At 75.3% G+C, this 115343-nt stretch carries 75 protein-coding genes (2 of these 75 cut by a window edge); 55 read left to right on the top strand and 20 right to left on the bottom strand.

Annotated elements, in window-relative coordinates; genetic code table 11:
* The 3 genes in view from ACQUFX_RS06780 to ACQUFX_RS06790 are tightly spaced (each overlapping or abutting the next) and all read left to right on the top strand, a layout consistent with a single transcriptional unit that may run on beyond the window.
* Positions 1-541 carry the 3' portion of a carbohydrate ABC transporter permease gene (locus ACQUFX_RS06780; RefSeq protein WP_428965170.1) on the top strand. The gene continues 419 nt to the left of window position 1, outside the view, so only the last 541 of its 960 coding nucleotides appear in the window; the start codon falls outside the window, past its left edge; the stop codon is at positions 539-541.
* On the top strand, positions 538-1374 hold the full coding sequence (locus ACQUFX_RS06785; RefSeq protein ID WP_428965171.1) for a carbohydrate ABC transporter permease: 837 nt from the start codon (positions 538-540) through the stop codon (positions 1372-1374). The genes ACQUFX_RS06780 and ACQUFX_RS06785 overlap by 4 nt, the downstream gene beginning before the upstream one ends.
* Positions 1371-1784 carry an L-rhamnose mutarotase gene (locus ACQUFX_RS06790; RefSeq protein ID WP_428965172.1) on the top strand — a complete coding sequence of 138 codons (414 nt, stop codon included), beginning with the start codon at positions 1371-1373 and terminating at the stop codon, positions 1782-1784. Before ACQUFX_RS06785 ends, ACQUFX_RS06790 begins: the two co-directional genes overlap by 4 nt.
* Positions 1785-1892: 108 nt before the next feature.
* Here the strand turns inward: ACQUFX_RS06790 and ACQUFX_RS06795 are convergent, their stop codons facing one another.
* Entirely contained in the window at positions 1893-3023 is a 1131-nt protein-coding gene (locus ACQUFX_RS06795; protein WP_428965173.1) for a mandelate racemase/muconate lactonizing enzyme family protein, read from the bottom strand.
* A gap of 130 nt (positions 3024-3153) precedes the next feature.
* Here ACQUFX_RS06795 and ACQUFX_RS06800 point away from each other — a divergent pair, with 130 nt between their 5' ends.
* From ACQUFX_RS06800 to ACQUFX_RS06825, 6 genes are read left to right on the top strand one after another with little or no spacing between them, the layout of a single operon-like run.
* The gene (locus ACQUFX_RS06800) at positions 3154-4089 is read left to right on the top strand and encodes a thiamine pyrophosphate-dependent dehydrogenase E1 component subunit alpha (RefSeq protein WP_428966880.1); all 936 of its coding nucleotides are present in this window, start codon (positions 3154-3156) and stop codon (positions 4087-4089) included.
* A complete protein-coding gene (locus ACQUFX_RS06805; RefSeq protein WP_428965174.1) occupies positions 4082-5062 on the top strand; it encodes an alpha-ketoacid dehydrogenase subunit beta in 981 nt (326 codons plus the stop codon). Before ACQUFX_RS06800 ends, ACQUFX_RS06805 begins: the two co-directional genes overlap by 8 nt.
* Positions 5059-5820 (top strand): SDR family NAD(P)-dependent oxidoreductase, encoded by a 762-nt coding sequence (locus tag ACQUFX_RS06810; RefSeq protein ID WP_428965175.1) that lies wholly within the window; start codon positions 5059-5061, stop codon positions 5818-5820. Before ACQUFX_RS06805 ends, ACQUFX_RS06810 begins: the two co-directional genes overlap by 4 nt.
* A gap of 45 nt (positions 5821-5865) precedes the next feature.
* A complete protein-coding gene (locus ACQUFX_RS06815; RefSeq protein WP_067373984.1) occupies positions 5866-7185 on the top strand; it encodes a helix-turn-helix domain-containing protein in 1320 nt (439 codons plus the stop codon).
* A complete protein-coding gene (locus ACQUFX_RS06820) occupies positions 7182-7481 on the top strand; it encodes a YciI family protein (RefSeq protein WP_428965176.1) in 300 nt (99 codons plus the stop codon). The genes ACQUFX_RS06815 and ACQUFX_RS06820 overlap by 4 nt, the downstream gene beginning before the upstream one ends.
* Entirely contained in the window at positions 7481-9052 is a 1572-nt protein-coding gene (locus ACQUFX_RS06825; protein WP_428965177.1) for a hypothetical protein, read from the top strand. Before ACQUFX_RS06820 ends, ACQUFX_RS06825 begins: the two co-directional genes overlap by 1 nt.
* A 601-nt stretch (positions 9053-9653) precedes the next feature.
* On the opposite strand, the gene ACQUFX_RS06830 is transcribed toward ACQUFX_RS06825, so the two are convergent.
* The 8 genes from ACQUFX_RS06830 to ACQUFX_RS06865 form a co-directional block, all read right to left on the bottom strand.
* Positions 9654-10859: a sensor histidine kinase gene (locus tag ACQUFX_RS06830; protein ID WP_428965178.1), complete on the bottom strand. Its 1206-nt coding sequence runs from the start codon at positions 10857-10859 to the stop codon at positions 9654-9656.
* The gene (locus tag ACQUFX_RS06835) at positions 10856-11551 is read right to left on the bottom strand and encodes a response regulator transcription factor (protein WP_428965180.1); all 696 of its coding nucleotides are present in this window, start codon (positions 11549-11551) and stop codon (positions 10856-10858) included. The genes ACQUFX_RS06830 and ACQUFX_RS06835 overlap by 4 nt, the downstream gene beginning before the upstream one ends.
* Positions 11552-11561: 10 nt before the next feature.
* A complete protein-coding gene (locus ACQUFX_RS06840) occupies positions 11562-12440 on the bottom strand; it encodes a S1C family serine protease (RefSeq protein WP_428965181.1) in 879 nt (292 codons plus the stop codon).
* A gap of 60 nt (positions 12441-12500) precedes the next feature.
* Positions 12501-13460: a VWA domain-containing protein gene (locus tag ACQUFX_RS06845; RefSeq protein ID WP_428965182.1), complete on the bottom strand. Its 960-nt coding sequence runs from the start codon at positions 13458-13460 to the stop codon at positions 12501-12503.
* Positions 13457-14443 (bottom strand): DUF58 domain-containing protein, encoded by a 987-nt coding sequence (locus ACQUFX_RS06850; protein WP_428965183.1) that lies wholly within the window; start codon positions 14441-14443, stop codon positions 13457-13459. Before ACQUFX_RS06850 ends, ACQUFX_RS06845 begins: the two co-directional genes overlap by 4 nt.
* Positions 14440-15480 carry an AAA family ATPase gene (locus ACQUFX_RS06855; RefSeq protein WP_428966881.1) on the bottom strand — a complete coding sequence of 347 codons (1041 nt, stop codon included), beginning with the start codon at positions 15478-15480 and terminating at the stop codon, positions 14440-14442. Before ACQUFX_RS06855 ends, ACQUFX_RS06850 begins: the two co-directional genes overlap by 4 nt.
* Positions 15481-15497: 17 nt before the next feature.
* Positions 15498-15695 (bottom strand): hypothetical protein, encoded by a 198-nt coding sequence (locus tag ACQUFX_RS06860; protein WP_428965184.1) that lies wholly within the window; start codon positions 15693-15695, stop codon positions 15498-15500.
* A 138-nt stretch (positions 15696-15833) separates the two neighbouring features.
* On the bottom strand, positions 15834-16484 hold the full coding sequence (locus ACQUFX_RS06865) for a response regulator transcription factor (RefSeq protein ID WP_428965185.1): 651 nt from the start codon (positions 16482-16484) through the stop codon (positions 15834-15836).
* 59 nt (positions 16485-16543) lie between these two features.
* On the opposite strand from ACQUFX_RS06865, the gene ACQUFX_RS06870 reads away from it, so the two are divergent.
* The 8 genes from ACQUFX_RS06870 to ACQUFX_RS06905 all read left to right on the top strand — a co-directional run bounded on the left by ACQUFX_RS06870 (position 16544) and on the right by ACQUFX_RS06905 (position 28598).
* Positions 16544-16885, top strand: a complete 342-nt coding sequence (locus ACQUFX_RS06870; protein WP_428965186.1) for a hypothetical protein — start codon at positions 16544-16546, stop codon at positions 16883-16885.
* Positions 16885-18864, top strand: a complete 1980-nt coding sequence (locus tag ACQUFX_RS06875) for a sensor histidine kinase (protein WP_428965187.1) — start codon at positions 16885-16887, stop codon at positions 18862-18864. Before ACQUFX_RS06870 ends, ACQUFX_RS06875 begins: the two co-directional genes overlap by 1 nt.
* A gap of 316 nt (positions 18865-19180) precedes the next feature.
* A complete protein-coding gene (lanL, locus tag ACQUFX_RS06880) occupies positions 19181-21994 on the top strand; it encodes a class IV lanthionine synthetase LanL (protein WP_428965188.1) in 2814 nt (937 codons plus the stop codon).
* Positions 21991-23799, top strand: coding sequence for a S9 family peptidase (locus ACQUFX_RS06885; RefSeq protein WP_428965189.1), 1809 nt, complete (start codon positions 21991-21993; stop codon positions 23797-23799). Before lanL ends, ACQUFX_RS06885 begins: the two co-directional genes overlap by 4 nt.
* A gap of 5 nt (positions 23800-23804) precedes the next feature.
* Positions 23805-23939, top strand: coding sequence for an ALQxL family class IV lanthipeptide (locus tag ACQUFX_RS06890; protein WP_211271973.1), 135 nt, complete (start codon positions 23805-23807; stop codon positions 23937-23939).
* A 104-nt stretch (positions 23940-24043) separates the two neighbouring features.
* Positions 24044-25087: a radical SAM protein gene (locus ACQUFX_RS06895; RefSeq protein ID WP_428965190.1), complete on the top strand. Its 1044-nt coding sequence runs from the start codon at positions 24044-24046 to the stop codon at positions 25085-25087.
* A gap of 14 nt (positions 25088-25101) precedes the next feature.
* On the top strand, positions 25102-26835 hold the full coding sequence (locus ACQUFX_RS06900) for an ABC transporter ATP-binding protein (RefSeq protein ID WP_428965191.1): 1734 nt from the start codon (positions 25102-25104) through the stop codon (positions 26833-26835).
* Positions 26832-28598, top strand: coding sequence for an ABC transporter ATP-binding protein (locus ACQUFX_RS06905; RefSeq protein WP_428965192.1), 1767 nt, complete (start codon positions 26832-26834; stop codon positions 28596-28598). Before ACQUFX_RS06900 ends, ACQUFX_RS06905 begins: the two co-directional genes overlap by 4 nt.
* A gap of 986 nt (positions 28599-29584) precedes the next feature.
* Here ACQUFX_RS06905 and ACQUFX_RS06910 read toward each other — a convergent pair.
* A complete protein-coding gene (locus tag ACQUFX_RS06910; RefSeq protein ID WP_428965193.1) occupies positions 29585-30091 on the bottom strand; it encodes a nuclear transport factor 2 family protein in 507 nt (168 codons plus the stop codon).
* Between the two features lie 319 nt (positions 30092-30410).
* Between ACQUFX_RS06910 and ACQUFX_RS06915 the strand changes: the two genes are divergently transcribed.
* A complete protein-coding gene (locus ACQUFX_RS06915) occupies positions 30411-33434 on the top strand; it encodes an AfsR/SARP family transcriptional regulator (protein WP_428965194.1) in 3024 nt (1007 codons plus the stop codon).
* 72 nt (positions 33435-33506) lie between these two features.
* On the opposite strand, the gene ACQUFX_RS06920 is transcribed toward ACQUFX_RS06915, so the two are convergent.
* Positions 33507-33674: a hypothetical protein gene (locus tag ACQUFX_RS06920; protein WP_428965195.1), complete on the bottom strand. Its 168-nt coding sequence runs from the start codon at positions 33672-33674 to the stop codon at positions 33507-33509.
* 356 nt (positions 33675-34030) lie between these two features.
* Between ACQUFX_RS06920 and ACQUFX_RS06925 the strand changes: the two genes are divergently transcribed.
* The 8 genes from ACQUFX_RS06925 (at position 34031) to ACQUFX_RS06960 (ending at position 52444) form a co-directional block, all read left to right on the top strand.
* Positions 34031-35386: an ATP-binding protein gene (locus tag ACQUFX_RS06925; RefSeq protein ID WP_428965196.1), complete on the top strand. Its 1356-nt coding sequence runs from the start codon at positions 34031-34033 to the stop codon at positions 35384-35386.
* Between the two features lie 183 nt (positions 35387-35569).
* Entirely contained in the window at positions 35570-36616 is a 1047-nt protein-coding gene (locus tag ACQUFX_RS06930; protein WP_428965197.1) for a beta-ketoacyl-ACP synthase III, read from the top strand.
* A 103-nt stretch (positions 36617-36719) separates the two neighbouring features.
* On the top strand, positions 36720-36974 hold the full coding sequence (locus tag ACQUFX_RS06935) for an acyl carrier protein (protein WP_169807126.1): 255 nt from the start codon (positions 36720-36722) through the stop codon (positions 36972-36974).
* Between the two features lie 137 nt (positions 36975-37111).
* Positions 37112-43456, top strand: a complete 6345-nt coding sequence (locus ACQUFX_RS06940) for an amino acid adenylation domain-containing protein (protein WP_428965198.1) — start codon at positions 37112-37114, stop codon at positions 43454-43456.
* Between the two features lie 162 nt (positions 43457-43618).
* A complete protein-coding gene (locus ACQUFX_RS06945) occupies positions 43619-44431 on the top strand; it encodes a thioesterase II family protein (protein ID WP_428965199.1) in 813 nt (270 codons plus the stop codon).
* A gap of 27 nt (positions 44432-44458) precedes the next feature.
* Positions 44459-45493: a TauD/TfdA family dioxygenase gene (locus ACQUFX_RS06950; RefSeq protein WP_428965200.1), complete on the top strand. Its 1035-nt coding sequence runs from the start codon at positions 44459-44461 to the stop codon at positions 45491-45493.
* A 7-nt stretch (positions 45494-45500) separates the two neighbouring features.
* The gene (locus ACQUFX_RS06955; protein WP_428965201.1) at positions 45501-47306 is read left to right on the top strand and encodes a non-ribosomal peptide synthetase; all 1806 of its coding nucleotides are present in this window, start codon (positions 45501-45503) and stop codon (positions 47304-47306) included.
* A 131-nt stretch (positions 47307-47437) separates the two neighbouring features.
* The gene (locus tag ACQUFX_RS06960; RefSeq protein ID WP_428965202.1) at positions 47438-52444 is read left to right on the top strand and encodes a condensation domain-containing protein; all 5007 of its coding nucleotides are present in this window, start codon (positions 47438-47440) and stop codon (positions 52442-52444) included.
* Positions 52445-52543: 99 nt separating this feature from the next.
* Here ACQUFX_RS06960 and ACQUFX_RS06965 read toward each other — a convergent pair whose 3' ends face one another.
* Positions 52544-52678: a hypothetical protein gene (locus ACQUFX_RS06965; protein WP_428965203.1), complete on the bottom strand. Its 135-nt coding sequence runs from the start codon at positions 52676-52678 to the stop codon at positions 52544-52546.
* On the opposite strand from ACQUFX_RS06965, the gene ACQUFX_RS06970 reads away from it, so the two are divergent.
* From ACQUFX_RS06970 to ACQUFX_RS07045, 16 genes are all read left to right on the top strand, one after another.
* A complete protein-coding gene (locus ACQUFX_RS06970) occupies positions 52672-63102 on the top strand; it encodes an amino acid adenylation domain-containing protein (RefSeq protein WP_428965204.1) in 10431 nt (3476 codons plus the stop codon). The genes ACQUFX_RS06965 and ACQUFX_RS06970 overlap by 7 nt on opposite strands.
* Before the next feature lie 3 nt (positions 63103-63105).
* Positions 63106-63312, top strand: coding sequence for an MbtH family protein (locus tag ACQUFX_RS06975; protein WP_428965205.1), 207 nt, complete (start codon positions 63106-63108; stop codon positions 63310-63312).
* Between the two features lie 260 nt (positions 63313-63572).
* Positions 63573-64022 carry a cobalamin B12-binding domain-containing protein gene (locus ACQUFX_RS06980; protein ID WP_428965206.1) on the top strand — a complete coding sequence of 150 codons (450 nt, stop codon included), beginning with the start codon at positions 63573-63575 and terminating at the stop codon, positions 64020-64022.
* Positions 64019-65299, top strand: coding sequence for a methylaspartate mutase (locus ACQUFX_RS06985; protein ID WP_428965207.1), 1281 nt, complete (start codon positions 64019-64021; stop codon positions 65297-65299). The genes ACQUFX_RS06980 and ACQUFX_RS06985 overlap by 4 nt, the downstream gene beginning before the upstream one ends.
* A 14-nt stretch (positions 65300-65313) precedes the next feature.
* Entirely contained in the window at positions 65314-66324 is a 1011-nt protein-coding gene (locus tag ACQUFX_RS06990) for an asparagine synthetase A (protein WP_428965208.1), read from the top strand.
* Positions 66321-67637 carry a glutamate synthase-related protein gene (locus ACQUFX_RS06995; RefSeq protein ID WP_428965209.1) on the top strand — a complete coding sequence of 439 codons (1317 nt, stop codon included), beginning with the start codon at positions 66321-66323 and terminating at the stop codon, positions 67635-67637. Before ACQUFX_RS06990 ends, ACQUFX_RS06995 begins: the two co-directional genes overlap by 4 nt.
* Complete coding sequence (locus ACQUFX_RS07000) at positions 67634-68563, top strand: 3-oxoacyl-[acyl-carrier-protein] synthase III C-terminal domain-containing protein (RefSeq protein WP_428965210.1); 930 nt, start codon at positions 67634-67636, stop codon at positions 68561-68563. Before ACQUFX_RS06995 ends, ACQUFX_RS07000 begins: the two co-directional genes overlap by 4 nt.
* A 71-nt stretch (positions 68564-68634) precedes the next feature.
* A complete protein-coding gene (locus ACQUFX_RS07005; RefSeq protein ID WP_428965211.1) occupies positions 68635-70017 on the top strand; it encodes a preATP grasp domain-containing protein in 1383 nt (460 codons plus the stop codon).
* Entirely contained in the window at positions 70010-71278 is a 1269-nt protein-coding gene (locus ACQUFX_RS07010; RefSeq protein ID WP_428965212.1) for an alanine racemase, read from the top strand. Before ACQUFX_RS07005 ends, ACQUFX_RS07010 begins: the two co-directional genes overlap by 8 nt.
* A gap of 47 nt (positions 71279-71325) precedes the next feature.
* Positions 71326-71586, top strand: coding sequence for an acyl carrier protein (locus ACQUFX_RS07015; protein ID WP_428965213.1), 261 nt, complete (start codon positions 71326-71328; stop codon positions 71584-71586).
* A gap of 3 nt (positions 71587-71589) precedes the next feature.
* Positions 71590-72645, top strand: a complete 1056-nt coding sequence (locus ACQUFX_RS07020; RefSeq protein WP_428965214.1) for a beta-ketoacyl-[acyl-carrier-protein] synthase family protein — start codon at positions 71590-71592, stop codon at positions 72643-72645.
* The gene (locus ACQUFX_RS07025) at positions 72642-73499 is read left to right on the top strand and encodes a hypothetical protein (RefSeq protein ID WP_428965215.1); all 858 of its coding nucleotides are present in this window, start codon (positions 72642-72644) and stop codon (positions 73497-73499) included. Before ACQUFX_RS07020 ends, ACQUFX_RS07025 begins: the two co-directional genes overlap by 4 nt.
* Complete coding sequence (locus ACQUFX_RS07030) at positions 73496-74656, top strand: acyl-CoA dehydrogenase family protein (protein ID WP_428965217.1); 1161 nt, start codon at positions 73496-73498, stop codon at positions 74654-74656. Before ACQUFX_RS07025 ends, ACQUFX_RS07030 begins: the two co-directional genes overlap by 4 nt.
* Positions 74640-75572 carry a 4'-phosphopantetheinyl transferase family protein gene (locus tag ACQUFX_RS07035; RefSeq protein ID WP_428965218.1) on the top strand — a complete coding sequence of 311 codons (933 nt, stop codon included), beginning with the start codon at positions 74640-74642 and terminating at the stop codon, positions 75570-75572. The genes ACQUFX_RS07030 and ACQUFX_RS07035 overlap by 17 nt, the downstream gene beginning before the upstream one ends.
* Positions 75569-75991 carry a hypothetical protein gene (locus tag ACQUFX_RS07040; protein ID WP_428965219.1) on the top strand — a complete coding sequence of 141 codons (423 nt, stop codon included), beginning with the start codon at positions 75569-75571 and terminating at the stop codon, positions 75989-75991. The genes ACQUFX_RS07035 and ACQUFX_RS07040 overlap by 4 nt, the downstream gene beginning before the upstream one ends.
* A 2-nt stretch (positions 75992-75993) precedes the next feature.
* Positions 75994-77352: an MFS transporter gene (locus tag ACQUFX_RS07045; RefSeq protein WP_428965220.1), complete on the top strand. Its 1359-nt coding sequence runs from the start codon at positions 75994-75996 to the stop codon at positions 77350-77352.
* Between the two features lie 231 nt (positions 77353-77583).
* Here the strand turns inward: ACQUFX_RS07045 and ACQUFX_RS07050 are convergent, their stop codons facing one another.
* Together ACQUFX_RS07050 and ACQUFX_RS07055 are read right to left on the bottom strand one after the other, a co-directional pair.
* On the bottom strand, positions 77584-79134 hold the full coding sequence (locus tag ACQUFX_RS07050) for a glycoside hydrolase family 43 protein (protein ID WP_428965221.1): 1551 nt from the start codon (positions 79132-79134) through the stop codon (positions 77584-77586).
* 50 nt (positions 79135-79184) lie between these two features.
* Positions 79185-80156, bottom strand: a complete 972-nt coding sequence (locus ACQUFX_RS07055; RefSeq protein WP_428965222.1) for an acetylxylan esterase — start codon at positions 80154-80156, stop codon at positions 79185-79187.
* 475 nt (positions 80157-80631) lie between these two features.
* On the opposite strand from ACQUFX_RS07055, the gene ACQUFX_RS07060 reads away from it, so the two are divergent.
* A complete protein-coding gene (locus ACQUFX_RS07060) occupies positions 80632-82065 on the top strand; it encodes an endo-1,4-beta-xylanase (RefSeq protein WP_428965223.1) in 1434 nt (477 codons plus the stop codon).
* 34 nt (positions 82066-82099) lie between these two features.
* On the opposite strand, the gene ACQUFX_RS07065 is transcribed toward ACQUFX_RS07060, so the two are convergent.
* A complete protein-coding gene (locus ACQUFX_RS07065) occupies positions 82100-83158 on the bottom strand; it encodes a LacI family DNA-binding transcriptional regulator (protein ID WP_428965224.1) in 1059 nt (352 codons plus the stop codon).
* Between the two features lie 1164 nt (positions 83159-84322).
* Here ACQUFX_RS07065 and ACQUFX_RS07070 point away from each other — a divergent pair.
* Positions 84323-85765 (top strand): glycoside hydrolase family 43 protein, encoded by a 1443-nt coding sequence (locus tag ACQUFX_RS07070; protein WP_428965225.1) that lies wholly within the window; start codon positions 84323-84325, stop codon positions 85763-85765.
* A 45-nt stretch (positions 85766-85810) separates the two neighbouring features.
* Positions 85811-89113, top strand: a complete 3303-nt coding sequence (locus ACQUFX_RS07075; protein ID WP_428965226.1) for a discoidin domain-containing protein — start codon at positions 85811-85813, stop codon at positions 89111-89113.
* An 84-nt stretch (positions 89114-89197) separates the two neighbouring features.
* Here ACQUFX_RS07075 and ACQUFX_RS07080 read toward each other — a convergent pair whose 3' ends face one another.
* Positions 89198-89899, bottom strand: a complete 702-nt coding sequence (locus ACQUFX_RS07080) for a GH12 family glycosyl hydrolase domain-containing protein (protein ID WP_428965227.1) — start codon at positions 89897-89899, stop codon at positions 89198-89200.
* Positions 89900-90318: 419 nt separating this feature from the next.
* Here ACQUFX_RS07080 and eda point away from each other — a divergent pair, with 419 nt between their 5' ends.
* Positions 90319-90942, top strand: a complete 624-nt coding sequence (gene eda / locus ACQUFX_RS07085) for a bifunctional 4-hydroxy-2-oxoglutarate aldolase/2-dehydro-3-deoxy-phosphogluconate aldolase (protein WP_428965228.1) — start codon at positions 90319-90321, stop codon at positions 90940-90942.
* 55 nt (positions 90943-90997) lie between these two features.
* Here the strand turns inward: eda and ACQUFX_RS07090 are convergent, their stop codons facing one another.
* Genes ACQUFX_RS07090 through ACQUFX_RS07105 form a run of 4 tightly spaced genes read right to left on the bottom strand, consistent with a single transcriptional unit; the run spans position 90998 to position 101618 of the window.
* Positions 90998-91258 carry an acyl carrier protein gene (locus ACQUFX_RS07090; RefSeq protein ID WP_428965229.1) on the bottom strand — a complete coding sequence of 87 codons (261 nt, stop codon included), beginning with the start codon at positions 91256-91258 and terminating at the stop codon, positions 90998-91000.
* Entirely contained in the window at positions 91255-94389 is a 3135-nt protein-coding gene (locus tag ACQUFX_RS07095; RefSeq protein ID WP_428965230.1) for a non-ribosomal peptide synthetase, read from the bottom strand. The genes ACQUFX_RS07090 and ACQUFX_RS07095 overlap by 4 nt, the downstream gene beginning before the upstream one ends.
* Before the next feature lie 30 nt (positions 94390-94419).
* Complete coding sequence (locus ACQUFX_RS07100; RefSeq protein WP_428965231.1) at positions 94420-95958, bottom strand: class I adenylate-forming enzyme family protein; 1539 nt, start codon at positions 95956-95958, stop codon at positions 94420-94422.
* Positions 95955-101618 (bottom strand): amino acid adenylation domain-containing protein, encoded by a 5664-nt coding sequence (locus ACQUFX_RS07105; RefSeq protein WP_428965232.1) that lies wholly within the window; start codon positions 101616-101618, stop codon positions 95955-95957. The genes ACQUFX_RS07100 and ACQUFX_RS07105 overlap by 4 nt, the downstream gene beginning before the upstream one ends.
* A gap of 221 nt (positions 101619-101839) precedes the next feature.
* Between ACQUFX_RS07105 and ACQUFX_RS07110 the strand changes: the two genes are divergently transcribed.
* The 9 genes from ACQUFX_RS07110 to ACQUFX_RS07150 form a co-directional block, all read left to right on the top strand.
* The gene (locus ACQUFX_RS07110; protein ID WP_428965233.1) at positions 101840-105031 is read left to right on the top strand and encodes a condensation domain-containing protein; all 3192 of its coding nucleotides are present in this window, start codon (positions 101840-101842) and stop codon (positions 105029-105031) included.
* Positions 105032-105277: 246 nt separating this feature from the next.
* Positions 105278-106255: an aldo/keto reductase gene (locus ACQUFX_RS07115; protein WP_428965234.1), complete on the top strand. Its 978-nt coding sequence runs from the start codon at positions 105278-105280 to the stop codon at positions 106253-106255.
* A 117-nt stretch (positions 106256-106372) separates the two neighbouring features.
* Positions 106373-107167, top strand: a complete 795-nt coding sequence (locus tag ACQUFX_RS07120) for a hypothetical protein (RefSeq protein ID WP_428965235.1) — start codon at positions 106373-106375, stop codon at positions 107165-107167.
* Positions 107168-107247: 80 nt separating this feature from the next.
* The gene (locus tag ACQUFX_RS07125; protein WP_428965236.1) at positions 107248-108243 is read left to right on the top strand and encodes a DUF5954 family protein; all 996 of its coding nucleotides are present in this window, start codon (positions 107248-107250) and stop codon (positions 108241-108243) included.
* Positions 108244-108698: 455 nt separating this feature from the next.
* Positions 108699-109076, top strand: coding sequence for a hypothetical protein (locus tag ACQUFX_RS07130; RefSeq protein WP_428965237.1), 378 nt, complete (start codon positions 108699-108701; stop codon positions 109074-109076).
* Positions 109077-111563: an ATP-dependent helicase HrpB gene (hrpB, locus tag ACQUFX_RS07135; protein WP_428965239.1), complete on the top strand. Its 2487-nt coding sequence runs from the start codon at positions 109077-109079 to the stop codon at positions 111561-111563.
* Positions 111564-111712: 149 nt separating this feature from the next.
* Positions 111713-114544 carry a Na+/H+ antiporter subunit A gene (locus ACQUFX_RS07140; protein WP_428965240.1) on the top strand — a complete coding sequence of 944 codons (2832 nt, stop codon included), beginning with the start codon at positions 111713-111715 and terminating at the stop codon, positions 114542-114544.
* Positions 114541-115026 (top strand): Na(+)/H(+) antiporter subunit C, encoded by a 486-nt coding sequence (locus ACQUFX_RS07145; protein WP_428965241.1) that lies wholly within the window; start codon positions 114541-114543, stop codon positions 115024-115026. The genes ACQUFX_RS07140 and ACQUFX_RS07145 overlap by 4 nt, the downstream gene beginning before the upstream one ends.
* Positions 115023-115343 carry the 5' end (the start) of a Na+/H+ antiporter subunit D gene (locus tag ACQUFX_RS07150; RefSeq protein ID WP_067364814.1) on the top strand. Its footprint extends 1254 nt past the window's final position, so only the first 321 of its 1575 coding nucleotides appear in the window; its start codon is at positions 115023-115025; its stop codon lies off the right edge, out of view. The genes ACQUFX_RS07145 and ACQUFX_RS07150 overlap by 4 nt, the downstream gene beginning before the upstream one ends.

Genomic DNA, 115343 nt, shown 5'->3' on the forward strand with positions numbered 1-115343 from the left:
CGTCGTCGGCATCATGTTCCGGCAGATCCTCGCCCCGGACGGGCCACTCAACGCCGGACTGCGCGCGGTCGGGCTGGAGCCGCTGGCCATCGAGTGGCTCAACGGGCAGAACAGCGCGCTCTTCTCGCTGGTCGCGGTCGCCCTGTGGAGCCTCTTCGGCCTGGGCGTGATGACCTACCTGGCCGGGCTGGCCACCATCCCCGACGAGGTGATGGAGGCCGCGTACCTGGACGGGGCCGGTTTCTGGCGGCGACTGTTCTCGGTGGTGGTGCCGATGCTGCGACCCACCGTGGCGTACTGGAGCGTGCTCTGCGCCTCCGGTGTGCTGATCTGGCTCTTCCCGCTGATCTACGCGCTGACCCAGGGCGGTCCGGGCAACGCCACCATGCTCCCCGAGTACCTGGTCTTCCTCACCACCTTCCAGTTCCTCGACCGGGGCTACGGCTCGGCCATCGGTATCGCCCTGTTCGTCTTCGTCGCCGTGTTGTCGATCTTCAGCGTGCGGCACATGTTCACAGAGGGGACCCGTAAGCCGCGATGAACCGGCGACACTCCGCCCAGATCGGGCGCTACCTGTTGATCTTCGCCCTGGCGGTGGTCTCGGTGGCGGCGCTGTACCCGCTGCTGTTCACCGTGGTCAGCTCGCTGAAGACGCAGACCGGGTTCGCCCGGGACCCGCTGGGCCTGCCCACCAGTGGCATCACCTTCGACAACTACGTCGAGGCGTTCAAGCGGATGGACATGCCCCGGCTGCTGCTCAACTCGATCATCACCACGGTCGCCGGGCTGGTGCTGTCGGTGGTGGCCGCGATGCTGGTCGCGTACACCGTGACCAAGCTGCGGTTCCGGGGCGGCAAGCTGGTCTTCCTGCTGATCATCGTCACCCTGACCATCCCCAGCCAGGCGATCATCTACCCGCTGTACCAGACCGTGCTGGACCTGGGCATGTCCGGGGAGTACCAGGGGCTGATCCTGGCGTACGCCGCGTTCGGGCTGCCGCTGGGCACGTACCAGCTCGCCGGGTACTTCCAGCAGGTGCCCGACGAGCTGATCGAGGCGGCCCGGGTCGACGGGGCCGGACACTTCACCATCCTGTTCCGGCTGCTCGCCCCGATCGCCACCCCGGCACTGGCCGCCCTGGCCATCTTCAACTTCGTCTGGATGTGGAACGACCTGCTGCTGCCGCTGGTCATCATGGGCGGCTCGGACTCCAAGACGCTGATGGTCGGGGTCTCCATGCTCAGTGGCCAGTACGACGTGTCGGTGCCGCTGGTCAGCGCCGGCCTGATCGTCGCCCTGCTCCCGGTGCTCATCATCTACCTGGTGTTCCAGCGTCAGCTCGTCTCCGGCGCGCTGGCCGGCTCCGGCAAGTGAACAGCGGCTCCCGGCTGCCCGCCCCCGACCCCGGCACCGGGTCGGGGGCGGGCCGCGTCACCCCGCCGAGCGGCCCGGGGGAGCAGGTCTGTCACCTGTACCGGCTGCGCCCCGGGGCGGAGGCCGAGTACGAACGACGGCACGCCGACCTCTGGCCGGAGATGACCGCCCTGCTCGACGCGGCGGGCGTGTACGACTACCACATCTACCGGCACGGCCTGTTGCTGATCTGCGTGCTGCGGACCCGGTGGGGCTTCGACCACACCCGCCGGGTCACCGGCGCGTCCGAGGTGCAGGCCCGCTGGACGGCGTCGCTGGCGCACCTGTTCGCCGAGATCGCCGACGCCGACGGGGAGCCACTGTGGGCGTACCCGGTCTTCCACCACCCCGGCCGCCCGCCGGCCCCCTGATCGCGGCCTGGTACGCCCCGGGGCCCGACGGAACTCCGCCGGGCCCCGGGGTGCCGGTGTGAAGAAGGGGCCCCTGCTCTACCGGAAGCGTTAACAGGGGGCCCTTCCTTACACCGCGTAGGCGACGGAGCCGTCGGCGCGGTACGGGATGCGGGTGAGCGGACGGCCGGTCAGGTCCAGCGGGGTCTCGTCGGTGAGGTCGAGGGTGACGCCGAGTCCCGGCTCGGTGGGGACCGGCAGGTAGCCACCCTCGCGGCGGACGCAGGCGCGGGCCGGGCCGTCGACGAGGGCGTCGTCGAGGGGGGAGTACTCCTGGGTCACGAAGTTCGGGATCGCGGTGTCCAGGTGTACCGAGGCCATGGTGAGCAGCGGGCCGAGGCAGTTGTGGCTGACCACGGCGGCGTGGTACGACTCGGCCAGCGCGGCGATCTTGCGGGCGTGGCTGATCCCGCCGGCCAGGCCGAGGTCGGGGCGGACGTACTGGGCGCCGCCCTGGGCCAGCAGCTCCTTGAACTCCCAGATGGTGTGCAGCCGCTCGCCGTTGGCCATCGGCACCCCCAGCGCCCGCCGGCTCACCGCCGCCTGGCTGCTCACGCTGTCGATCTGGATCGGGTCCTCCACCATCAGCGGCAGCAGCCGACCCACCGCCGGGACCACCGCCTCGGCCTGCAACGGGGTGAGCTTGCGGTGCAGCTCGATGAGCAGGTCGACGTCCGGGCCGACGGCGTCGCGCACGGCGGCGGTGGTGGCCTCGGTCTCGGTGACCAGCCGGGCCAGCGACAGGTCGCCGTAGTTCGCCGGCAGCGGGTCGAACTTCACCGCGGTGAACCCGTCGGCGACCGCCGCGGCGGCCTGCGCGGCCAGGGCCTCGGCGCCGGTGCCGGGCAGCAGCAGGTGCAGCCGGATCCGGTCGCGGACCCGGCCGCCGAGCAGTTGCCAGACCGGCACCTCCAGGCGCTTGCCGAGCAGGTCCCACAGGGCCAGGTCGACCGCGGAGACGGCGGCGGTGAGCACCGAGCCCCGGAACGGCCCCATCCGGTACAGGTGGTGCCAGTGGTGCTCGATCCGGTCCGGGTCGGCGCCGAGCAGGTACGGGCGGAAGGTCTCCACCACCGCGTGCACCGCGCCCGGGTAGCCCCAGCAGGCCGACTGGCCGACCCCGACCAGCCCGGCCGAGGTGTGGACCTGGACGAAGTGCGCGTCGCCCCGCACCACCGACTCGACGGCGGTGATCTCCATGCTGCCCCCAAATTAGAGACCAATAACGGCCACAAACTTGCCTCTGCACTCTTCCATAGCATGATGTCCCTGGTCTAGGCTCCAATCCGAACGAGCCGGAATAGGGCTCTAAATCTTCACTGGGGGTGTGATGGGTCTGCCGGACGACTACCGGGCGATGGCCCGGATCCGCCGGTTCGAGGAGCGGCTGGCCGCCCTCAAGGACGACGGCGAGATCCCGGGCTCGATCCACCTGTGCAACGGTCAGGAGGCGATCCCGGTCGGTGCCGCCCGCGCGCTGCGCGACGGCGACCACGTCACCGCGACCTACCGCGGCCACGGCTGGGCGCTGGCCCGGGGCGTGGACATGGCCGGACTGTTCGCCGAGATGATGGGGCGCGACTCGGCCGTCAACGGCGGCCGGGCCGCCTCGCCGTACCTGTCCGACCCGGGCCGCTGGTTCGTCGGGGAGAACTCGATCGTCGGCGCCGGGGTGCCGATCGCCACCGGGGCGGCGCTGACCGCCCAGCGCACCGGCAGCGGCGCGGTCTCCGTGGTCAGCATCGGCGACGGCGCGATGAACCAGGGCAACGTGCACGAGGCGATCAACCTCGCCGCCGTGCTCGACCTGCCGCTGGTCCTGGTCGTGGAGAACAACGTCTACTCGGAGATGTCCCGGATCGAGGACATGGTCCGCGTCCGGCAGCTCGCCGAGCGGGCCGCCGGGTACGGCGTGCCCGGCCGGGTGGTCGACGGCAACGACCCCGACGCGGTCGCCGAGGCGCTCACCGAGGCGGTCACCCGGGCCCGGGAGGGCTCCGGCCCGTCCATCGTGGAGGCGATGACCGAGCGCCTGGTCGGCCACTACAGCGGGGACGTGCAGCACTACCGGCCGGCCGGCGAGATCGCCGCCGCCCGCGAGCGGGAGCCGCTGGCCCGTATCCGTCAGGCCGCCGACGCCGAGCTGACCGCCTGGCTCGACGCCATCGACGCCGAGGTGGCCGCCGAGGTGGAGGCCGCCGTCACCGCCGCCCGCGAGGTGCCGTACCCGGACCCGGCGACCGCCAAGGAGCACGTCTATGTCTGAGTCGCTGCGCTACATCCAGGCCGTCAACGCGGCGCTGACCTGGGCGCTGGACAGCCGGACCGACACCGTCTACTTCGGTGAGGACGTGGCCCTGCCCGGCGGGCCGTTCGGTGCCACCAAGGGGCTGCACAAGCGGTTCGGCTCGGACCGCATCTTCGACACCCCGATCTCCGAGACCGGCTTCCTCGGCATGGCGCTCGGCGCGGCGATGACCGGCCTGCGCCCGATCGCCGAGATCATGTACGCCGACTTCACCTTCGTGGCGATGGACCAGATCGTCAACCAGATCGCCACCATCCACTACTCCAGCGCCGGCCGGTGGAAGGCCCCGCTGGTGATCCGGATGCAGCAGGGGTACTCGCCGGGCGCCTGCGCCCAGCACTCCCACTCGATCGAGGCGTACCTCGCGCACACCCCCGGGCTGCGGGTGGCGTTGCCGGCCACCCCGGACGACGCGTACCAGATGCTGCGCACCGCCGTGACCAGCGACGACCCGGTGGTGGTCGCGGAGGCCCGGATGCTCTACCCGACCCGTGGCCCGGTGCGCACCGACGCGGAGGTGGAGCCCGTCGGCGGGGCCCGGGTGGTCCGCTCCGGCGCCGACGCGACCGTGGTGGCCTGGTCCCGGATGGTCCCGGCGGCCCTGGCCGCCGCCGACCAGCTCGCCGCCGAGGGCATCGAGACCGAGGTGGTCGACCTGCGCTGGCTCAACCCGCTCGACTTCGACACCGTGGCCGCCTCGGTGGCCCGCACCGGCCGGCTGGTCGTCGCCCACGAGGCGAACCTGACCGGTGGGTTCGGCGCGGAGATCGCCGCGCGGGCCGCCGCCGAGTGCTTCGCCGACCTGCGCGCCCCGGTGGCCCGGGTGGCCGCCCCGGACGTGCCGATGCCGGCCGCCCCGGCCCTGCAGAAGGCCGTGGTGCCCGAGGCCGAGCACGTGGTCGAGGCGGTCCGCCGGACGGTCCGACGGTGACCGGCGGCACCCCGGCGGCCGGCCTGCTGGCCGGCCGCCGGGTGGTCGTCGTCGGCGGTGCCTCCGGCATCGGCCTGGCCACCGTGCGGGCCGCCGCGGCGGCCGGCGCGGCCGTGGCGGTGCTCGACGCCGACGCCGACGGGGCGGCCGGCGCCGCCGCGCAGGCCCGCGCCGTCGGCGCGACCGCCTGCGCCCGCCCGGTCGACGTGACCGACGAGGCGCAGGTCGCCGCGGCGCTCGACGCGGTCGCCGCCGAGCTGGGCGGCATCGACGCGGTGCTGCACGTCGCGGGCGTCATGCGCGGGCAGGGTACGGCCGTCGCCGACGTCCCGCTGGAGCTGTGGCAGCGGGTGATCGCGGTCAACCTCACCGGGCCGTTCCTGGTCGCCAAGCACGCCACCCGGCACCTGACCGGTGGCGACGGGGTGCTCGTCCTGGTCGGCTCCAAGGCCGGCGTGCAGACCGGGTCCGGCTCGGTACCCTACGGCGCGAGCAAGGGAGGACTGCACGGTCTGGCGTTGACGCTGGCCCGCCAGCTCGGTCCACAGGGGATCCGGGTGCACACGCTCTGTCCCGGTGACATCGACACGCCACTGATGCGGCGGTCGCTGGACGAGGCGCGGGTTAACGGCACCGACGGCGCCCAGGTGGCCCGGATCGAGGCGGCCCTGGGCCGGCCCGAGGACGTGGCGTCGGTGCTGGTGCTGCTGGCGGCACCGGTCAGCGCCGGCCTCGCCGGCACCGTCTACACCGGCTGAGCAGCCCGACCCCGACGGCCAGGGCGACGACGTGGAGGCAGCATCGTGATCGGGATCATCGGCCCGGAGGACTCGATCCGGCTCGTGCAGGAGGTGGCGGCCGGGGAGGGGCGCGCGGAGGAGGTGACCGCCCGCGCGTACACCAACCCCGAGCAGGCCCCGGAGCTGGCCCGGGAGCTGGACGACCTGTGCCAGGTGCTGCTCTTCACCGGGCGCATCCCGTACGCCTTCGCCGCCGCGGCCGGCGGGCTGCGCGCCGAGATCGACTACATCCGGCACGCCGGGATCGACCTGTACCGGACGCTGTCCCGGATGCTGCTGGCCGGCGGCGGTGAACTGCCCCGGGTCAGTGTGGACACCATCGAGGCGGACACCGTCCGGGAGACGTACCACGACATCGAGCTGGAGCCGCCCACCGAGATCCTGCCGATCGCGGACTCGTCCGGGCTGCTCTTCTCCGGCCTGGCCGAGATCACCGCCTACCACCGGGAGCGGTACGAGTCCGGGGCGGTGCAGGCGTGCCTGACCTGCCTCGGCGCGGTGCACCGGGAACTGCGCGAGCGCGGGGTGCCGGTGTGGCGGGTCGAGCACACCCGCGCCTCGGTCCGCGACGCGTTGCGCCGGGCCTGGCTCGCCGCCGAGGTACGCCAGTCCCGGGCCACCCAGATCGCCGTGATGATGGTCGAGCTGGCCGACTCGGGCCCCCGCCAGCAGGACCCGTACCAGGCGGAACGGCAGCGGCTGCGGCTGCGCGAGGCGCTGCTGGAGCACGCCGAGCGGATGCGCGGCCGGCTGAACGCCATCGACGACCGCACCCTGCTGATCACCACCACCCGGGGCACCGTGGAGAGCGCCATCGCCCGGCACCGCGCCGGCCACGCCTCCCTGCTCGCCCTGCGCGGCGTCGACGGCGAGCACACCGTCGGCTTCGGCGCGGGCACCACCATCGCCGCCGCCGAGGCCAACGCCCGTCAGGCCCTCGCGCTCGGCCGGGCCGGCGGCACGCACGTGGTCTTCCCCGACGGGGAGATCTACTCGACCCGGGAGAGCGCGGTCAAGCAGCGGCTGCGCGAGACCGCCCCCGGGGTGCTGCGGGTCTCCGAGCAGTTGCGGCTCGGGCCGCTGTCCACCCGCCGGCTGCTGGAGGCGCTGCACCAGATGGACCCCAACCAGGTCACCGCCCGGGGCCTGGCCGACGCGTACGGGGTGGAGACCCGCTCGGCCCGCCGGCTGCTCAAGTCGCTGCGCGCGGCCGGGTTCGCCGAGGAGGTCGGCGTGCACGTCAGCACCGGGGCCGGCCGGCCGCAGACCGTCTACCGGGTGGCCATGCAGCGCCTGGTCGGGGCGATCGGGGCGGACACGTGAGGTTCACGCCGACGTACCTGGTCACCGCCACCTTCGCCGCCGACGCGGCCCGCCGCCGGGAACCGCACCGGGCCGCCCACCTGGCCCACGTGCGGGCGCTGCTCGCCGACGGCACGGCCCTGGTCGCCGGAGCGCGGGCCGACCTGCGCGCCTCCGTGCTCGTGCTGCGGGCCCCCGACGCGGCGGCGGCCCGCGCCCTCGTCGAACACGATCCGTACTGGCAACACCGGGTGTGGACGGCCATCGAGGTCATCGACTACCTCGCCGCCACCCCGCAGTCCCTCGGGAGGTCATGATGTCGCAGTACCGCCAGGTCCCCGGAGTGCGGGTGCTCGGCGCCGAACACGCGCCGTACCCGGCCACGCTGCTGGCCGACGCGCTCGGGGAGGGGACCGAGCCGGTGCGGTTCACCGCCGACCCGGCGCTGCCCGAGGGCGGGTACCGGATCGAGGTGCCGGCCACCGGGGAGATCCGGATCGTCGGCGACCCGTTCGCCGGCCTGGTGTACGCCACCCGCGACCTGCTGGCCCGCGGCACCCCCGCCGGCCTGCCCGTGGGCTCGTGGGACAGCACGCCGGGTTTGCCGCTGCGCACCCTGTGGACCTGGGACCACTCCACCAACTGGGACCTGCGCCAGCTCGGCCAGCAGGAGATCGGCGCGCTGAACCCGTACGCCAAGGGGGCCGACGCGTTCGGTGCCGACTACCGGCGGCTGGTCGACTTCTGCAGCCGCGAGCGGATCGGCGGGATCGTCGTGTACGGCCTGCTGCGCGACGCCCACGGCGGCGTCGAGGCGGCCCGCGAGCTGTGCGAGTACGCCAACGCCCGGGGCGTGCGGATCATCGCCGGGGTGGGGATCAACGCCTACGGCGGCATCTACTTCGACGGCCGGCACCGGTACAACCTCGCCACCTGGCTGCGGCAGCGCCCCGACCTGGCCGCCGAGCTGCCGAAGAAGGTCGGCTTCGACATCGACGAGTTCGGTGACCTGCACTTCCCGGCCAGCGAGTACATGATGGCCGCCTGCCCGTCGCAGCCGGACAACCTGGCCTGGCACCGCGACGCCATCGACTGGCTGCTGGACACCCTGCCGGTCGGCGGGATCAACTTCGAGACCGGCGACTACGGTAGCTGCGCCTGCGCGCGGTGCGCCGGGCGTACCGGCGGCGAGCGCACCTCCTGGTCGTACGAGGCGATGCGGTCGGTGTACCCGACCCTGCTGGACACCGCCCGCCGGCCCGGCCCGGCCGGGGTGCCGCTGCGCCACCTGGTCGAGGTGTACTGGGACAACATCTTCGACCTCGAGGCCCAGAAGCCCTTGACGGACCTGCCCGACGACGTGGCCTACCAGTACTGCGTCAACCGGGGCTTCTGGTACGAGCACCGGGACCGGCTCACCGGCGAGCACGTGGCGGCCCTGCCGCACACCACCAACGTGCTGCGTACCCACGCCGGCTCGCAGTGGAACCGGCAGCGGCACTCCTGGGTGCCGGAGCTGTACACCGACATGGCCACCCGCAGCGCCGCCGCCGGGCTGCGCGGGCTGACCATCTTCGCCGAGCCGTCGGCCTACCACCCGACCAACGAGGTCAGCTACCTGGCGTACGCCCGGTTCACCTGGAACCCGGAGCTGACCTGGGAGGAGTTCTGGCGCGACGAGGTGGCCCCCCGCTTCGGGGGATCGGCCGAGGCGACGGCCTTCCGGGACGGCGCGGCCCTGCTCGACGACCCGGCGGCCGGCGCGGACGCGCTGACCACGGTGCGCAATGACGCGCTGGCCATGGTCGCCGCGACCTCCGGCGAGGTGCAGCGTCGCTGGCTGTGGCTGGCCGAGCGGGCCGCCCGGCACGCCCACTCCGCCGACTGACCCCGGCGGTGGTGGTGGGAGGCTCCGAGCCGCCGGTCCGTAGCCGGCGGCCCGGGGCCTCCCACTGTCTGACCGGCGGACTCGGTGGGCGGGCGGCGGCGCTCCTCTCCGCCTCCTGTCGAGCTGCCCCGTCTGTGGGACCAGGGCTCCGGCCAGGCCGGGGAGGACCACGGCCAGGCCAGGCTGGGAGAACCACCTAGGACCGGGCACGGGGAGGGATCGGCGGTGGTCCGTCGTCCGGGCCCCGGAACCACCCCGCCACCCGTCCGGTCGGCCCCGGCGCGCCCGACCGGCCGTGCTTTGCTCGACCGGCCGTGCCCTGCCCGGTCGGCCGTGCCCTGCCCGGTCGGCCGTGGTTCGGCCCCACCATCGGTCCGGTCGGCCGTGGTTCGGCCCCGCCACCGGTTCGGCCGGCCGTGGTTCGGCCCCGCGACCGGCCCGGTCGGCCCTGGCCTGCCCGGCCGGCGTCGGCACCGAGCGGCGGACGGGGCCGTGCCCCGTCTGTGCGGGCAGCTCGACAGCCTCTCTCCGGCATCATCCCGCCGCCCTCCGCAGGGGCGGGGACGCCGTACCCGGGTCGGGTCGACCCCGGTTCCCCGGTTCAGACCGGGGAGGTCGGGGGTGGGGGGTCGTCGTCGGTCCGGTCGGCGGCGGGCAGCCAGAGCACGAAGGTGCTGCCCGCCCCGGGCCGGGAGTGCACCACCGCCTGCCCGCCGTGGGACTCGACGATCTGCCGCACGATGGCCAGCCCCAGCCCGGTCCGCCGGTCCGCCGAGCTGCCCCGGCCGGTCTCGCCGCGCCAGAACCGGTCGAAGACCCGGGACCGGTCGGCCTCCGCGATCCCCGGCCCCTCGTCGGCGACGGCCAGCCAGAGCCAGGAGCCGACCCGGCCGGTGGCCACGGTGATTGCCCCGCCGAGCGGGGAGAGGCGGACCGCGTTGGAGAGCAGGTTCCCGGCCGCCCGGCGTAGCGCGTCCGGGTCGCCGATCAGGGTCAGCCCGTCGCCGAGGGCGTACCGCAGGCGCAGCCCCCGCTCGGCGGCGAGCGGGGTGAAGTCCTCACCGGCCTCCCGGGCGACCGCGCCGAGGTCGACGTCGGTGTCGGTGAGCGCCTCGCTGTCCCGCCGGGCGGTGGCCAGCAGGTCCTCGACCAGCCGGGACATCCGGGTGGTCGCCCGGTCGACGGTGGCCACCGCGGCGGCCCGCTCCGCCTCGGTCGCCTCCGGCGAGGTGAGCGAGGCGTCCAGGTTCGCCCGGATGATCGCCAGCGGGCTGCGCAGCTCGTGCGAGGCGTCGTCGATGAGCTGCCGCTGCCCCTGGAACGCCCGGTCCAGGCGGTCCAGCATCGAGTCGATGGTGTCGGCCAGGTCGCGCAGCTCGTCGCGGGGGCCGGTGAGGTGGATCCGCCGGGACAGGTCGGTGGCCTGGATCTCCCGCGCGGTCCGGGCGATCGCCCCGACCGGGCGCAACGCCCGCCCGGACAGCACCCAGCCGATGCCGAGGCTGGCCACGAACAACCCGCCGAGGGCGATCAGCGAGTAGTCCCGCACGGTCTGCAACAGCCGCAGGTTCACCTCGTCCTCGATCTGCTGCACCTCGGCGACCTCGATGGTGGTGCCGGTCGGCACCGTACGCCCGTCGCTCTTGAGCTTGACCAGTTGCGCCTCGTACCGCTTGGTGACCGGTTTCGGGTCCACCGCCCGGTCCACCGCCACGTACGCCACCGCCAGTCCCGCCCCGGCCAGGGCGAACAGCAGCGTCGAGTAGAGCACCGTCAACCGGAACCGGATCGACCGGAACAGCTTCACGCCGCCTCCTCCCGTAGCCGGTACCCGCGCCCGACCACCGTCTCGATCGACGGCTGCGCGCCGTCGCCGGTCAGTTTGCGGCGCAACGTCCCCACGGTCACCCGCACGGTCTGGGTGAACGGGTCGGCGTTGGCGTCCCAGACGTGCTCCAGCAGCTCCTCGGCGGAGACCACCCGGCCCGGCCGGGTCATCAGGTACTCCAGCACCCCGAACTCCTTCGGGGTCAGGTGCAGCCGCCGCGGGCCCCGGTGCGCCTCGTGCCGGGCGGTGTCCAGGGTCAGCGCGCCCACGGTCAGCACCGCCGAGGTGCCGCCGGTGTCCCGCCGCAGCAGCGCCCGTACCCGGGCCAGCAGCTCCGCCAGCGCGAACGGCTTGACCAGGTAGTCGTCGGCCCCCTCGTCGAGGCCCCGGACCCGGTCGCCGAGCGCGCCCCGGGCGGTGAGCATCAGCACCCGCAGGTCCCGCCCGGCGGCCACCTCCACCTCGCCGCGGCGGATCGCCCGGCACACCGTGAACCCGTCGACGTCGGGCAGGTTGACGTCGAGCAGCATCAGGTCGTACCCGTTCACCAACAACCGGTCGTACGCCTGCGTCGCGTCCACCGCGACGTCGACGGCGTAGCCGGCCCGGGCCAGGCCGACGCGCAGGGCGCCGGCCAGGTCCTCCTCGTCCTCCACCACCAGCAGTCGCACGCGACCCAACCTAACCGGCCGCGATCAGCCGCTCCGCGACCCGGGCGGCCCGGTCGATGGGGATGGCGAAGCCGATGCCGATGCTGCCGCTGCCCTCCAGGGTGGCGATGGCGGTGTTCACCCCGACCACCTCGCCCCGGGTGTTGACCAGCGGGCCGCCCGAGTTGCCCGGATTGATGGAGGCGTCGGTCTGCACGGCCGGCTGCCGGGTCCCCCCGCCGAGCCGGACCGGGCGGTCCAGCGCGCTGACGATGCCGGCGGTGACGGTTCCGGAGAGCCCCAGCGGCGAGCCGACCGCGAGGACCGACTCGCCGACCCGGGTCTGACCGGTCGGCGCCAGCGGCAGCGGACGCAGCGCGTGGCCCGCGTCGACCCGCAGCACCGCGATGTCGGTGTCCGGGTCCCGGCCGACCAGGCGGGCGGTGAGCCGGCGGCCGTCGGCGCCGACCACGCTGACCGTCCCGCCCCGGGCCACCACGTGGTCGTTGGTGACCACGTGGCCCCGGTCGTCGATCACGAAACCCGAGCCGGAGGCGGCCCGCCCCGACCCGCGCACCTGCACCGACACCACCCCGGGCAGCACCTGCCCGGCGGCGGCGACCAGGTCGGAGGCGATCGGGTCGGCGCTGGCCGACGGGGGCGGGACCAGCCCGGTCACCTCGGGCCCGGCGTCCGGACGGGCGGCCAGGTGCCCGGCGGTGCCGCCCGCCCCGGCCGACACCGCGACCACGGCCAGTCCGGTCAGCAGCAGCCGGGGCCACCGCCGGTCGCCGGCCGCCGGCCCGCCGTCCGGCCCGGGTCGGGCCGTCGGGGAGCCGGCGGCGGTGAGGTCGGGGGAGACGAACCACGGCCCGCGCGGTTCGCCGAGCCCCGGGGGAGTCGTCGACATGGGTACGCCCTCCTTCGTGGACGGTTCGCGGCCGGGTCGGCCGGGCGGCGGGGAGAACGGTCAGGGCAGCCGGGAGAACCAGAGCATCGAGGCGGCGGCGGCCAGCAGGGCCAGCACCAGCCCGGCGCCGATGAACCGGGCCGAGACGTCCTGCCGCTGCGTCTCGTACCCGATCGAGGAGCCGATGTCGGCGTACACCGCGCGCAGTTCGTCCGCGCTGCCCGCCTCGTGGTACGCGCCGCCGGTCTGCTCGGCGACCGCGCGCAGGTTCTCCCCGTCGACCGGTACCGGCTGGTCCCAGGCGCCCGTGCCGATCGTCCCGTCCGGGGTGCCGAAGGAGATGGTGTCCACCGGTACCCCCGCCTCGCCGGCCTGGGCCGCCGCGCCCCCCGGGTCCCGGCCGGACGTGTTGGCGCCGTCGGAGAGCAGCACCACCCGGGCGGGCGGCGGCTCGTCCGGGGCCCGCTCGTCCACCGTCCGGATGGACTCCAGCGAGGTGTGGATCGCCTCGCCGATCGCGGTGCCCTGGATGCCGGTGACCCCCTCGGCGAGCCGGTCGATGCCGGCGCCGACGACGGCGCGGTCGGTGTCCGGGGCGACCAGCAGCGAGGCGCTGCCGGCGAAGGCGACCAGACCGACGTTGAACTCCTCGGGCAGGCCGCCGACGAACTCCCGCGCGGCGTCCTTGGCGGCGGTGAGCCGGTCCGGCGCGACGTCGGTGGCGAGCATCGACCGGGACACGTCCACCGCGACGATGACGGTGGCCCGTTCCCGGGGCACCCGTACCTCGTCGGTGGGGCGGGCGAAGCCGACCACCAGCAGCGCCATCATGGCCAGGAAGAGCCCGGCCGGCACGTGCCGCCGCCAGGCCGGCCGGGTCGGGGCGACCCGGTCGAGCAGCCGCAGGTTGGTGAAGCGGACCGCGTACCGGCTGCGCCGGCGCTGCGCCACCAGGTAGCCGGCGAGCAGCGCGGCCACCCCGGCGAGCAGCCACAGCCGTTCCGGGGACTGCCAGCTCATCCGGACACCTCCCGGCGGTGGGGGCGGGCCGCACCGGCGAGCCGGCGCTGGGCGTGCACGTGCCGGACGATGTCGGTGATCCAGTCCCGGTCGGTGCTCAGCCGCAGGTGCGTCGCGCCGCTGCGGCGCACCGCCAGGGTCACCGCGAGGCGCTGCGCCGCCGCTGCCGCCGCGTACCGTTCGCGCAGCTTCCGGCTGCCGGTGGAGACCTCCCGGCGGCGCCCGCTCTCCGGGTCCACCAGGGTGATCAGCCCGACGTCGGGCAGTTCCAGCTCACGCGGGTCGGTCACCTCCACGGCGAGCACCTGGTGGCGGGCGGCCAGCCGGCGCAGCGGCTGCTCCCAGGCCGGCGGCGGACCGTCCGCCCCGGACACCCCCTCGTCGGGCAGGGCGTCGAGGAAGTCCGACACCACCACGGCGAGGCCCCGCCGGGGCGTGGCCCGGCGCAGCCCGTCGACCGCCTCGGCCAGCGGCACCGCCTGGGTCGCCGGGATCCCCCGGGGCACCGCCAGCAGCGCCCGCAGCAGTCCCAGCAGGTGGGGCCGGCCGGTCCGGGCCGGGAACCGGCGGAGTCCCTGGTGGCCGAGCAGGTGCGCGCCGAGCCGGTTGCCGAGCCCGGCGGTGAGCACTCCGACGGCCGCCACCGCGGCCACCGCCAGCTCCCGCTTCTCCAGCTCCGCCGTGCCGAAGTCCATGCTCGGCGTGGCGTCGACCAGCACGGTGGTGGTCAGCTCCCGGTCCGCGTCGACGGTCCGCACGTGCGGCACCGTGGTCCGGGCGGTCACCGACCAGTCCATCCGGCGGACCTCGTCCTCACCGGGCCGGTACTCGCGGCTGCCCGCCGGCTCGCTGCCCGGCCCCGGCAGCAGGCCCAGGTGCTGGCCGTGCAGCAGGCCGTCCAGGCGGCGGGTGACGGCCAGTTCGAGCCGGCGCAGCCGCTGCTCCGGGGCGAGCCGGGACAGCGCCGTGGCGTGGCCGGTCACGCCGCCGCTCCCAGGCCGGGGCCCTGGTTCTCCTGGGCCGGGGCGATCTGGGGCAGGGGCACCGCGTCCACGAGCCGTCGGACCAGGTGCGCCGGGTCGACGCCGTCGGCGACCGCGTCGAAGGAGAGCACCAGCCGGTGGGTGAGCACGTCCGGGGCGATCTCCCGGACGTCGGTGGGGAGCACGTAGTCCCGCCCGCGCAGCAGCGCCACCGCGCGGGCGGCGGCGACCAGACCGAGGGTGGCCCGGGGGCTGGCCCCGTACGCCAGGTGCCCGGCCACGTCCGGCAGCCCGAACCGGCCCGGGTCCCGGGTGGCCAGGACCAGCCGGACCACGTACTCGGCCAGCGCGTGGTGCACGAAGACCTGCCGGGCGAGGCCCTGGAGGGCGACCAGGGTGGCCGGGTCGAGCACCGGGCGGGCCGCCGGCCGGGTGGTGCCCATCCGGTAGAGGATGCCCAGCTCCTCGTCGTCGGTGGGGTAGTCCACCAGCACCTTCAGCAGGAACCGGTCCCGCTGCGCCTCGGGCAGGTGGTAGACCCCCTCGGACTCGATCGGGTTCTGGGTGGCCAGCACCAGGAACGGGGTGGGCACCGGGTGGCTGCGCCCGCCGAGCGAGACGTGCCCCTCGGCCATCACCTCCAGCAGCGCCGACTGCACCTTCGCCGGGGCCCGGTTGATCTCGTCGGCGAGCACCAGGTTCGCCATCACCGGGCCCAGCTCGATGTCGAAGCTCTCCCGCGACGAGCGGTAGATCCGGGTGCCGAGGATGTCCGACGGCACCAGGTCGGGGGTGAACTGGATCCGGGCGAAGCTGCCGCCGACAGCGGTGGCGAGGGTCTCCGCCGCGAGGGTCTTGGCCACGCCGGGCACCCCCTCCAACAGGCAGTGGCCCTGCGCGAGCAGCGCGGTGAGCAGCCGCTCCACCAGCCGGTCCTGCCCCACGATGACCCGCTTGACCTCGAACAGGGTCTGCTCCAGCAGCCGCGCGGCCGTGCCGTGGTCGATGCCGGGATCCAGGGTGGACGCGTCCACCAGGCCCGGCGCGGTCGCCGTCACCACGCCTCCTGCGGCACGGGGACCGTCGTCGCCGTCCCGCGCGGGCAGTCCCGGTCGGCCGGCTCCCGCTCGGTCACGATCTGCACCACGGGTTCGGGATCGGCGCGCGTCTCGGCGTACGCCGCGCCACCGGCGACCGCCGTGACGGCGGCGGCACCGGCGACGGCCAGTCCGGTCATGGTTCTGATCCGCATGCGCTGCTCCTCGGTCGTGGGCCTGGGCGGGCGTCGGGACACCCGCGTGGGTCCCATTGGGCCAGAGCGGACCGAAAGACAGCCGAAGGACGCCGCGTACCCTCGGGCGGCGCGGAACCGGCGGCGGGGCGACCCGCCTCAGCGCAGCCCGTGTCGGCGGGCCAGCAGCACCGCCTGGACCCGGTCGGCGACGCCGAGCTTGCCGGTGATGATGGAGAGCAGGTTGCGGACGGTCTTCTCGCTCAGCGACAGCCGCGCCGCGATCTCCCGGTTGGTGTGTCCGTGGGCCAGCAGGCCGAGCAGTTCCCGCTCGCGGGGGCTGAGCCGGTCGAGCGGGCCGGCGGGCTGGTGGGACCGGCCGGTCGGGGCCGACCCGGTGGCCACCCCCGGCCCGAGGGCGCTGCCCCCACCGGCCACGGTGCGCACCGCCGCCACCACCAGCTCCGGCGCCGAGTCCTTGAGCAGGTACCCCCGGGCACCGGCGGCCAGCGCCGCCCGGACGGTGTCCGGGTCGTTGGTCATGGTCATCACGATCGTGGCGCAGAAGGGCGCGACCGCGCTGAGCTGGCCGGCCAACTCGACCCCGTCACCGTCGGGCAGCCCCAGGTCGATGATCGCCACCTGGGGCCGTTCGGTGGTGACCAGCCGGCGGGCCTCACGGACGGTGCCGGCCTCCGACACCCGTCCGATCCAGGTCTCGGCGCCGAGCAGGGAGGCGAGACCCCGGCAGACCACCGGATGGTCGTCGACGACCAGCACGTGGATTCCCGACGGTGTCGCCCCGTTCACAGTCCGGAACTCTACAACCTCGTTGTGCCGGGCAGGAGCCGCTGTCGATACTCCCGGCCATGCGAAACATTCACGACACAACCTCGGCCGTCGTCGTCGACGACGGCACGGTCGAGGTCCAGCAGTGGCTGGACGACGTGCTGGCCGCTGCCCGGCTCGGCAGTCCGGGGGACTGGCCGCACAGCCACCCGACCGTGCCCCGGGCCAGGGTCACCCTCACCGAGGTGGTGAAGGCCATCGAGGCCTGCTTCATGGTCGACGGCGGGCCCTGGTCGGTCAACCTGCTCGGCCTGCCGCCCCTGCCCGGCGAGCCCTTCCCGGCGCTCGCCGGGACGCACCACCCGGCCAAGGGCTCGGCGTACCACAACATGCTGCACAGCCTGCTCGGCGACTTCCACTGATGTCCGCCGAGGCCACCCCGCCCACCGGCGCGCGGTGGTCTCGGCCGGCCCGGGCGGCCCGGCTGGCCTGGGCGCTGGCCGGTACCGCGCTGCTGCTGGTGGCCGCCGCCGCGCTGCTCGCCCTCGCCCGGGCCGAGGGGTGGCTCGGCTCCCCACCAGCGGGGCGGGTGCCCGCCGAGGCCCGCGACTGGCTGCTGGCGGCGGTCTGCGCGCCGCTGGGCGCGCGGATCGCCGCCCACTCGCCCCGCAACCCCTGCGGCTGGCTGGTCCTCGGCGTCGGGCTCTGCGGCGCCACGACGGTGGCCGGCGCCGCGGTCGCCAGCGCCCCGACCGACTGGCTCCGGCTCTGGGCGTGGTGGCCGAGCTACGGGTTGCTGGTGCTGGTGGCCCTGCTCTTCCCGACCGGGGCGCCGCCCGGACGCCGGTGGTGGCCGGTGGTGGCGGCACTGTCCGGGGTGGTCGTCGTCGGCACCGCCGGGCTGATCTCGCTCACCGGCCGGGCGCCCGGCCTGCTCGGCGGCGACGCCCGGGTCGTCCCCGGCTGGGACAGCGTGGCGGTGCTGGGCGCGACCGGGGCCCTGCTGCTCGGCGCCGCCGTGGCCGTGCTCGCCCTGCTGGTACGGATCCGCCGGACGCCCCCGACCCGCCGGGGTCCGCTGCTCTGGGCCACCGGCAACGCCGTGCTGCTGCTCGCCGCGTTCCTGCTGGACACCGTGGAGGGCGTACCGGTGATCGGGCTGCTGGGCGTCCTGGCGATGCCGGCGGCGGCGGCGGTCGGTGTGCTGCGCTACGGCCTCTACGAGATCGACAACCTGATCCACCGCTCCCTGGCGTACGGTCTGCTGAGCCTCACCGTCCTCGCGGTCTACGCGGTCACCGTCGGCCTGGTGGCCCGGGTCGTCCCGCCGGACGCGGCGGCGGCGGTCGCGGTCGTGGTGGTGGGCCTGCTGCCCCTGCACGAGTACGTCCGCTCCCTGCTGCGACTGGCCGTGTACGGCCGGGGCGCCCGGCCGGACCAGTTGGTGGGCCTGCTCAACCGCCGGATCGGCGCCGCGCAACTGCCCGAGCAGGTGCTGGCCGGCGCGGTCACCGCCATCGGCGAGGGGATGCGGGTGCCGTTCGTGCAGATCCGGCTCACCGGGCGGGAGCAGCCCGAGGCGACCTTCGGTCAGCTCCGGCCCTGGTCGGTCACCACCCTGCCACTGGCCTACCAGGGCCGGGCCATCGGTGAGCTCGCCGTGCAGCCCCGGGGCGCGGACGAGACCTGGTCGCGCCGGGAACGCCGGCTGCTGCTCGGCCTGGTCGCCCAGCTCGGGCCCTCGGCGGCCTCGGTCCGGCTGACCCGGCAGTTGCAGGGGGCCCGCGAACGCCTGGTGCACACCCGTGAGGAGGAGCTGCGCCGGCTCCAGCAGGACCTGCACGACGGGGTCGGCGCGGCGCTGAGCGGGGCCCGGATGCTGACCGCCGCGGCCCGGAACCTGGTCGGTGAGCCGGCCGCCCGGACCCTGCTCGACCAGCTCGCCGCCGACCTGGGCAACGCCGCCGGTGAACTCCGCAACATCATCGACGACCTGCGGCCCCCGGCGCTCGACCGGGGCCTGCGCCCGGCGCTGGAGGCCGCCGTCCGGCGACACCGGCGGGCCGACCTCGCCGTCGACCTGGACGCCCCCGACGACCTCGCCGCGCTGCCGGCGGCCGTGGAGGTCGCCACCTACCGGCTGGTCGACGAGGCGCTGACCAACGTGGTCAAACACGCCGCGGCGCACCGGGCCCGGGTGACGGTGACCCGGGACCCCGGCCACCTGTCGATCGAGGTGGTCGACGACGGCGCCGGGCCCGGTCCCGGTCCGGGCCGGTGCGACGGCATCGGTCTGGCCTCGATGCGGCAGCGCTGCCAGGAACTGGGCGGCGACTTCGTGGTGACCGGCGCCGACCCGGGCACCCGGATCCACGCCCACCTGCCGATCACCACCGGCTGACCGCCGGCCCCCGCCGACGCACCCTCCGGCCGCCCCGGGCACCGACCGACGCCACGCCACGCTGCCCGCTGCCTGCCCCGCCCCGCACTGGCTGCCCCGCCCCCCACTGTCCGACGCCGCGCCGCCCTGCCCGCGCAGGGACGGCGCGGCGTCCGTCGTGCGGGCACCGCCGGGAATCCGTCCCGGAGACCCGAGCGGACGTCCCGAGCGAGCCGGGCCGTGGTCCCTGGGGTCGGGACAGCCGGTCCGCGATCGTCTCAGGTGTCCAACGAGGCCGGACCACGAACGGCCCGGACGACCGGAGAGGGGGTGCGGGGTGTCCGTCGGACAGACCGAGCACACCAGGCAACCGCAGGACGTCGCGCAACTGTTGCTGCTCGACATCGCCCGGATCGCGCTGATCCGCGCCGGGGTCGAGGACTGGACGGTGCGGCGGAGCAGCCTGTGGTGCCTGCTGGCCCCGCCCGAGCACGCCCTGCCCCCGCACGGCTGGAAGCTGCACGTCTCGGCGACCCAGCTCTCCGCGCCGATCGTGCTGGCCCGCGCCGCCGACGTGCTGGTCCGCGCCGGCTGCGCGTTCAAGTTCTCCCGCAGCCTGGACATGGCCGCCCGGATGGTCTCCCGCAACGCCGAACGGGGCGGGGGCGGGAAGTTCATCACCGCGTACCCGACCGACGAGGAGCAGTTCCGGCTGCTCGCCGAGCGGCTGCACCAGGCCACGTACGGGTTGCCCGGCCCGGGGATCCTCTCCGACCGGCCGTACCGTTCCGGCGGGCTCGTGCACTACCGGTACGGCGGCTTCCGGGGCAGCGAGCTGGGCGACGACGGCACCTACGAGACCCTGCTGACCGGCCCCGACGGCACCCGTACCCGGGACGTGCGCCGGGCCTGGTTCGACCCGCCGTCGTGGGCCGGCTCGCCGCTGCCCGCCCCGCCCCGCCGGACCGGCGGCGGGTCGCCCCGTCCGGTGCTGCTCGGCGGGCGGTTCCTGGTCCGCGACGCGATCCGGCACTCGTACCGGGGCGGCGTCTACCGGGCGGTGGACCAGCGCACCGGTGAGCAGGTGGTGGTCAAGCAGGCCCGCCGGCACGCCGACAGCGACCTCACCGGCGCGGACGCCCGCGACGCGCTGCGCAACGAGGCGGACGTGCTGCGCCGGCTCGCCCACACCGACGTCGCCCCCCGACTGGTCGAGCTCTTCACCCACCAGCAGGACCTCTTCCTGGCCGAGGAGTTCATCCCCGGCGCCCACCTGTACGCCTGGCGGGCCGCCGAGCTGGCCCGGACCGGCCGGACGGACCGGGGCCTGCCACTGGCCACCGTGGTACGCCTGGCCCTGCGGCTGACCGACCTGCTGGCGGCGGTGCACGACGCCGGCCTGGTGCACCGGGACTTCAACCCGTTCAACGTGATGGTCGGCGACGACGAGCGGCCCCGGATGGTCGACCTGGAGCTGGCCGTCCCGCCCGGCACCCCCGTCGGCCGGGCCGTCACCTTCGGCTACGCCTCACCCGAACAGCGCGGCAGCGCCCTCGTCGACGCCGCCCCGCAGCCGGCCAGCGACCGGTTCAGCCTCGGCGCGACCATCTGTCACCTGGTCAGCGGCATCAACCCGGTGCTGCTGCGCGACGAGCCGACCGAGCAGCCGGTGGCGCCCCGGATCGCCGCGCTGCTCGACCTGGTCGCCGCCCGGATGCCGGCGGTACCGCTGCTGCGTCCCCTGGTCCTCGGCCTCACCGACGACGACCCCGACCGGCGGTGGGAGCTGCCCCGGGTCCGCGATTTCCTGACCGGTCTCGCCGACCGGCCGGAACCGGAGCCGGCGGCCGACGCGGACGCGGCGGCGGCGCTGCCCACCGCCGACGCCGACCGGCTGGTCCGCGACGGCCTGGCCTTCCTCACCACGACGATGCGCCCGTACCGCGTCGACCGGCTGTGGCGGTCCGGCCCGTTCGGGGAGACCACCGACCCGTGCGCCGTGCAGCACGGCGCGGCCGGCGTCCTGTCCGTGTTGACCCTAGCCGCCGGCACGCCCGGCGGGGACGGGCTGCGCGACGCCGTCGCCGGCACCGCCCGGTGGATCGTCGACCAGCTACCGCACGAGCCGCGTACCCTGCCCGGCCTCTACTTCGGCCGCTCCGGCACGGCCTGGGCGCTGCACGACGCGGCCCGGTTCCTGGCCGATCCGGCCTTGGCCGGGGTGGCCCTCGACCTGGCGCTGCGGACGCCGCTGCGCTGGCCCAACCCGGACGTCTGCCACGGTACGGCCGGGGCCGGCCTGGCCCAACTCCACCTGTGGCAGGTCACCGGCGACGACCGGTTCCGGCGACGGGCCCTGGACTGCGCCGACCACCTGGTGGCCACCGTGGAGCGTACCGACGGGCGGGTGATGTGGCCGGTCCCCGCCGACCTGCTCTCCGAACTGGCCGGCCTGCGCCAGTACGGCTTCGGGCACGGGGTGGCCGGGGTCGCCACGTTCCTGCTGGCCGCCGCCGACCTGACCGGGCACCCCGGGTACCGCGACCTGGCCCTCGCGGCCGGCGAGACGCTCGTGGCCGTCGCCGAGGACGACGACGGCGGGGTCCGGTGGCCCACCGACGACCAGGGCGCCGGCCGGGCCCAGGCGATGGCGGCGCACTGGTGCAGCGGGGCTTCCGGCATCGGCACCTTCCTCGTCCGGCTCTGGACGGCCACCGGCGACGACCGCTACGGCGATTTGGCCCGCCGGGTGGCGGTCACGGTCCGGCGGGCCGCCGCGCTGGCCTCCCCGGCGGCCTGTCACGGCCTGGCCGGCGACGGACACTTCCTGCTCGACCTCGCCGACGCCACCGGGGAGGCCCGGTACCGGACCTGGGCCGGTGAACTGGCCGCCTGGATGCGGGCCCGGTCCGGGCTGCGCGACGGCCGGCTGCTGCTGCCCGACGAGACCCTGCTCGACGTGGTCGCCGACTTCCACACCGGCCTCTCCGGCGCGGTCGGCTACCTGCTGCGGCTGCGGCACGGGGGAACCCGCCCGTTCCTGCCGGCCGCCCCGGCGACCGGCGTCACCGAGCCGACCCGGCACGCGACGACGGGCGGCACCGAGCCGAACCGCCGCGCGGCGGCCCTGCCCGCCGGGAGCCCGGCATGACCGCGACCACCGTCGGGCAGCGTCCCGCGCGGGCCCTGCTGCGCAGCGGCTTCGCCTTCTCCCCGGCGGGTACCCGCGCGGTGAGCCTGGGCCACGGCGAGGACGGCGCCACCCACCTGGAGGCGTGGTCGCTGGACCGGCCGGTGCCGTACTGCCACCGGGTGCCCACCCGGGAGCCGCTGCCGGCCCGATGTCAGGTGACGTGCAGCGACGACGGACGGGTCCTGCTGGTCGACCACACCGCCGCCGAGGCCCGGCTCACCCTGCTGGTGCCGGGGGACGGACCGGCCGCCGAGGTGCCGCTGGGCACCCTGCCGGCGGGCCCGGTCCGGCTGCTGCCCGCGCCGGACCCCCGGGCGGTGGCGTACGCCCTGACCCGTACCGGCGTCGGCACCACGATCTGGCGCGTCGACGCCGCCGGACCGCCGGTCGCCGTCGCCGTCCTGCCCGGCACGGTCGGGGGCGCGGCCTGGCTGGGGCCGGACCCGCTGCGGCTCGGCTTCACCCACCACCACGACGGGCGTACCGGGCCCGCCGTGATCGACCTGGCCGACCCGCAGCCGACCCCGCAGGAACTGCCCGCCGCCGGCGAGCCGACCCACCTGTTGCTGGCCCACCCCGCCACCGGCGTCGTCCTGGCCGCCCACGGCACCCCGGGCCGGCTCCGGCTGGCCTGGACCGACCGGCACGGCCACGGCCGGTCCCGACCCGTCGCCCCGTTCGGCGTCCCCGGGACCGCCGTACCCCTGGCCCTGGCCCCCGACGGCACCCACCTCGCGGTGGCCGTCACCCGGCACGGCCGGTCCACGCTGCTGCGACACGACCTGGCCACCGGCCGCACCGAGGAGATCGGGCTGCCCGCGCCGGGCCGGCTCGGCGACACCGCCGCCTGGAACGACACCGCGCTGACCGTGCCCTTCTCCGCCACCGCGCTGCCCCCCGGCCTGCTCGGCGTCCCCGGTCCGCCCGGCACGCCGGCCCGGTTCCACACCCCGGCGGGCGGTCCGTGGACCCCCGCCCGCCGCCGCCGGCTGCCCGGCCCGGCCGGCCCGATCGAGGCGATGACGTACGGCGACCCGGCGCACCGCCCCGGCACGGTGCTGGTCCTGCACGGCGGCCCGGAGGCGGCCTGGGACCTCGGCTTCGACCCGCTGGCCCAGCACCTGCACGCCGCCGGCCTCGCGGTGGTGGCCCCCAACCAGCGCGGCAGCACCGGCTACGGCGACGCCCACCGGTACGCCATCCGCGACGCCTGGGGCGGTCCGGACCTGGCCGACGTGCTGGCCCTCGGCGACCGGCTGCGGGCCGACGGGGCGGGCACCCTGACCCTCTACGGCACCAGCTACGGGGCCTTCCTCGCCGTGCTCGCCGCAGCCTGCCGCCCCGACCTGTTCCGCCGCGCCGTGGCCGTCGCGCCCTTCCTCAGCGGCGCCCGGCTGCGCGCCGAGGCGTCCGCGCCGGTGCGGCGGCTCGTCGACCGGCTCGGCGGCGCCACCGCGCTCACCGACGACCTCGGTCCCCGCGACCTGCTCCGGCTGCACCCCCGCCAGGTGCCCCTGTTGCTGGTGCACGGCGCCCGCGACGAGGTCATCCCGGTCAGCCAGTCGCGGGCCCTGCACGCCCGGATGCGGGCGGCCGGCGCACCGGTGCGCTACCTGGAACTGCCCGACGCGGGACACGACCCGTTCCACGGCGGGCCCGCCGCGGCCCTGCGCCGCACCGTGACGGACTTCCTCCGGCACGGCCCCGAGACCACCACGCCCGACCCGGTCGTGGTGTCCGTACCGGCACCGGAGAGGAGGTGAACCCCATGGAGACCGAGATCGACTTCGAGTTCGAGCTCGACGTGCAGGCGCTGCAGTTGCTGCCCGCCGACGACGAGGTCGCGCTGTTCCCGTGCGGCCCGACGACGTGCACGTCCAGCGGCTGCACCCGCACCTGCTGATCCCGCGGCGGTGGCGACCGCCGATCCGATCAGGCGTACCGGGCGGTGCGGGGCGCGACCGGCGTCCCGCACCGTCCCCGCCGCCACCTGCGAGGACGATGGTGATGACACTTCCCGAACGGCCCGCGGACGTGGTGTGGGACATCACCTACGCCTGCCCGTTGCGCTGTACCCACTGTTACTCCGAGTCCGGCCGCCGGCCCAGCCGTCAGCTCGACCCGGCCGACCTGCTGCGGGTCACCGACGCGCTGATCGCGCTGCGGCCCGGCTGGATCGCCCTGGCCGGCGGGGAACCGCTGCTGGTGCGCGGCCTGGCCGAGGTGGCCCGCCGGATCCGCGCCGCCGGTATCGGCGTGGCCCTCTACACCGGCGGCTGGTCCCTGCCCGACTGGACCGCCGCCGACCTGCTCACCGAGTTCGACCGGGTCAACGTCAGCGTGGACGGGGCGACCCCGGCGGTGCACGACCGCGTCCGGGGGCGCGCCGGCTCCTTCGAGCGGGCGATGGCCACCCTGGAACAGTTCGACGGGGAGGCCGCCCGGCTGCGTGCCGCCGGCCGCCGCTGCGCCGAGTTCGGCGTCGACTGCACCGTGGTCCGCAGCAGCTTCGACCAGCTCGACCAGCTCTGCACCCGACTCGCCGACCGGCTGCCGAACCTCGACTTCGTCTGGTTCGGTGCCGCCATGCCGATCGGGCTGGCCAGCCGACCCAGCTTCGTCGACGCCGAACTGCTCGACGACGACCAGGCCGACGCCCTCGCCGACCCCGCCACCGGCGAGCGGCTGCGCGCCCTGATGCCGGAGACGGTCACCGTCGTCGTGCAGGACAACCGGATGCTCCAGGTGCACCCGGACCACCTCGCCCGGGGCTGGTACCCGTTCCTGCAGGTCGAGCCGGACGGTGCGGCACGGGCCATGCCGATCTACGAGGGTACGGTCGGCAGCCTGCTCACCGAGGACCCCGGCGAGGTGTGGCGGCGCTGTGTCCAGCGGTGGAGCGACCCGTTCGTCACCGCGACCCTCGGCCCGGTCCGCACCATGCGGGACTGGGCGGAGGCCACCCGCCGCCTCGACCAGCACTTCGGTGACCGGCTGGTCCGCGCGCGCATCGACCGGCGTCCGGCGCACCTCGCCGGGCAGCCCGGCTGAGCGGAGCACCGACCATGGCCGTGACCGGGTTCGCCCCGCTGCGCCGACTCACCGGGTCCAGCCTGGCCCGGATGACCGTCACCGCCGGCCCGCCGCTGGCGGTGACCGCCGCCTGGACCGTCGCCGGGGTGGCGGTGACCCTGCTGCTGCCCGCGGCGGTGGCCGCCGCCGTGGACCGGGCGTTCGCCGGCACCGGCCCCGGGCTCGCCTTCGCCGCCCTGGTCGCCCTGGTCGCCGCCAAGGTGCTCGCCGAGGCGGCCGGGCTGGTCAGCCAGGCCAGGGCGGTGACCCGGGTGCTCGCCCGGGTACGCCACCTCTTCGTCCGGCGGCTCTTCGCGCTCGGCATCGCCGGCACCCGCCGACACGACGACGGGGACCTGCTCGCCCGATTCACCGGCAACACCGCCGCCGCCGCGCACGGCGTACCGTCGCTGGTCACCGTGGTGGTCGAGGGCGCCGCCTCGGTCGGCGGACTGGTCGCGCTCTGCCTGATCGACTGGTGGCTCGGGGTGACCTTCCTGGTCGGGATCGCCCCCGCCGTGCTGCTGCTGCGGCTGATGATGCGGCGGGTCCGCAGCCGCTACGGCGACTACCTGCGCCACCAGGGCGACATCGCGGCCCGCTTCACCGACGCGCTGACCGGCAGCCGGACCATCCAGGCGTCGCGCACCCAGCGGCGGGAGACCGAACGGATCCTCGCCCCGCTACCCGCCCTCGCCGAGGCCGGCCGGCAGACCTGGCGGGTGCAGGGGGACATCTCCTGGCAGCTCGACCTGGTCCTGGCCGGGCTGCGGGTGCTGGTGCTCGGTGTCGGCGGGGTCGCCGTGGTGCAGGGCCGGATCACCCCCGGCCAGTTCCTGGCCGCGTCGCTCTACCTCGGCTTCGCCCTCGGCTTCATCTACCTCTCCGACACCCTGGCCTTCCTGGCGCACGCCCAGGCCAACGCCGGCCGGGTGGACGAGATCCTGGACCAGCCCCCGCCCCAGCCGGGCCCGTCCGTGCCGGCGGCCGGCGGGCTGCCCGCCGGGGCGGGCCGGCTGGACCTGCGCGGGGTGACCGTCCGCCACGACGGCCACCCGGTGCTGGACCACGTGGACCTGACCGTCCCGGCCGGCACGACCGTCGCCGTGGTCGGCCGCTCCGGCGCCGGCAAGTCCACCCTGGCGCTGGTCGCCGGCGGCCTGCTGCGCCCCGACGAGGGCGAGGTCCGGCTCGACGGGGTACCGCTCGACGCGCTGGCCGCCACCGTGCTGCGCCGCGAGGTCGGCTACGCCTTCGACCGGCCGGTGCTGCTCGGCACGACGGTGGCCGACGCGCTCGCGTACGGCCGGCCGGGGACCAGTGGCGCCCGGGTGCAGGAGGCGGCCCGGACCGCGTCCGCCCTGGACTTCCTGCGCCGGCTGCCGGACGGCGTCGACACCCCGCTGGCCCGGGTGCCGCTCTCCGGCGGGGAACTGCAACGGCTCGGCCTGGCCCGCGCGCTGGTGCACGGCGGCCGGCTGATGATCCTCGACGACGCCACGTCCAGCCTGGACACGGTCACCGAGGCCCGGGTCACCGCCGCGCTGACCACCGGCCTCGCCGGTCGTACCCGGTTGGTGGTGGCGCACCGGGTGGCCACCGCCGCGCAGGTCGACGCGGTGGCCTGGCTGGACGGGGGGCGGATCCGCGCCGTGGCCCCGCACCGCGACCTCTGGGCGCGGTATCCCGACTACCGTGCCGTCTTCACCGCCGGGAGTACCCCATGACCGCCACCACCCCCGGACCGGCCCTGCTCGTGGCCGAGGTCCTCCGGCGCCGGGCGGCGTTGGCCCGGATCGCCCTCTGGTCCCTGGTGGAGGCGGTGCCGTCGCTGACCGCCGGCCTGCTGGTGGCCGCCGCCGTGGACCGGTACGTGGCCGGGGAGGTGGTGGCCGGCTCGCTGCTGCTGGCGGCGCTGCTCCCCGCCGCCGCCGTCGGCGTGCTCGGCACCCGACGGCTCTTCCCCTGGCTGGCCGAGGTGGTCGAGCCGGTCCGGGACGCCTTCGCCACCGCCGTCGTGGCGAACACGCTGCACGCCAGCACCGGCGTCGGCCGCCCGCCCGGCACCGCCGTGGTGGTCCGGCTCACCGAACAGGTGGAGGCGGTGCGCGGCGCGTTGTTCGTGCTGCTGCGCCAGGTCCGCCAGGTCGCGTTCACCGTGGTCGCCGTCCTCGTCGGGCTGGCCCTGCTGGCGCCGCCCGTCGCCGCGTCGACCGCGCTGCTGGTCGCCCTGGCGGTGCTGCTGTTCGCCGCGCTGCTGCCCGGACAGGTGGCCCGGCACCGGGCGGTGCTGGCCGCCGAGGAGGACGTCTCGGCCCGCGCCGGGGAGACGCTGCACGGGCTGCGGGACGTCATCGCCTGCGGTGGCGAACAGCGGGCGGTCACCGACCTGGGTGACGCGGTGGACCGGCAGGTCGTCCGGGAACGGGCACTGGCCCGGTCGATGGCGGCGCGCGGCCTGGTGATCCTCGTCGGCGGGCAGGTCCCGCTGCTGGCCCTGCTGGTCGCCGCGCCCTGGCTGGTGCGCGCGGGACACCTTGGGCTCGGCGAGGCGGTCGGGGCGGCCACCTACCTGTCGGTGAGCCTCGAACCGGCGCTGCGGGGGCTCGTCGGCGTGCTCAGCAGCTCGGGACTGACGCTGGTGGTGAACCTGCGGCGGCTGGCCGAGGAGGTGCCGGCGCCGCCACCGCACGCCGAGGGCCCGCAGCCGTTGACCGACCGGTACGACGTCGAGGTACGGGACCTCACCTTCGCGTACGGGCCCGACTCGGACCCGGTGCTGCGGGCGTTCTCGCTCACCCTGCCCGCCGACGACCACCTGGCGGTCGTGGGGGCCAGCGGGATCGGCAAGTCCACCCTGGCCGGGCTGCTGGCCGGGCTCTGGCCCGCCGACCGGGGCACGGTACGCCTCGGCGGGGTGGACGTCCGGCAGGCCCGCAGCGCCGACCTGCGCACGACCCTCGCCCTGGTCCCGCAGGAGGCGTACGTCTTCGCCGGCAGCTTCCGGGACAACCTGCGCTACCTCGCCCCGGAGGCGACCGACGACGAACTGCGCCGGTCGGCCGAGGCGGTGGGGCTGGCCCCGGTGCTGTCCCGGCTCGGCGGGCTGGACGCGCGGGTGGGGGCCGGCGGTGCCGACCTCTCGGCCGGTGAACGGCAACTGGTGGCCCTGGCCCGGGTGCACCTCAGCCCGGCCCGGGTGGTGATCCTCGACGAGGCCACCGCCCACCTCGACCCGGCTGCCGAGGCGCGGGCCGAGACGGCGTTCGCGGCGCGGCCGGGCACCCTCGTGGTGATCGCGCACCGGATCAGCTCCGCCCGCCGGGCGGCCCGGGTGCTGCTGATCGACGGGGACCGGCACCACCTCGGCCGGCACGATGACCTGCTGCGCGACAGCGCCCGCTACGCCGAGCTGGTGGGGCACTGGCGTACCACGGCCGAACTCCCGGCCACCGACCCGGGGTCCGCCCCGACCACCGCCGGCCGGTAGGCCGGTCGGCGGCAGGGCGGACACCGGGCCTGCGCGGTCGGTGCGGGTCCCGGCACCCAAGCCGCCATCGGCTCCGGCGGCCCCGGCTCCGGCGGCCCCGGCCGTCGTGTGCGGTACCAGGGAGTGTGTGGTACCGGGGCGTGTGTGGTCCCGACGGACTCGGCGGCCGCCTCCGTGGTCGTGGTGGCTCGAAGCTCGGTCGTGCCGCCCGGCGAGCCGGTGGTGGGTCCCCGTCCCGCCGTCACGACTCGGTGGGAGCGACGGTCACGGCGAGGGAAGACCGCGCGCAGGCTTTCGAGCTGCCCTCACGGACGGGGCACGCCTCGGGATTCCCGCCTGGCCCACGCCTGCACGGCCGGCGCTGGCCGGGGCGGTGCCGCCGAGCTGCGGCCGCCGGGATTGCGGCCGCCGGGACGGTGCTGCCGAGCTGCGGCTGCCGGGATTGCGGCTGCTGGGACCTGCGGCTGCCGGGACCGTGGCTGCCGGGCCTGCGGCCGCTGGGACCTGCGGCCGCCGGGGCGGCGTCGGCATCCGCACCGTCTGAACCGTACCCGTCTGACCTGTTACTGGCGGGACCTGCGACGACGGGACGCGCCGGTGGCCATCAGGACCGACGTCCGGCCCGACGATCGTGGACGACACGGGAATGTCGGTGACCGGTGTGGCGCGGTCTCATGGGTGGGGCAGCTCGACAGGTTGTCACCGACGAGGTCGTCGGCCCAGGGCGGACATCAGCCCGCCTGTCCGCAGCCGGGCCGCAGCCGGGGCCGCAGATGGCAGCAGCCGCCGGCCCGGAGGACCGACGGGGGACAGTAGGCCGGGGTAGCGATTCGGGGCAGAAGGACGGGCGGTGCGGCCGTGGGGCCGCACCGCCCGGTGCCGGCGATGCCCGTACCGGGCACCGGTCGGTGCGGGGACGCCGGCGGCTCTGGTTCCGGAACGATCCGACCGTCCGGTGTGGACAGCGGTCGCCCCGGGCGGGTCGGTTACCCCAGCGGGTGTGTGGTCACACCGGGCTGGTCGGTACCGTCGTCGGGACCCCGGGCGGCGAGGGCCGTGCCGCGCGCGCCGCGCCAGCCGTCCGGCTCGGGGGCGACGAAGTAGTAGCGGCGGTAGCCGAGCAGCATGCCCTCGTCGGTGAGGGTGAAGACGTCGACGAAGTCGAGTTCGCCGTCGGGCTGCTGGCCGGGGTGGGGAGCGACCGATCCGGTGTAGCGTCCGGTCACGGCCACGCCGTCCCCGTCGGCGATGACCTTGTAGATCTGGTGGCGGGCGGGTGGCCCGGCGACCTGCGCGTGGGTCCGCAGTACCTCCGCCCGGCCCCGCCCCTGCGCCAGGTCGGGGCGGCGGACCTGGACGTGCTCGTCGAGCAGCGACCCGTAGGCGTCGATGTCGCCGGTGTCCAGGTAGTGGTACGACAACCGGACGTGGTCGACGCCGGCCGCCGTCACCGCCGTGCTCCGGGTCGGTCGTGCCCCCCCGTGGCTGCTCATCGGATGTTCCTCCCTGCGGGTCGTTCCCCGTTGGACCACGATCCGTGGCCGTTGTGGAAACTGTCGGGCAGAAGGCCAACTTCCGCCTATCACCGCGCTTTCCCGCAGGCATCGGACCTGGCCGGGGCGGAGGGCGGTGACCCTTGCGGCGCAGGTTACCCGTGGGGAACAGCAGGAACTGGACCATCCCGACGTGCGATTGCGCAACCTACGGACGGTTCGAAAGAGATGATCTCTACGCTGGTGGACAGCGCCGCTGAGATGGGGTGAGCTACGTGAAGAATAGTCACTTCTGAATAGCTGTCGGCACGGGAGACGCATGCCCGACTCGTTCACCGCCAGACCAGTCGCCGGGGACCGGATCATGTTCCGGGTGCTCGGCCCCCTGCAGGTGGAAGGGCCGACCGGCACGGTGCGGATCCCACCCGGTCGCCAGGAGATCATTCTGGCCTGCCTGCTCATGGAGGCGGGTCGGGTGGTCGGCACCGACCGGCTGCTCGACCTCATCTGGCACGAGGAGCCGCCGGACACCGCCCGTACCCAGATCCAGATCTGCGTCTCCCGGATCCGCAAGAGCTTCACCGCCGCCGGGGTGGCCGCCGCGGTGGTCTCCCGCGCCCCCGGGTACGTGCTGAGCACCGACGAGGACACGGTGGACCTGCAGGTGTTCAACCGGCAGGTGATGGCCTCGCGGGTGCTGGTCAAGGAGGGCCGGATCGCCGAGGCGGCCGAGACGCTGCGCGCCGCCGTGGCCCTGTGGCGTGGTCCCTGCCTCAGCGGCATCCCCAGCGAGGCGCTGCGCACCCGGGGGCTGCGGCTCGACGAGGACCGGCTCACCGCCATCGAGACGTACCTGGAACTGGAGCTCGGCCTCGGCCGCAGCCACGAGATCGTCGGCGAGGTCAGCCGGCTGGTGCACGAGTACCCGCTGCGCGAGCGGTTGCGCGGTCAGTTGATGCTGGCGCTGTACCGCTCCGGGCGGCAGGCCGAGGCGCTGGAGGTCTACCGGGAGGGGCGGGCGCTGCTCGCCGAGGAACTGGGCCTGGAACCGGGGGAGGAGCTGCGCCACCTGGAGAGCGCCATCCTCGCCGGCGACCCGGCCCTGTACGCCGCCGGCGCCGCCCCGCACGGCCCGGAACACGGCCGGGCGACGGTCGCCCCCGTCGCGCCGACCCCGTACGGCGAGGAACGCCCCCACCAGCTACCGGCGGACACCGCCGACTTCGTGACCAGCGAGCCGCTGGTCGGGTCGATCGAGACCGCCCTGCTCGGCGACGACGGCCGGCGGTCGCTCGGCGTGGTGGTGATCGCCGGCAAGCCGGGCATCGGCAAGAGCGCGATGGCCACCCACATCGCGCACCGGCTCGGCGGGGAGCGGTTCCCCGACGGGCAGCTCTACTGCGACCTGCGCGGCGCGGGGTCCGAACCGGTCAGCGCCAAGGACGCGCTCGGCCGGTTCCTGCGGGCACTGGGCATCCCCGGTCCGGTCATCCCCGACGACACCGACGAGCGCGCGGAGATGTACCGCACCCTGCTGGCCACCCGCCGGATGCTGGTGGTGCTCGACGACGCCGCCAACGAACGGCAGATCAGCCCGCTGCTGCCCGGCAGCAGCAGTTGCGCCGTGCTGGTGACCAGCCGGTCCCGGCTGACCGCGCTGCCCGGCGCGCAGCGGGTCGAGCTGGACGTGCTCGACCAGGCCGAGGCGCTGGACCTGCTGGGCCGGGTCATCGGCGCCGACCGGGTCGGGCGGGAGCCGGAGGCCGCCGCCGCGCTGGTCCGCACGGTCGGCGGGCTGCCCCTGGCGTTGCGGATCGTGGCGGCGCGGCTGGCCGCCCGGCCGCACTGGACGCTCGCCTCGATGGTGCACCGGCTGGCCAACGAGCGGCACCGCCTCGACGAACTGGCACACGGCGAGATGACCATGCGGGCCAGCCTGTCGCTGACCCACGACGGGCTCAACCGCGCCGACCGCCGGCTGCTGCGGCTGTTCAGCCTGGCGCAGGGGCCGACGATGCCGGGCTGGATCGCCGGGGCGCTGCTCGACGACCACCGGCCCATCCCGTCCGACCTGGTGGAACCCCTGGTCGACGTGCAGATGCTGGACGCCGTCGCGGTCGAGTCCACCGGCGAGTTCCGGTACCGCTTCCACGAGGTCATCCGGCTGTTCGCCCGGGAGCAGCTCGCCCTGCACGACAGCCCGGCGGTGCAGCTCGCCGCGACCGAGCGGATGATCGGCGGCTGGCTGGCGATCACCGAGCAGGCCCACGCCCGGGTGTACGGCGGCGACTTCACCGTGCTGCGCGGCTCCGCGCCCCGCTGGCAGCCCCCGGCCGGCTACCTCGACCGGATCCTCGCCGACCCGATCGAGTGGCTGGACAGCGAGCAGGCCAACCTCTGCCTGGCGGTGGAGCAGGCCGCCCAGGCCGGGCTGGACGAACTCTGCTGGGACCTGGCCACCACGCTGGTCACCCTCTTCGAGGCACGCGGCTACTTCGACCACTGGGAACGGACCCACGAGCGGGCGTTGCAGGTGACCCGGGCGGCCGGCAACCGGCGCGGCAGCGCCGCCGTGCTCAGCTCGCTGGGCACCCTGCACATCAGTCGGCAGCAGCCCGAGGAGGCACGCCGGTCGCTCGGGGCCGCGCTGGAGATCTTCGACGACCTGGGCGACGTGCACGGGCTGGCGCTGTGCCGGCGGGATCTGGCCCTGCTGGAGCGGCAGGGCGGCGACGACGACCGGGCCCTGGTGCTCTACGAGCACGCCGCACGGGACTTCGAGCGGGTCGGCGACATCGTGGGTCGGGCGACGGTGCTGACCCAGAGCGCGCACATCTGGATGCGCCGGGGTCACAGCGCGGTCGCCCACGCCCAACTGGAGGAGTCGTTGGAGATCTTCCGCTCGGTGGGGTACACCCGGGGGGAGGCGCACGCGTTGCGCCGCGCCGGTCAGGTGCAGTTGCAGCGGGGCGAGCACGCGCAGGCCGAGCAGACCCTGACCGGGGTGCTGACCATGGTGCGCCGCAGCCGGGACATCATCGGCGAGGGGCACCTGCTGCGCAACCTCGGTGAGGTGCACGCCGCGACCGGGCGGTACGACCAGGCACGGGGGGCCTTCGAGCGGGCCCTGGCGGTACGGGAACAGATCATGGACCACGGCGGTGCGGCGGCGGTACGGCTGGACATCGCCCGGTTGATGGCCCGCACCGGTGCTCCCGGTCAGGCCGGGGAGCTGTTGGAGCACGCCGTGGTCACGTTCCGCGAGCGGGGGATGCGGCACGAACTGCGGGAGGCGGAGCGGCTGCTGGAGGACCTCGCCGCGCGGCGGTCCGCCGCATCCTGACCCGCCCTGCGGCGGTCCGCCGCATCCGGTGACCCGCCCTGCGGCGGGTCTACCGCCTCCTGACCCGCCGGGTCAGTCCCAGGGGTGGTTGGCGCTCGGGCTCGGGCTGGGCGTGACCACCACGGGCCCGCCGGTCGGGGCGGGGGCGTCGTCGGCCTGGGCGGTCGCCGCACCAAAGGTGATGAATCCGGCGATCGCGGCGGCCACGGCGAAGATCTTCAGTGCGGTGGTGCGGCCCATGTCGACTCCTTCGAGGCTTTCCCGGTGGGGTTGACAACAAGCTATCGACGGGCGGAATCCCGGCCTTATCCCAGCAGTTATCCCGGCGCTATCACCGTTATCGCGGTGGGGTGGCCGGGCGGTTGCGCCGGGATGGCGAGGCGTCGTCCAGCGCCCCCGCCGGCCCCGCCGGCACCCCCGGACCGTCGTCCTGAGCTGCCCCGGCGCGGGGCTTGGGCGCGTGATGCCCCGCCGATAGCGGCGTGCGGACGATGGATTGCGACGGGAAGGAATCCCGGCCATGGGATTGACGGTAGTCACCGTCCGCTCCCCGTTACCGACATCGCCCGCAGCCGGAGAAAGTGGAGAACGCGATCATGAGCATCGACGTACGGACCACCGAGGACGTCCCGCAGTTCGGCCTGCTGATCCGTCAGCACCGGATGCGGATCGGGCTGACCCAGCGCGAACTGGCCGACTTCTCCACGGTCAGCGTGCGGGCCATCCGCGACCTGGAACAGGGTCGGGCCCGCCGCCCTCGGCAGGACACCGTACGGCTCATCGCCGACGGTCTGCGGCTCGGCCTGCGGGCCCGCGCGGACCTGGAGACCGCCGCCAACCAGGGCCGGACCAGTTGGGCGGTCAAGGCCAGCTACGAGGCCGAACCGCCGGCGCCCCCGGTCGCCGTCGACGCCCTGCTCGGTCGGGAGCAGGAGACCGCCGTCATCACCGACGAACTCGGCTCCGGCGCCGAACGCCTGGTGACCATCGTGGGCACGAACGGGGTCGGCCGGACCCGGCTGGCCGTGGAGGTGGCGACCCGGCTGCACGCCGCCGACCGGACCCCGGTGCTGTGGTGCGCGGTGGCGCAACCGCCGGCCGGGGCGGGCGGGGACCGCCTCGCCGCCCTGGTGCGCGGCTGCGTCGACCAGCTCCTCGACACCGCCGACCCGGCGGCCGGCGACGACCTCACCGCCTTCGTGGAGACCGTCGCCGACCGGCCACCGCTGCTCGTGCTCGACGGCCTCGGCGACCGGACCGTCCGCCCCGAGCGCGTCGCCCACCTGCTGCGCGGCTGCCCCGGACTGCGGCTGCTGGTCACCGCCGACCGGCCGCTCGACGTACCCGGGGAACGGCCCTTCCTGCTCGCCCCGCTCGCGCTGCCCGAGGAGACGGACCCGGCCGACCCGCTGGCCGTCAACCAGGTACCCACGGTCCGGCTCTTCGTCGAGCGGGCCCGGCGGGCCCGGCCGGACTTCACCCTCACCGCCGCCGACGCGCCGCTGGTCGCCGACATCTGCCGGCGGGTCGACGGGCTGCCCCAGGCGGTGCAGGCCGTCGCCTCCTGGCTGGTCGTCTACGACGTCCCGACGCTGCACCAGTGCCTGCATGGCGATCCCGCCGGCCTGCTCCAGCACCTCGCCGGTGCGGAGGGCGGCACCCGGCTGCGCGACGCCCTGCACCGCCGCCTGGCGCTGCTGCCGGCCGGCGACCGCGATCTGCTCGCCGCGCTCTGCGCCCGGGGCGACACCTTCGGCCTGCCCGACGTGATGGCGCTGACCGGCCGGAACCTGCCCGACAGCGGCCGGGCGGTACGCGACCTGGTGCTGCACGGCCTGGTCCGCCCGAGCTACGAGGCCGGGCAGTCGCGGTTCCGCATCCTGCACCTGGTCCGCGCCGCCCAGCTCTGCGGGCCCGGCGTCGAGCCGGTGCCGGCGGATGTCGCGGCGTGACGGGACCTACCGGGGCCGGGACCCCGCCGGCAGACCCCGCCGGGCCTCGCGCAACTGCTGGGCGGGTGCCGGAACAACTGCCGCCGGCCGGCCGGGGCCGCCGGTTGAATGACTGCACACCGAGCGGGAGCGAACCCGGCGGGTTGGCCGCCGAGCTCGATCACGGTACGAGGGAGGACGACCTTGTCGGCTGATGTCGAGTACAGCAAGCACACCAGAACGGCCGTCATCGCCGGCCTCGGCGCGTACGTGCCCGAGCGGGCGGTGAAGAACGACGAGGTCGCCGCGCAGCTCGGCGTCACCACCGACTGGATCCGCGACCGGACCGGCATCGAGCAGCGGTTCCTCCTCGACCGGGACGGCGGCACCTCCGACCTCGCCGTCGAGGCGGGCCGGCGGGCCCTGGAGTCCTGCGGCAACCCGGCGATCGACTTCCTGATCCTGGCGACCTGCACGCCGGACCACCCGTTCCCGGCGACCGCCCCCGCCGTCGCCGCCCGCCTCGGCCTCAAGGGCATCGCCGCCTTCGACCTCAACGCCGCCTGCTCCGGGTTCGTCTACGCCCTCTCGGTCGGCGCGGCCATGCTCGCCTCCGGCGCGTACGGCACCGGCCTGGTCATCGGCGCGGACGCGGTCTCCACCATCATCGACCAGTCCGACCAGATCACCGCCCCGCTCTTCGGCGACGGCGGGGGCGCGGTGGTGATCCGCGCGGGCCGCCCCGGCGAGCAGGGCAGCCTCACCGCCCACCTGCTCGGCAGCGACGGTGACCTGCTGGACATCATGAAGACCCCGGCCGGCGGCTCGCGGCAGCGGGCCGTCGGAGTCACCGTCGACGCCGAGCACAGCTACTTCACCATGGCCGGCCGGTCGGTCTACAAGCACGCGATCAACCGGATGAGCCTGGCCTCGACCCGGGTGCTGGAGCAGATGGGCTGGACCGTGGACGACGTCGACTGGCTCGTCGCGCACCAGGCCAACCGGCGCATCCTCACCGCCACCGCCGAGGCGATCGGCATCGCCCCCGAACGCGCCGTGATCAACGTGGACCGGGTGGCGAACACCTCGGCCGCCTCCATCCCCCTGGCCTTCGCCGACGCGGTGGAGGCCGGCACCTTCACCCCCGGCGACCGGGTGCTCCTGGCCGCCTTCGGCGGCGGAGCCACCTGGGGCGCGGCGGCGCTGACCTGGCCCGACCTGGGCTCGACGCCCCGGTTCGCGACCGCCTGACCCCCGACTCCCCGACCGGCCCGACCGGCCCGGGGCGGACCAACCGGCAGCACCCCGACCACAGATCCCGCCCCCGAGGGCGGACAGCCGATGGGAGAGACCCGTGAACAACACCCTGGAGTCCGCGACCGACACCCTGGACCGGGTGAACGAGATCGTCCTGGAGCAGGTCCCCGACCTGGCCGTGCGGATCGGCCCGGCCGACCGGTTCAGCCAGGACCTCGGGATCGACTCGCTCACCTTCGTCGACATCCTGGTCAAGGTCGAGAAGAACTTCGACATCGAGATCGACGACGACGAGCTGGCCAGCGTGCAGACCGTCCAGGACATCCTGGACCTCATCGCGCGGAAGCAGTGACCCGTCCGCCGGTAGCCCCCGCAGGTCCCCGCAGTCCCGACGACGGCCCACCGCGTCCCCACGTCAGCTGACGGCGTCGCGGTGGGCCGCAGTCGTCCATCCGTCCGTTCCGCACTCCTCGCAGATGGGGGTCCATCATGTCCGGTCCGGTGAACCAGGCCCGGCCACTCAACGCGGCACAGCTCGGCGTCTGGTACGCCCAACGGCTCGATCCGGGGAACCCGGTCTACAACATGGGCGGCTACCTGGAGATCCGTGGCCCGCTCGACCCCGGGATCCTGCTCGCCACGATGGCCGCGCTGGTGGCCGAGGACGAGACGTTCCGGCTGCGGTTCACCGAGGTCGACGGCGTGCCCGCGCAGTACGTCGGACCGGCCCCGGACTTCACCCCGACCCTGCTGGACCTGAGCGCCGAACCGGACCCGACGGCCGCGGCGCTGCGTCACATGCGCGACGACCTGGGCCGGGCCCCCGACCTGGAACGGGACCTCCTGTTCCACCACCAGGTCTACCAGCTCGGGCCGGAGCACTTCCTCTGGTACAACCGGGCCCACCACCTGATCCACGACGGGTACACCTCCACGGTGGTCCGGCGGCGGGGCGCCGAGCTGTACACCGCGCTGGCCGAGGGGCGCGCTCCCGTCGGCCCCGCGCTCGGCTCCTTCCTCGCCACCCTCGACGAGCAGGCGCGCTACCCCGGCACCGGGGCGCACCGCCGCGACGGGGCGTACTGGCGCACGCTGATGGCCGGTGCCAGCTACCCCCCCGGCCCCGCCTCCGCCGACAAGCCCACCAACCGGATCGTCCGCCAGGTCACCCGGATCGCCCCGGAGATCGCCGACCGGCTGCGCCGGTTCAGCGAACGGGCCGGCGTGACCTGGCAACAGGCCCTGATCACGGCCGCCGCCGTGCACCGGTACCACTGGACGGGCCAGACGGACGTGCTGCTCAGCCTCCCGGTCCCCGGGCGGGTCACGCCGACCGCGATCAACGCGCCCGGCATGATGGCCAACATCCTCCCGCTGCGCTGCCGGATCGACCCCGCCGAGCCCGCCGAGGCCCTGGCCGCGCGCACCGCCGGGCAGACGCTGCGCGCCCAGTGGCACCAGCGGTACGACTCCACCGACCTGCTGCGGGACCTGGACTGGCCCACCGACGGGCACCGGCAGTTCGGTCCGGTGGTGAACATCGTGGCCGGCGACGAGCACGACACCTTCGCCGGCCTGCCCGCCGTGCACCACCTCTTCTCCACCGGCGGGACCGCCGAGGACCTCGCGGTCACCGTCACCCACCACCCCGAGGGCGGACTCCGGATCGACGTCAGCATCGACGCGGCGTACGCCGACAGCGTCGACCTCGACGCGTACCAGCGCACCTTCCACCACCTGCTGGCCGGGATGACCGACCGGCCCGGCGTTTCGGTCGGCGAGCTGACGCTGCTCGACGACGCCGACCGCCACCGGATCCTGCACGACTGGAACGCGACGGCGGTGCCGGTGCCGGACGAGTCGCTGGCCGCTCTGTTCGCGGCGCGGGTGGTGGCGGCCCCGGGGGCGGTGGCGCTGGTCGGCGAGGGCGGTCGGCTGTCCTACGGCGTGCTGGACGCGCGGGCGAACCGGCTGGCCCGGCACCTGCTGGCGGCGGGCGTCCGCCGGGGTGACGTGGTGGGGGTGCTGCTGGAGCGGGGGTTGGACTTCGCGGTGGCGCTGGTGGCGGTGGTGAAGACGGGTGCGGCGTACGTGGTGCTGGACCCGGAGTTCCCCGACGAGCGGCTGTCCTGGACGGTGGCCGAGACCGGCGCCTCGGCGGTGGTCAGCCGGGCCGACCTGGCCGCCCGGCTCGGCCCCGCCGGCCGGGTGGTCGCCGTCGACGCGGAGGCGGCGGCGATCGCCGCGCGGCCGGGCACCGACCCCGGTGTCGGGATCGATCCGGGTGACGTGGCGTGTGTGATGTTCACGTCGGGGTCGACGGGTGTGCCGAAGGGTGTGGTGTCGTCGCATCGGGCGTTGGTGGGGTCGGTGGTGGGGCAGGGGTATTCCTGTTTCGGGCCGGGTGAGGTGTTTTTGCAGTGTTCGCCGGTGTCGTGGGATGCGTTCTCGTTGGAGTTCTGGGGGGCGTTGCTGTTCGGTGGGGTGTCGGTGTTGCAGCCGGGGCAGCGTCCGGAGCCGGGGTTGATCGCGTCGTTGACGGTCGAGCACCGGGTGTCGATGTTGCAACTCTCGTCGGGGTTGTTCAATCTGTTGGTGGATGAGTATCCGCAGGTGTTCGACGGCCTGCGGGTCGCCTTCACCGGGGGTGAGCCGGCGTCCCCGGCGCACGTGGCGAGGATCCAGGCCCGGTGCCCGGGACTGCGGGTCGCCAACGGGTACGGCCCGGCCGAGTCGATGGGCTTCACCACCACCTACGACGTGCCGGCGGGGATCACCGGCGCCTCCGTTCCGGTCGGCACCCCCGTGGCCAACAAGCGGGCGTACCTGCTCGACGGCCGGTTGCGGCCGGTGCCGGTCGGGGTCGTCGGCGAGGTGTACCTGGCCGGCGTCGGTCTGGCGCACGGGTACCTGAACCGGCCGGGTCTGACGGCGGAGCGGTTCGTGGCGGATCCGTTCGGGGGTGCGGGGGAGCGGTTGTACCGCACGGGTGATCTGGCCCGGTGGACGGCGCGGGGTGTGTTGGAGTTCGTGGGTCGGGTCGACGGTCAGGTGAAGGTGCGCGGGTTCCGGGTGGAGCCGGGCGAGATCGAGGCGGTGTTGCTGCGGCACGACGCGGTGGCGCAGGCCGCCGTGCTGGCCGCGCCCGATCCGTCCGGCACGCTGCGGCTGGTCGCGTACCTGGTGACCGAGGCCGGTACCGCGATCGAGGTGCCGGAGGTGCGGCAGTGGGTGCGGGGGCAGGTGCCCGAGCACATGGTCCCCTCGGCGGTGGTGGTCCTGGAGCGGATGCCGTTGACCGCGAACGGGAAGCTGGACCGGCGGGCCCTGCCCGCGCCGGAGTTCACGGCCAGCGCGGGTCAGGGGCGGGCGGCGCGGGACGCGCGGGAGGAGATCCTGTGTGGCCTGTACGCGGAGGTGTTGGGGGTGGCGTCGGTCAGTATCGACGACGACTTCTTCGAACTCGGCGGGCACTCCCTTCTCGCGGCGCGGTTGGCCAGTCGGGCGCGGGCGGTGCTCGGGGTCGAGTTGACCATCCGGGATGTCTTCCAGGCCCCCACCATCGCCACCCTCACCGGGCACCTGGCCGACACCGGTCGGGCCCGCCCCCGCCCCGCCGTCGTCCCCGCCGACCGGGCCGACCGCATTCCGCTGTCGTACGCCCAGCGCCGGCTCTGGCTCATCGACACGCTGGAGGGGAGCAGCCGGACGTACAACGTGCCGCTCGCCGTCCGGCTCACCGGTGACCTCGACGTGGCCGCCCTGCACCTCGCCCTGACCGACCTGGTCGGCCGGCACGAGATCCTGCGGACCGGGTACCCCACGGTCGACGGGGAGCCGTACCAGCGGATCCACCCGCCCGCCCCGGTCACCCTCGACCGGCAGGCCGTCAGCCCCGACGACCTCGACGCGCGGCTCGCGGCGGCGGCCGGACACGTCTTCGACCTCGGTGCCGCCCCGCCGGTCCGGTTCACCCTGTTCGACCTGGCCGCCGACGACCGGGTCCTGCTGATCCTGCTGCACCACATCGCCACCGACGGCCAGTCGTTGCGTCCCCTCTTCGCCGACCTGGCCACCGCGTACGCGGCCCGGGTCGGTGGCCGGGCCCCCGAGTGGACGCCGCTGCCCGTGCAGTACGCCGACTACGCGCTCTGGCAACGGGCGGCCCTCGGCGACCCGGCCGACCCGGCCAGCCTGCACGCCACCGACCTCGACTACTGGCGGCAGGCCCTCGCCGGGCTCCCCGAGGAACTCGGGCTGCCCCTGGACCGCCCCCGGCCCCCGGTCGCCGACCACCGGGGCGGGGCGGTGGCGGTGCGGATCGACCCCGCGCAGCGGCGGCGGATCGCCGACCTGGCCCGCCAGCAGCGCTGCACCCCGTTCATGGTGCTCCAGGCCGCGCTGGCGCTGACCCTGACCCGGTTCGGCGCGGGCACCGACGTGCCCATCGGCACCCCCGTCGCCGGCCGCAGCGACCCGGCCCTGGACGGCCTCGTCGGGTTCTTCGTCAACACCGTCGTCCTGCGGACCGACACCTCCGGCGACCCGTCCTTCGCCGACCTGCTCGCCCGGGTCCGCAGCACCGACCTGGACGCCCTCGCCCACCAGGAACTCCCCTTCGACCTGCTGCTCGAAGCCCTCAACCCGGTCCGGACGCTGGCCCGGCACCCCCTGTTCCAGGTCTGCCTCGCCCTCGACGACGCGGCCGACGGCCAGCTCCGGCTGCCCGGCGTGCACTGCGGACGGGGCGGTGTGGTGGACACCGGGGCGGTCAAGTTCGACCTGGAGTTCCTGCTCCGCGACGAGGGGGACGCCGGCATCGGCGGCGCGCTGCTCTACAGCACCGCGATCTTCGACCACGGCACCGTCGAACGCCTCGTCGCCGGTCTGCTCCAGGTCCTCGACCAGGTGCTCGCCGACCCCACCCGACCGGTCGGCACCGTCGACGCGATCGGTGCCGACGAGCACCGGGCCGTCGTCCACGACTGGAACGCGACGGTGGTGCCGGTGCCGGACGAGTCGCTGGCCGCTCTGTTCGCGGCGCGGGTGGTGGCGGCCCCGGGGGCGGTGGCGTTGGTCGGCGAGGGCGGTCGGCTGTCCTACGCCGTGCTGGACGCGCGGGCGAACCGGCTGGCCCGGTTGCTGCGCTCCCGGGGCGTCCGGCGCGGCGCCGCCGTCGGTGTGCTGCTCGAACGCGGGTTGGACTTCGCGGTGGCGCTGGTCGCGGTGGTGAAGACGGGTGCGGCGTACGTGGTGCTGGACCCGGAGTTCCCCGACGAGCGGCTGGCCTGGACGGCGACGCAGGCGGGGGCGGCGGTGGTGGTGACCCGCGACAGCCTCGCCGCCCGGGTGGCCGCCGGCACGCCGGTGGTCCGGGTGGACACCGACGCCGAGGCCGTCGCGGCGCACCCGCCGCTCGACCCGGGCATCCGGGTCGACCCCGGTGACGTGGCGTGTGTGATGTTCACGTCGGGGTCGACGGGTGTGCCGAAGGGTGTGGTGTCGTCGCATCGGGCGTTGGTGGGGTCGGTGGTGGGGCAGGGGTATTCCTGTTTCGGGCCGGGTGAGGTGTTTTTGCAGTGTTCGCCGGTGTCGTGGGATGCGTTCTCGTTGGAGTTCTGGGGGGCGTTGCTGTTCGGTGGGGTGTCGGTGTTGCAGCCGGGGCAGCGTCCGGAGCCGGGGTTGATCGCGTCGTTGACGGTCGAGCACCGGGTGTCGATGTTGCAACTCTCGTCGGGGTTGTTCAATCTGTTGGTGGATGAGTATCCGCAGGTGTTCGACGGCCTGCGGGTCGCCTTCACCGGCGGGGAACCCGCCTCGCCGGCCCACGTGGCCCGGATCGCCGCCCGCTGCCCGGACCTGCGGGTGGTCAACGGGTACGGGCCCGCCGAGTCGATGGGCTTCACCACCACGTTCGACGTCCCCGCCGACGTCGACGGCCCCACGGTGCCGATCGGCCGGGCCGTCGCCAACAAACGCGCCTACGTCCTCGACGACCGGTTGCGGCCGGCACCGGTCGGTGTCGTCGGCGAGGTCTACCTCGCGGGTGTCGGCCTGGCGCACGGGTACCTGAACCGGCCGGGGTTGACGGCGGAGCGGTTCGTGGCGGATCCGTTCGGGGGTGCGGGGGAGCGGCTGTACCGCACGGGTGACCTCGCCCGGTGGACGGCGCAGGGTGTGCTGGAGTTCGTCGGCCGGGTCGACGGTCAGGTGAAGGTGCGGGGGTTCCGGGTCGAGCCGGGGGAGATCGAGGCGGTGTTGCTGCGGCACGAGGCGGTGGCGCAGGCCGCCGTGCTGGCCGCGCCCGATCCGTCCGGCACCCTGCGCCTGGTCGCGTACCTGGTGACCGAGGCCGGTACCGCGATCGAGGTGCCGGAGGTGCGGCAGTGGGTGCGGGGGCAGGTGCCCGAGCACATGGTCCCCTCGGCGGTGGTGCTCCTGGAGCGGATGCCGTTGACCGCGAACGGGAAGCTCGACCGGCGGGCCCTGCCCGCGCCGGAGTTCACGGCCAGCGCGGGTCAGGGGCGGGCGGCGCGGGACGCGCGGGAGGAGATCCTGTGTGGCCTGTACGCGGAGGTGTTGGGGGTGGCGTCGGTCAGTATCGACGACGACTTCTTCGAACTCGGCGGGCACTCCCTTCTCGCGGCGCGGTTGGCCAGTCGGGCGCGGGCGGTGCTCGGGGTCGAGTTGACCATCCGGGACGTCTTCCAGGCCCCCACCATCGCCACCCTCACCGGGCACCTGCCCGCCGCCGCCCCGGCCCGCGCCCGCCCGGCCCTGCGCCGGCGCACCCAGGCCGGCACCGCCCTGCCCAGCGGCCCGACCAGCGGCTGAATGCGCGGGGGAACCTGCCCCGCAATCTGCCGCTGCCCACCGGGAAACGTCGATAGTCTCCTTCCGAATGGGATCGAAGAACTGTCGTAACGCCGATTTCCCCGGCCCGATCCTGTCCTTTTCGCAATTCTTTCCGACGCGCGTCGACGAATGGAGCGCACCGTGGATCCTGCCCGACAGTACGACTCGACCGACGGTCCGGGGACGCCGACGCCCGCCCCCGACGACGTCGTCTGGGTGCTCCCCGGCGACGACGCCCACCGGACGTCCCTGCTGGTCCTGCCGCACGCCGGCGGCAACGCCCACGCCTACGCCCCGTGGCGGGCGCTGCTGCCCACCGGCGTGCGCCTGCTGATCGGCCAGTACCCGGGGCGGGGCGCGCGGTTCAGCGAGCCGTTGCCCGAGCGGATGGCCGACCTGGTCGACCCGATCGTGGCCAGCCTGCCCGCCGACACCGACGACCTGGTGGTCCTCGGCCACAGCATGGGCTCCCTGGTGGCGTACGAGGTCGCCCGGGCGCTCACCGCCGCCGGCCGCGCGCCGCGCGCCCTGATCGCCTCGGCCTGCCGGGCCCCGTTCCTGCCCAACCCCAGCCCGGTGCACCCCGAGACGCTCGACGACGACGCCCTGGTCACCGCGATCCAGACGCGTGGCGGCACCGACGACGGCATCCTCGACGAGCCGGAGCTGCGGGAACTGCTGCTCCCGTCGATCCGCGCCGACTTCGCCATCGACGACGCCTACCGGCACGCCGGGGCCGAGCCGCTGACCTGCCCGGTGACCGTGATCGGCGGCGACGCCGACCCGGTGGTACCGGCCGAGGCGCTGGCCAGTTGGACGCAGGTCACCCGGGCGGACATCGTCACGCGGATCCTGCCCGGCGGCCACTTCTACTTCCAGAGCCAGCTCGACGCGTTCCTGTCGATCGTCACCGGCGTGCTCGACGGCGGCCTCGTCCGGTCCGACGCCGCCTGACCCCACCGACCCCCCCAGGAGGATCCCATGTCACCGACCGCCCAGGCGGTACCCGCCACCGACCTCGACGTGCAGCGGGAGGCGGGCCGGCCGGCCGTCACCGTCACCCCGTACCTGCCCACCATGGACGCCGCCGTCGAGTGGCTCACCGCCCATCACGCCGCCCTGCGCGCCGAGCTGCTGCGCTCCGGCAACCTGCTGATCCGGGGTCTGCCGGTCGCCGACACCGCCGACTTCGCCCGCGCCCGGGGCGTGCTGATGCCGACCCGCACCGGGTACCGGGAGAAGGCCACCCCACGCACCGACTTCGGCGAGGGCGTCTTCTCCTCCACCGACCTGCCGGCCGTGCAGCCGATCCGGTTGCACAACGAGAACAGCTACACCCTCGACTTCCCCGGCACCCTGATGTTCGGCTGTCTCGTCGCCCCCGAGACCGGCGGCGCCACCACCGTCGGCGACACCCGGGAGGCGCTCCGGCGGATGCCCGCCGACCTGCGGGACCGCTTCGCCACCCACGGCTGGCTGCTGGTCCGCAACTTCTCCGAGCTGGCCGGGCTGCCCTGGCAGACGAGCTTCGCCACCGAGGACCCCGCCGAGGTGGAGCGGTACTGCGCCGAGCACGTCATCGGCCACGAGTGGCTGGCCGAGGGGGAGCTGCGGACCCGCCAGCGCCGCTCGGCCATCGTCACCCACCCGGTCACCGGTGAGCAGAGCTGGTTCAACCACTTCGCCTTCTGGAACCGCTGGTCCCTCGACGCCGACGTGCGGGACGTGCTGCTGGAGACGTACGGCGAGGACGGCCTGCCGTTCGACACGTACCTCGGCGACGGCTCCCCGCTCACCCGCGACGAGGTCGACACCATCAACCAGGTGTACACCGAGGTGACCGTCCGGGAGACCTGGCAGGTCGGCGACGTGATGCTGGTCGACAACATCGCCTGCGCCCACGGGCGGGAGGCGTTCACCGGCGCCCGCAAGATCGTGGTGGCGATGGGTGACGAGGTGGCGCTGGCCGACTGCCAGCCGCAGACCGCCCCGTCGGCCACGGCGCACGGGAAGTGAGCCGGCGATGACCAGCGCGCTCACCCGCCCCGCCGACCTCGACCAGGCGGTCCCCGCCCGGGACCTGCTGGACCGGCTCGCCGAGGTCCCCGCCGACCGGACCGCCGTCGTCGCCGGTGACACCACCCTCACCTTCGGCGACCTGCGCGAGCGGGCCGCCCGGATCGCCCGCCGCCTCGCCCGGCACGGCGTCGGTCCGGAGAGCGTCGTCGCGCTCTGCCTGCCGCGCGGCGCGGACCTGGTGGCGGCCCTGCTCGGCACCCTGACCGCCGGGGCCGCGTACCTGCCGGTGGACCCGCGCCTGCCCGCCGAACGGCGCCGCTACCTCGTGCAGGACGCCGGTGTCGACCTGGTCGTCGTGGCCGACCCGGGCGTCGAGCCGCTGACCGGCGGCGTACCCCAGGTCCCGGTGGCGGAGCTGACCGCGCCGGACGGCGACACCGGGTACCGGCCGGTGCCGGTGCGCCCCGGCGCCCTGGCGTACGTCATCTACACCTCCGGCTCCACCGGCCGGCCCAAGGGTGTCGAGATCAGCCGGGGCGCGGCGGCGGCGCTGCTGGCCGAGCTGGAGTCCACCGGCATCGTCCGGGGCGAGGCGGGCCGGGTCGGCTGGAACGCGTCCCCCTCCTTCGACGCCTCCGTCCAGCAGTGGGTCCGGGTCTGCCGGGGCGACACCCTCGTCATGCTCGACGACCAGACCCGCGCCGACCCGGCGCTGCTCGCCGCGCTGATCGGGGACGCCGCCCTGACCGACCTGGACATCACCCCGTCGCACGCCGACCCGCTGCTGGAGCACCTGCCCGCCGCCGGGGCGGCCCGGCCGTTGACCCTGCTCGTCGGCGGCGAGGCGATCAGCCCCGCGCTGTGGGGGCGGATCGCGGAGCTGGTGGCGAGCGGCGTGCTGCGGGCGGTCAACGTGTACGGCCCGACCGAGTGCACCGTCGACGCCACCGCCGGCTGGATCACCGGCGAGCACGCCCCGCACATCGGCACCGTCCTGCCCGGACTGAGCCTGCGGCTGCTCGACGACACCCTGACCCCGGTCACCCCCGGCGAGGTCGGTGAGCTGTACCTGGCCGGCTCCCGGGTCGGACGCGGGTACCGGCGGCGGCCCGGCCTCACCGCCGAACGGTTCGTCGCCGACCCGGACGCCGTCGACGGGCGGCGGATGTACCGCACCGGTGACCTGTGCCGGCAGCTCCCCGACGGCCGGCTGGAGTACCTGGGCCGGGCCGACGGGCAGGTCAAGGTCCGGGGCCACCGCATCGAGCTGGGCGAGATCGAGGCCACCGTCGCCGGGCACCCGGCCGTCGTCGAGGCCGCCGTGGTGCTCCACGGCGACCCGGCCGGCGAGCCGACCCTGGTCGCGTACTACCGGGCCACCGCCGCCGTCGACCCGACCGAGCTGCGCGACCGGGCCGCCGCCGACCTGCCGGCGTACATGGTGCCGGCGGCGTTCGTCGCGCTGGACCGGTTCCCGCTGACCAACAGCGGCAAGCTGGACCGGGCGGCGCTGCCCGCCCCCACCGGGGCCGCCGTCCCGGACGCCCCGGCCGCCGGGGACGAGCCCACCGGCCGGGTGGAGGAGCTGATCGCCTCGGTCTGGCGGCACGTCCTCGGGGCGTCCCGGATCAGCGCCGACGACAACTTCTTCAAGCTCGGCGGGCACTCCCTGCTGGCCATCAAGCTGGTCGCCGGGGTCCGCCGCGAGCTGGGCCTGAGCCTGCCGGTCCGGGCCGTCTACGAGAACCCCCGGCTGCGGGACCTGGCCCGGACCATCGAGTCCCGCCTCGACCAGCCCGCCGCCGGCTGAGCACCCCGTCATCCGCAACCCACCGGCGTGCGACCTGTCGGCGAACCCCGCCCCGGACAGGTCGCACGCCCCTTTCCCGAGGTCGTGGCGCCACGGCTGACGACGTCGTGGTCGAACAGGAGGAGTGTCCCGTGATCCCGTTGTCGTACGCGCAGCGCCGGTTGTGGTTCCTGAACCGGTTGGAGGGTCCGTCGGCGACGTACAACGTGCCGGTGGTGGTGGAGTTGTCGGGGGTGCCGGACCGGACGGCCCTGGCCGCGGCGGTGGTGGACGTGGTGGCGCGGCACGAGGTGCTGCGGACGGTCTTCCCGTCGGTGGACGGCGAGCCGGTGCAGCGGGTGCTGGGCGGGTCGCCGGTGGGCCTGTCGGTGGTGGAGTGCGCCGCCGCCGAGGTGGACGCCCAGGTGTCGGGATTCGCCGGGGAACCGTTCGACATCGCGGTGGACGTGCCGGTGCGGGTGCGGTTGTTCGTGGTGGACGGTGTCCGGTCGGTGCTGGTGGTGCTGCTGCACCACGTCGCCACCGACGGCGCCTCCACCGGCCCCCTGCTGCGTAACCTGTCCACCGCGTACGCGGCCCGCGCCGCCGGCACGGCCCCCGCCTTCACCCCCCTGGAGGTGCAGTACGCCGACTACACGCTCTGGCAGCGGGAGCTGCTGGGGGAGGAGTCCGACCCGGACAGTGTGCTGACCCGGCAGCTCGCCTGGTGGCGGGAGACCCTGGCCGGCGCGCCGCAGGTGCTGGACCTGCCGCTGGACCGGCCCCGCCCCACCGAACCGTCCCGGCGCGGCGGCACCGTCACCGGCTGGCTCGACGCCGACGCGCACCGCCGGCTGACCGACCTGGCCCGCGCCCGCCGGGCCAGCATGTTCATGCTGCTCCAGGCCGGGCTCGCGGCCAGTCTGAGCCGGGCCGGGGCGGGCACCGACGTGCCGATCGGCGCGCCGGTCGCCGGGCGGCCCGACGAGGCGCTGCACGACCTGGTCGGCTTCTTCGTCAACACGGTGGTGCTGCGCACCGACCTCACCGGCGAGCCGGGCTTCGCCGACCTGGTCACCCGGGTCCGCGACGCCGACCTGGCCGCGTACGCCCACGAGGACGTGCCCTTCGACCTGGTCGTGGAACGCCTCAACCCGGACCGGTCGCTCGGCCACCACCCGTTCTTCCAGGTCATGCTCACCGTCGACACCGCCGCGCCGGCCGGCGTCCGCCTCGGTGACCTGGCCGGCACCCTGCGCCCGGCGGCCCTCGCCTCGGCCAAGTTCGACCTCACCGTCTTCTGCACCGAGGTCCGCGCCGACGACGGCGCGCCGGCCGGCGTCGAGGTCTGGGTGCAGTACGCCACCGACCTGTTCGACGAGGCCACCGCCCGGCTGCTGCTCGACGTGTACCTGCGGCTGCTGCGCGCCGCCGCCGCCGACCCGGCCACCCCCGTCACCGCCCTCGACGTGCTCACCGCCGACGAACGGCAGGCCCTCGCCGACCGCCGCGCCGCCACCCGTACCGCGCCCGCCGCCGCGCCCGCCGCCGGGCCGGTGCACGACGACCCGCTCACCCCGCGCGAGGAGATCCTCTGCGGGCTCTTCGCCGCCGCCCTCGGCGTCGAGCGGATCGGCCGGCACGACAATTTCTTCCGCTCCGGCGGCCACTCGCTGCTCGCCACCAAGCTGGTCAACCGGATCCGGTCCGTCCTCGGCGTGGAGATCGGCCTGCGGGACCTCTTCCTCACCCCCACCGTCGCCGGGCTGGACCGGCGCATCGGCGAGCTGACCGGCACCGGCCGGCGGCCGGCGCTGACCCCGCTGCCCCGGCCCGACCTGGTGCCGCTGTCGTTCGCCCAGCGCCGGCTCTGGTTCCTCAACGAGATGGGCGGAGCCAGCCGGATCTACAACATCCCGGTGGTGCTCCGGCTGGACCGGCCGCTGGACCCGGCGCTGCTCACCGCCGCCGTCGGTGACGTCCTCGCCCGGCACGAGGTGCTGCGCACCGTCTACGCCGCGGTCGACGGGGAGCCGTTCCAGGTGGTCCTGGAGCGGGCCGAGCCGGCGGTGACCGTGCTGGACACCCCCGCCGCCGACCTGCCCCGGGTGGTGGACGCCGCCACCGGACACGTCTTCGACCTCGGGGTGGAGATCCCGCTGCGGGTGTGGCTGATCCGGGTCGACGACGGCAGGCAGCTCCTGGTGGTGCTGGTGCACCACATCGCCGGGGACGGCTGGTCCACCGGGCCGCTGCTGCGCGACCTGGCCGAGGCGTACGCGGCCCGTGCCGCCGGCACCGCCCCCGGCTGGACGCCCCTGCCCGTGCAGTACGCCGACTACACGCTCTGGCAGCGGGACACCTTCGGCACCGCCGACGACCCGGAGAGCCTGCTCGCCCGGCAGCTCACCCACTGGCGCACCACCCTGGACGGGATGCCGCAGCTCCTGCCGCTGCCCGTCGACCGGCCCCGCCCGGCGCTGTCCAGCCAGCGCGGCGACGTCGTCCCGTTCACCCTGGACGCGGCGACCCACGCCACCCTGCTCCGGCTGGCCCGCGACCACGGCGCCACCCTGTTCATGGTGCTCCAGTCCGCGCTGGCCGCCCTGCTGTCCCGGCACGGCGCCGGCACCGACGTGCCGATCGGCACGGTGGTCGCCGGCCGGGGCGACGACGCCCTCGACGACGTCGTCGGGTTCTTCGTCAACACCCTCGTGCTGCGCACCGACGTCGCCGGCGACCCCACCTTCGCCGAGCTGCTGGGCCGGGTGCGGGACACCGACCTGGCCGCCTACGACCACCAGGACGTCCCCTTCGAACGGCTGGTCGAGGAGCTGAACCCGACCCGTTCCACCGCCCACCACCCGCTGGTGCAGGTCACCCTCGTGCTCCAGAACACCGGCGCGCCGCCCCGGGCCGGGTCGCCGCTGGCCGGCACCGAGGTCCCCTTCGACACCGGCACCGCGAAGTTCGACCTGACCCTGGCGGTGCGGGAGGACCACGACGGGAGCACCCCGGACGGGGTGCGGGGGGTGCTGGAGTACGCCACCGACCTCTTCGAGGCGGACACCGCGCGGCGGCTCGCCGACCGGCTCGCCCGACTGCTGCGCGCCGCCGCCGCCGAGCCGGACCGGCCGGTCGCCGACCTCGACCTGCTCACCGAGGAGGAGCACCGCCGGTACGCCGCCGGTCACCCGCACCCGGCGCGGCCCGCCGCCGGCCTCGCCGACCTGGTGCAGGCCCGCGCCGCCGCCACCCCCGACGCGGTCGCCCTGGTCACCGGGGACCGTCGGATCACGTACGCCGCTCTCGACGCCGACGCCAACCGGCTCGCCCGGCACCTGCTCGCGGCCGGCGTGCGCCGGGGCGAGGTGGTCGGGGTCCTCACCGCCCGCCCCGCCCTGCCGCTGGCCGCGCTGGCGGTGCTCAAGGCCGGCGCGGCGTACCTGCCGCTCGACCCCGACCTGGCCGACGGGCCGCTGGCCGCCCAGGCCGGCGCGGTCCCGCTCGCCGCGCTGGTCACCGAGGCCGGGCTGGCCGGACGGCTGGCCGGTCCGGCCACCGGCCCGACGGTCCTGCTCGACCCGCCCGCCGCCCGGACGGCCCCACCGGTCCCGCCGCTGCCCGGGGTCACCCTCAGCCTCTCGGTGCCGGGTCGCACCCTGGACCTGCCGATCCCCGGCATCAGCCTCACGCCGCCGGTCCCGCCGGCCCGCCGCCGGCCCGCCGACCCCGCCGGGGCCGGCGACTGGCGGGCCCGGCCGGCCGACCCGCCGCCGGTGCGCCGCGACCCCGCCGACCCGGCGGTCGTCCTGGTCGCCCCGGCCGCCGCCGGTGCGCCGCTCCCGGTCGCGCTCCCGCACCGCGCGGTGCTCGCCGCCGCCGGCCCGCTGGACCCCGGAGCGGACCAGGTCCGGCTGTCCTGGGCGGCCCCGGCGTCGGCGGAGTTCACCGCCGGCCTCTGGGCGGCGCTGACCTCGGGCGGCACCTGTGTCCTGACGGCCGAGCCCCACCCCACCCCGGCCCGCCTCGCCGACCTGGTCGCCGCGCACGGCGTCACCACCCTCGACCTGCCCACCGGGCTGTTCGAGCTGGTGGCCGACGAGCACCCGGCGACCCTCGCCCGGCTCCGGCAGGTCACCACCGGGGGCGCGCCGCCGTCGGTCACCCACCTGGCCCGGGTCCGCCGCCAGTACCCCCGGCTGCGCCTGGTGCACGCGTACGGGACCCCGGCGGGCGGCGCGTACGCCCTCGGCCACCCGGTCGACGCGCCGCAGCCCGGCCGGCCGGTACCGGTCGCCGGGGCCGACCAGCGCTGCCACGTCCTGGACGCCCGGCTGCGGCCGGTACCGGTCGGGGTCGTCGGCGAGCTGTACCTCTGCGGCCCCGGCCTGGCAGACGGGTACCCGGGCCACCCGGGCGGCACCGCCGCCGCGTTCGTCGCCGACCCGTACGACCCGGCCGGCGGGCGGATGCTGCGCACCGGCCAGCTCGCCAGCCGGGCCGCCGACGGCACCCTGCGCCTGCACGGGCCCGTCGCCGGGACCGTGCTGCGCGGGGCGCGGATCGACCCGACCGAGGTGACCACGGTGCTGACCGCCCACCCGGGGGTCCGGCGGGCCGCCGTCGTGGTCCGCACCGACGAGCCGGGCGGTGAGCGGCTGGTGGCGTACCTCGTCCCGGCCGACCCGCCCGCCGCCCCCACCGTGGCCGAGCTGCGCCGGCACGCCGTCGAGGCGTTGCCGGAGCACCTGCGCCCGGCGGAGTACGCGGTCCTGGCGACGCTCCCGCTGACCCCGGACGGACGGCTGGACAGCGCCGCGCTGCCCGCCCCGGCGGAGGCGGCGAGCACCGCCGGCGCGGCGGCGAACCCCCGGGTGCGGCTGCTGCGGGACCTCTTCGCCGAGGTGCTCGACGGGCGGCCGGTCGGGCCGGAGGACAACTTCTTCCGCGTCGGCGGGCACTCGCTGCTCGCCGTGCGGCTGGTCAACCGGATCCGGTCCGCCCTCGCGGTCGAGATCACCATCCGGGACGTCTTCCAGGCCCCCACCCCGGTCGCCCTCGCCGAGCGGCTCGCCGCGAGCGCGGGCAGCCCCGGCGCGGAACGGGCCCGCCCGACGCTGCGTCGCCGCACCGGCGCCGGGGCCACGCCCGGCTAGAACCCGCCGCCCGGCGCGGACCATCCTGCCGCGCCGACTGCCGCCGACCCGGCGGCGCGCTGACTAACCTCAGGTCAACGCGCCGCCGGGTCGTTTCCGTCACCGGCCGGGCGTCCCCGACGATCCCCCGACCGGTGCCGCGACCGACCCGGCCCGTCCACAGTGGACGTACTGCCCGGCCACCTCCGCCACCAGCGCGACCCCCGACCCCAGCAGGAGGAAGTTCGATGCCATCGATCGACCACGCCGGGCCCGCGACCGACCCGGATGCCGCCGCCCGGCGGCCGGTGATCCTCGACGGGGAGCCCCTGGCCGGGCCGGTCCTCGCGGTGGACGAGGCGATCGCCGCGCGGGCCGCCGCCGACCCCGACCGGCCGGCGCTGACCGCCGGGGCGACCACCCTGACCTACGCCGACCTGGCCGCCGCCGTCGCGCAGCGGGCCGCCGGGTTGCGCGCCGAGGGCGCCACGGCGGGCCGGCTGGTGACGGTCTGCCGGCGGCGCGGCGTCGACGCGGTCGTGGCGATCCTGGCGGTGCTGCGCACCGGGGCGGCCTACCTGCCGCTGGACCCGGACGCCCCCACCGCCCGCAACGAGGCGATCCTCGCCGACGCCTGCTCCGGCGGCACCCCGCCACCTCTCGCCGAGGTCCGCGAGCGCGGCGAGGTGGTGCTGCCCGGCGCGGCCGTCCCCGTTGACACCGGGTACGTCATCTACACCTCCGGCTCCACCGGCACCCCGAACGGCGTGCTCGTCGGCCGGGCGGCGCTGGCGCACTTCGTGGCCGGCGCGACCCGACGGTACGGCGTCACCGCCGACGACCGGGTGCTCCAGTTCGCCCCGCTGCACTTCGACGCCAGCGTCGAGGAGATCTTCGTGACCCTCTGCGCCGGTGGCACCCTGGTGCTGCGCGACGCGGAGATGCTCGACGTGCCGGCCCTGCTCGCCGGGGTCCGCGCGCACCGGGTGACCGTCCTGGACCTGCCCACCGCGTACTGGCACGAACTGGCGTACGCGCTCTCCGCCGGGGTGGTCGAGCTGCCGCCGCTGCTGCGGACCGTGATCATCGGGGGCGAGGCGGCGCTGCCCGAGCGGGTGGCCCGCTGGCGGCGGGCCGTCGGGGACCGGGTCCGGCTGCTCAACACGTACGGGCCGACCGAGGCGACGGTGGTGGCCACGGTCGCCGACCTCTGCGGGTACGACGGCGGCGAGGTGCCGATCGGGCTGCCGCTGCCCGGCGTCCGCGCCGCGCTGGTCGACGGGGAGCTGTGGCTGCTCGGCGGGGGCCTCGCCGACGGGTACCTGGGCCGCCCGGAGCTGACCGCCCGCCGGTTCACCACCCTCGACGGCGAACCCGCCTACCGCACCGGCGACCTGGTGCGGGTGCGCGCCGACGGCCAGCTCGGCTACCTCGGCCGCGTCGACGACGAGGTCAAGATCAACGGTCACCGGATCGACCCGGCCGCCGTCGAGTCGGTGCTGCTCACCCACCCCGCCGTCCGCCAGGCCGCGATCGTCGCCCAGGACCTCGGCGACGGCGTCAAGCGGCTGGTCGGGTACGTCGTCGGGGAGGTCACCGCCGGGCAGGCCCGCAGCCACCTCGCCGCGCACCTGCCCGCCCCCGCCGTACCCGGCGTGGTGAGCCTGGTCCCGGCGCTGCCCCGGACCAGCACCGGCAAGATCGACCGGAACCTGCTGCGCGGCATGTCGCCCCAGCGCGCCGACACCCCCGCCCCCGCCGACCACGCCGAGTACCACCCCGCCCCCGGCGAGACCCTGGTGCCGCTCTCCTACGCGCAGCGCCGCCTGTGGTTCCTCAACCGGCTGGCGGGCCCGTCGGCGACGTACAACGTGCCGGTGGTGGTGGAGCTGTCCGGGGTGCCGGACCGGACCGCCCTGGCCGCCGCCGTGCGGGACCTGGTGGCGCGGCACGAGGTGCTGCGGACGGTCTTCCCGTCGGTGGCCGGCGAGCCGGTGCAGCGGGTCCTCGACGGGTCGCCGGTGGACCTGTCGGTGGTGGAGTGCGCCGCCGCCGACGCGGACGCCCGGGTGTCGGGATTCGCGGGGGAGTCGTTCGACATCGCGGTGGACGTGCCGGTGCGGGTGCGGTTGTTCGTGGTGGACGGGGTCCGGTCGGTGCTGGTGGTGCTGCTGCACCACGTCGCCACCGACGGCTGGTCGATGGCCCCGCTGCTGCGCGACCTCGCCACCGGGTACGCCACCCGGCGGGCCGGCGCCGCACCGGCCTGGGAACCCCTGCCCGTCCAGTACGCCGACTACACCCTCTGGCAGCGGGACCTGCTGGGCGAGGAGTCCGACCCGGACAGCCTGCTCACCCGGCAGCTCGCCTGGTGGCGGGAGACCCTGGCCGGCGCGCCGCAGGTGCTGGACCTGCCGCTGGACCGGCCCCGCCCCACCGAGGCCAGCCACCGGGGCGCCTCGGTGCGCGCCCGGCTCGACGCCGCCACCCACCGCCGGCTGCGCGACCTCTGCGACACCCACCAGGCCAGCCCCTTCATGGTCTTCCACGCCGGCCTCGCCGCCGCCCTGAGCCGGGTCGGCGCCGGCACCGACGTGCCGATCGGCACCCCCGTCGCCGGGCGCTCCGACGAGGCGCTGCACGACCTGATCGGGTTCTTCGTCAACACCCTCGTGCTGCGCACCGACCTCACCGGCGACCCCGGCTTCGCCGAGCTGGTCACCCGGGTCCGCGACGCCGACCTGGCCGCGTACGCCCACGAGGACGTGCCCTTCGACCTGGTCGTGGAACGCCTCAACCCGGCCCGTTCCCTCGGCCACCACCCGTTCTTCCAGGTCATGCTCACCGTCGACACCGCCGTCCCCGCCGATGACCTGCGCATCCTCGACCTCGACGGGCGGATCGCCCCCGCCGGCCTCGACCAGGCCAAGTTCGACCTCAGCGTCTCCTGCGTCGCCAGCGGAGCGGGCGAGGTCGACGTTTGGCTCCAGTACGCCACCGACCTGTTCGACGAGGCCACCGCCCGGCTGCTGCTCGACGTGTACCTGCGGCTGCTGCGCGCCGCCGCCGCCGACCCGGCCACCCCCGTCACCGCCCTCGACGTGCTCACCGCCGACGAACGGCAGGCCCTCGCCGACCGCCGCGCCGCCACCCGCAGCCGGGCCGCCACCGTCATCGCCGTGGCCACCGGCCGGGGCGACTCGCCCCGTACCGACCTGCTGCGCGGCCTCTTCGCCGAGGTGCTCGGCCGGCCCACGGTGGCCGCCACCGACGACTTCTTCGCCCTCGGCGGGCACTCCATGCTCGGGGTACGGCTGGTCAACCGGATGCGCTCGGTCCTCGGGGTGGAGGTCGGCATCCGGGACCTCTTCCTCGCCCCCACCCCGACCGGCCTGGACCGGCGCATCGGCGAGCTGACCGGCGTCGGCGAGCGGCCGGAGCTGACCGCGACGGCGGCCCGCGCCGGGGAGCGGATCCCGCTGTCCTTCGCGCAACGCCGGCTCTGGTTCCTCGACGAGCTGGGCGGGCCGAGCGCGGTCTACAACATCCCGGTCGCGCTGCGGCTGGAGCGCGACCTCGACCCCGAGGTGCTCGGCGGGGCGCTGGCCGACGTGGTGGAGCGGCACGAGGTGCTGCGCACCGTCTACCCGGCCGTCGACGGCGAGCCGTACCAGCGGATCCTCGACCGGGCCGCCCCCGAGCTGACCGTCCGCGACGTCACCGCCGGGGAGCTGCCGGCGGCGGTGGACGCGGCGGCCGGGTACGTCGTCGACCTGGCCACCGAGATCCCGCTCCGGGCGTGGCTGCTGCGGGTCGACGGGGGCGGGCAGGTGCTGGTGGTGCTGGTGCACCACATCGCCGGGGACGGCTGGTCGATGGGCCCGCTGCTGCGCGACCTGGCCGAGGCGTACGTGGCCCGTGCCGCCGGCACCGAACCCGGCTGGACGCCGCTGCCGGTGCAGTACGCCGACTACACGCTCTGGCAGCGGGACCTGCTCGGCGACGCGGCCGACCCGGACAGCCCGCTGGCCCGGCAGCTCGGGTTCTGGCGGTCGGCGTTGGCCGGTGCGCCGCAGGTGCTGGAGCTGCCCGCCGACCGGCCCCGCCCGGCGGTGGCCAGCCAGCGCGGCGACGTCGTCCCGTTCACCCTGGACGCGGCGACCCACGCCGGCGTGCTGCGGCTGGCCCAGGAGCACGGCGCGACGGTGTTCATGGTGCTCCAGTCGGCGCTGGCCGCCCTGCTGTCCCGGCTCGGCGCGGGCCCGGACGTGCCGATCGGCACGGTGGTCGCCGGCCGGGGCGACGACGCCCTGGACGACCTGGTCGGGTTCTTCGTCAACACGCTGGTGCTGCGCACCGACGTGACCGGTGACCCGACCTTCGCCGAGCTGCTGGCCCGGGTCCGCGACGCCGACCTGGCCGCCTACGACCACCAGGACGTCCCCTTCGAGCGGCTGGTCGAGGAGCTGAACCCGACCCGCTCCACCGCGTACCACCCGCTGGTGCAGGTGATGCTGGTGCTCCAGAACGCCGGTGGCGACGGGGAACCGGAGACCGCGTCCCCACTGGCCGGCGAGGAGCTGGCCTTCCGGGCCGGGGTGGCCAAGTTCGACCTCACCCTCGCCGTGCGGGAGTACCACGACCCGGCCGGCGCCCCGGTCGGCATCACCGGCGCGGTCGAGTACGCCACCGACCTGTTCGACCCGGCGACGGTGACCCGTCTCGCGGCGGCCCTGGCCCGGCTGCTCGGCACGGTCACCGCCGACCCGGGGACCCGGGTCGGCGACCTCGACCTGCTCACCGCCGCCGACCGCGACCAGGTGCTGCGGGTGTTCAACACCACCGGTACGCCCGGCCCCGACCTGCGCGTCACCGACCTGGTGCAGCGGCACGCCGCCGCCACCCCCGACCGGGTCGCGCTGATCTGCGACGGGCGGCCGATGAGCTACCGCGACCTCGACGCCGAGGCCAACCGCCTCGCCCGGCACCTGGTGGCGACCGGGGTACGCCGGGGCGACGTGGTCGGCGTCCTGCTGGACCGGGGCCTGACCATGGCCGTCGCCGTCCTCGCCGTGCTCAAGGCCGGCGCGGCCTACGCCCTGCTCGACCCGGAGTTCCCCGACGCCCGGCTGGCCGGCCTGGTCACCGACGCCTCGGTCACCGCCCTGGTCTCAGACACCGCGCTCGCCGACCGGCTCGGCGCGGCCCGGCCCGGCCGGACCGTCCTGCTCGACGCGGCGGCCGAGGCGCTGGACGCCCAGTCCACCGACCCGCTGCACCTGCCCGGCGACCCCGGCGACCCGGCGTGCGTGATGTTCACCTCCGGCTCCACCGGCCGCCCCAAGGGTGCCCTCGCCGCCCACCGGGCCATCGTCGGCACCCTCACCGGCCAGGACTTCGTGGACTTCGGCCCGGACCAGGTGTGGGTGCAGTCCGCCCCGGTCTCCTGGGACGCGTTCGCGCTGGAGTTCTGGGGCGCGCTGCTGGCCGGGGCGACCTGCGTGCTCCAGCCGGGGCAGCGGCCCGAGCCGGCCCGGATCGCCGACCTCGTCGCCGCCCACCGGGCCAGCACCCTCTGGCTCTCCGCCGGCCTGTTCAACCTGATGCTCGACGAGTACCCGGAGACCATCGGCGCGGTCGACCAGGTCGTCACCGGCGGCGAGCCGCCGTCGGTGGAACACCTGGCGCGGGCCCGCCGCCGCTTCCCCCACCTGCGACTGGTGCACGGGTACGGGCCGGTGGAGAGCATGATCTTCACCCACTGCCACCCGATCGACACCCCGCCCACCGGGGCCCCCGTCCCGGTCGGCGCGCCCCTGACCAACCGCCGCAGCTACGTGCTCGACGAGCGGCTGCGCCCGGTCCCGGTCGGGGTCACCGGTGAGCTGTACGTCGCCGGCACCGGCCTGGCCGACGGGTACCTGAACCGGGCCGGCACCACCGCCGCTGCCTTCGTGGCCGACCCGTACGGCCCTGCCGGGTCCCGGATGTACCGCACCGGCGACCTGGCCCGGTGGACCCGGGACGGGGTGGTGGAACTGCTCGGCCGCGCCGACGACCAGGTGAAGATCCGGGGCTTCCGGATCGAGCCGGGCGAGGTCGCCGCCGTCCTCGGCCGGCACCCGGGGGTCGGCGGGGTGGCCGTGGTGGTGCGCGAGGACCGCCCCGGCGACAAGCGCCTGGTGGCGTACCTGGTCCCGGCCGGGACGGGTGGCGAGATCGCGGTCGAGGAGGTCCGCCGGGCCGCCGCCGAGGCGTTGCCCGCGCACATGGTGCCGGCGGCGTTCGTGGTGCTGGACCGGCTGCCGCTCACCGGCAACGGCAAGCTCGACCGGGCCGCCCTGCCCGCCCCCCGGCACGCCCCGGCCACCGGCGGCCGGGCCCCCCGGACCCCCGGCGAGCAGGTGATGTGCGACCTGTTCGGCGCGGTCCTCGGCGTCGACCGGGTCAACGTGGACGACGACTTCTTCGCCCTCGGCGGGCACTCCCTGCTCGCCGCCAAGCTGGTCAACCGGGTCCGCACCGTCCGGGGCGTGGAGCTCGGCGTCCGGGACCTCTTCCTCGCGCCCACCCCCGCCGACCTGGAACGGCGGGTCGGCCGGGACACCGGGACCGCCGCCCGCCCCGCCCTGACCCGGACCGCGCCGGCCACCGCCCCGGACGGCACGCGGGCACCGGTGCCGCTCTCCTTCGCCCAGCACCGGCTCTGGTTCCTCGACGAGCTGACCGGGCCGAGCGCGGTCTACAACATCCCGGTCGCGCTGCGGCTGGAGCGCGACCTCGACCCGGACGCCCTGCGCCGGGCCCTGGCCGACGTGGCCGACCGGCACGAGGTGCTGCGCACCGTCTACCGGGCCGTCGACGGGGAGCCCTTCCAGGTGGTCCTCGACCACGCCGAACCCGAGGTCACCGTCCGGGACGTCGCCGCCGGGGCGGTACCCGCGGCGATCGACGCGGCGGCCGGGTACGTCGTCGACCTGGCCACCGAGATCCCGCTGCGGGCCTGGCTGCTGCGGGTCGACGGTGGCGGGCAGGTGCTGGTGGTGCTGGTGCACCACATCGCCGGGGACGGCTGGTCGATGGGCCCGCTGCTGCGCGACCTCGCCACCGCCTACACGGCCCGCGCCGCCGGGCACGCCCCCGGCTGGACGCCCCTGCCCGTGCAGTACGCCGACTACACGCTCTGGCAGCGGGACCTGCTCGGCGACGCGACCGACCCGGACAGCCTGCTCGCCCGGCAGCTCGGTTTCTGGCGGGACGTGCTGGCCGGCGCGCCGCAGGTGTTGGAGCTGCCCGCCGACCGGTCCCGCCCGGCGGTGGCCAGCCAGCGCGGCGACGTGGTGCCGTTCGCCCTGGACGCGGCGACCCACGCCGGGGTGCTGCGGCTGGCCCGCGACCACGGCGCGACCCTGTTCATGGTGCTCCAGTCCGCGCTGGCGGTGCTGCTGTCCCGGCTCGGCGCCGGCACGGACGTGCCGATCGGCACGGTGGTCGCCGGCCGGGGCGACGACGCCCTCGACGACCTGGTCGGGTTCTTCGTCAACACCCTGGTCTTGCGCACCGACGTCTCCGGTGACCCCAGCTTCGCCGACCTGCTCACCCGGGTCCGCGACGCCGACCTGGCCGCCTACGACCACCAGGACCTGCCCTTCGAGCGGCTGGTCGAGGAGCTGAACCCGACCCGCTCCACCGCGTACCACCCGCTGTTCCAGGTGATGCTGCTGGTGCAGAACAACGCCGAGGCCGACCCGACCGGGTCGCCGCTGGCCGGCACCGAGGTCCCCTTCGACACCGGCACCGTCAAGTTCGACCTCACCCTGTCCGTCCACGAGCGCCCCGGTGACGCCGGGCTCGCCGGGGCGCTGGAGTACGCCACCGACCTCTTCGACGCCGACACCGCCCGGCTGCTGGCCGAGCGGCTGGCCCGGCTGCTGCGCGCCGTCACCGCCGACCCCGGCCAGCGCGTCGGCGCGGTCGACCTGCTCGACGCCGCCGAGCGCCACCGGCTGCTGCACCAGCTCAACGACAGCGCCGTCGCGCCGACCCGGGGCACCGTGCACGAGGCGTTCCAGGCGCAGGTCCGGCGCACCCCGCACGCCCCGGCGGTCACCGCCGGCGACCGGCGGCTCAGCTACGCCGAGGTCAACCGCCGGGCCAACCGGCTGGCCCACCGGCTGGTCGCCGCCGGGGTCACCCCGCAGTCGACGGTCGGGGTGCTGATGCGCCACGGCGCCGACCTCGTCGTCGCCACCCTGGCGGTGCTCAAGTGCGGCGCCGCGTACGTCCCGGTCGGCACCACGCTGCCCGCCGCCCGGGTCCGGATGATCGTCGCCGAGTCCGCCGCGCGGGTCCTGCTCACCGACGCCGACACCGCCGACGGCGAGGTGGCGCGGGCCGAGCGGGCCGAGGGCGTCCGGGTCGTGCCCTTCGCGGTACCCGACGACGGCCCCGACACCGACCCGGACCTGCCGCTCGGCGACGACGCCCTGATGTACGTCATGTTCACCTCCGGCTCCACCGGCCGCCCCAAGGGCGTCGGGGTGACCCACCGCAACGTGCGGGAACTCGTCGCCGACCGGTGCTGGAACCGGGACCACCACCGCCGGATGCTGGTGCACTCCGCGTACGGCTTCGACTCCTCCACCTACGAGCTGTGGGTGCCGCTGCTGCGCGGCGGGGAACTCGTGGTGGCCGAGGGCGACGGCGCGGACCTGGCGGAGCTGTCCCGCGTCATCGAGCGGTACGACGTCACCGCCGCGTACTTCACGATGGGCCTGTTCCACGTGCTGGCCGACGAGGGGCTGGCCACCCTGGCCCGGCTCCGCGAGGTCTGGACCGGCGGCGACGTCGCCTCCCCGGCGGCCGTACGGCGGGTGCTGGAGCACTGCCCGCGGACCGTCCTGGTGCACAGCTACGGCCCGACCGAGACCACCTTCGCCTCCCACCACCAGCGTTTCGAGACCACCGACCGGCGGTTCACCGGGGTGTACCTGGGCCGGGTGCTGGACAACACCCGCGCCTACGTCCTCGACGACCGGCTCGCCCCGGTCCCGCTCGGCGGCACCGGCGAGCTGTACCTGGCCGGGGCGCAGGTCGCCCGGGGTTACCTCGGCCGTCCGGCGCTGACCGCCGAACGGTTCGTCGCCGACCCGTTCGACCCGGCCGGCGGCCGGATGTACCGCACCGGCGACCTGGTCGCCTGGACCAGCGGCGGTGAGCTGCGCTTCGTCGGCCGGGCCGACGGGCAGGTCAAGATCCGGGGCTTCCGCATCGAACCGGTCGAGATCGAGGCGGTGCTCGGCCGGCACCCCGGCGTCGGCCAGGTCGCCGTCGTGGTCCGCGAGGACCGCCCCGGCGACAAGCGCCTGGTCGCGTACCTGGTGCCGGCGGACGGGGCGCGGCTCGACGAGACCGAGGTGCGGGCCGCCGCCGCGGCGAGCCTGCCCGGGTACATGGTCCCCTCGGCGGTGGTGCTGCTGGACCGGCTGCCGGTCACCGTCAACGGCAAGCTCGACCGGCGGGCCCTGCCGGCGCCCACCCATGGCGGCACCAGCGGGCGGGGCCCGCGCACCCCGGTCGAGCAGCGGATGTGTGAGCTGTTCGCCGAGGTCCTCGGCGTCGAGCGGGTGGGCGTCGACGACAACTTCTTCGACCTCGGCGGGCACTCCCTGCTGGCCACCCGCCTGGTCAGCCGGATCCGTACCGTCCTCGGCCTCGACCGGGCGGTCCGGGACCTGTTCCAGCACCCCACCGTCGCCGGCCTGGCCGGTGGGCAGGACACCGGCTCGGCGCTCGGGGTGCTCCTGCCGCTGCGCGCCGAGGGCAGCCGCCGCCCGCTGTTCTGCGTGCACCCCGGCGCCGGGATGAGCTGGTCGTACGCCGGGCTCACCCAGCACCTCGGCCCCGACCAGCCGGTGTACGGGTTGCAGACCCGCGCCCTGGCCACCCCCGGGTACCGGGCGGCCAGCGTCGAGGAGATGGCCGACGACTACCTGACCGAGATCCGGCGGATCCAGCCGCACGGCCCGTACCGGCTGCTCGGCTGGTCGTTCGGCGGGATCGTCGCGCACGCCATGGCGACCCGGCTGCAACAGGCCGGTGCGGAGGTGGAGCTGCTGGCCATGATGGACGCCTACCCGGTCGCCGAGGAGGACGCCGCCCGGCCGCGTACCGACCGGGAGACGATGCGGATGCTCCTCGGCGACGAGGACGAGGACGGCAGTGCGGCCGAGACCGGTGCGGCCGAGACCGTCGCCGGGCTCCCCGAGGGTGTCGGGGACCGGTACGACCCGCAGGTCGTGGTCGAGGTGCTGCGTCGCCGCGACCCGGTGCTGGCCGGGTTCACCGAGGCCGAGGTGCACGCCCTGGTGGCGGCGGCGGTCAACCACGCGGACCTGATGGCCGCGTACCGGCCGGCGCTGTTCACCGGCGACCTGCTCTTCTTCTCCGCCAACCGGTCCGGCGCGGCCGGGCCGCTGACCCCCAAGCTGTGGGCCGACCACGTGCACGGTGACCTGGTCTGCCACGACATCGACACCACCCACCTGCGGATGACCGAACGGGAACCGCTCACCGAGATCGGCGGCATCCTCGCCGGGAAACTGGCGCCGCCGCGCGCCGAGAAGCACGACCCCACCGAAGGAACCGAAGCGCACGACCCCACCGAGAAAAGGAGCTGAGAAATGGTGAATCCGTTCGAGGACGAGAACGGCACGTTCCTGGTCCTGGTCAACGACGAGGGGCAGCACAGCCTCTGGCCCGCCTTCGCCGCGGTGCCGGCCGGCTGGCGCAGCGTCCTCGGCCCGGCCAGCCGGCCCGAGTGCCTGGCGCGGATCGAGCGCGACTGGACCGACATCCGCCCGCGCAGCCTCGTCGCCCAGTACGCGTAACCCCTGCTGAGAACGGCCCCCCGCACCGGTGCGGGGGGCCGTCGCCGTGTCCGGGCCGCAGCCGCCGCACCCCGCCGCGGCGGCGGCGTCGACCCGGGAACCGGCGGTGCGAACCCGCCGCGACTGCCGACCTTCCTGCCCCCGTAACTTCCGGCTGCGGCCCCGCCCCGCTCCTATATTCGAGCTGTGCAAAACGGAACCGCCGGGAGCGGAGAACCGCTTCCGGAACGGGCGTCCCCATTTCTCACCGGAGAGCCGCGATGGCGCACTCGCAAGGCGTTGGAAAAGTTCTGCTGACCGGTACCGTCTCGGATTCGCACACCTGGAACCTGGTCTTCCTCGAACTGTTCGTCGAGGAACTGGGGCACCCGGTGGTCAACCTCGGCCCCTGCGTCCCGGACGACCTGCTCGTCCGGCGCTGCCGGATCGAGGCCCCGGACCTGGTGGTGGTCAGCAGCGTCAACGGGCACGGCTACGTCGACGGGCTCAGCGCCGTCACCCGGCTGCGCGCCGAGCCCGAGCTGGCCGGCGTCCCGATGGTGATCGGCGGCAAGCTCGGCCTCGACGGCCGGGACGACGCCGACCGGGCCGCCCGGCTGCGCGCGGCCGGCTTCGACGCGGTCTTCGACGACGGCGACCTGCTCGCCTTCCAACGCTTCCTGGCCGACCTGCCGGCGGGGGCGTCGACCATGGTGGGACGGCCGGCGTGAGCGCCGGGGTCCTCGGCGCGGCGGACCGGACCGTCCGGCCGGCGGCGCCCGCGGGGTCCTTCGGCCGGTTCGTCGCCGACGCCGCCCGCGCCGGCCGGCTGGTCGTCCAGCCCCGGATGGGCTTCAGCGACCTGCGGCGGATGCGCGCCGGGCTGGAGCGCACCCGGTTCGCCGCGGCCACCACGGTCGGTACGGTCACCATCGACAGCTACACCCGGGTCGGCGCGTACGACGCGGCCCACCGGGCGCTGGTCGAGGGCACCCCGCTCAACGGGTACCCGATCGTGGCGTACCCGGTGGAGACGACCCGGACCCTGCTCGCCGGGGTCCACGACGAGTCCTTCCCGGTCCAGGTCCGGCACGGGTCCTCCCAGCCGGAGCCGATCATCCGGGCGCTCGCCGCCGCCGGCCTGCACGCCACCGAGGGCGGTCCGGTCTCCTACTGCCTGCCGTACGGCCGCACGCCGCTGCGGGAGTCGGTGCGCAACTGGGCGCGGGCCAGCGAACTCCTGGCCGAGCTGGCCCCGGGCACCGCCCACCTGGAGAGCTTCGGCGGCTGCCTGCTCGGGCAGCTCTGCCCGCCCGGCCTGCTGGTCGCGGTGAGCCTGCTGGAGGGGCTGTTCTTCGCCCGGCACGGGATCACCAGCGTGTCGCTGAGCTACGCCCAGCAGACCGATCCGGCCCAGGACACCGAGGCGATCCGGGCGCTGCACCGGCTGGCCGCCGAGTTCCTGCCGGCCACCGTGGACCGGCACGTGGTCCTCTACACCTACATGGGGACCTTCCCCACCACCGCGCGGGGCGCCCGGCGGTTGCTGGCCGCCTCCGCCGACCTGGCGGTCCGGGCCGGCGCGCAGCGGCTGATCGTCAAGACCGTCGCCGAGGCGCACCGGATCCCCACCGTCGCGGAGAACGTCGAGGCCCTGGAGACGGCCGCCGCGACCGCGTCGGTCACCGACCCCGAGGTGGACCCGGCCGGCGAGGAGAGCGTGTACCGGGAGGCCCGCCGGCTCGTCGAGGCGGTGCTCGACCTCGACGACGACCCGGGCCGGGCCCTGCACGCCGCGTTCCGCCGGGGCTACCTGGACGTCCCGTGGTGCCTGCACCCGGACAACGCCGGCCGGTCCCGCAGCTTCATCGACGACGCCGGCCGGCTGCGCTGGTCGGCGGTCGGCCGGATGCCCATCACCGCCACGGCGTCCGCCCAGCAGCCGGCGATGTCGTCGGCGCGCCTGCTGTCCGCCCTGCACACCGTCGCACGCACGTACGACCAATGAGCCCGGGAGGCGAGATGCACCACACGGACCACCAGCCAGACGGCCCGGCGCCCCGGCCGGTGCCGCTCGGCGAGCACCTGGCCGCGCCGACGACCAGGGCCGCGATGGCGGTGCAGCAGGAGGCGCTGTACGCGGCGCGGGAGTACCTGCGCGGCCAGGGCTGCACGGAACTGCTGCCGCCGCTGGTCGGCCCGGTCACCGATCCCGGCGGGCGGGGCGCCAAGGCGCTGGACGTGGACTACTACGGCCAGCCGTACAAGCTGATGACCAGCGCGATCCTCTACAAGCAGGCGTCCCTGCGCGGCTTCGACCGGCTCTTCTACATCGCCCCGAACGTGCGGGTGGAGCCGCCGGAGACCGCCGGGACCGGCCGGCACCTGGTGGAGTTCCACCAGATCGACGTGGAGTTGGCCGGCGCGTCCCGGGACGAGGCGATGGACGTCGCGGCCGGGCTGCTCACCCACGTGGTCCGGCACGTGCTGGACACCGTGCCCGACGTGCTGGCCGGGCTGGGCCGCGACCCGCTGGCCTTCACCGAGCTGCTGACCGGCAAGTTCGACACCTGCACCCACGCCGAGGCGGTCGACCGGCTGCGCGGCGGCGGGCACCCGCAGAGCGCCGACGCCGAGATCGACTGGGTGGGGGAGGAGACCCTCTCCCGGGAGGCGGACCGGCCGTTCTTCGTCACCGACTACCCGAAGGGCTCCCGGGGCTTCTACGACCGGGAGGACCCGGACCGGCCCGGGGTGCTGCGCAACTTCGACCTGATCGCCCACGGCGGGTACGGGGAGCTGGTCAGCGGCAGCGAGCGGGAGGCGGACTACGCCACCATCGTCACCCGGATGCGGGAGAGCGGCGAGAACCCGGCCAAGTACGACTGGTACCTGAAGCTGGCCCGGGAGGGCATCCCGACCAGCGCCGGGTTCGGCATGGGGGTACAGCGGCTGGTCCGCTTCCTCACCGGGCTGGACGCCCTCTGGCAGGTCAGCGCGTACCCGAAGCTGCCCGGGGTGGTGGCCCCGTGACCGGCGTACGCGCCCCCGGCTTCCCCGAACGGCAGGTCCGGGCCCGCGCCCGGCACGGCACCGCCGAGGTCTTCCCCCCGGCGGACGGCTACGGGGCCCAGCTCTTCGGCGCGGGCGACGACGCCGAGCCGGTCGACCCCCGCCTCCTCGACGACCTGGACACCGCCCGGCTGGTCCCACCGGTCTTCGTGCCGCAACGGCTGGAGAAGCTGATCGAGCTGGCCCGGGAGCCGGTCCACGACGACGTGGACCTGGCCACCACCGTCGGCGGCTTCCGCTCCCCGCTGCCGGTCTACGTCAGCGCGTTCGGCTCGACCCGGATCGCCGCCGGCGACGCCGGGCTCGCCGCCAGCCGCCAGGCCGGCCGGCTCGGCGTCCCGATGGTGATCGGGGAGAACCTGGTCCCGGTGGGCGGGTACCGGCGGGCCGCCGACGGGGCCGGCGCGTCGATCCTGGCCCGGCTGCGGGCCTACGCCGAGCAGTGCCCGCCGGAGGTCGGCGGTGTGGTGGTGCAGCAGAGCACCGAGGACGCCGACTCGGAGGTGTGGAACCTCGTCTACAGCGACCCGTCGGTGCGGGACCTGGTCGACTCCGGCCGGCTGGGCTTCGAGCTGAAGCTCGGCCAGGGCGCCAAGCCGGGGCTGGGCGGGATGACGGTGGTCGACGCCGCCGACGCGGCCCGGCTGGCCGACCGGTTCGCCGTGCGGGACGTGCTCGGCGACGGCGGGTGGCTGCGCTGCGCCAGCCCGGGCACCTTCACCGAGGAGATCGTCCGCCAGCAGGTGCGCTTCATGCGCAACAACTTCCCCCGCGCCCGGGTGTGGGTGAAGTTCCACCCCGGGCGGGACGTCGCCCACGCCGCCGCCACGGCCTGGCGGGCCGGCGCGGACGCGGTGACCGTCGACGGGGCGCAGGGCGGCACCGGCTGGGCCCCCCGGGCCTTCCTCGACCAGGTCGGGCTGCCGCTGGGCGAGTGCCTGCGCCGGATCGGCCGCCCCGAGGGCTGCCTGCTGGCCAGCGGCCGGATCTGGGAGGGCGGCCGGGCGGTGAAGGCGCTGGCGCTCGGCGCCACCGCCGTCGGCCTGGGCCGGGCCGCGCTGCTCGCGGTCGACACCGACGCCGAGTCGGGCCTGGTCCGGCTGGTGCGGGCGCTGGCCCTGGAGGCCCAGCTCCTGATCAGCGCGCTGGGCCGGTACACCGCCGCCGCGCTCACCCCGGACGACCTGTGGTGGCCGGGCACCTCGGCGACCCCCGCCGTTCCCGTCGGCTCCACCGTGGACAGCCGCACCGACCGGATCGGAGGACGCGCGTGACCGCCCTGCTGGACGTCGGGTGCCACCTGCCCGAGCTGAGCGTGGACGTCGGCGACATCTGCGCCGCCGTCGACGCCCCACCCCGACTGCTGTGGACCTTCCGCCGCTTCTACGGGCTGGAGTCGGTGCGCCGGGACCCGGAGCGGGACCTGCGCGCGACGCTGACCGCCGCCGTGGAGTCGCTGAGCGAGCTGCGCGGCAACGAGCACCGGGTCCGGTACGTGATCCTGGCCCGGACCGTCACCACCGTCACCCCCGCCGGGGAGCACCCGCTGGAGGACGTCTGCGCGGCGCTCGGCCTGCCGAACGCGGTCGCCTTCACCCTCACCCAGCACGCCTGCGCCACCGGGCTGCTCGGGGTGGACCTCGCCGGGCAACTGCTGGCCGCCGACGGCGACCCGGACGCGCTGGCGCTGGTGCTCACCGGGGAGAAGGTCTTCAACCCGACCCTCCAGATCATCCCGGAGAGCACGGTGATGGGGGAGTCCACCGCCGCCTGCCTGGTCGCCCCCGGCGGGGACCGGGACCGGCTGCTCGGCTACGCCACCCGCACCCTCGGCCGGTACGCCGAGCAGTTCCCCCCGCAGGCGCTGGACCCGCGCTTCCTCAAGGAGCACAACGAGGTGCTCGCCGACGTGATCCGGGACGCCGCCACGGCGGCCGGGGTCGGCGTCGAGGACCTGGCGCTGATCCTGCCGCACAACGTCAACCGGCTCTCCTGGTCCTGGACCTGCCAACTGCTCGACATCCCGCTGGAGCGGGTCTTCCTGGACAACATCCCGGTCACCGGGCACTGCTTCACCGCCGACCCGTTCATCAACCACGTGCACGCCCGCCGGGCCGGCCGGCTCCGCCCCGGCGACCTCTACCTGATGGCCGCCGTCGGGCTCGGCGCGACCTTCTCCGCCGCCGTCCTGCGCCACTGACCACCCCGACCCGCGCCCGGGTCGACCCACGACCGCCCCGACCCGCGCCGGGTCGACCAGAAGGGATCACCATGGCACCGCCGTACCCGAGCTTCCTCGCCGGCGTGAAGAGCGCCTGCACCGGCTCCGCCGACACCCCGTTCGTGCTGCTCGGCAACTTCGAGGTCGAGGACGAGTGGGCCCGGGACGAGGTGGGCCTGCCGACCGTCGGCGGGCGTTCCTCCACCGCGATCGTGAACCGGATGGACGAGTTCGCCGTGCTGCTCGCCGGTCCCGGTGACCACGTCGTGCTCAAGTCCGCCCCGGACCCCGACTACCTGGCCTACCTGACCGACCTCGGCATCGCGCTGCCGACGATCCTGGTCACCGACCGGTCCGACCCGGCCGCCACGGTCAGCGAGGACGCGCTGCGCTCGCCCCGGCTCCAGGCCGCGCTGCGGGACCTGGCCGGCACCGGGGCGCACCTGCTGCCGCACGGCATGTCCACCCTGGAGGCGCGGCTGTGCGAGGTGACCGGGCTGGCCCCGGCGCTGCCGCCGGTGCCGGTGGTCAAGGCGGTCAACAGCAAGGTGTACAGCCGCCGGGTCGCCCGGGAACTGGGTCTGCCGCTCGCCGTCGGCTGGGAGTGCGAGACCGTCGCCGAGTTCGCCGAGGCCGCGAAGGAAGCCGCCCGTTCGGTCGCCGCCGGCCGCAGGGTCGGCGTCAAGGACGCGTACGGGGTCTCCGGCAAGGGCATCGTGGTCGTCGAGGACCCGCGCCGGCTGGACCAGCTCGTGCGGATGGTCACCCGCCGCGCGGAGAAGACCGGCGACCAGCGCATCGCCCTGGTGCTGGAGGAGTGGGCGGACAAGGCGCTCGACCTCAACTACCACTTCACCGTCGGCCGGGACGGCTCCGTGCGCTTCGACTTCGTCAAGGAGGCGCTCACCGAGAACGGAGCCCACAAGGGACACCGGATCCCGGCCCGGATCAGCGCCGCGCACACCGCGCAGCTCGTGGAGACCGCCGACCGGCTCGGCCGGCGACTGGCCGCCGACGGCTTCCACGGCATCGTCGGGGTGGACGCCATCACCACCGGCGACGGCGGCCTGCTGCCGGTGCTGGAGATCAACGCCCGGAACAACATGTCGACCTACCAGACCGCCCTGCAGGAGCGGTTCATGGGCCCCGGGACGGTCGCCCTGGCCCGGCAGTACGACCTGACCCTCACCGGCCCGGTCGGCTTCGCCGACCTGCGCGACCAGCTCGGCGACCTGCTGCTGACCACCGGGGGCGGCAGCGGCCTGCTGGTCAACAACTTCGCCACCGTCAACGCCGCCGCGCCCGGCCCGGACGACCCCCGGCCGTACGCCGGACGCCTGTACGGCCTGCTGCTGGCCGGCTCCGAGGCGGAGCTGGCCGACCTGGACCACGCCATCGCACGGACCGTGCGGAAGGAGACCGTCAATGTCTGAGTCGACCTCGGTGGGCACCGTACCGGTCAGCGAACTGGTCGAGCGCTTCGGCACCCCGCTGTACGTCTACGACGGGGCCCGGATCACCGAGCAGTTCCGCGGGCTGCGCGACCGGCTGCACCCGGCGGTGGAGATGTTCTACTCGCTCAAGGCCAACCCGAACGTCAGCATCTGCGCGCTGCTGCACTCGCTGGGCGCCCGCGCCGAGGTCTCCTCGCTGACCGAGCTGGTCACCGCCCAGCGGGCCGGGGTGCCGGCCGAGCAGATCATGTTCCTCGGGCCCGGCAAGAGCCACTACGAGATCGCCGCCTGCCTCAAGGAGGAGATCACCCTCATCTGCGAGTCCTTCGGGGAGCTGGCGCTCATCGACGAGCTGGCCGAGGGACTGGCCACCACCGCGCGGGTGGTGCTGCGGGTCAACCCGAGCTTCGCGGTCAAGGGCAGCGGCCTGACCATGGGCGGCAAGCCCCGCCAGTTCGGCATCGACGAGGCCGCCCTGCTGGCCGCCGACGACCTGGCCAGCCGGCACCGCCACGTGCGGCTGGTCGGCTTCCAGGCGTACATGGGCACCCGGTTCCTCGACGAGGACATGATCGCCGCGAACACCGAGCGGATCCTGGAGCTGGCCGAGCGCCTCGGCACGCACCTGGGGGTGCCGCTGGAGGTGGTCGACGTCGGCGGTGGCCTCGGCGTGGCGTACTTCCCCGGCGAGCGCGACCTCGACGTGGCCGCGCTGGCCGACCGGCTCAACCCGATCTTCACCCGGTTCCACGACCGGCACCCGGCCACCCGCCTCGTCATGGAGCTGGGCCGGTACCTGGTCGGACACAGCGGCACGTACGCGGTGCAGGTCCGCTACGTCAAGGAGTCCATGGGGGAGCGGTTCGCGGTCGCCGACGGCGGCACCAACCATCACATGGCCGCGGTCGGCATCGGCTCCTTCGTCAAGCGGAACTTCCCCATGCGCCTGCTCAACCGGGACAGCGCCGCCGAGGGCGTGAAGTGGAACGTCACCGGCCCGCTCTGCACCCCCAACGACACCATCGGCAAGGCCGTGGAGCTGCCGGCCGACCTGGCCCCCGGCGACGTCGTCGGGGTCGAGCGCTCCGGCGCGTACGGGCCGACCGCCTCCCCGGTGCACTTCCTCAGCCACGGCTACCCCGCCGAGGTGCTGGTCCACGACGGCGAGGCCCGGCTGATCCGGACCCGCGACGACGTGGAGAGCATGCTCGCCGCCCAGATCCTGCACGACTTCCACTGACCCGCCCCATCCCCGCACCCCTTTACACCGAAAGGCAGGAACCCCCCATGTCCGTCACCGTCGCCGCCGACCAGCAGGTCGTCACCGCCATCGTCACCGCCCTCGAGGAGGTGCTCGGCCAGGAACTCACCGACGTCACCGAGCAGACCCGCCTCTTCGACGACCTGAGCCTGGACTCCACCAGCGTGCTCGGCCTGCTGATGGCCCTGGAGGACGCCCTCGACATGCAGGTCGACCCGGAGGGCCTGGAGCAGAGCCACCTGGAGACGGTCGGCTCGCTGGCCGCCTTCATCGCAGAGAGCCGCTGACCGGTGCCGGTCCTGCGGCGGCTCGGGGAGCCCACCGGTCTGGCCGCGCCAGGTGACGCGGCCGGACCGGCCCTCGAACGCATCGTCCCGTTCACCTTCACCGAGGCGGGCCCGCGGCCCGCCGCCGACGAACTCGCGGCCTTCCTCGACCACATGGAGTCGCTCTACGGCGCCTTCGCCGACCGCTCCTGGCTCACCGACGGCCCCAAGATCAGCTACCACCACATGGTCCGCACCGTGGTGGACACGCTCGGCCCGGCGCTGGCCGAGGTCGACCTGGTGCTCACCGTCGACGCCAGCCCCGACTGCCGGCACCAGAGCTTCCCCGGCAGCCTGCTCGCCGAGCTCCTGCCCGGTGACCCGATGATGATGGGGATCTCCGAGCAGGGCGTCGCCGGGCCGTTCACCGCCCTGCGGATCGCCCACCACCAGCTCACCACCGGGGGCGCCCGGCGGGCCCTGGTCGTCGTCATGGAGCAGCAGACCCTGCCCCCGGACGACGCGGCGGTCCGCCCCACCCGGGACGTGGCGGTGGCGCTGCTGCTCGGTCCGGGCGCCGGCGTACCGGTCGGACGCCCCCAGCTCACCGTCACCCGGGGTGGCCCGGCCGGCCCGGCGCTGCCGGTGGCGGCCGACCTGGTGGTGGCCGGCGCCGGTCTCGACGACCCGCCCGCCGGGGTACCGGTGGTCCGGGCCCCGGCCGGGCACCCCTGCCTCGGGGTGTGGCTCGCCCTGGCCGACCTGCTCGGGGCCGGGCCGCTCACCGACGACGCCCCGGCAGGCGCGGCCGACCCGGCCCGGCCGCTGCCGGTCGGCCGCGAGCCGCTACCCGGCGGGCGGCTGCTGGTCACCGACCGGGACCCGACGCTGCCGTACCGGTGCGGGATCACCCTGACCCTGCCGGCCCCGCCCCGGGCCGACGTACCGGCCCGCGCCGGTCGGGCCCGGTCGGCGCCCGTCCGGTCCGGTGCGGCGCATCCACCGGTCCCGGCGTCCCCGCCGCCCGGTCCCGCCGCGGGCGCCTCCCGCCCGCGCCGTACGAGGGAGCTGACGCGATGACCGTCACCGCGAACCCGCCGACCCGGGTACCGACCGTGCCCATCCCGTCCGGGGTGCCGACCGTGCCGGCGGCACCGGCGCCGCCGGCCGCCGACACCCGCCGGTACCGGCCGGTGGCGTACGCCGACGGGCCGGCCGCCGCGCTGCGCCTGCTGCACGCCACGACCAGCCCCGGCGTCCTGCCGGTCGGACCCGGCGGGCACGCCCTGGTGCCGGCCGACGTCGAGGCGGCCTGCGACCGGTACGCCACCGGGGCGGGCCCCCGACCCCGGGCCGGGGTCCGGCACGACCTGCTGGACCGCGTCCCGGTCGGCGCCGACACGCTGATCGCGGTGCGGGTGCCCGGGGGCGGGCCGCCGCCGCACGCCACCTGGACCGCCGGGCTGCTCTGGCTGCGGCTCGGCCTCGCCGAACGGAGCCTCGCCCACGCCGTCGCGCACCTGCGCGGCCGGTCCGTCGCCGGCACCGTCACGCTGAACCTGTCGATGGTGCGGGGGATGGTCGCCGACGCCGCCGCCGGTCTCGCCGAGGCGCACGCCCTGCTGGAGACCGTCACCTGCGCGGCCACCTGCGCCTGCACGGCCCGCTGCACCTGCGTGGCCGCCGCCACCTGCCGGGCCGGCTGCGCCTGCCCGGGCGGGTGCGCCTGCCCGGGCGGGTGCGCCTGCGGGGCCACCCCGCGCGACGGCACCGCCTGGACCCGGGCGCACCACGCCCTGGAGGAGGCCGGCCGGATCTGCCTGCACCTGTTCGGCGCGGCCGGGTTCCTGGCCGACGGGCCGGGCGCCGAGGTCCGGGCCGCCGAGCTGCTGGCCGACACCTATCCGCCACCGACCGACCTGGAGGCGTCGTGACCACCGAACACCTCACCGACCTGCGGGCGGTGGCCCGGGAGTACGCCGACGTGCTGCGGGCGTCCGCCCTGGACCTCGACCGCGACCCGTCGCTGGCGGCGGCCCTGCTCGACCGGGGCCTGCCCTGGCGGCAGCTCGTCGGCCTGCCGGCGGAGTACAACCCGGATCCGCTGCGGGTCCGGGGCCGCCCGGTCCACCTCCAGTCCTGCGTGGAGCAGGTGACGCTGCTGGAGGAGTTGGCGCGGGCCGACGCGGGCGCGGTGCTGGCCCTGCCCGGCCCGTCGATGTCCGGCTTCGTCATCGCCGAGCTGGCCGACGCCGACCAGCGCGACCGCTACTGGTCCACCGTGGCCGCCGCACCGACCTGGACGTTCTTCGGCATGACCGAGCCGGCGCACGGCTCGGACCCGGGCAGCATGGGCACCACCCTGCGGCCCGCCGACGACGGCGGCGGCCTGCTGCTCGCCGGCACCAAGCGGTACGTGGGCAACGGCGCCCGCGCCCGCCTCGGCGTGGTCTTCGCCCGCCGCCACGCCGGCCCGCTGGGCGTGCTGGCGGCGCTGGTCGACACCGACCGGCCGGGCTTCACCGCCGTGCCCCTGCCCACCCTGGGCCTGCGCGGGCTGCAACTGAGCGAACTGCGGATGGCCGAGGTGCCGATCGCCGACGACGACGTCCTCGGCCGGCACAAGTCGGCCACCCGGCAGGGCATGTGGGCGGCCACCCGGACCTTCAACCGCTACCGCCCGGTGGTCTCCGCGCTGGCCCTCGGCGTCGCCCAGGCCGGGTACGACCTGGTCGTCGCGGAGCGCCGCGACCTGCGCGCCGCGCAGCGGCACCTGCTCGCCGACTGGGCGCAGCGGCTGGCCGGTACCCGGGCCGTGGTGCTGGCCGCCGCGCGCTCGGCCGACCGCAACCCCGGCGACGGCACCCTCGCCTCGGCGGCGAAGGTCCGGGCCACCCGGCTGGCCGAGGAGATCACCACCTCGGCGGTCCGGCTGCTCGGCCCCGGCGCGCGCTGGGACCACCCGCTGCTGGACAAGCTCGTCCGGGACGCGCGGGCCTTCGAGTTCATGGAGGGCACCGGCAACATCCAGCGGCTCACCCTGGCCCAGGGCTACCTGCAGGGACGGCTCGGCGATGCCCGCGCGGCCTGACCTGGCGCCGGCGGCCCCGCCCCCGCCGACCGGGGTGCCCCCGCCGCTGGGCCAGGCTCCACCGCTGGGCCAGGCCCTGCCGCTGGGCCAGCCTCCGCCGGCCGACCTCGGCCCCCCACCGGGCGCGGACATCTGGCACATCGGGCTGGACGTCGACCCCGAGGTGGTGGACCTGGTCGCCACGCTGCTCGACGCGGAGGAGCGGCGGCGCGCCCACCACATGCGCGACCGGGTCGCCGCGCAGCGGTATGTGCTGGCGCACGCCGCGCTCCGCACGGTGCTGGGGCAGTACCTGGGCACCTCCGGGTACACCCTGCACTGGGTCCGTGGACCCAACGGCAAGCCCCGCTTCGACGGCGAGTGGCGGCGGTGGCAGTGGAGCTTCAGCCGCTCCGGCGGGCACGCCCTGCTCGCCGTCTGCCTCGCCGACCCGGTCGGCGTCGACCTGGAGCAGGTCGCCCCGGCCACCTCGGCGCTGGCCCTGGCGACCCGCTTCCTGCCGGCCGACGAGGCGGCCACGGTCGCCGCCCAGGCCGACCCCGCCGGCCGGCGGGCCGTCTACCACCGGCTGCTGTCCCGCAAGGAGGCCTGCGTCAAGGCCAGCGGCGGGCGGCTGCTCGACGGGCTGCGGCTCGGCGTGCTGATGTCCGGCGTGGTCGAGGGGACCGGCGTCCTGACCGGACAGCGCTGGGTGCTGCGGGACCTGCCGGCCCCGCCCGGCTACGTCGCCGCGCTGGCCACCACCGGCGCCCGGCTGGGTCGGCTGCGGATGTTCGAGTGGGACTGGCGGCCCTGGCACGGCGGCGAAGATGCCGGCCGGCTGCCCGGTGAACCGCCGGGGCGGCGGCCGGCGGAAACCTATCGTTTCGGACACGGCAGTCCCGTGATCGCCAGCGGCCCGAGGGGGAGCCAGTGAGCTGGAACCAGCGTCAGCCCGACCCGGCGGCCTCCGACACGGTCCGGGTCCGCTTCACCCCCTCGGACGTACCGGTGCTCACCTCCTGCCCGGCCGACCGGACCGCCGCGGTCCGGGCGGCGGGCCGGGCGCTGGCCGGGATGGGCCGCTCGTACCTGGGCGGGCATCTGGAGATCAGTTCCACCGCCGCCGACCGGGGGACAGCGCCCGGTGAGCGGCTGGCCGCGGTCCGGGCGGTGGAGAACGTGCTGCGCGGCGGGTGCGGGTCGGTCCGCCACCCGTCGCCGCAGCGCTGGGCCGCCCCCGGCACCTGCCCGGGAAGCCCGACCTGCCCGTGCCCGCCCGTACCCCGATCCACCGCAGCGCGACGATCCGCCCCGCAGCCCGGCGCGGCGCGTCCCGGAGACAGTGAGGCGTAACGATGAAGCAAGCTGACCCGGCCGTGGCCGGCCCGCAGGCGGCGATCCAGTGGCGGAGGGTCCTCACGCTGACCGTCAGCCAGGGGCTGTCGCTCACCGGGGACTACGTGCTGCTGGTGGCGCTGGGCTGGACCGCCGTGCAACTCGGCGGCGCCGGCGCGATCACCACCCTGATGCTCGCCGGCACCATCCCCCGGGCCCTGACGCTGATCTTCGGCGGGGCCGCCGCCGACCTGCTCGGTCCCCGCTTCGTGCTGCTGCGGACCACCTCGGCGCGGGTCCTGCTGCTGGCCGGTGGCGCCGTGGTCACCCTGACCACCGGCTGGTTCTGGCCACTGGTGGTGATCGCCGCCCTGGAGGGGGTGCTGCTCGGCCTGGCCAGCCCCTCCAGCAGCAGCCTGATGCCCCGGCTGGCCACCGGCGACCAGTTGGCCCGCGCCAACTCGCTGTTCGCGATGGTCACCCGGATCGCCCCGATCGTCGGCTCGCCGATCGGCGCCTGGATGATCGCCACCGGCGAGCTGTGGCACGTGATGGCGGCGGTCTCGGTCACCTGCGCCGTCTCCTTCGTCGGCGTCGCGGTGGTGACCCGGGGGATGACCGGCGGCGCCCGGACGCCGGGGGAGAACCTGCTGCGCCGCTCCGGCGACGGACTGCGGCTGCTGCGCACCTACGGCCGGCTGCGGTGGCTGTTCGTCTGCGCCTTCTGCCTGGACATGGCCTTCGGTTGGCCGATCGACGTGGCGCTGCCGCTGCTGGTCGACGGGCGGGGCTGGGGGGTGGCCTCGGTCGCCGTGGTGGTGGTCGCGTTCAGCTCGGGTGCGCTCGCCGCCGGGGCGCTCGGCGCGCTGCTGGCCCACCGCATCCCGCTGGTGGTGCGGCTGGTCGTCAGCGGGGCGGGGATCGGCGTCGGCATCCTGCTGATGGCGCTGATGCCCTCGGTGGTGGCCCTGGCCACGGTCGGCGCCGCCGTCGGGCTGATGGCCGGCCTGAACGGCCCGGCGATCGTCACCGTCTACCAGCAGGCGTCGCCGAAGGCCCGGATCGGCACCGCGATGTCGATGCTGACCCTGGCGAGCATCGGCACCACCCCGGTCTCCATCGTGGTCTTCGGCGCGCTCTCCGCCGTCATCGGGATCACCGCCACCTGGCTGGTCTGCGGCCTGGTCGCGCTCGCCGCCCCGGTGGCCGCCGTCATGGCCCTGCGCCAGCCGGTGCCCACCGAGGAGCCGGCGGCGACCGACGCGGCACCGACCCCGACCACCGGCCGCGACCCCGGCCCGAGCACCGTCGCCCCGGGCCCCGACGGTGCCGACGAGCACGCGGGGCGGCCCCTCGCCGCCGCCGGGCTGGGGACGTGACACCGCCGGCCGGCGGACGGGATCCCGCCGGCCGGTGACCCACGGAGCGCGCCGCCACCGACCGGTGGCGGCGCGCTCCGTGGTCACGACGTCGCCGCCGCGACGACCGCGGGCCTCGCCCGGTGATGTCGCCGGGGGCCCGGGGACGACGGCCTCCGCGCCTGTCGAGCTGACCCGTCGACGACGTCACCTGGCGATCGGGGTGGTCGTCGGACGGGCGGCGACGTGCCGTTACTCGTCGGCGGCCGGTCGGGGCCGGTGGTCGAACCAGTCGAAGGCGACACTGCCCTCGGTGGCGTACATGCCGACGACCCGGCCGGTGAAGCCGGCGGCGACCTCGGTCGACAGGTACCGGCCGTCCAGTTCGGCCAGCAGGGTGGCGTCCCCGGGGTCGCCGCCGACGAGGAACCCGATGGTGTCCGGGCCGGTCGCGCCCACGCCGGGGCCCCCGGCGGCGAGCTGTCCGGCCGAGGTCACCGACGGTGGCAGGACGTCCGTGGTGCGGATGTCGACGGTGAGGTCCACCGGCCCGGCCGCGACGGGCTGCTCGGCCACGCACTGGCTCAGCGGGCCGATGCGGGCGAGCACCCGGACCCGGCCCTCGGCGACCTCCAGGTCGTAGTGGTGGGCCTCGTCGATCCGGACGGAGAGCCCGCCCCGGCCGGTGCCCGGGTCGAGGCGCGCGGTGATCCGGCAGTCGGGATGCTGCTGCCGCCGGCCGACGAGGGTGGCACCGGGGCGGTCCAGCGTCGCGCCGGTGGCGTGCAGGGTCAGCCAGCCCGGCCGCTCGGTGAGCGACCAGGAGCCCGCCGGGCGGGCCCGTGGCGAGATCCAGGCCGGGGCGAGCGTGGTCGCGTCGAAGTCGTCCCGCGGCGGCGGGGCGGCGGTCGGCGTCCAGCAGGCGGGTGCCTGCTCGCGGAGCTGGACCGGGTCGACCTGCGGCCAGCCGTCCACCCATCGCACCGGGGCCAGGAACGTCTCCCGGCCGAGGACGTGGTACAGCGGGGTGTGGCCACGGGGGCGGGTCCCCAGCAGCACCATCCACCAGGTGCCGTCGGGCGCCGACACCAGGTCGGCGTGGCCGGTGCTCTGGATCGGCCGGTTGGTGCTGCGGTGGGTCAGGATCGGGTTGGTCGGGGCGGCCTCGAACGGCCCCCGGGGGGAGCGGGCGCGGGCCACCGAGACCCCGTGCCCGCGTTCCGTGCCGCCCTCGGCGATCACCAGGTACCACCAGCCGTCGATCCGGTACAGGTGCGGGGCCTCCGGGTACTGCCCGCCGCTGCCCTGCCAGCCGGGGTACGGCCCCTCCAGCACCGTGCCGGTCTCCGGGTCGATGCGGGCGACGTGCGTGCCGGAGAAGGTGCACCAGCAGGAGCCGTCCTCGTCCCAGGCCAGGTCGGGGTCGATGCCCGGCAGGTCCAGCCAGACCGGGTCGGACCACGGGCCCGCCGGGTCCTCGGCGGTGACGAGGAAGTTGCCCCGGTGGACGTTCGTCGTGATCATCCAGAACCGGCCGTCGTGGTGGCGGATCGTCGGGGCGAAGATGCCGCCGGAGGCGGTGGAGTCCGCCGGGATCGGCAGTTGCTCCGGCCGGTCGAGGACGTTGCCGATCTGCCGCCAGTGCACCAGGTCGCGGCTGTGGAAGACGGGTACGCCGGGGAAGTACTCGAAGCTGGAGCAGACCAGGTAGAAGTCCTCGCCCACCCGGCAGACGCTCGGGTCGGGGTGGAAGCCGGGCAGCACCGGGTTGTCGTACTGGGGGATGTCGCGGGGCAGGGGCAACAGTGGCTCCTTCGGTCGGACCGGGTGTGGTCGGATCGGGGTGGGACGGGTCAGCCGGTGTGGCCGAGTCGGGCGCGGAGGAACTCCAGGGCGCGGGCCTCGTCGTCGATGCCGCCGCCCTCGTGCCCGTTGTACTCCCAGACGATCATCTCGCGGGGGCCCTGGTACTCGTGGTAGGCGGCGTACACGGTGGACGGTGGGCAGGTCGCGTCCATCAGGGCGACCGAGAAGAGCGCCGGCGCGGTGGCCCGCCGGGCGAAGTTGACCGCGTCGAAGTAGGACAGCGTGCGGTGCACCCGGGCCACGTCGTCGCGGTGCACCCGCAGGTAGTCGGCGATCTCCCGGTACGGGTACCCGTCGGTGATCCGGGTGGCGCGCGGGAAGTCGCAGAGGAACGGCACCAGGGACACCACGGCCGCCACGTCGGTGCGCAGCCCGGCGACGGCGATCGCGGCGCCGCCGCCCTGGCTGACGCCGAACACCGCCACCCGGTCGGGGTCGACCACGTCCAGCGCGCGGGCGGCGTCGACGGCGCGTACCGCGTCGGTGAGGAACCGCCGGTAGTAGTAGTCGGCCGGGTCGCCGATGCCCCGGGTGATCACGCCCGGCACCGCCGGCGGGGCCACGGCGGGGTCCGGCGTCTCGCCGATGCTCCATCCCGAGCCCTGCCCCCGGGTGTCCATCTGGAAGTGCGCGAAACCGGCGGAGGCCCAGAGCAGGCTGGCCAGGGCGTGTCCGCGCCCGCCGCCGTGGGCGACGTACTGCACCACGGTGGGCAGCGGACCGGTGGCCCCGGCCGGTACCCGAAGCCAGGCCCGGATGTCCTGGCCGGCGTACCCCCGGAAGGTCACGTCGTAGGTGACCACCGTGGTCAGTCCGGTCGGCACCTCGCGCAGCCGGACGTCGACGTCGTGGCTCGCGGCCTCGGCGAGGGTCCCCGCCCAGAAGTCCGCGAAGTCCTCGGGCAGGGTCTGCGAGCTGCGGTAGGTGGCCAGTTGCTCGACGGGAAGGTCGGTCAGCACCGGGTTTCCTCCAGGGGCGGCGGGTGGCGGCGGCGCGGGCACGGTGTCCGCGCGCGGGTCCATGATGCGCTGTCGGCGGGGCCCCGGAACGGGCGGGCGGCCGGTCGCCCGGAGCCGAAAGTTTCGGAGTCGTCGGCGGCGAAGCGGCACCGGTGCTGGTCCAACCCCGGGCGTGCCGTACCGACCCGCGACCTGTCCGGCCGGTGGTCGGAGCCGGGCGGGGAGGGTCGGAATCCCCGAAACTTTCGGTCGCCTTGCCGGGGGCGTCCCTCGATATTCAGGGATCGGCAGGCGTTGAACTTTCGGGGGTGTTTCGATAACGTTTCCGATCGGAGAGCATCGATCCCTGTGGTGTGCTGGCAGTACGGCACCCCTGACGTGGCGACCGGGCGGCCACGGCGGGCGGTGGGCCGCCACCGTTCGGGCGAGGGACGAGGCGACTCCTTCCCACCACAGCATCCGAAAGGCGAACGCCATGAAGCACGTGTCCGCCCGCGCCAGCGGGCGATGGAGCGCCGGGGCACGCCGGCGTACCGCACTGGTGTCGGTCCTGGCCGGCGCCGCCGCCGTCGCCGCCACCGTGATCTTCGCGCCCACCGCCAGCGCCGGGACGACGCTGGGCGCCTCGGCGGCGGAGAAGGGCCGCTACTTCGGCGCGGCGATCGCGGCGCACAAGCTCTCCGACTCGACGTACGTCGGCATCCTCAACCGCGAGTTCAACTCGGTCACCCCCGAGAACGAGATGAAGCTCGACGCGACCGAGCCGCAGCAGGGCGTCTTCACCTTCACCAACGCCGACCGGATCGTCAACCACGCCATCGCCAACGGGATGGCGGTGCGGGGTCACACCCTGGCCTGGCACTCCCAGCAGCCCGGCTGGATGCAGAACATGTCCGGCACCGCCCTGCGCCAGGCCATGCTCAACCACGTCACCCGGGTCGCGTCCTACTACCGGGGCAAGATCCACTCCTGGGACGTGGTGAACGAGGCGTTCGCCGACGGCAGCACCGGCGCCCGGCGCGACTCGAACCTCCAGCGCACCGGCGACGACTGGATCGAGGCGGCGTTCCGCGCCGCGCGGGCCGCCGACCCGGGCGCCAAGCTCTGCTACAACGACTACAACACCGACAACTGGACGCACGCCAAGACCCAGGCGGTCTACAACCTGGTCCGTGACTTCAAGGCCCGGGGCGTGCCGATCGACTGCGTCGGTCTCCAGTCGCACTTCAACCCGAACTCGCCGTACCCCAGCAACTACCGCACCACGCTGTCCAGCTTCGCCGCCCTCGGGGTGGACGTGCAGATCACCGAGCTGGACATCGAGGGCTCGGGCACCACCCAGGCCAACACCTACCGCAGCGTCGTCGCCGACTGCCTGGCGGTGGCCCGCTGCACCGGCATCACCGTGTGGGGCATCCGGGACACCGACTCCTGGCGGGCCAGCGGCACCCCGCTGCTCTTCGACGGCAACGGCAACAAGAAGCCGGCGTACACCGCGACCCTGGAGGCGCTCAACGCCGGGGGCACCACCACCCCGCCGACCACGCCGCCCACCACCCCGCCGACCACCCCGCCCACGACGCCGCCGACCACTCCGCCGACCACCCCGCCCGGCGGGGCCGGCTGCTCGGCCTCCGTGTCGGTGAACCAGTGGACCGGTGGCTTCGTGGTCACCGTCCGGGTCACCGCAGGCTCCGGCGGCACCCGGGGCTGGGCCGTGAGCACCACCCTGCCGGCCGGCGCGGCGGTGACCAACGCCTGGAACGCGCAGGGCAGCGGCAACACCGGCAGCGTCACCTTCCGCAACGTCGCCTACAACGGTCAGTTGGGCGCCGGCGCCAGCACGGAGTTCGGCTTCCAGGGCACCGGTACCGCGCCCACCGGCACCCCCACCTGCACCGCGAGCTGAGCCCCACCGCGTACCACGACCGACCCCGGCCGTCTCACGGCCGGGGTCGGTCCACTGTCGGGGACGTCCCGGGCGTCGGCGGCGGGCCGGTCGACTCGCGGATCACCAGCCGGCACGGCTGCCGGATCACCCCGGGCGCCGACCGGCCGTCGAGCGCCGCGAAGAGGTGGGTCACCGCCGTGGCGCCGAGCTGCTCCAGGTTGAGGTCGACGGTGGTCAGCGGGGGACGGCAGTCGGCGGCGAAGACCTCCCAGTTGTCGTACCCGACGATGGCGATGTCGTCGGGGATGCGGCGGCCGAGGTCGCGGACCGAGTCGGCGACGCCGGTGGCGATCTGATCGTTGCCGCAGAAGACCGCGTCCACCCCGGGGTCGGCGGTGAGCAGCATCCGGGCGGCCTGCCGCCCCCACCGCTGGGTCCACTCGCCGTACAGCGGGGCCCCGCCGGCCAGCGGGAGCCCGTGGTCGTCGAGCACCGCGCGCAGCCCGGTCACCCGGTCCCGGGCCGCCCGGTAGCTCTGCGGCCCGGTGATGTGCCCGATCCGTCGCCGGCGCAGCCCGACCAGGTGGTCGGCGGCGAGCCGGGCGCCGCCCTCGTCGTCGGCGAGCACCGACAGGTCGCCCGGGTCGGTGGACTCGCCGTAGACGTAGACCACCGGGACCGGGATGTCCCGGGTGAGCGACGGGCGCAGGTCGTTGCTGTCGCCCAGGACGATGAAGCCGTCCACCTGCCGGGCCAGCAGCTCGCGGATGTAGTGCCGGCGTCGGATCGCGTCGCCCCGGGCGTCGCAGAGCAGCACCGACATCTGCTCGTTGCCCAGCGCGTTCTCCGCGCCGAGCAGGATCGGGATGGAGAGCCGGCCGCCGAGCTCGTCGGTGAGCAGCCCGATGGTCCTGGTGCGCCCGGAGATCAGGCCCCGGGCCAGGACGTTCGGCCGGAACGACAGCTCGGCCGCGGCGTCGAGGACCCGTTGGCGGGTGGCCGCGGCGACCTCGCCCCGGGCGTTGATGGCCTTCGAGGCGGTGGCCACCGAGACCCCGGCGAGCCGGGCCACGTCCGTGAGGGTGACCGACTGGGATCCACTCCTGCCCACCGAAATCCTTTCCGGTCGTTTCGGCAAGCCTAGCGAGGGTCGGCGGCACCACCCACGGTGGCCGGGGATTCTTCCCCGAAATATCGACGTATCACCGGGGAAGCCTTGCCGAAAAGGTTTTCGTGGTCCATCGTGGCCTCTACGCGCCAGTGACACTGATCACTCGATTCCGGCGGAGGGGGACATGACCGAGTCCGCGTCCGGCCCCGGTCCCACCGGTGGCCGTCCGGTGCTGCCGACCCGGGGCGCGCCGCTCCCGTGCGGGTTCGGCGAGGTGCGCCCGACCGGTGGCTTCCGGGCCGGGCGGCCGCCGGTCGACGGCGTGACGACCCTCGAGCGTGCCCGGTGCGTCGCGCCGGGCGGACGACCCCGGCCGTACACGCCGCCGCGGGACGGCGTGAGCGGCCCGCCGCCTTTGGGCGAGGCGGCGGAGCCGGCGGCCGGTGGTAAGGCGGCGGGTCCGGCGTCCCGGGACCTCGCGGCGGGTCCGTCGTCGCGATACGTCCCGGCGGCGACGGACCCGCCGCCGGGTACCGCCCCGCCCGCCGGGCCGGTACGGCGCCAGCGGGTCGGCCGGGCCCGGGGTGACCAGGCCCGGCCCGGACGGCGGCGCGTCGGGGCGGTCGGTGCGGCGGTGGCCACGGGCGATCCGGCGGTCACCTGGTCGCCGCCGGGCGGCTGACCGGGCGCCGATTCGGTCGTACCCGTCCGAACCCGTGCCGCGTCGGGATCGGGTGCCGGTGACCGGCGTCGGCCGCCGGCCGGCCCGGCGTCGGGGCTGATCGCAGCGGAGGAGCCGATGTCCAGGACGGTGACGCCACCTGAGGCCGCCCGGGGCCGGTCGGCCGGCACCGCCGGCCCCGGGCCCCGGACCCGTCGTGCCGGGGGCCGCCCGCCGGCCCCGTCGGGTTCCGGTCCGGCCCGGCGCGCCGCCGTCGCGACCGGGGCCGCGCGCCACGGCCCGGGTCGCCACCGCACGCCGGCCGCCGGAGCGGACCCCGGGGTCGTACCCGGTCCGACGCGCGGCGTCGTTCCGTCGCACCATCGCACGCCGGGGTCCGCTCCCGGCGTGGTCCAGGGCTGACCACCGGTCCCCGGATCCTTCCGGGGAGGAAGCCGGACCAGCATATTGACATATATCAATCAAATGGAGAGGGGAACCCGATGTCCGTCCGATGGCGCGTGGTCGCCGCCGCCAGCGCGCTCACCGTGCTCGGCCTGACCGTGCCCGCAGTGCCCGCACACGCCGCGAACCCGATCGTCACCGCCGTCTACACCGCCGACCCCGCGCCCCTGGTGGTCGGCAACACCATGTACATCTACGCCGGCCGGGACGAGGCGCCCACCGGCACCAACAACTTCGTCATGCGCGAGTGGCGGGTGCTCTCCTCCACCGACGCCGCCACCTGGACCGACCACGGCCCCCGGGCCACCGTCGGCACGTTCGGCTGGGCCGGCGCGGACGCCTGGGCCAGCGAGGTGGAGCCGCGCAACGGCAGGTACTACTGGTACACCTCGGTCAACGGCCGGGGCGCCGGCTGGATGGACATCGGGGTGGCCGTCGGCGACAGCCCGCTCGGCCCGTTCACCGACGCCAAGGGTGGCCCGCTGATCAGCGACAGCACCCCGAACTCCTCCGGCCTGAACATCGACCCGACCGTCTTCACCGACGACGACGGCCAGGCCTACATCTACTGGGGCGGCTACTGGGGCGCGCGGGCCGCGAAGCTCAAGCCCAACATGATCGAGCTGGACGGGCCGGTGCTCACCCCGCAGGGGCTGACGAACTTCTGGGAGGCCCCCTGGATGTTCAAGCGCAACGGCCTCTACTACATGATGTACGCCGCCAACGACACCAACGGCTGCGTCACCGACTCGAACTACGCCTGCCAGCGGTACGCCACCGCGACCAACCCGCTCGGCCCGTGGACCCACCGGGGCGTGGTGCTCGACCGGGTCTCCTCCACCACCAACCACGCCGGCGTGGTCGAGTTCAACGGCCAGTGGTACATCGTCTACCACAACGCCAACGCCCCCGGCGGCGGCAACTTCCGCCGTTCGGTCGCGGTGGACCGGCTCTTCTTCAACGCCGACGGCACCATGCAGAAGGTCGTCCAGACCACCACCGGCCCGCCGCCGAACCCCGGTGGGGGCAACCCGGGCGGCCCGCCGGCCGGCACCAACCTGGCCCCCTCGGCGACCGCCTCGACCTCCTACGTCTCGGCGTGGGAGAGCCTGTCCGCGATCAACAACGGGGGAGTGCCGGCCACCTCCGGCGACCGGAGCAACCTGGCGTACGGCAACTGGCCGCAGCAGGGCACCCAGTGGGTCGAGTACACCTGGCCCTCGGCCCGGTCGGTGAACCGCACCGCCGCCTACTGGTTCGACGACAACCAGGGCATCGACCTGCCCGCCTCCTGCCAGGTGCAGTACTGGACCGGCAGCGCGTACGCGCCGGTGCCGGGGCAGTCCACCTGCGGTGTCGCCGCCGACACGTACAACGTCACCACCTTCAGCACGGTGAGCACCACCCGGCTGCGGCTGGTCTTCACCTCCCGCGCCGGCTACTCCACCGGCCTGCTGGAGTGGCTGGCCTACCAGCCCTGACCGGCCCCACCACCGTCCGCACCCGTCCCCGCGGAGGAGATCCCCGTGTTCCGTGTCCCCACCCGTGGCCGCGCGCCCACCGCGCTGGCCCTGACCGCCGTCCTCGCCGTCGGCGCGCTGACCGTGCCGGCCCCGTCGCCCGCGCACGCCGCGCAGACCATCGGCTACCCCACCTTCAGCGGCCCCGCCGTGCCCGCCCCACCGGTCGGGCTGCGCACCGGCGACACCATGCGCGCCATCTACGACGCCGAGAGCGGCGGCACCGACTTCTGGATGGACCGGCTGCTCGCCCGCCCCGGCAACGACCCCGCCGGCCCCTGGCTGATGAGCCGGGGTCGGGGCATGTTCATGTACACCCACAACCCGTCGGTGATCGGCTTCGGCGGCAACGCCGCGTACTGGGACAACATCAGCAGCCAGAACGCCTACGCGGTGGCGCTCACCCCGGGCACCTTCACCGAGCAGGTGGCCAGCCGGTGGCAGTCGCCCAGCCACTGGAAGGGCGTCTACACCAGTGGCGCGGTCCGGGTCGAGGTGAGCAAGTTCGTCACCCACCAGAACGTGGCGGTGACCAACCTGACCCTGGTCAACACGGGCTCCGCCGCCGCCACCGTGCAACTGCGGGCCACCTCGCCGTACGCGGGCACCGGCAGCGGCAGCGAGCTGACCGGCACCCGCGCGGTGAAGAACAACCTGACCACCCTCTACCCGCGCCTGTCCGGCGACGGGTTCACCGTCAGCAGCGGTGGGCTGAACCGGTCGGTGACCCTCGCGGCCGGGCAGCGCGTCACCACCAAGGTGCAGATGGGCTTCGTCACCGAGGAGATCCCCGAGTCCCGCACCGAGTACGACACCTACCGGCAGTACGACCCGGCCACCGCCTTCGCCACCCACGTGCGCGCGTACAACCGCTGGTGGGCGGAGAACATCCCGTACGTCGACGTGCCCGATCCGGCGATCAAGAAGAACGTCTACTACCGCTGGTGGCTGATGCGCTTCAACCACCTCGACGTGGACATCCCCGGGCAGGACTTCCAGTTCCCGGTCTCCATCGAGGGCGTCACCGGCTACAACAACGCCATCGCGCTGACCCAGCCGATGCACATCGACGACCTGAAGTACCTGCGCAACCCGGAGTGGTCGTACGGGCCGTGGCTGTCGGTGGGGCAGTCGTCGAAAGGCGGCCGGTTCATGGACAACCCGGGCGACCCGGAGAACTGGTCCAACTCGTACACCCAGTACATCGCCGAGGCGGCCTGGCGCAGCTACCAGCTCCACGGCGGTCAGCCGGTCATCGCCGGCCACCTGGCCCGGTACGCCGAGGGTGACGTCAAGGGGCAGTTGGCCACGTACGACACCAACAACAACGGGGTCATCGAGTACGACTGGGGCGCGATGACCGGCAACGACGCCGACGCGGTGTCGTTCCACTGGCGCGCGGGCAACCTGGACCGCGCCGAGACCGCCTACGTCTACAGCGGCGCGCTCGCCGCGCAGCAGGCGTACGCCCTGGTCGGCGACACCGCCAAGGCGGCCGAGATGCAGACGCTGGCCGAGCGGATCCGTACCGGGGTGATCAACACCCTGTGGAACCCGTCCCGGCAACTGCTGGAGCACAAGCACGTGTCGACCAACACCCACGTGCCCTGGAAGGAGATCAACAACTACTACCCGTACGCGGTCGGGCTGATGCCCAACACCGAGCAGTACCGGCAGGCCCTGCGCCTGTTCGCCGACCCGGCCGAGTACCCGATCTTCCCGTTCTTCACCGCCAACCAGCGGGACAAGGCCGCCGCCGCGGCGGCCGGCCAGCCGGGCAGCAACAACTTCTCCACCATCAACTCCACCGTGCAGTTCCGGCTCTACTCCTCGGTGCTGCGCAACTACCCCAACCAGTGGATGTCCGCCGAGGACTACAAGAAGCTGCTCTACTGGAACACCTGGGCGCAGTACGTCGGCGGCAACACCCAGTGGCCGGACGCCAACGAGTTCTGGGCCAACTGGAACGCCACCACCCGGACCATCGACTACCGGTCCTGGATCCACCACAACATCCTCGGCAGCAGCAACTGGACCGTGATCGAGGACGTGGCCGGGCTGCGCCCGCGCACCGACACGCAGATCGAACTCTCGCCGATCGACATCGGCTGGTCGCACTTCGCGGTGAACAACCTGCGGTACCGCAACATGGACCTGAGCATCGTGTGGGACGACCCGGCCGACGGGGTGACCCGCTACGACGGCGTGCCGCAGGGCTACTCGGTCTACCTCGACGGCATCCGGGCGTTCACCGTCGACCGGCTGACCCGGGTGGTCTACGACCCGGCCACCGGCACGATCAGCCTGCCGGCCGGCGGCACGGCCACCCACCGCACCGCCGTCGCCGGTCTCCAGGCGCCGCAGCAGGTGACGCACACCTCCGCCCGGATGGTCGACATGTTCGCCAAGGCCGGCGCCGACCTGACCGGCACCGGGGCCAACCTGGCCCGGGGGGCGGCCACCACCGCGTCGTACACCGCCTCGGGCACGTCCACGGCGGCGGCGGTCGACGGGTACCCGATCAACGAGCCGATCTGGGGCACCTCCGGCTCGCCGAACGCCACCGACTGGTACGAGATCAACTTCGGGCAGGCCCGGACCGTCGACGACGTGTGGCTGTTCGTCCGCAACGACCGGGCCGGCAACCGGTACCGGCCACCCGCCTCGTACAGCGTGCAGTACCTCGACGGCGGCACCTGGGTCACCGCCCCGGGGCAGGTCCGCACCCCCGGCGCCGCCCGGTCGAACCTCAACCGGGTCCGGTTCACCCCGGTCACCACCGCGCGGCTGCGGGTGCAGCTCACCCACGCCACCGGGGCGAAGACCGGGCTGACCGAGGTGCAGGTGTACCAGCGGGGCGGCGGCGGTCCCGGCCCCGGGCCGGGGACGAACCTCGCCGCCTCGGCGACGCCGTCCGCCTCGTACACCTCGCCGTGGGAGAGCGTCGCCGCGCTCAACGACGGGGTCGACCCGCCGTCGTCGAACGACACGGTCAACCCCCGGTGGGGGACCTGGCCGCAGACCGGCGCCCAGTGGGCCGAGCTGACCTGGGCCACCCCGCAGACCCTCCGGTCGGCCCGGGTCTACTTCTTCGACGACAACGGCGGGGTACGCCTGCCCGCCTCCTGGAAGCTCCAGTACTGGACCGGCGCCGGGTACGCCGACGTGCCCGGCGCGAGCGGGTACCCGACCGCGCTCGACCGGTACAACGAGGTGACCTTCCCGGAGGTCGCCACCACCCGGCTGCGGATCGCGCTGACCAGCGGCACCGCCTCGGTGGGCCTGCTGGAGGCGCAGGCCTTCGGCTGACCCGGTCCGCCGACGGGCGCGGGGCCGGCGGGGTGCGTCCACACCCTGCCGGCCCCGCGTGGCGGCACCCGCGCGGCGGTCCGGTCAGCCGGTGACGGAGAACGAGTTGGTGACGAAGTCGTGGCCGCCGGCGGCGGAGGTGATCTCGTAGCCGAGCTGCACGTCGCCGATGGTCACGTCACCGAACCACCCCTGGGCCCGGATCCACTGGGCCACCGCCGTCACGTCCACCGTCCCGGCGGTGGTGTTGCTGGTCCGGACGAACGAGTACACCATGTTGTGGCCGTTGGAGCCCCGGTGCACGTCCCAGGTGTGCCCGCCCACGGTGGCCCGGGTCTCGAAGCTGCCGAGCGGGCCGACCGGGCCGTACTTGTTCATCCAGAGCATGATCTCGTGGGCGTGGTCGGCGGACCAGATGTCGTACGCGGTGGTGAAGGCGACGCCGCTGGTCGGCACGGTCACGTCGAAGCTGCTCGTCACCGGCCCCAGCTCGCTGACCTTCCGGCCGATGTGACGGGTGGCGTTCGGGTACGACTTGATGCCGCCGGTGTTGGGATGGTCGGCCCGTACCCACCAGTTGCCGGGGGAGTTCGCGCTGATCGTCTGGGTGCCGTACCCCTCGCCCCAGATGTTGTTGTAGAGGGTGTAGCCGCCGCTGCTCCAGGTGCCCCACCGGTCGGACGACGACCAGACCGCGGCCTGTGCGGGGGCTCCGGTCGCCACGGCTGTCGTGGCGGCGAGGAGTAGTGCCGTGACGCCGGTGGCGACGAGGCGGATGAGGCGCATGAGGTTCCTCCTTCGAGGTCGGTGGCCCCTGACCCCGGCAACGTTAATTTTGGTTCACAACTATTTCAACTTAAGAACGTCGATGCACTGCCTGTTTCGTGGTGGTTGGTCCCGACCTGCGGGGCGGCTGTCGTGTCCCATTCGTACCGAGAAACACCAGCTCAGCCCGGGCCTGCCGGGACGGTGCCGAGAAAGGCGGAGGAATCTCGCCGACCCGGCGGGCGTGCCGGACGAAAGGGTCCTCCCACGGGGTGTCCCGGGTGGCGGGCCACCCGGTGGCGGTGGCGCGGGCGGTGATCACCCGCCGGTTACGCTTCGTCGCGGAGCCGGAGGTGACCCGTCCCGTGCCGTCCCACGGCTCGGCGGCACCGGGCCGCCGACGTCCGCCCGCGAACCGCCCACACCCCCCAGGGAGCGTCATGACCATCCCCGAGCTGCTCCGCCGGCACCGTCTCGTCCCCGTGGTCGTCCTCGACGACGCCGCCTCCGCCGAACCCCTCGCCGACGCGCTCGCCACCGGCGGACTGCCGATCGCCGAGGTCACCTTCCGCACGCCGGTGGCGGCCGAGGCGATCGCCCGGATGGCCGCGCACGGCGGGGTCACCGTCGGGGCCGGCACGGTGACCACGCCGGAGCAGGTCGACGTCGCGGTCGAGGCCGGGGCCCGCTTCGTGGTCTCGCCCGGGTTCAGCGCGGCCGTGGTCCGGCGCTGCCAGGAGCACGGGGTGACCGCCCTGCCCGGCGCGGTCACCGCCACCGAGGTCATCGCCGCCCTCGACGCGGGGGTCAGCACGCTGAAGTTCTTCCCCGCCGGCACCTCCGGCGGCGCGGCGGCGGTGGCCGCCCTCTCCGCGCCCTTCGGTCAGGTCTCCTTCGTGCCCACCGGCGGCATCGACGCCGTCACCGCCGCCGACTACCTGGCGCTGCCGTCGGTGCTCGCCGTCGGCGGGAGCTGGATGGTGCCCCGGTCGGCCCTCGCCGCCGGCGAGTTCGAGAAGGTCACCCGGCTCGTCCGGGAGAGCGTCGAGGCGGTCGCCCGCTGACCGCGCCGGGCCGCCCCGCCGTGGGGCGGCCCGACGCCCGCCGGCCCGACGCGGGTCAGCCCGGGGTCGCGGTCGCCGCGCCGGCCACCGCCGCCACCACCTCGTCGAGGGTGTCCAGCCGGCCGGGGCCGCCGAACTCCACCTCGACGCCGTACTCCTGCTCGATCGCGTCGACCAGGCGCAGCAGGCCGAGCGAGTCCAGGCCCAGCGCCACCAGCGACTCGCCGGCGAGGGCGGCGCCGACCGGCACCGTACCCTCGGTGGCCGCGCTGACCAGCTCGGCGACCCGCTGCCGCAGCTCCGTGTGCTCCATCATCGATCCTTTCCGAACGCTCGGATGACCTCGGCGATCTCGGCGATGGTCGGGGTGTCGAAGAAGGTGTCCAGCGGCACCTCCACCCCGAGGCGTTGCTGGATCCGGCCGCTGATCCGGGTGATGGTCAGCGAGTGACCGCCGAGGTCGAACAGGTCCTCGTGCTCGCCGACCTCGGGGATGCGCAGCACGTCCTGCCAGATCACCCGCAACTCCTCGATCAGCGGGTCGGCGGCGGCCGGCTCCGCCGCGGCCACGCCGCCCCCGGCCGGGGACGACGGGTCGGCCGGCAGCAGACCGGAGCCGGTCGCCGGCTCCGGCGCGGTCCGGGGCCGGGGTGCGGGCAGGGCGGCCCGGTCCACCTTGCCGCTCGGCCCGGTCGGCAGCCGGTCGAGCAGCACCCAGTCGCCCGGCACCATCGCCGCCGGCAGGGTGGTCGCCAGGTGCCGGCGCAGGTCCGCCGGCTGCGGGGCGTCACCCCGGGGGACCAGGTACCCGACCAGGCTCGTCTCGGCCGTCTCCGCGTCCCGGTACGCCTGCACCGTCGCGGCGGCCACCCCCGGATGTTCCAGCAGCCGGGCGGTGACCTCCCCCAACTCGATCCGGTGCCCCCGGATCTTCACCTGGTCGTCGGCGCGGCCGAGGAACTCGATCCGCCCGTCCGGCCGCCACCGGCACCGGTCCCCGGTGCGGTACAGCCGTTCACCCGGCCCGCCGTACGGGTCGGGGACGAAGCGTTCGGCGGTGAGGTCGTCGCGGCCCAGGTAACCGGTGGCGAGCCCGGCCCCGGCGAGGCAGAGTTCCCCGGGCACCCCCACCGGCACCGGGCGCAGGTCGTCGTCGAGCAGGTACGCCCGGGTGTTGGCCAGCGGACGTCCGATGGTCACCTCGGTCGGGTCGGCCGGGATCTCCGCCATGGTGGCGTAGATCGTCGCCTCCGTCGGCCCGTACCCGTTGACCAGCCGGTCGACCCGGGACCGCAGGTCGCGGGCGAACGGGAGCGGCAGGGCCTCGCCACCGGTCACCGCGACCACCGGCTCCGGGGTCCCCGCGCCGAGACCGGCCTCGACCAGCACCCGCCAGCCGGACGGGGTGGCCTGGACGTGGGTCACCCCGGCCGCGCGCACCAGCCGGAGCACCCCGGCGCCGTCCAGCGGGCCGACCCCGGCGGCGACCACCACCCGCCCGCCGGTGACCAGCGGCAGCCAGACCTCCACCGCCGAGATGTCGAAGGTCAGCGAGGTGAGGTTCAGCCACCGGTGCTCCGGGCGGCTGTCCAGCAGGTCCCGCACCGCCAGCAGCAGGTTGGTCAGCGCCCCGTGGGGGACCGCGACCCCCTTCGGCCGCCCCGTCGACCCCGACGTGTAGAGCACGTACGCCAGGTCGCCGGTAAGGAGGGGCCCCCTGTCAACGCTTTCGGTAGTAAAAGGGCCCCCTCCTAACAGGTGGGTGCCGTCGCCGAGCACGAGCACCGGCCGGTCCAGGTCGGCGGCGAGGTCGGCGGTGGCGACCACCAGGGCCGGGTCGGCGTCGGCCAGCACGAGATCCTGCCGGGCCCGGGGGTGACCCGGATCCACCGGCACGTACGCGGCCCGGCAGCGCAGCACCGCCAGCAGCGTCGCCACCGCCTGCCAGGACCGGTCCAGCGCCACCGCGACCCGCGCGCCCGGCCCGACGCCCCGCTCGCGCAGCAGGTCGGCCAGCCGGGCGCTGGCCGCGTCCACCTCCGCGTAGCTGAGGGTACGGTCGCCGTCCACCACGGCCACCGCGGCCGGGTCGGCCCGGACCCGCTCGGCGAAGAGCGTCGGGACGTCCACGTCCGTCGGGTACGCCCGCGCGGTGTCGTTCCAGCCGCGCAGCACCCGCTCGCGCTCGTCGGCGGGGAGCAGCGGCAGGTCGGCCACCGGCCGCCCCGGGTCGGCGACCACGGCGGCGAGCAGGGTGCGCAGGTGCTCCCCGATCCGGGCCACCGCGGCGGAGTCGATCACCCGGGGGCTGTGCTGGAGGCTCACCGTCAGCCCGGTCGGGGCGTCGACGACCTGGACGTGCAGCGCGTTGCGGGCGGCACCGGAGAAGAGCGTCCAGTCGACCCGGCTGTCCACCCCGGTGAAGACCGGCTCGGCGTCGCGCCGCCGGTAGCCGATCGAGACCGGGGTCAGCGCCGGCGCCGGACGCAGCCCGGGTACGGCGTGCGCCAGCGGCACCGCCCGGAACCGGTACACCTCCCGCAGCCGGGCCCGGACCTGTCGGGCGTACCCGTCGACCGTGCCGCCGGCCGGTGGGGCGGTGACCGGGAGTTCGTTGACGAAGAGTCCGACGTGGTCGGCCTGCTCCGGGGTCCGGGTGGACAGCGCCACCCCGACCGGGGTGTCCCGGTTGCCGTACCGCTGGAGCAGCACGTGCAGCACGGTCAGGAGCAGCTCGAACCGGGTCACCCCGGCGGTGGCGGCGGCCCGGCCGAGCCCGTCGACCAGCTCCGCGCCGAGGTCGACGTCGACCGCCGCCCCCGGCTCGGCCCCGGTCGGTACCCGAACGAGGCCCGGCAGCACCACGTCGGCCGGCACCGCCGGCTGCCCCGACCAGTACGCGCGGGCGGCCGGCAGGTCGTGGGCGACCCGGTCCCGTTCGGCGGCGGCGTGCCCGGCGTACCCGTCGGGCAGCGGCGGCAGCTCCACCGGCCGCCCGGCCACCGCCGCCCCGTATGCCGCGGCCAGGTCCCGGACCAGCACGTCCTTGCTCATCCCGTCGAAGACCAGGTGGTGGGCGGTGACCAGCAGCAGGTGCCGCCCGTCGGCGTCGGTGAGCAGGGTGAACCGGGCCAGCGGCCCGTCGTGCAGGGCGTACCCCCGGGCGAGTTCCTCGGCCACCCGCCCGGCGGTGAGCTCGGCGAAGGCCACCGGCGGACGCTCGTCGTGCGGGGCGAGCCGGGGCGCGCCGTCGGCGTCGGTGACCACCCGCGCGTCGAGGACCGGATGCCGGTCGCGGACCGCCGCGCAGGCCGCCAGCAGCGCCCGGCGGTCCACCCGGGCGTCGAGGTGGACGCCCACCGCCATGTGGTACGCCGTCCCGGCGGTCCCCGCCTGCTCGGTGAACCAGACGGCGTGCTGTGCGGATGTCGCCTCCACGGTGCCCACGTGCTCTCCCTGCTGTGTGTCGGTGGTGGATCAGGCGTCGAACTGGTCGGTGAGCTGCCGCTTGAGGACCTTGCCGCCCTCGTTGCGGGGCAGCCGGTCCAGCACCAGCAGCCGGGCCGGGAGTTGGTGGTCGGCGAGCCGGCCGGTGAGGAAGGCCCGCAGCGCCGGGAGGGTCGGCTCGGCGGCGGGCGTGCCGGGTCGGGTCACCACGGCGGCGGCGACCGCCGAGCCCAGCACCGGGTGGGGCACCCCGACCACGGCCGCCTCGGCGACCTGCGGGTGCTCGTGCAGCGCCGCCTCGATCTCCAGCGTGGAGACCTTGAAGGCGCCGGACTTGATCACGTCCTGGTGCCGGTCGGTGAGGTGCAGGTACCCGTCGGCGTCGAGCCGGCCGACGTCGCCCATCCGGACCCAGCCGTCGCGGAAGGTGGCCCGGGTGGCGGCCTCGTCGCCGTAGTAGGAGCGCGGGTGGGGGGCGCGCAGCCACACGTCACCGGTCTGCCCGGTGGGCAGCTCCCGCCCGTCCGCGTCGGCGATCATGAGCTGGCCGCCGACCGGCCGGCCCACCGCCTCGCGCCGGGTCGGGTCGAAGATCATCGTGGTCTGGGCCGGCGCCGCCTCCGTCGAGGTGTAGTAGTTGACGATGGTGGCCTGCGGGAACGCCGCCGCCAGCCGGGCCGCCACCGCCGGCGCCAGCGGCGCCGCGGTCGACCCGATCAGGTGGACGCCGCTCAGGTCCCGCCCGGCGAGGGCACCCGAGTCGAGCAGCTCGATCGCGATCGACGGCACCACGAAGACCGTCCCGGTGCCCGCCGTGGTGATCAGCCGGGCGAACCGCGCCGGGGTGAACGCCGGCAGGGTCAGCGCGGTCGGCCGGGCGGTGAGCGCGTTGAACAGCATGGTCTGCCCGGCGTTGGTGCCGATCGGGAAGGCGTGCAGGAAGCGCTCCGAGTGGGCCAGCGACAGCCGGCGCGGGTGCCGGGGCGCGCCGACGACGAGGTTGGCGTGGCTGGCGCCCACCCCCTTGGGCCGCCCGGTGGTCCCCGACGTGTAGAGGATCTGGGCCAGGTCGCCGGGGCGGACCGGATGGTCGAACGGCTCGCCGTCCCCGGCGGCCAGCCGCGCCGCCGGCCAGGCCGGCAGACCGGCCGGGGTACCGGGGGGCGCCCCGTCGCCGCCGTGCAGCACGGCCGCCGCCCGGCAGTGGTCGAGGGCGTACCCGAGCTGGGCGGGGGCGAGCCGGTCGGACAGGGGTACCGCCACCCCGCCGGCCCGCAGCACCCCGCAGTACGCCACCGCGTACCCGGTCCAGTCGCGGGGGCCGAAGACCAGCCCGACCCGGTCACCCGGGCGGACGCCGTGCCGCCGCAACGCCCCGGCGACCGCCCCGGCGCCGGCCGACCAGGCGGCGAAGGTCACCTCGTCCACCCCGTGCACCTGCACCGCCACCCGCTCGGGGTGCACGGCGGCCCGCCAGGCCAGCAGCTCCGGCACGGTCCGGGCGACCGGCGGGACCCCCGCCGGAGCGGTGGTCGGGCCGGAAACCGGGCCGGTGGTCGGGCCGGTCACGTCCGGTCACCCCCGGTCCGGGTCGCCGCCGCGCGGGCCTGCCGGGCCTCGATGCCGACCAGGTCGTCCGGCGGCGCGTCGGGCACCTCCAGGTCGAACCGGGACAGGATCCGGGTCCGCAGCGACACCAGCGCGGTCAGCGCGATGCACACCCCGAAGACCAGGTACAGCAGGGCGTGGCCGCGGCCCGGCCCGACCCCGATCACCGCGCCGACGGTGGGCGCGAGCGCCCCACCGGGCAGCAGCATCGGCTCCACCACCCGGGCGGCGAACGGCGCGATCACCCCCCAGCCCAGCGGCAGGGTCGACCAGGCCACCATCTGGTTGAGGGCGAACACCCGGCCGTGGAAGCGCGGCGGCACCTTGGTCTGGACGATGGTGTTGTAGACCCCGTTGACCAGGCCGAGGGCGAAGTACATGCCGAACGCCCCGACGCCGATCACCAGCAGGTTCGGGCGCAGCCCGGTGACCACGCAGGCCACCGCGATGCCCAGGGTGCCCAGCAGCACCGCCCGCATCCGGTGCGTCCGGGGCCCGCCCCAGACCAGCATGACCAGTCCGCCGGTGGCCGCGCCGACGCCGCCGGTGAGCGCGATCCGGGCCACCTCGGCCAGGTCGGCGAAGCCGAGCACCAGCGGGGAGAGCAGGAACAGCACCGGGAAGAGGAAGAGGTTCAGCGCGGCGAAGAAGGCCAGCATGGCGCGGAACTCGCGGCGGCGCAGCGCGTACCGCAGCCCACCCATGATCTCCTCGCCGATGCCCTCCCGGCGGCGCAGCGCCAGGGTACGGGGGAACCGGACGGCGGCCAGCACCCCGATCGCGAAGGCGTACGACACCACGTCGATGATCAGGATGCCGCGCAGGCCGACCGCCTCCAGCAGGGCGACCGAGATCAGCGGTACCAGGAACTGGGTGATGCCGGTGGCCGTCTGCGCCAGCCCGTTGGCGTGCCCGAGGTAGCGCTTGGGCACCAGTTGCGGCACGGCGGAGACGAAGGCCAGCCGCTGGAACGCCAACGCCACCGACAACCAGGCGACCAGCAGGTAGAAGTGCCACGCCTGGGCCTGGTCGGTCAGCACCAGGGCGGCCAGGACGGCGTTCCCACCGCCGGCCGCCAACCCGGCCATGATCATGATCCGTCGCCGGCTGCTGCGGTCGATCAGCGCCCCGGCCAGCGGGGCCACCACCAGGCCGGGGAGCAGACCGAGCACGGCGAAGAGCGCGAACCGGGCCAGCGAACCGGTCTCCAGGTAGATCCACAACGGGATGGCGAAGTTGGTCAGCGCGGTGCCCGTACCGGACATGATCTGACCGGCGGCGATCAGGCCGAACCGGGCCATGCTCGGCTGCGGGACGCGGTCCCGTCGCCGCACCCGCCGCCCGCCGCCCGGCCCGGCCCCCGCCCCGGCGGACCGGCCGGCCGGGGCGGGGGAGCGGGTCGGGTCGTGGCCGTCCGCCGACGTGGGCCGGCCGGCGCGGCGGTCCGAGACGGCGACCAGTTCCCAGGCCGGGTCCAACCCGTCCGGGTCGACGGCCGCCGGGGTCGCGCGGCCGTCGTCGCGGGCCGGCGCGGTGGTGTCGTCGCGTCCCGGAACGCCGGTCTCCTCCCGTCCCGGCGCGGCGGCCGGGGACGGCGCGGCCAACCGGCCGTGCACGCCGGTGACGATCTCGGCCAGTTCGGCGGCCCGGTACTTGAGGAAGTAGTGCCCGCCCTCGTCGATGACCGCCAGGGCGGTCCGGTCGCTGAGGAAGTGCCACTCCCGGAAACGTTCCTCGTGGTACTCGGTGCCCCGGTCCTGCTCCCCGACCACCGAGATGATCGGCGCCCGCAGCGGGGCCACCTTCCGGTGCAGCAGGTCGGTGAAGTACTCCTCGGAGACCCGGGCGTCGTGCCGCATCGCCCGGATCAGGAACGCCACCTCGTCCGGGTCGAGCGACCCGATCGAGGTGCCCTGCGCCTGCAACCAGGTCCGGTAGATCCGGTCGCTGCGGATCCGCTCGGCCAGCCGCAACCGCAGCAGCGGGCCGAGCAGCCCGCCGGGCGGCCGGCCGAACGGGAACACCGCGCCCAGGTACACGGCGGTCAGCTCCCGGCCGGCCGCCTCCAGCCGGCGGGCCGCCTCCACGGCCAGCGCGCCGCCGGGACCGCAGTGGCCGTACAGGACCAGCGGCCCGGTCACCCGGTCCAGGATCTCCGCGACGACGGTGGCGGCCACCTCGTCGATCGGCACCGGCTCGTCGGCCAGCCCGATGTCGTGACCGGGCACGGCCACCGACAGCAGCCGGTACCCGGCCGGCAGGGCGTCGGCCAGCGGCTGGTACACCACCGCGCTCCCGCCGCCGTACGGCACGCAGACCAGGGTGGCGACCGGGGCCCCGGCGACCGGCGGGGTCAGCTCGTGCAGCAGCCCGTCCGGGGCCCGGTCGGTCACCGCCAGCCGGGCGGCCAGGTCCCGTACCGTGCGGTGGCGGAACAGGTCCATCACGGTCACGGGTGGCGCGTCCCCGTCTCCGACCACCGTGGGCAGCTCCCGCCGCAGCCGGGCCACCACCTGGGTGGCGAGCAGCGAGTGACCGCCGATGTCGAAGAAGTCGTCGGTCGCGCCGACCTCCGGCACGCCGAGCACCACCTGCCAGATCCCGGCGATCAGGGTCTCCACCGGACCGTCCGGGGCGACCCGGCCCCCGGCCGGGGCCTCGTCGACCGGCTCCGGCAGCGCCCGCCGGTCCACCTTGCCGTGCTCCTGCAACGGCAGCCGGTCCAGCCAGACGAACCGGTACGGGACCATGTGGTCGGGCAGCCGGTCGCCCAGCACCCGCCGCAGCTCGGCCGCCTCCGGCCGGCCGCTACCCGGCTCGTGCTCCAGCCAGGCGACCAGCCGCCCGTCGCGCAGCAGCACCGCCGCCTGCCGGACCGGGGACAGGTCCCGCAGGGCGGCCTCCACCTCACCCAGCTCCACCCGGTACCCACGGATCTTCACCTGGTGGTCGCGCCGGCCGAGGAACACGAGCTGTCCGTCCGCCCGCCACCGGCCCAGGTCCCCGGTGCGGTAGAGCCGGGCCCCGGGCGGGCCGTACGGGTCGGGCACGAACCGTTCGTCGGTCAGCTCCGGCTGGTGCAGGTACCCCCGGGCCAGCCGGTCCCCGCCGAGGTGGATCTCGCCGGGCACCCCGACCGGCACCGGGCGCAGCCGCTCGTCGAGCACGTACACCCGGGCGTGCGGCAGCGGCCGGCCCAGCGGCACCGGGCCGTCCCCCGCCGCGTCGGGCGTCACCTCGTACGTGGTCACCCCGACGGTCGCCTCGGTCGGGCCGTAGTGGTTGAACACGCGGCCCGGCCCGGCCGCCGCGAACCGGGCCGCCCAGTCCAGGTCGGACGCCTCCCCACCGAGGATCAGGGCCCGGGCCGGCACCAGCGCCGCCTCGCCGACCTCGGCGGCGAGGACGGCCAGGTGCGACGGGGTGATCTTCAGGTAGTCGATCCGGTGCTGTCGCAACCGGTCGGCCAGCTCCCCGCCGGTGCACCGCCGGTCGAGCAGGTGCACCGTCCCGCCGGTCGCCAGCGCCAGGTAGAACACGGTCACGCTGAAGTCGAAGGACATCGACTGCAACAGCGCGTACCGGCTGCCCGGGACGACGCCGAACCGGTCGGCCACCCCGTCGAGGTAGCGCAGCACCTGCCGGTGCGCGACGGCGACGCCCTTCGGCCGCCCGGTCGAGCCGGAGGTGTAGATGACGTATGCCAGGTGCTCCCCGGTGGCGGTCGGCTCCGGCGGCGTGACCGGCCGGCCGGCGAGCACGTCGCCCAGCGTGTCCAGGCAGACCGGCTCCCCGGGCGGTTCGGGGCCCAGCGCGCCCACCGGCTGCCCGGTGTCGGTCGGCTGCCCGGTGTCGACGGGCCCGTCGGTGGCCGTCGGCAGCAGGTCGCGCAGGTCGGTGCTGGTGAGCACCACCGCCGGGCGGGCGTCGGCGAGCATCAGGGCCAGCCGCTGCGTCGGCTGCTCCGGGTCCAGCGGCAGGTACGCCCCACCGGCGCGGAGCACGCCCAGCAGCGCCACGGCCAGGTCGGCGGACTGCTCCAGCAGCACCCCGACCAGGGCGTCCGGGCCCACCCCGAGCGCGCGCAGGTGGTGGGCGAGCTGGTTGGCCCGCCGGTCCAGGTCCCGGTACGTCACCGTGTCCGCGCCGCAGACCACCGCCGGCACGTCGGCACTCGTCGCGGCGTGCGGGGTGACCAGGTCGGCCAGGGTCACCGCCGACCCCGTCACCGGCGTGGCCACACCGTCGTCGCCGGTGGTGCCGAGGGCGAGCATCCGGGCCTGCTCGGCGGGGTCGAGCAGCGGCAGGTCCACCACCGGCAGGTCCGGCCGGTCGACCGCCGCCCGCAACAGGGTACGGAGGGCGTCCGCGAACCGGGCCGCCGTGTCCGGCGTGAACAGGTCGCTGTTGTAGACCAGCATCGCCCGCAGGTCCGTGTCGGTCTCGCTGACGTAGAGCGACAGGTCGAACCGGGACACGGTGCCGTCCGTGCCGAACGCCTCGGCGACCAGGCCCGTCGGCCACCGGCCGGCGGTACGGGCGTAGTTCTGCAGGGTGAACAGCACCTGGAAGACCGGGGTGCGGCTGACGTCCCGGGTGACGTTCAGCTCCTTGACCAGGCGCTCGAACGGGATCTCCTGGTTGGCCAGGGCCCGCACCACGGTGTTGCGGGTCCGGCGCAGCAGGGTGCCGAAGGCGGGCTCGCCGTCGGCCGCCGCCCCGGTGCCGCCGCCCGGCGGGGCCTCCCGGGACAGGTCGGCGCGCAGCGCGAGGGTGTTGACGAAGAGCCCGATCAGCTCCTCCGACTCGGGGGTGACCCGGCCGGCGACCGGTGAGCCGACCGCGAAGTCCCGCTGCCCGGTATAGCGGAAGAGCGTCGCGTGCAGGCCCGCGAGCAGGGTCATGTAGAGGGTCGCCCGGTGGGCCCGGCCGAGCCGCCGCAGGCCCTCGGTCAGCTCGGCGTCCAGCCGGAACCGGTGGGTGCCCCCGGCGTAGGACTGGACGGCCGGGCGGGGGCGGTCGGTGGGCAGCTCCAGCGGCGGCACCCCGGCCAGCGTCCGGGTCCAGAAGGCCAGCCCGTCACCGGCGGCGGCGCCGTCCATCCGGTCCCGCTGCCAGGCGGCGTAGTCGACGTACCGGACGGCCGGCGCCGCCGGGGTCTCCACCGCGTCCCGTAGCGCACCGTAGACCGTCGCCACCTCGTTGAGCAGCAGGTTCATCGACCAGCCGTCACTGACGATGTGGTGCATGTCCAGGTGCAGCACGTGGTCGTCGTCGGCCAGCCGGACCACCAGCGCCCGCAGCAGCGGCGCGGCGGTGAGGTCGAACGGGGTCCGGACCCACTCGGCCACCAGCATCCGGGCGGTCGCCTCGTCCACCGCCTCCGCCAGGGTGAACGGCACCCGGACCGTCTCCAGCACCTCGATCACCGGCTCGCCCCGGTCGTTCTCCAGGAAGCGCATCCGCAGGCTGTCGTGGCGGGCGGCGACCTCGTCCAGCGCGGTCCGCACCAGATCCGGTTCCAGCGGCCCGCGCAGCCGCGACGTCGCGTACACGACGTAACCGGACGTGCCCGGGGTGAGCTGTTCGGTGAACCAGATCCTTTCCTGTCCGAAGGACATTGACGGTGCTTGTCCACTCCGGGGAATGGTCCGTTTCGGCGGGGTAGGGGTGACCCGCGCCGGTACGTCAACATTGGTCACGCCGATGGCCTTTTCGCTCGGGGGCGTGCGGAGCAAGTAGTCTGCCCACTGCAAACGACGCAACGGTATGGCCTGAACGGCGCATGTCGGAGAAACCAAACGATCGATCTGCGCCGTTGCCCGCCATCGTACGGTCAGGAATGCGATTCGCGGATGCCGTAGTGCCGGACGAGTGGGCCTCGGAATGGCTGCTCCATGCCCAATTCCAGAGTGGACGTCTGGAGACAGCGCCACTGACCTGGGGGCAGCAGGTGATGTGGCGGGCCAACGCGCTGTCCCGGTCCAATCACCTGTTCATGAACCTGCGCCGTACCCTCGCCGTCTCGGAGCGGGTCGCCGCCGACCTGACCAGCGTCACCCGGGCGGTCGGCGCGCTGGTCGCCCGGCACGCCTCGCTGCGGACCCGGGTCCGGCCCGGCGGGGACGGCCTGCGCCAGGAGGCCGCACCGGCGGGCGCGATGCCGCTGCTGGTCGTCCCCGGTGAGGGCGACGGCGGCGAGGCGGCCCGGGCCACCGCGGCCCGACTGGGCGACGTGGCCTTCGACCACGCCGACGAGTGGCCGGTGCGGATCGCCCTGGTCCTCGTGGCCGACCGGGTACGCCAGATCGTCCTGGTGTTCAGCCACTCCACGGTGGACGCGCACGCGGTCGACATCGTGCTGCGGGACCTGCGGCTGCTCCTGCTGCGCGGCGCCCTGGCGGCACCGGCCGGCCCGCAGTCGGTGCGCGTCGCCCAGCACCAGCAGGGCGTGGACCAGCGCCGCTCGCAGCGGGCGATCGAGTACTGGCTACGGGAGTACCACCGGTTGCCCCGGCGCGACCTGCCGGTGGTGGGCCCCGAACTCACCCCCCGCCTGCACCGGGGCGAACTGGTCTCGTCGGCGCTGGACCGGGCCGCCCGGCTGGTCGCCGCCCGGCACCGGGTGACCACGTCGACGGTGCTGCTGGCCGGCCTGACGGCGCTGACGGTGCGGGACCGGGAGCCCGGCCCGTGCGGGTTCTTCCCCATGGCCCACAACCGATTTCGACCAGATTACGCGCAGGCGGTCGCCAATATCGGCCAGATCGGTTTCGGGGTGGTCGACCTGTCCGGGCGGCCGACCTTCGCCGACCTGTTGCCCCGGGTGTGGCAGGCCGCGTTCGACGCATATCGGCACGCCTATTACGATGCGGCGGCGCTGCGCCGGGCCTTTACCGATCTAGGGTACGACTACGGCAGCGCCTTTCTGCCGTATCACTATTTCAACGACGTCCGGTTGGCCGGCGGGGAGGCCGCAGCCCACCCGACGGGGGAGACCGAGGCCGGGCTCCGGGCCGCGACCCGGCGCAGCACCTTCTCCTGGGTCCGGGGCCTGGACCGGGCCTCCTGGCACCTGCTCGCGCACGTCGTGGACGAGCCGGGCGCGGTCGGTGTCACGCTCAGCGTCGACACCCGGCACGTCCTGCCCGACGACGTCGAGCCGTTCCTGCGCGACCTGGAGGAACTGCTGGTCCGGGCGGCCTTCCGGGACGTCCCGTGGCCCTGGTCCCCGAGGCCGGCCCGTCCCGGCGCCGACGCCGGTCCGGACGCCCGCGCTGACGTCGGCCCGGACGCCGGCCCGCCCCCGCCTTCCGCCGATTCGGCCCCCGCCGCACCCCACCCCGTCGCCCCCGCCGCAGGCGTGGCAGGCCCCGCCGCCCCGGAGCCCACCGCCCCGGCCCTTGTCGCGCCTCGTCCCACCGCTGCGGGGCCCGTCGGCCCGGCCCCCGTCGAGTCGCCCCCTGCCGGTGCGGACGGTGCCGGCGCGGACGGTGCCGGTCCGGACGGCGTCGAGGCGGGCGGTGCGGGGACCGTGGCCGCTCCCGGGTGGACCGGCGGCCCCGTACCGTCCCGGTGGGCCGACGGTCCACCCGTCACGACCGCGCCGGTCGGGTCGGGCGCGACCCGGACGGCACCGACCGGCCCGGTCGGCTTCGGGGCCGACGAGCCGGTGTACGCCCCGTTCGGTGGCGGGACCGCGCGGACCGGCCCGCTCACCTGGGGACAGCGGGCGATGTGGCGGGCCGTGGTCGAGTTCGAGTCGCCGCAGCGCAGCGTGCTCAACCTCCGCCGTTCCCTGACCCTGTCCCGTCGCGCGGCCGTCGACGTGCCCCGGGCGGTACGGGCCCTCGGCGACCTGGTCGGCCGGCACGAGTCGCTGCGTACCCGGATCCGGGTACGCGACGGCGAACTGTGCCAGGTGGCCGAGGCCGAGGGACGGCTGCCGGTCCCGGTGTGGACCGCCGACGCGGTGACCGACCCGGACGGCGGGGCGACCGCCCGCACGCTCGCCGAGGAGATCGGCGACCCGCCGTTCGACCACGCGGCGCACTGGCCGATACGGGCCGCGCTGGTGGTGGTCGACGGGCTGGTCCGGCACGTGGTGGTCGTCTTCAGCCACTCGACGGTGGACTTCCACGCCGCCGAACTGGTCCTGCGGGACCTGCGGATGCTCCTGCTGCGGGGCCGCTGCCCCGCCGGGCCCGGCGTGCAGTCCCTGGACGTGGCCGAGCGGGAACGGACCATCGAGCAGCGCCGCTGCGACCGGGCGGTCGCGTACTGGTCGCGGCAGTTCGGGCGGCTGCCGGTGGCGACGTTCGAGCCGGCCGGCGCGGTGCTCACCCCCCGGTACCGGCGGGGTTCCCTGGTCAGTACCGCGATCGACCCGGCGGCCCGGCTGGTCGCCGCCCGGCACCGGGCCACCACCTCGACGGTCCTGCTCGCGGCCACCGCCGCGGTGATCGCCGGGACCGGTGGGCAGGAGGTCTGCGGCATCTTCTCGATGGCCAACAACCGGTTCCAGCCGGAGTACGCCACGGCGATCAGCAAGCTGAACCAGCTCGGGTTCTGCCTGGTCGACCTGGCCGACCGCCCCGGCTTCGCCGAGGTGCTGGCCCGCACCGGGCGGGCGGCGCTGGACGGGTACCGGCACGCCTACTACGACCCCCGGGCGATGGAGAAGGGCTTCGCCGACATCGGGCACGACTACGGGACGGCCCTCGCGCCGTTCTGCTTCTTCAACGACATCCGGCTCCCCGTCGGCGCGGAGCCGGACCCGGCCGGACCGGACGAGCCGGCCCTGCGGGCCGCCGCCACCCGGAGCGCGTTCACCTGGTTGGACCCGCTGGACAGGTTCGCCTGGCGGTGCCGCATCCAGGTGGTCGACGCCCCCGGCGCGGTGGAACTGGTGATCACCGCCGACACCTGCTACCTGCCGCCGGACCGGGCCGAGCGGCTGTTGCGCGCGGTCGAGGAACTGCTGGTCGAGGCGGCCTTCCGCGACGTGCCCTGGCCCTGGCTGCCGTCCCGCTGAGCCGCACCACCCCGCGCGGCCGGGTCGGGCCGGGCTCCGGCGCGTCCACCCGACCCGGCCCGGGGTCGGGCCTGCCAGGGACGGAAACGGAGTACGGCCACGGGGGCCATCCGGCCCTTGACTGTCCTCACTGGACCGACTAAACACGGTCAAGCAATACCCTATGGGAAATTTGCAGCGCCGGTGACGGGCCGGTCTCCCCCGTCGGGTCAGCGGACAGGCCACGACGGGGCGGGAGGCGGCCGGATGCGGGCGACGGACACGGCGCTGCTGGGACGGACCGGGGTGCCGGTGACCCGGCTGGGATTCGGGCTCGCCCCGATCGGCGGGCTGTACGAGGCGGTCGGGGACGCCGCCGCCCGGGTGACCGTGGAGACGGCCTGGGACCTCGGGCTGCGCTACTTCGACACCGCCCCGCTGTACGGCTGCGGTCTGTCCGAGCGGCGGGCCGGCGCGGTGCTCGCCGGCAAACCACGCGCCGAGTTCACCCTCTCGACCAAGGTGGGCCGGCTGCTGGTGCCCGGCGGCGCCGACACCCAGGACCTCTGGGCCGAGCCCACCGACCTGACCCCGCGCTTCGACTTCAGCTACGGGGGGGTCCGCCGGTCGTACGCGGAGAGCCTGGACCGGCTCGGCCTGGACCGGATCGACATCGCCCACATCCACGACCCGGACGACCACCTGCCCGAGGCGCTGCGCGGGGCGTACCCGGCGCTGGCCGAACTGCGCGCGACCGGTGAGATCGGCGCGGTCAGCGCCGGGATGAACCAGGCCCCGATGCTGGTGGACCTGGCCCGCGCCGCCGACTTCGACTGTTTCATGCTCGCCGGCCGCTACACCCTGCTGGACCAGTCCGGCCTGGCCGACCTGCTGCCGCTGTGCCAGGACCGGGGCATCGCCGTTCTCGCCGCCGGGGTGTACAACTCCGGTCTGTTGGCCGACCCGCGACCCGGCGCGTACTACGACTACCTGCCCGCCGACCGGACGCTGCTCGCACGGGCCCAGGCCATCCGGCGGGTCTGCGACCGGCACGGGGTGCCGCTGCGGGCCGCAGCCATCCAGTTCCCGCTCGGCCACCCGGCGGTGGCCAGCGTCGTGGTCGGCGCGCGGGACCCGGGACAGATCGCCGACAACGTCACCATGTTCGAGTGGCACATCCCGGGGGCGCTCTGGGCCGACCTGAAACGCTCCGGCCTGCTCCCCGAGGACGTCCCCACGCCGTGAGGGCACCGACCCGCCCCGTCCCGACGCCCGGGTGCCAGGTCGCCGGTCGGGCCGTGGCCGTGTCGGCGCTCCCGGCGGGTGCCGGTGGTCCAGAATGTCCCTGTGGGGACGTGGTGCGTGGGGCAGGACGGTGCGGTGGACCACCCGGTCGAGGGCTCCGGGGTGGCTGTCGAGCCCGCGACGGTGGCCGCCGGGCCGTCCGGCCCCGACGGGAGTCGCGGCGGGCTGGACTACTACCTGGTCCACCCCGCCGGCGGTCCCGGTGCCGGGCCGCCGACCGGGATCCTCGTCGAGGAGTTCGTGTACGGCGCCGACCACGCGGCGGTGCGGCTGGACAGTGCCGGCTGGCTGGCGGGGGAGCCCGGTTGGCGGGGCGCGTCGGGGTTCAGCCGGGCGATCCGCGCCGACGCCGGGGCCCGGGGCCGGATCGTCCCCGTGGAGCGGGACGGGGCCGACCTGCTGCACCGCCGGCTCACCGGTGGTGGGCTGCCCGTTGAGGCGGCGTTGCGCGGTCACCTCGGCGCCGGCCCGCCGTTGCCGACCAGCCCGCCGCTGCGGCTGGGCGGCGAGGTCACTCCCGGGTACCACGACACCCGGGTGTACCGGGTGCTGTTCGCCAACGCGTTGACCCGCGACGGGCTGGCCGAGGTGCAGCGGACGTGGCGGATGGCGATCCGGGACGACGCGGAGCACCCGCAGGCCCGGGTGCTCGGCACCGCCCGGCTGCGGGTCGGCGACGACGCGTACACCTGGGAGGTGCGCCGCGTCGGCGCGGGCGCGGCGTGGTGCCTGGACGTCACCGTCGACCTCGCCGGGGCGCCCGACGACGGCGTCGCCCCGATGCTGCGGTCGCTGACCGCCACGCTGCGCCGCCAGGGGCTCGTCCCGGTCACCCGGGAACGCTTCTCCTGACCCGCTGACCCGCTGACCAGGGCATCCGGCCCGGCGCGTCGGCGTTGGCCTTTCCCCGGAAGATGTACAGACTGTACGGCGTGCGTGACGATGAGGTGATGCCGCCGGTGTCGGTGATCCGGGTCGCCCGCCGGGACGACCCGGTGAGCGCGGTGACCGAGGACGACGCCGCCCGTCGGGCCGTCGACTACCCGACCGTACGGCTGGGCGGGCCGCTCTTCGGGCACGCCGAGGAGCTTCCGGACGGTCGGTGGCGACTGGACGCGCTCGACGAGTACACCCCGCAGGGGGCCCGCGACGCGCTGGCCGAGCGGCTGCGGATCCGCCGGACGACCGTCACCGAGCCGGCGCTCGCCGCGGAACTCGACGCGGTCGGTGACGTCCTCGACTGGGAGAAGGTCGACGAGGTGACCGTCGCCGGCCGCCGGTACCGGATCGTGCGGACCGACACGTTCGCCCGGTTCGGCGCCGACGGGCCGGAGCCGCCCCGGCCGACCGACCCCGACCCGCTGCCGCCCGGCGGCACGGGCGCCGACCCGGGCCGGACCGAGGGGCTGGTGGTGAGCCCCGACGAGCCGACCGGCCTGGCCCACGCGCTGCTCAAGGCCGAGGTGCTGACCGCGCACTATCCCCGGTCCGGGGTGCCCGCGCAGGTGTACGCCGACAGCGTCCGCGCCGTGCGTACCCACCCCGGGGCGGTCATCCTCCCCACCCGGTACGCCGTCGCCGAGTACGTCGACGGGCGGTGGCAGCCGGACAGCGCGGCGGTGGCCAGCCCGCAGGCCGCCCGGGACCTGATGACCTTCGGCTTCCGGTACCTGGTCCCCCGGCTGCGTACCCCGACGGCGGCGGAGACCCGGGCGTACGCGCGGGCCGCGGCCGACGTCGACGCGACCCGGGCCGACGAGGTGACGGTGCTCGGCCGCCGGTTCCGGGTGACCCGGATCGAGATCCTGCTCCGCTTCGGCCCCGACGGCCCCGAGGGGCCCCGACCGTCCGACCACGACCCGGAGCCCCCGCCGCAGGCGCACTGCGCGCACCTGCGGGCCCAGGGCCTGCTGCCCGACCCGGAGTAACCCGGCCCTACGGTCGGTCGGTGGCGGCCAGCGGTATCGGTGGGTACCGCCTGTCGAACTGCCCCGGAAAACGGGGCGGACTCTCCGGGCCGCCGCGCCGTTGCGGAGGCCGACCAGAGACCGGGGGAGCGCGCGGCGGTCACCGGGCGACCCGACGGGCGCGCCGGTCCTGCGGACCGGAGCGCCCGGTGGGACGGCGGCCGGGAAACGACGGGGAACGCGCCGGCGCGGTCCCACCGACGGGGCAGTCCGAAAGGACGGCCACATCCGTACGCCGGACGGCGACGGCCCTGCGTCCAGGGGCTGCCCGGCCCGCTCCGTCGCTTCCGCCCCGCCCGGTCACGGGGCGGTCCCACCGCCTGCCCCCGTCACGGACCGCCCGGTCGGGTTGACCCTCCACCCGGTCGAGGTCGCAGAGTCCCGCAGGGACGGACGCGACGGGATCGGGGGACCGGGTGGTGGGGTGGCGAGGCGAGCCCGACGGGGTGGTGCCCGGCGGGTACTGGGCGTGGCTGGGTGGCACCGGGCTGGCCCTGACCGGTACCCAGGTCCTCGCCTTCGCCTCCGCCTGGGTGGCGGCGGGGGAGGGCGGGCTGCTCGCCGGGCTGGTGCTGACCGCGACCAACCTGCCCCGGGTGCTGCTGGTGCTCGTCGGCGGGGCGGTGGCCGACCGGGTGGGCCCCGGCCGGGTCCTGGTCGGGACCGCCGTGGCGATGGTCGTGGTGACCGGGGCGCTGGCCGTCGGTGCCGCCGTGCTCGCCGTCGCCGCCCCGGCCGCGCTGCGCCACCCGGCCCTGCGCCGGGCCGGCGTGGGGTTGCGCCACACTGGCTGAGTGCTGCCCGCCGCCGACCTGATCGCCGACCTGCCCGTCCGGCACGCCCTGCCCGACCTCGCCGACGCGCTCGCCACCGCCGGCGCGGCGGTGCTGGTCGCGCCCCCCGGCACCGGCAAGACCACCCTGGTCCCGCTCGCCCTGGCCGACGCCGGCGCCGGGCGGGTGGTGGTCGCCGAACCACGCCGGGTGGCGGCCCGCGCGGCGGCCCGCCGGATGGCCGCGCTGCTCGGCGAGCCGGTCGGTGGGCTCGTCGGGTACACGGTGCGGGGCGACCGCCGGGTCGGGCCGGCCACCCGGGTCGAGGTGGTCACCACCGGGGTCCTGGTCCGGCGGCTGCACCGCGACCCGGACCTGGCCGGGGTCGACGCCGTGGTGCTCGACGAGTGCCACGAACGGCACCTCGACTCCGACCTCGCGCTCGCCTTCACCACCGAGGTCCGCGCCACCCTCCGTCCCGACCTGCGGCTGCTGGCCACCTCGGCGACCGTCGAGGCGACCCGGCTGGCGCAGGTGCTCGACGCCCCGGTGGTCGAGGCGCGGGCGGTGACGTACCCGGTGGCGGTGCACTGGTGCCCGCCGGCCGGGCCGGTCGACCCGCCGCACGGCACCCGGGTCGACCCCCGCCTGCTGGAGCACGTCGCGGCGACCGTCCGGCGGGCCCTCGGCGACGGCCCCGGCGACGTGCTGGTCTTCCTACCCGGCGCGCGGGAACTGAACGCGGTGGCCGCCCGGCTGACCGGGCTGGACGTGGCGGTGGTCACCCTGCACGGCCGGCAGGAGTCCGCCGCGCAGGACGCCGCGCTGCGGCCCGGCCCGCGCCGCCGGGTCGTGCTCGCCACCGCCGTCGCCGAGAGCAGCCTGACCGTCCCCGGGGTCCGGGCGGTGGTCGACGCCGGACTCAGCCGGGTGCCGCGCACCGACCACGCCCGGGGTCTGGGCACCCTGGTCACCGTCGCGGTCTCCCGGGCGTCGGCGACGCAGCGGGCCGGGCGTGCCGGCCGGGAGGGGCCCGGCCGGGTCTACCGGTGCTGGTCGGCGGCGCAGCACGAGCGGCTGCCCGCCCAGCCCGAGCCGGAGATCGCCGTCGCCGACCTCACCGGGTTCGCGCTCGACCTGGCGCTGTGGGGGCACCCCGACGGCAGCGGGCTCGCCCTGCCGGACCCGCCGCCGGCCGGTGCGCTGCGGGCCGCCCGGAGCAGCCTGCACGCCCTCGGCGCCCTGGACGACGCCGGTCGGGTAACCGGGCGGGGGCGGGCCATCGCCGAGGCGGGCACCCACCCCCGGCTGGCCCGCGCGCTGCTCGACGGGGTGCCGGCGGTGGGCACGCAGCGGGCCGCCGAGGTGGTCGCCCTGCTCGCCGAGGAGAGCTCCGGCGCCGACAGCGACGACCTGGTCGCGGCGCTGCGGCGGCGCCGCGTCGAGCGCTCCGGCCCCTGGCGGCAGGAGGTACGGCGACTGACCCGGCTGCTGTCCTCGGTCCCGGGTACGCCGCTGCCGGACGACCTGGCCACCGCGCTCGTCGTCGGGCTCGCGTACCCGGAACGGCTGGCCCGCCGCCGCCAGCCGGGCGGTACGGCGTACCTGATGGCCGCCGGGACCGCCGCGGACCTGGCGCCGGGCACCCGGCTGGCCGGGGCCGACTGGCTGGCCGTCGCCGCCGCGGACCGGGCGCCGGGGGCCCCCACCGCGCGGATCCGCCTCGCCGCGCCGCTGGACGAGGCGACCGCCCGGCAGGCCGGGGCCGGGCTGCGGGCCGAGACCACGGAGGTGGCCTGGGTCGACGGGGACGTGGTGGCCCGGCGGGTGGACCGGCTCGGCGCGGTCACCCTGGTCGAACGCCCCCTGCCGGAACCCGACCCGGACCTGCTCCGCGCGGCGCTGCTGGCCGGGCTGCGCACCGAGGGGACGGGCCTGCTGTCCTGGTCACGGGAGGCGGTGGCGCTGCGGCAGCGGCTCGCCTTCTGCCGGGCGGTCCTCGGCGAACCCTGGCCGGACGTCTCCGACGCCGCGCTGCTCGCCGCCGCCGACCGGTGGCTGGCCCCGGAGTTGTCCCGGGCCCGCCGCCGCGCCGACCTGGCCCGGGTGGACCTGGTCGGCGCGCTGCGCCGGCTGCTGCCCTGGCCGCAGGCCGCCCGCCTCGACGAGGTGGCGCCGGAGCGGGTCGAGGTGCCCAGCGGCTCGCGGATCCGGGTCGACTACACCGACCCGCAGGCGCCGGTGCTCGCGGTGAAGGTGCAGGAGGTGTTCGGCTGGACCGAGGCGCCCCGGCTGGGCGACGGCCGGGTGCCCCTGCTGCTGCACCTGCTCTCGCCCGCCGGGCGGCCGGCGGCGGTCACCGGCGACCTGCCCTCCTTCTGGCGCACCGGGTACCCGCAGGTGCGCGCCGAGCTGCGGGGCCGGTACCCCCGGCATCCGTGGCCGGCGGACCCGGCCACCGCCGTGCCCACCCGGCGGGCCGCGCCCCGCCGACGGTCGGGAGGCTGACCGGGAACCGGTCCCAGGTACCGTCGGTTTTCCGGCCCGACCCAACTCTTTAACAACCTTCACACCGATGACCTGGGTCACGACCTGTGCGGTTCGGGGTGTACCCCGGTAGGGTAGTGGCACCGTCTGTTGATCTTTGGGGAGGTTGTGTGCTGGTTCTGGTGGCGGTCCATGCGCTGGCAGCCGTGGTCGCCCCGGCGCTGGTGCGTAGATGGGGCCCCCGGGCGCTGTACCTCGTGGCGTTGCCCCCGGCGGCGACGTTCGGCTGGGCGCTGGCCCACACCAACCAGGTCCGGGGCGGCGACCCGGTGGTCGAGACCGTCCCCTGGGTGCCGCAGGTCGGGCTGGAGATCGCCCTGCGGATGGGCACCCTCGCCTGGCTGATGGTGGTGCTCGTCGGCGGCGTCGGCGCGCTGGTGCTGGCCTACAGCGCCCGGTACTTCACCGCCGGAGATCCCGGCCTGGGCCGGTTCGCCGCCGTCTTCGTCGCGTTCGCCGGGGCCATGCTGGGGCTGGTCGTCTCCGACGACCTGGTGCTCCTCTACGTCTTCTGGGAGCTGACCACCGTCTTCTCGTACCTGCTGATCGGGTACGACCCGGCCAAGCGGTCCAGCCGCCGCGCGGCGATGCAGGCCCTGCTGGTGACCACCCTCGGCGGCCTGGCGATGCTCGCCGGGTTCATCATGCTCGGGCAGCACGCGGGCACCTACCGGTGGTCCGAGGTCGCCCAGGACCTGCCCGGCGGCACGTACCTGGCCGTCGCCCTGGTGCTCATCCTGCTCGGCGCGCTGAGCAAGTCGGCGATCTTCCCGTTCAGCTTCTGGCTGCCCGGCGCGATGGCCGCGCCCACCCCGGTCAGCGCGTACCTGCACGCCGCCGCCATGGTCAAGGCCGGTGTCTTCCTGGTCGCCCTGATGGGGCCGGCGGTCGTCGGCGTCACGTCGTGGCGGGTGACCCTGCTCGCCGGTGGTCTGATCACCATGTTCCTCGGCGCCTGGTCGGCGCTGCGTCAGGTCGACCTCAAACTGCTGCTGGCCTACGGCACGGTCAGCCAACTCGGCCTGCTCATGGTGGTCCTCGGCGCCGGCACCCGGGACACCGCGCTGGCCGGCGTGGCGATGGTGCTGGCCCACGCGCTGTTCAAGGCCACCCTCTTCCTCGTGGTCGGGGTCATCGACCACCAGACCGGCACCCGCGACGTGCGGGAGCTCAGCGGGCTCGGACGCCGATCGCCCGCCCTGGCGGTCACGGCGACGCTCGCCGCCGCCTCGATGGCCGGGCTCCCGCCGATGGCCGGGTTCGTCGCCAAGGAGGCCGCCTTCGAGGGCTTCCTGCACGGCAACGCCGGTGACCGGCTGGTCCTGGCCGGCCTGATCCTCGGGTCGGCGCTGACCGTCGCGTACACGCTGCGCTTCCTCTGGGGCGCCTTCGCCACCAAGCCGGGGGTGCAGCCCACCGAGTCGGGCCGCCCCGGGTGGGCGTTCCTGGCCGCCCCGGCCCTGCTCGCCGTCGGCAGCCTGGGCGTCGGCGCGTTCGCCCCCGCCATCGACCGGCTGCTCGCCCCGTACGCCGACCAGTACCCGAGCGTCGAGACGCCGTACCATCTGGCGCTCTGGCACGGGCCCACGCTCGCCCTCGGCCTGTCGGTGCTCGCCGTGGCCACCGGCGTCGGGATCTTCTTCCTGCTGCACCGGCACCGGCTGCACCCGGCGCTGCGGCTGCCGTTCGACGGCGCCTCGGTCTACCACAAGGTGATCGGTGGGGTGGACCGGCTGGCGGTGGAGCTGACCGGTGCCACCCAGCGTGGTTCGCTGCCGTTCTACCTCGGCGTGATCCTGGTCGTGCTGGTCGTCCTGCCCGGCGGCGTGCTGCTGGCCGGCAGCCCGTGGCCGCGGAACTTCCAGCTCTGGGACACCCCGTTGCAGGCGGTCGCCGCCGCCGTGATCATCGTCGCGGCGGTCTCCGCCGCCCGCGCGCTGCGCCGGATGACCGCGATGATCCTGGTCGGCGTCTCCGGGTACGGCATCGCGCTGATGTTCATCCTGCACGGCGCCCCCGACCTCGCGCTGACGCAGTTCCTGGTGGAGACCGTCACGATCGCGATGTTCGTGCTGGTGCTGCGCCGGCTGCCGGCGAAGTTCTCGGAACGCCCGATCCGCTCCAGCCGGCGCGGCCGGATCGCGATCGGCGTGGCGGTCGGCGCGGTGACCGCCGGGATGGCGTACGTCGCGGCCGGCGGCCGGCTGGCGACCCCCATCTCCGTCGCCTTCCCCGAGGAGTCGGTGTCGTACGGCGGCGGCAAGAACGTGGTCAACGTGACCCTGGTGGACATCCGCGCCTGGGACACCATGGGCGAGATCGCCGTGCTGGTGGTGGCCGCCACCGGCGTGGCCAGCCTGATCTTCCGGCGCACCCGGGACCTCGGCCAGCGCAGCGCCATCCCGCACCAGGCGGGGGAGCAGCCCGCCGCCGGTCCACGCTGGCTGAAGATGGGCACCGGCCCGGAGGCCCGCCGGCAGTCGGTCATCCTCCAGGTGGTCACCCGGGTGCTGTTCCACGCGATCGTGCTCTTCTCGGTGTACCTGCTCTTCTCCGGGCACAACGCCCCGGGCGGCGGGTTCGCCGCCGGGCTGGTCGCCGGCCTCGCGCTGGCCGTGCGGTACCTGGCCGGCGGGCGTACCGAGCTGAACGCCGCCGCGCCGGTGGACGCCGGCGCGGTGCTGGGCGCCGGGTTGTTCGTCGCGGTCGGCACGGGCCTGACGGCCATGCTGCTCGGCGGCGAGTTCCTGCAGAGCGCCCTGCTGGACTTCTACGTACCGGTACTGGGCAAGGTCCACTTCGTGACGTCGGCGTTCTTCGACATCGGTGTCTACCTGATCGTGGTCGGGCTGGTGCTGGACATCCTGCGCAGCCTCGGCGCCGAGATGGACCGTCAGTCCGAGGCCGAGCAGGACGACGTGCGGACGAAGGAGCTGGTGTGACCCCGAACCTGACCTACGTCCTGGTGGTCGGCGTGCTCTTCGCCGCCGGCGTCACCCTGCTGCTGGAACGCAGCCTGACCCGGGTGCTGATGGGCGTCATCCTGCTCGGCAACGGCGCCAACCTGCTGCTGCTCACCGGTGGCAAGGCCGGCGGGGCGCCGATCGTCGGCACCACCCCGGAAGGGGAGATGAGCGACCCGCTGCCCCAGGCGATGGTGCTCACCGCCATCGTGATCACCCTCGGCATGACCGCGTTCCTGCTGGCCCTGGCGTACCGGAGCTGGCACCTGGTCGGGCACGACGAGGTGCAGGACGACGTGGAGGACCGCCGCATCATGGAACTGGCCGACCGCGACGAGGGCCCCGGCACCGCCGACATCGGCGAGGGTGACGGCGACGACCTCGACGGCGACCCGACCGACGGCCCCGACCGGCCCGCCGGCGCCGGCCGCCCGGCCGAGGACGCGGGGAGGTCCCGGTGACGTTCCTGGTACCCCTGCCGGTGGTCATGCCGCTGCTCGGCGCGGCGCTGGCCCTCCTGCTCGCCGGCCGGCCCCGCCTGCAACGGCTGGTCAGCCTCACCGTGCTCACCGCCACCGTGGCGGTGGCCGCCCTGCTGCTGTTCTACGCGACGGTCGACGGCCCGCAGGTGGTGGCGGTCGGCGGCTGGGCCGCGCCGCTGGGCATCGTGCTGGTCGCCGACCAGCTCGCCGCGCTCATGCTGGTGGTCTCCGCCGCGGTGACGCTCTGCGTGCTGGTGTACTCCATCGGGCAGGGTATGGCCGACGGCGACGAGGAG

It is taken from the genome of Micromonospora fluostatini (assembly GCF_050410825.1).
Classification (GTDB): Bacteria; Actinomycetota; Actinomycetes; order Mycobacteriales; family Micromonosporaceae; genus Micromonospora; species Micromonospora rosaria.

What these genes read in the sequence shown, in the direction of transcription:
- ACQUFX_RS06895 (WP_428965190.1), top strand. Translation starts at nt 24,044, where the DNA reads ATGACACTTCCCGAACGGCCCGCGGACGTGGTGTGGGACATCACCTAC.
- ACQUFX_RS07025 (WP_428965215.1), top strand. Translation starts at nt 72,642, where the DNA reads ATGACCGTCACCGCGAACCCGCCGACCCGGGTACCGACCGTGCCCATC.
- ACQUFX_RS07045 (WP_428965220.1), top strand. Translation starts at nt 75,994, where the DNA reads ATGAAGCAAGCTGACCCGGCCGTGGCCGGCCCGCAGGCGGCGATCCAG.
- ACQUFX_RS07080 (WP_428965227.1), bottom strand. Translation starts at nt 89,899, where the DNA reads ATGCGCCTCATCCGCCTCGTCGCCACCGGCGTCACGGCACTACTCCTC.
- ACQUFX_RS06975 (WP_428965205.1), top strand. Translation starts at nt 63,106, where the DNA reads ATGGTGAATCCGTTCGAGGACGAGAACGGCACGTTCCTGGTCCTGGTC.
- ACQUFX_RS07070 (WP_428965225.1), top strand. Translation starts at nt 84,323, where the DNA reads ATGTCCGTCCGATGGCGCGTGGTCGCCGCCGCCAGCGCGCTCACCGTG.
- ACQUFX_RS06920 (WP_428965195.1), bottom strand. Translation starts at nt 33,674, where the DNA reads ATGGGCCGCACCACCGCACTGAAGATCTTCGCCGTGGCCGCCGCGATC.
- ACQUFX_RS06940 (WP_428965198.1), top strand. Translation starts at nt 37,112, where the DNA reads ATGTCCGGTCCGGTGAACCAGGCCCGGCCACTCAACGCGGCACAGCTC.
- ACQUFX_RS06955 (WP_428965201.1), top strand. Translation starts at nt 45,501, where the DNA reads ATGACCAGCGCGCTCACCCGCCCCGCCGACCTCGACCAGGCGGTCCCC.
- ACQUFX_RS06915 (WP_428965194.1), top strand. Translation starts at nt 30,411, where the DNA reads ATGCCCGACTCGTTCACCGCCAGACCAGTCGCCGGGGACCGGATCATG.
- eda (WP_428965228.1), top strand. Translation starts at nt 90,319, where the DNA reads ATGACCATCCCCGAGCTGCTCCGCCGGCACCGTCTCGTCCCCGTGGTC.
- ACQUFX_RS06990 (WP_428965208.1), top strand. Translation starts at nt 65,314, where the DNA reads ATGCACCACACGGACCACCAGCCAGACGGCCCGGCGCCCCGGCCGGTG.
- ACQUFX_RS06965 (WP_428965203.1), bottom strand. Translation starts at nt 52,678, where the DNA reads ATGGCATCGAACTTCCTCCTGCTGGGGTCGGGGGTCGCGCTGGTGGCG.
- ACQUFX_RS06845 (WP_428965182.1), bottom strand. Translation starts at nt 13,460, where the DNA reads ATGAGCTGGCAGTCCCCGGAACGGCTGTGGCTGCTCGCCGGGGTGGCC.
- ACQUFX_RS07015 (WP_428965213.1), top strand. Translation starts at nt 71,326, where the DNA reads ATGTCCGTCACCGTCGCCGCCGACCAGCAGGTCGTCACCGCCATCGTC.
- ACQUFX_RS06885 (WP_428965189.1), top strand. Translation starts at nt 21,991, where the DNA reads ATGACCGCGACCACCGTCGGGCAGCGTCCCGCGCGGGCCCTGCTGCGC.
- ACQUFX_RS06970 (WP_428965204.1), top strand. Translation starts at nt 52,672, where the DNA reads ATGCCATCGATCGACCACGCCGGGCCCGCGACCGACCCGGATGCCGCC.
- ACQUFX_RS06980 (WP_428965206.1), top strand. Translation starts at nt 63,573, where the DNA reads ATGGCGCACTCGCAAGGCGTTGGAAAAGTTCTGCTGACCGGTACCGTC.
- ACQUFX_RS06950 (WP_428965200.1), top strand. Translation starts at nt 44,459, where the DNA reads ATGTCACCGACCGCCCAGGCGGTACCCGCCACCGACCTCGACGTGCAG.
- ACQUFX_RS06875 (WP_428965187.1), top strand. Translation starts at nt 16,885, where the DNA reads ATGTCCGCCGAGGCCACCCCGCCCACCGGCGCGCGGTGGTCTCGGCCG.
- ACQUFX_RS06840 (WP_428965181.1), bottom strand. Translation starts at nt 12,440, where the DNA reads ATGTCGACGACTCCCCCGGGGCTCGGCGAACCGCGCGGGCCGTGGTTC.
- ACQUFX_RS07060 (WP_428965223.1), top strand. Translation starts at nt 80,632, where the DNA reads ATGAAGCACGTGTCCGCCCGCGCCAGCGGGCGATGGAGCGCCGGGGCA.
- ACQUFX_RS07005 (WP_428965211.1), top strand. Translation starts at nt 68,635, where the DNA reads ATGGCACCGCCGTACCCGAGCTTCCTCGCCGGCGTGAAGAGCGCCTGC.
- ACQUFX_RS07115 (WP_428965234.1), top strand. Translation starts at nt 105,278, where the DNA reads ATGCGGGCGACGGACACGGCGCTGCTGGGACGGACCGGGGTGCCGGTG.
- ACQUFX_RS06800 (WP_428966880.1), top strand. Translation starts at nt 3,154, where the DNA reads ATGGGTCTGCCGGACGACTACCGGGCGATGGCCCGGATCCGCCGGTTC.
- ACQUFX_RS06860 (WP_428965184.1), bottom strand. Translation starts at nt 15,695, where the DNA reads ATGCGGATCAGAACCATGACCGGACTGGCCGTCGCCGGTGCCGCCGCC.
- ACQUFX_RS06910 (WP_428965193.1), bottom strand. Translation starts at nt 30,091, where the DNA reads ATGAGCAGCCACGGGGGGGCACGACCGACCCGGAGCACGGCGGTGACG.
- ACQUFX_RS06805 (WP_428965174.1), top strand. Translation starts at nt 4,082, where the DNA reads ATGTCTGAGTCGCTGCGCTACATCCAGGCCGTCAACGCGGCGCTGACC.
- ACQUFX_RS07090 (WP_428965229.1), bottom strand. Translation starts at nt 91,258, where the DNA reads ATGATGGAGCACACGGAGCTGCGGCAGCGGGTCGCCGAGCTGGTCAGC.
- ACQUFX_RS06900 (WP_428965191.1), top strand. Translation starts at nt 25,102, where the DNA reads ATGGCCGTGACCGGGTTCGCCCCGCTGCGCCGACTCACCGGGTCCAGC.
- ACQUFX_RS06890 (WP_211271973.1), top strand. Translation starts at nt 23,805, where the DNA reads ATGGAGACCGAGATCGACTTCGAGTTCGAGCTCGACGTGCAGGCGCTG.
- ACQUFX_RS07110 (WP_428965233.1), top strand. Translation starts at nt 101,840, where the DNA reads ATGCGATTCGCGGATGCCGTAGTGCCGGACGAGTGGGCCTCGGAATGG.
- ACQUFX_RS06905 (WP_428965192.1), top strand. Translation starts at nt 26,832, where the DNA reads ATGACCGCCACCACCCCCGGACCGGCCCTGCTCGTGGCCGAGGTCCTC.
- ACQUFX_RS06870 (WP_428965186.1), top strand. Translation starts at nt 16,544, where the DNA reads ATGCGAAACATTCACGACACAACCTCGGCCGTCGTCGTCGACGACGGC.
- ACQUFX_RS06795 (WP_428965173.1), bottom strand. Translation starts at nt 3,023, where the DNA reads ATGGAGATCACCGCCGTCGAGTCGGTGGTGCGGGGCGACGCGCACTTC.
- ACQUFX_RS06825 (WP_428965177.1), top strand. Translation starts at nt 7,481, where the DNA reads ATGTCGCAGTACCGCCAGGTCCCCGGAGTGCGGGTGCTCGGCGCCGAA.
- ACQUFX_RS06925 (WP_428965196.1), top strand. Translation starts at nt 34,031, where the DNA reads ATGAGCATCGACGTACGGACCACCGAGGACGTCCCGCAGTTCGGCCTG.
- ACQUFX_RS07035 (WP_428965218.1), top strand. Translation starts at nt 74,640, where the DNA reads ATGCCCGCGCGGCCTGACCTGGCGCCGGCGGCCCCGCCCCCGCCGACC.
- ACQUFX_RS06785 (WP_428965171.1), top strand. Translation starts at nt 538, where the DNA reads ATGAACCGGCGACACTCCGCCCAGATCGGGCGCTACCTGTTGATCTTC.
- ACQUFX_RS07105 (WP_428965232.1), bottom strand. Translation starts at nt 101,618, where the DNA reads ATGTCCTTCGGACAGGAAAGGATCTGGTTCACCGAACAGCTCACCCCG.
- ACQUFX_RS07010 (WP_428965212.1), top strand. Translation starts at nt 70,010, where the DNA reads ATGTCTGAGTCGACCTCGGTGGGCACCGTACCGGTCAGCGAACTGGTC.